This is a genomic window from Pseudomonas putida, assembly GCF_001941965.1.
Classification (GTDB): domain Bacteria; phylum Pseudomonadota; class Gammaproteobacteria; order Pseudomonadales; family Pseudomonadaceae; genus Aquipseudomonas; species Aquipseudomonas putida_L.
In genome coordinates this window covers 1-115,343 of sequence record NZ_MKZO01000015.1, presented here as the reverse complement: position 1 = coordinate 115,343, position 115,343 = coordinate 1, and the positions used below count along the sequence as shown (strand labels likewise).

The 115,343-nt window shown below is 63.1% G+C and carries 97 protein-coding genes, 1 tRNA gene and 1 pseudogene (1 of these 99 running past the window's edge); 47 read left to right on the top strand and 52 right to left on the bottom strand.

Going from position 1 to position 115,343, the window contains the following annotated elements:
* The 3 genes from PSEMO_RS11015 to PSEMO_RS11005 all read right to left on the bottom strand — a co-directional run.
* Positions 1-232 carry the 5' portion of a hypothetical protein gene (locus PSEMO_RS11015; RefSeq protein ID WP_075803104.1) on the bottom strand. It extends 2 nt beyond the left edge of the window, so only the first 232 of its 234 coding nucleotides appear in the window; the start codon lies at positions 230-232; its stop codon straddles the left edge of the window (only 1 of its three bases is visible, at position 1).
* Positions 233-565, bottom strand: a complete 333-nt coding sequence (locus PSEMO_RS34250) for a DUF4055 domain-containing protein (RefSeq protein WP_075803103.1) — start codon at positions 563-565, stop codon at positions 233-235. It abuts the gene before it with no gap.
* Positions 566-670: 105 nt separating this feature from the next.
* Entirely contained in the window at positions 671-2,869 is a 2,199-nt protein-coding gene (locus PSEMO_RS11005) for a hypothetical protein (protein WP_075803102.1), read from the bottom strand.
* Positions 2,870-3,369: 500 nt separating this feature from the next.
* Between PSEMO_RS11005 and PSEMO_RS11000 the strand changes: the two genes are divergently transcribed.
* The 5 genes from PSEMO_RS11000 (at position 3,370) to PSEMO_RS10980 (ending at position 8,155) form a co-directional block, all read left to right on the top strand.
* Positions 3,370-4,644: a hypothetical protein gene (locus PSEMO_RS11000; protein WP_075803101.1), complete on the top strand. Its 1,275-nt coding sequence runs from the start codon at positions 3,370-3,372 to the stop codon at positions 4,642-4,644.
* Positions 4,645-4,710: 66 nt separating this feature from the next.
* Positions 4,711-5,436 (top strand): hypothetical protein, encoded by a 726-nt coding sequence (locus tag PSEMO_RS10995; RefSeq protein WP_075803100.1) that lies wholly within the window; start codon positions 4,711-4,713, stop codon positions 5,434-5,436.
* Between the two features lie 857 nt (positions 5,437-6,293).
* Positions 6,294-6,515, top strand: a complete 222-nt coding sequence (locus PSEMO_RS34245) for a helix-turn-helix domain-containing protein (RefSeq protein WP_075803099.1) — start codon at positions 6,294-6,296, stop codon at positions 6,513-6,515.
* A 68-nt stretch (positions 6,516-6,583) separates the two neighbouring features.
* Entirely contained in the window at positions 6,584-7,114 is a 531-nt protein-coding gene (abiEi, locus tag PSEMO_RS10985; protein ID WP_075803098.1) for a type IV toxin-antitoxin system AbiEi family antitoxin, read from the top strand.
* Positions 7,115-7,171: 57 nt separating this feature from the next.
* The gene (locus tag PSEMO_RS10980) at positions 7,172-8,155 is read left to right on the top strand and encodes a hypothetical protein (RefSeq protein ID WP_075803097.1); all 984 of its coding nucleotides are present in this window, start codon (positions 7,172-7,174) and stop codon (positions 8,153-8,155) included.
* Positions 8,156-8,846: 691 nt separating this feature from the next.
* On the opposite strand, the gene PSEMO_RS10970 is transcribed toward PSEMO_RS10980, so the two are convergent.
* Positions 8,847-9,938, bottom strand: a complete 1,092-nt coding sequence (locus tag PSEMO_RS10970; RefSeq protein ID WP_075803095.1) for a tyrosine-type recombinase/integrase — start codon at positions 9,936-9,938, stop codon at positions 8,847-8,849.
* Between the two features lie 142 nt (positions 9,939-10,080).
* On the opposite strand from PSEMO_RS10970, the gene dusA reads away from it, so the two are divergent.
* From dusA to PSEMO_RS10955, 3 genes are all read left to right on the top strand, one after another.
* Positions 10,081-11,061, top strand: a complete 981-nt coding sequence (gene dusA, locus PSEMO_RS10965) for a tRNA dihydrouridine(20/20a) synthase DusA (RefSeq protein WP_075803094.1) — start codon at positions 10,081-10,083, stop codon at positions 11,059-11,061.
* 118 nt (positions 11,062-11,179) lie between these two features.
* Positions 11,180-12,106: a transaldolase gene (gene tal, locus PSEMO_RS10960; protein ID WP_075803093.1), complete on the top strand. Its 927-nt coding sequence runs from the start codon at positions 11,180-11,182 to the stop codon at positions 12,104-12,106.
* Between the two features lie 84 nt (positions 12,107-12,190).
* Entirely contained in the window at positions 12,191-14,086 is a 1,896-nt protein-coding gene (locus PSEMO_RS10955; RefSeq protein WP_075803092.1) for an alkaline phosphatase D family protein, read from the top strand.
* Between the two features lie 102 nt (positions 14,087-14,188).
* Here PSEMO_RS10955 and rssC read toward each other — a convergent pair whose 3' ends face one another.
* The 3 genes from rssC to PSEMO_RS10940 form a co-directional block, all read right to left on the bottom strand.
* Positions 14,189-14,671, bottom strand: a complete 483-nt coding sequence (gene rssC, locus PSEMO_RS10950) for an anti-sigma factor antagonist RssC (RefSeq protein ID WP_075803091.1) — start codon at positions 14,669-14,671, stop codon at positions 14,189-14,191.
* Entirely contained in the window at positions 14,668-15,852 is a 1,185-nt protein-coding gene (gene rssB / locus PSEMO_RS10945) for a two-component system response regulator RssB (protein ID WP_075803090.1), read from the bottom strand. The genes rssC and rssB overlap by 4 nt, the downstream gene beginning before the upstream one ends.
* Positions 15,853-16,320: 468 nt before the next feature.
* Complete coding sequence (locus tag PSEMO_RS10940) at positions 16,321-17,025, bottom strand: MlaA family lipoprotein (RefSeq protein WP_075803089.1); 705 nt, start codon at positions 17,023-17,025, stop codon at positions 16,321-16,323.
* A gap of 173 nt (positions 17,026-17,198) precedes the next feature.
* Here PSEMO_RS10940 and PSEMO_RS10935 point away from each other — a divergent pair, with 173 nt between their 5' ends.
* Together PSEMO_RS10935 and PSEMO_RS10930 are read left to right on the top strand one after the other, a co-directional pair.
* Positions 17,199-17,783, top strand: a complete 585-nt coding sequence (locus PSEMO_RS10935) for a phosphonoacetaldehyde phosphonohydrolase-related protein (RefSeq protein ID WP_075803088.1) — start codon at positions 17,199-17,201, stop codon at positions 17,781-17,783.
* Positions 17,784-17,893: 110 nt separating this feature from the next.
* Positions 17,894-18,157, top strand: a complete 264-nt coding sequence (locus PSEMO_RS10930) for a DUF4404 family protein (protein ID WP_075803087.1) — start codon at positions 17,894-17,896, stop codon at positions 18,155-18,157.
* Positions 18,158-18,300: 143 nt separating this feature from the next.
* On the opposite strand, the gene queF is transcribed toward PSEMO_RS10930, so the two are convergent.
* Together queF and PSEMO_RS10920 are read right to left on the bottom strand one after the other, a co-directional pair.
* Positions 18,301-19,131, bottom strand: a complete 831-nt coding sequence (gene queF, locus PSEMO_RS10925) for an NADPH-dependent 7-cyano-7-deazaguanine reductase QueF (protein ID WP_075803086.1) — start codon at positions 19,129-19,131, stop codon at positions 18,301-18,303.
* A gap of 57 nt (positions 19,132-19,188) precedes the next feature.
* The gene (locus PSEMO_RS10920) at positions 19,189-19,674 is read right to left on the bottom strand and encodes a cupredoxin domain-containing protein (RefSeq protein WP_075803085.1); all 486 of its coding nucleotides are present in this window, start codon (positions 19,672-19,674) and stop codon (positions 19,189-19,191) included.
* 149 nt (positions 19,675-19,823) lie between these two features.
* On the opposite strand from PSEMO_RS10920, the gene PSEMO_RS10915 reads away from it, so the two are divergent.
* Both PSEMO_RS10915 and PSEMO_RS10910 read left to right on the top strand, forming a co-directional pair.
* Positions 19,824-20,504: a heavy metal response regulator transcription factor gene (locus PSEMO_RS10915; RefSeq protein ID WP_075803084.1), complete on the top strand. Its 681-nt coding sequence runs from the start codon at positions 19,824-19,826 to the stop codon at positions 20,502-20,504.
* Positions 20,501-21,844: a heavy metal sensor histidine kinase gene (locus tag PSEMO_RS10910; RefSeq protein ID WP_075803111.1), complete on the top strand. Its 1,344-nt coding sequence runs from the start codon at positions 20,501-20,503 to the stop codon at positions 21,842-21,844. The genes PSEMO_RS10915 and PSEMO_RS10910 overlap by 4 nt, the downstream gene beginning before the upstream one ends.
* Positions 21,845-21,850: 6 nt before the next feature.
* Here the strand turns inward: PSEMO_RS10910 and PSEMO_RS10905 are convergent, their stop codons facing one another.
* The 3 genes from PSEMO_RS10905 to PSEMO_RS10895 form a co-directional block, all read right to left on the bottom strand.
* The gene (locus PSEMO_RS10905; RefSeq protein ID WP_075803083.1) at positions 21,851-23,095 is read right to left on the bottom strand and encodes a lipoprotein-releasing ABC transporter permease subunit; all 1,245 of its coding nucleotides are present in this window, start codon (positions 23,093-23,095) and stop codon (positions 21,851-21,853) included.
* Positions 23,096-23,175: 80 nt separating this feature from the next.
* Positions 23,176-23,859 carry a lipoprotein-releasing ABC transporter ATP-binding protein LolD gene (gene lolD, locus PSEMO_RS10900; protein ID WP_178391988.1) on the bottom strand — a complete coding sequence of 228 codons (684 nt, stop codon included), beginning with the start codon at positions 23,857-23,859 and terminating at the stop codon, positions 23,176-23,178.
* Between the two features lie 7 nt (positions 23,860-23,866).
* Entirely contained in the window at positions 23,867-25,117 is a 1,251-nt protein-coding gene (locus PSEMO_RS10895; protein WP_075803081.1) for a lipoprotein-releasing ABC transporter permease subunit, read from the bottom strand.
* A gap of 94 nt (positions 25,118-25,211) precedes the next feature.
* Here PSEMO_RS10895 and PSEMO_RS10890 point away from each other — a divergent pair, with 94 nt between their 5' ends.
* On the top strand, positions 25,212-25,799 hold the full coding sequence (locus tag PSEMO_RS10890; protein WP_075803080.1) for a PilZ domain-containing protein: 588 nt from the start codon (positions 25,212-25,214) through the stop codon (positions 25,797-25,799).
* Positions 25,800-25,836: 37 nt separating this feature from the next.
* Positions 25,837-26,559: a glycerophosphodiester phosphodiesterase gene (locus tag PSEMO_RS10885; protein WP_075803079.1), complete on the top strand. Its 723-nt coding sequence runs from the start codon at positions 25,837-25,839 to the stop codon at positions 26,557-26,559.
* 42 nt (positions 26,560-26,601) lie between these two features.
* On the opposite strand, the gene sthA is transcribed toward PSEMO_RS10885, so the two are convergent.
* The 3 genes from sthA to PSEMO_RS10870 all read right to left on the bottom strand — a co-directional run bounded on the left by sthA (position 26,602) and on the right by PSEMO_RS10870 (position 30,836).
* Positions 26,602-27,996 (bottom strand): Si-specific NAD(P)(+) transhydrogenase, encoded by a 1,395-nt coding sequence (gene sthA, locus PSEMO_RS10880; protein ID WP_075803078.1) that lies wholly within the window; start codon positions 27,994-27,996, stop codon positions 26,602-26,604.
* A 170-nt stretch (positions 27,997-28,166) separates the two neighbouring features.
* Entirely contained in the window at positions 28,167-29,189 is a 1,023-nt protein-coding gene (locus PSEMO_RS10875; RefSeq protein ID WP_075803077.1) for an FAD:protein FMN transferase, read from the bottom strand.
* Between the two features lie 183 nt (positions 29,190-29,372).
* Positions 29,373-30,836 (bottom strand): glyceraldehyde-3-phosphate dehydrogenase, encoded by a 1,464-nt coding sequence (locus PSEMO_RS10870; protein WP_075803076.1) that lies wholly within the window; start codon positions 30,834-30,836, stop codon positions 29,373-29,375.
* Between the two features lie 169 nt (positions 30,837-31,005).
* Between PSEMO_RS10870 and mfd the strand changes: the two genes are divergently transcribed.
* Genes mfd through PSEMO_RS10855 form a run of 3 tightly spaced genes read left to right on the top strand, consistent with a single transcriptional unit; the run spans position 31,006 to position 38,335 of the window.
* Positions 31,006-34,455: a transcription-repair coupling factor gene (gene mfd, locus PSEMO_RS10865; RefSeq protein ID WP_075803075.1), complete on the top strand. Its 3,450-nt coding sequence runs from the start codon at positions 31,006-31,008 to the stop codon at positions 34,453-34,455.
* Positions 34,456-34,465: 10 nt separating this feature from the next.
* On the top strand, positions 34,466-35,038 hold the full coding sequence (locus PSEMO_RS10860) for a CsiV family protein (RefSeq protein ID WP_075803074.1): 573 nt from the start codon (positions 34,466-34,468) through the stop codon (positions 35,036-35,038).
* 3 nt (positions 35,039-35,041) lie between these two features.
* Positions 35,042-38,335: a DEAD/DEAH box helicase gene (locus PSEMO_RS10855; protein WP_075803073.1), complete on the top strand. Its 3,294-nt coding sequence runs from the start codon at positions 35,042-35,044 to the stop codon at positions 38,333-38,335.
* Between the two features lie 105 nt (positions 38,336-38,440).
* On the opposite strand, the gene nagZ is transcribed toward PSEMO_RS10855, so the two are convergent.
* The 3 genes from nagZ to PSEMO_RS10840 are packed head-to-tail and all read right to left on the bottom strand — an operon-like array spanning position 38,441 to position 40,747.
* Complete coding sequence (nagZ, locus tag PSEMO_RS10850) at positions 38,441-39,439, bottom strand: beta-N-acetylhexosaminidase (protein ID WP_178391989.1); 999 nt, start codon at positions 39,437-39,439, stop codon at positions 38,441-38,443.
* Between the two features lie 25 nt (positions 39,440-39,464).
* Positions 39,465-39,989, bottom strand: coding sequence for a L,D-transpeptidase (locus PSEMO_RS10845; protein ID WP_075803071.1), 525 nt, complete (start codon positions 39,987-39,989; stop codon positions 39,465-39,467).
* Positions 39,990-40,033: 44 nt separating this feature from the next.
* Positions 40,034-40,747, bottom strand: a complete 714-nt coding sequence (locus PSEMO_RS10840) for a TetR/AcrR family transcriptional regulator (protein WP_075803070.1) — start codon at positions 40,745-40,747, stop codon at positions 40,034-40,036.
* A gap of 217 nt (positions 40,748-40,964) precedes the next feature.
* On the opposite strand from PSEMO_RS10840, the gene lexA reads away from it, so the two are divergent.
* Both lexA and sulA read left to right on the top strand, forming a co-directional pair.
* Positions 40,965-41,579 (top strand): transcriptional repressor LexA, encoded by a 615-nt coding sequence (gene lexA, locus PSEMO_RS10835; protein WP_075803069.1) that lies wholly within the window; start codon positions 40,965-40,967, stop codon positions 41,577-41,579.
* A gap of 12 nt (positions 41,580-41,591) precedes the next feature.
* Positions 41,592-42,065 carry an SOS-induced cell division inhibitor SulA gene (gene sulA / locus PSEMO_RS10830; RefSeq protein WP_075803068.1) on the top strand — a complete coding sequence of 158 codons (474 nt, stop codon included), beginning with the start codon at positions 41,592-41,594 and terminating at the stop codon, positions 42,063-42,065.
* A 67-nt stretch (positions 42,066-42,132) separates the two neighbouring features.
* Here sulA and PSEMO_RS10825 read toward each other — a convergent pair whose 3' ends face one another.
* The 7 genes from PSEMO_RS10825 to PSEMO_RS10795 form a co-directional block, all read right to left on the bottom strand.
* A complete protein-coding gene (locus tag PSEMO_RS10825) occupies positions 42,133-42,369 on the bottom strand; it encodes a hypothetical protein (RefSeq protein ID WP_009404620.1) in 237 nt (78 codons plus the stop codon).
* A 51-nt stretch (positions 42,370-42,420) separates the two neighbouring features.
* Positions 42,421-42,942 (bottom strand): DUF6586 family protein, encoded by a 522-nt coding sequence (locus PSEMO_RS10820; protein ID WP_075803067.1) that lies wholly within the window; start codon positions 42,940-42,942, stop codon positions 42,421-42,423.
* Between the two features lie 258 nt (positions 42,943-43,200).
* The gene (gene topA, locus PSEMO_RS10815) at positions 43,201-45,810 is read right to left on the bottom strand and encodes a type I DNA topoisomerase (protein WP_075803066.1); all 2,610 of its coding nucleotides are present in this window, start codon (positions 45,808-45,810) and stop codon (positions 43,201-43,203) included.
* Positions 45,811-45,910: 100 nt separating this feature from the next.
* Complete coding sequence (locus tag PSEMO_RS10810; protein ID WP_009404614.1) at positions 45,911-46,162, bottom strand: DUF1653 domain-containing protein; 252 nt, start codon at positions 46,160-46,162, stop codon at positions 45,911-45,913.
* A 77-nt stretch (positions 46,163-46,239) separates the two neighbouring features.
* Entirely contained in the window at positions 46,240-47,415 is a 1,176-nt protein-coding gene (gene fadA, locus PSEMO_RS10805; protein WP_075803065.1) for an acetyl-CoA C-acyltransferase FadA, read from the bottom strand.
* A 31-nt stretch (positions 47,416-47,446) separates the two neighbouring features.
* Complete coding sequence (gene fadB, locus PSEMO_RS10800; protein WP_075803064.1) at positions 47,447-49,594, bottom strand: fatty acid oxidation complex subunit alpha FadB; 2,148 nt, start codon at positions 49,592-49,594, stop codon at positions 47,447-47,449.
* A 490-nt stretch (positions 49,595-50,084) separates the two neighbouring features.
* Positions 50,085-50,522: a hypothetical protein gene (locus tag PSEMO_RS10795; RefSeq protein ID WP_075803063.1), complete on the bottom strand. Its 438-nt coding sequence runs from the start codon at positions 50,520-50,522 to the stop codon at positions 50,085-50,087.
* A gap of 109 nt (positions 50,523-50,631) precedes the next feature.
* On the opposite strand from PSEMO_RS10795, the gene PSEMO_RS10790 reads away from it, so the two are divergent.
* Positions 50,632-51,075 carry a universal stress protein gene (locus PSEMO_RS10790; protein ID WP_075803062.1) on the top strand — a complete coding sequence of 148 codons (444 nt, stop codon included), beginning with the start codon at positions 50,632-50,634 and terminating at the stop codon, positions 51,073-51,075.
* Between the two features lie 36 nt (positions 51,076-51,111).
* Here PSEMO_RS10790 and PSEMO_RS10785 read toward each other — a convergent pair whose 3' ends face one another.
* The gene (locus PSEMO_RS10785; RefSeq protein ID WP_075803061.1) at positions 51,112-53,034 is read right to left on the bottom strand and encodes an ATP-binding cassette domain-containing protein; all 1,923 of its coding nucleotides are present in this window, start codon (positions 53,032-53,034) and stop codon (positions 51,112-51,114) included.
* A gap of 173 nt (positions 53,035-53,207) precedes the next feature.
* Here PSEMO_RS10785 and PSEMO_RS10780 point away from each other — a divergent pair, with 173 nt between their 5' ends.
* Positions 53,208-55,133, top strand: a complete 1,926-nt coding sequence (locus PSEMO_RS10780) for a transglycosylase SLT domain-containing protein (RefSeq protein ID WP_075803060.1) — start codon at positions 53,208-53,210, stop codon at positions 55,131-55,133.
* 110 nt (positions 55,134-55,243) lie between these two features.
* Here the strand turns inward: PSEMO_RS10780 and PSEMO_RS10775 are convergent, their stop codons facing one another.
* Together PSEMO_RS10775 and PSEMO_RS10770 are read right to left on the bottom strand one after the other, a co-directional pair.
* Positions 55,244-56,047, bottom strand: coding sequence for an MOSC domain-containing protein (locus tag PSEMO_RS10775; RefSeq protein ID WP_075803059.1), 804 nt, complete (start codon positions 56,045-56,047; stop codon positions 55,244-55,246).
* 47 nt (positions 56,048-56,094) lie between these two features.
* Positions 56,095-57,030 (bottom strand): chemotaxis protein CheV, encoded by a 936-nt coding sequence (locus PSEMO_RS10770; protein WP_075803058.1) that lies wholly within the window; start codon positions 57,028-57,030, stop codon positions 56,095-56,097.
* Between the two features lie 367 nt (positions 57,031-57,397).
* On the opposite strand from PSEMO_RS10770, the gene PSEMO_RS10765 reads away from it, so the two are divergent.
* The 3 genes from PSEMO_RS10765 (at position 57,398) to PSEMO_RS10755 (ending at position 59,865) form a co-directional block, all read left to right on the top strand.
* Positions 57,398-57,814, top strand: coding sequence for a hypothetical protein (locus PSEMO_RS10765; RefSeq protein WP_075803057.1), 417 nt, complete (start codon positions 57,398-57,400; stop codon positions 57,812-57,814).
* 510 nt (positions 57,815-58,324) lie between these two features.
* Positions 58,325-59,215, top strand: a complete 891-nt coding sequence (locus PSEMO_RS10760) for a sensor histidine kinase (protein WP_075803056.1) — start codon at positions 58,325-58,327, stop codon at positions 59,213-59,215.
* The gene (locus tag PSEMO_RS10755; RefSeq protein ID WP_075803055.1) at positions 59,212-59,865 is read left to right on the top strand and encodes a response regulator; all 654 of its coding nucleotides are present in this window, start codon (positions 59,212-59,214) and stop codon (positions 59,863-59,865) included. The genes PSEMO_RS10760 and PSEMO_RS10755 overlap by 4 nt, the downstream gene beginning before the upstream one ends.
* Here PSEMO_RS10755 and yegS read toward each other — a convergent pair.
* Positions 59,849-60,748: a lipid kinase YegS gene (yegS, locus tag PSEMO_RS10750; protein WP_075803054.1), complete on the bottom strand. Its 900-nt coding sequence runs from the start codon at positions 60,746-60,748 to the stop codon at positions 59,849-59,851. The genes PSEMO_RS10755 and yegS overlap by 17 nt on opposite strands.
* 192 nt (positions 60,749-60,940) lie before the next feature.
* Here yegS and PSEMO_RS10745 point away from each other — a divergent pair, with 192 nt between their 5' ends.
* On the top strand, positions 60,941-62,176 hold the full coding sequence (locus tag PSEMO_RS10745; protein WP_075803053.1) for a glycosyltransferase family 4 protein: 1,236 nt from the start codon (positions 60,941-60,943) through the stop codon (positions 62,174-62,176).
* A 93-nt stretch (positions 62,177-62,269) separates the two neighbouring features.
* Here the strand turns inward: PSEMO_RS10745 and PSEMO_RS10740 are convergent, their stop codons facing one another.
* Complete coding sequence (locus PSEMO_RS10740) at positions 62,270-63,487, bottom strand: molybdopterin molybdotransferase MoeA (protein ID WP_075803052.1); 1,218 nt, start codon at positions 63,485-63,487, stop codon at positions 62,270-62,272.
* Positions 63,480-64,019, bottom strand: coding sequence for a molybdenum cofactor biosynthesis protein B (gene moaB, locus PSEMO_RS10735; RefSeq protein ID WP_075803051.1), 540 nt, complete (start codon positions 64,017-64,019; stop codon positions 63,480-63,482). Before moaB ends, PSEMO_RS10740 begins: the two co-directional genes overlap by 8 nt.
* Before the next feature lie 193 nt (positions 64,020-64,212).
* On the opposite strand from moaB, the gene PSEMO_RS10730 reads away from it, so the two are divergent.
* Both PSEMO_RS10730 and PSEMO_RS10725 read left to right on the top strand, forming a co-directional pair.
* Positions 64,213-64,434 carry a YgdI/YgdR family lipoprotein gene (locus PSEMO_RS10730; protein WP_075803050.1) on the top strand — a complete coding sequence of 74 codons (222 nt, stop codon included), beginning with the start codon at positions 64,213-64,215 and terminating at the stop codon, positions 64,432-64,434.
* A 79-nt stretch (positions 64,435-64,513) separates the two neighbouring features.
* Positions 64,514-64,590, top strand: a tRNA-Pro gene (locus PSEMO_RS10725).
* Positions 64,591-64,756: 166 nt separating this feature from the next.
* Here PSEMO_RS10725 and PSEMO_RS10720 read toward each other — a convergent pair.
* The 4 genes and pseudogenes from PSEMO_RS10720 to PSEMO_RS10710 all read right to left on the bottom strand — a co-directional run bounded on the left by PSEMO_RS10720 (position 64,757) and on the right by PSEMO_RS10710 (position 70,306).
* Positions 64,757-66,343, bottom strand: a complete 1,587-nt coding sequence (locus PSEMO_RS10720) for a malate:quinone oxidoreductase (protein WP_075803049.1) — start codon at positions 66,341-66,343, stop codon at positions 64,757-64,759.
* A gap of 344 nt (positions 66,344-66,687) precedes the next feature.
* Entirely contained in the window at positions 66,688-67,392 is a 705-nt protein-coding gene (locus PSEMO_RS34240) for a methyl-accepting chemotaxis protein (RefSeq protein ID WP_372239113.1), read from the bottom strand.
* A gap of 222 nt (positions 67,393-67,614) precedes the next feature.
* Positions 67,615-67,731 (bottom strand): annotated as a pseudogene (locus PSEMO_RS34235) (hypothetical protein); the annotation flags it as partial.
* An 811-nt stretch (positions 67,732-68,542) separates the two neighbouring features.
* A complete protein-coding gene (locus tag PSEMO_RS10710; RefSeq protein WP_075803047.1) occupies positions 68,543-70,306 on the bottom strand; it encodes an ABC transporter transmembrane domain-containing protein in 1,764 nt (587 codons plus the stop codon).
* 191 nt (positions 70,307-70,497) lie between these two features.
* Between PSEMO_RS10710 and PSEMO_RS33450 the strand changes: the two genes are divergently transcribed.
* Positions 70,498-70,668 carry a PA1571 family protein gene (locus tag PSEMO_RS33450; protein WP_178391987.1) on the top strand — a complete coding sequence of 57 codons (171 nt, stop codon included), beginning with the start codon at positions 70,498-70,500 and terminating at the stop codon, positions 70,666-70,668.
* A 181-nt stretch (positions 70,669-70,849) separates the two neighbouring features.
* Here PSEMO_RS33450 and pdxB read toward each other — a convergent pair whose 3' ends face one another.
* On the bottom strand, positions 70,850-71,989 hold the full coding sequence (gene pdxB / locus PSEMO_RS10705; RefSeq protein WP_075803046.1) for a 4-phosphoerythronate dehydrogenase PdxB: 1,140 nt from the start codon (positions 71,987-71,989) through the stop codon (positions 70,850-70,852).
* A gap of 228 nt (positions 71,990-72,217) precedes the next feature.
* Here pdxB and PSEMO_RS10700 point away from each other — a divergent pair, with 228 nt between their 5' ends.
* On the top strand, positions 72,218-73,585 hold the full coding sequence (locus PSEMO_RS10700) for an MATE family efflux transporter (RefSeq protein WP_075803045.1): 1,368 nt from the start codon (positions 72,218-72,220) through the stop codon (positions 73,583-73,585).
* Here the strand turns inward: PSEMO_RS10700 and PSEMO_RS34230 are convergent.
* The 3 genes from PSEMO_RS34230 to rlmM all read right to left on the bottom strand — a co-directional run bounded on the left by PSEMO_RS34230 (position 73,572) and on the right by rlmM (position 77,169).
* Positions 73,572-74,714, bottom strand: a complete 1,143-nt coding sequence (locus PSEMO_RS34230; RefSeq protein ID WP_372239112.1) for a methyl-accepting chemotaxis protein — start codon at positions 74,712-74,714, stop codon at positions 73,572-73,574. The two genes, PSEMO_RS10700 and PSEMO_RS34230, sit on opposite strands and share 14 nt — an antisense overlap.
* Positions 74,715-75,843: 1,129 nt before the next feature.
* A complete protein-coding gene (gene tusA / locus PSEMO_RS10690; RefSeq protein WP_009404574.1) occupies positions 75,844-76,086 on the bottom strand; it encodes a sulfurtransferase TusA in 243 nt (80 codons plus the stop codon).
* An 18-nt stretch (positions 76,087-76,104) separates the two neighbouring features.
* The gene (gene rlmM, locus PSEMO_RS10685) at positions 76,105-77,169 is read right to left on the bottom strand and encodes a 23S rRNA (cytidine(2498)-2'-O)-methyltransferase RlmM (protein WP_075803043.1); all 1,065 of its coding nucleotides are present in this window, start codon (positions 77,167-77,169) and stop codon (positions 76,105-76,107) included.
* A 226-nt stretch (positions 77,170-77,395) separates the two neighbouring features.
* Here rlmM and acnA point away from each other — a divergent pair, with 226 nt between their 5' ends.
* The 3 genes from acnA to PSEMO_RS10670 all read left to right on the top strand — a co-directional run bounded on the left by acnA (position 77,396) and on the right by PSEMO_RS10670 (position 82,748).
* Positions 77,396-80,083, top strand: coding sequence for an aconitate hydratase AcnA (gene acnA / locus PSEMO_RS10680; RefSeq protein ID WP_075803042.1), 2,688 nt, complete (start codon positions 77,396-77,398; stop codon positions 80,081-80,083).
* 146 nt (positions 80,084-80,229) lie between these two features.
* Positions 80,230-80,991, top strand: a complete 762-nt coding sequence (locus PSEMO_RS10675; RefSeq protein ID WP_075803041.1) for a CPBP family intramembrane glutamic endopeptidase — start codon at positions 80,230-80,232, stop codon at positions 80,989-80,991.
* A 191-nt stretch (positions 80,992-81,182) separates the two neighbouring features.
* On the top strand, positions 81,183-82,748 hold the full coding sequence (locus PSEMO_RS10670) for a methyl-accepting chemotaxis protein (protein WP_075803040.1): 1,566 nt from the start codon (positions 81,183-81,185) through the stop codon (positions 82,746-82,748).
* A 160-nt stretch (positions 82,749-82,908) separates the two neighbouring features.
* Here the strand turns inward: PSEMO_RS10670 and PSEMO_RS10665 are convergent, their stop codons facing one another.
* The 4 genes from PSEMO_RS10665 to PSEMO_RS10650 form a co-directional block, all read right to left on the bottom strand.
* Positions 82,909-83,793 carry a pseudouridine synthase gene (locus PSEMO_RS10665; protein WP_075803039.1) on the bottom strand — a complete coding sequence of 295 codons (885 nt, stop codon included), beginning with the start codon at positions 83,791-83,793 and terminating at the stop codon, positions 82,909-82,911.
* Between the two features lie 50 nt (positions 83,794-83,843).
* Positions 83,844-84,152 carry a transcriptional regulator gene (locus PSEMO_RS10660; RefSeq protein ID WP_075803038.1) on the bottom strand — a complete coding sequence of 103 codons (309 nt, stop codon included), beginning with the start codon at positions 84,150-84,152 and terminating at the stop codon, positions 83,844-83,846.
* Positions 84,153-84,245: 93 nt separating this feature from the next.
* Entirely contained in the window at positions 84,246-84,677 is a 432-nt protein-coding gene (locus tag PSEMO_RS10655; RefSeq protein ID WP_075803037.1) for a D-Ala-D-Ala carboxypeptidase family metallohydrolase, read from the bottom strand.
* 121 nt (positions 84,678-84,798) lie between these two features.
* Positions 84,799-85,035: a glutaredoxin family protein gene (locus PSEMO_RS10650; protein ID WP_075803036.1), complete on the bottom strand. Its 237-nt coding sequence runs from the start codon at positions 85,033-85,035 to the stop codon at positions 84,799-84,801.
* A gap of 169 nt (positions 85,036-85,204) precedes the next feature.
* Here PSEMO_RS10650 and PSEMO_RS10645 point away from each other — a divergent pair, with 169 nt between their 5' ends.
* Complete coding sequence (locus tag PSEMO_RS10645) at positions 85,205-87,163, top strand: monovalent cation:proton antiporter family protein (protein ID WP_075803035.1); 1,959 nt, start codon at positions 85,205-85,207, stop codon at positions 87,161-87,163.
* 122 nt (positions 87,164-87,285) lie between these two features.
* Here PSEMO_RS10645 and PSEMO_RS10640 read toward each other — a convergent pair whose 3' ends face one another.
* On the bottom strand, positions 87,286-88,494 hold the full coding sequence (locus tag PSEMO_RS10640; protein ID WP_075803034.1) for an ammonium transporter: 1,209 nt from the start codon (positions 88,492-88,494) through the stop codon (positions 87,286-87,288).
* A gap of 310 nt (positions 88,495-88,804) precedes the next feature.
* Between PSEMO_RS10640 and PSEMO_RS10635 the strand changes: the two genes are divergently transcribed.
* The 7 genes from PSEMO_RS10635 to PSEMO_RS10605 all read left to right on the top strand — a co-directional run bounded on the left by PSEMO_RS10635 (position 88,805) and on the right by PSEMO_RS10605 (position 97,069).
* Positions 88,805-89,119, top strand: coding sequence for a DUF883 family protein (locus PSEMO_RS10635; protein WP_075803033.1), 315 nt, complete (start codon positions 88,805-88,807; stop codon positions 89,117-89,119).
* 10 nt (positions 89,120-89,129) lie between these two features.
* A complete protein-coding gene (locus tag PSEMO_RS10630; protein WP_075803032.1) occupies positions 89,130-89,498 on the top strand; it encodes a phage holin family protein in 369 nt (122 codons plus the stop codon).
* Positions 89,495-89,839 (top strand): hypothetical protein, encoded by a 345-nt coding sequence (locus PSEMO_RS10625; RefSeq protein ID WP_075803031.1) that lies wholly within the window; start codon positions 89,495-89,497, stop codon positions 89,837-89,839. Before PSEMO_RS10630 ends, PSEMO_RS10625 begins: the two co-directional genes overlap by 4 nt.
* Positions 89,840-89,918: 79 nt before the next feature.
* The gene (locus tag PSEMO_RS10620; protein WP_075803030.1) at positions 89,919-91,082 is read left to right on the top strand and encodes an EAL domain-containing protein; all 1,164 of its coding nucleotides are present in this window, start codon (positions 89,919-89,921) and stop codon (positions 91,080-91,082) included.
* A 78-nt stretch (positions 91,083-91,160) separates the two neighbouring features.
* Positions 91,161-92,492, top strand: a complete 1,332-nt coding sequence (locus tag PSEMO_RS10615) for a deoxyguanosinetriphosphate triphosphohydrolase (RefSeq protein ID WP_075803029.1) — start codon at positions 91,161-91,163, stop codon at positions 92,490-92,492.
* A gap of 312 nt (positions 92,493-92,804) precedes the next feature.
* Positions 92,805-93,431 carry a response regulator transcription factor gene (locus tag PSEMO_RS10610; RefSeq protein ID WP_075803028.1) on the top strand — a complete coding sequence of 209 codons (627 nt, stop codon included), beginning with the start codon at positions 92,805-92,807 and terminating at the stop codon, positions 93,429-93,431.
* The gene (locus PSEMO_RS10605; protein WP_075803027.1) at positions 93,428-97,069 is read left to right on the top strand and encodes a transporter substrate-binding domain-containing protein; all 3,642 of its coding nucleotides are present in this window, start codon (positions 93,428-93,430) and stop codon (positions 97,067-97,069) included. Before PSEMO_RS10610 ends, PSEMO_RS10605 begins: the two co-directional genes overlap by 4 nt.
* A gap of 40 nt (positions 97,070-97,109) precedes the next feature.
* Here the strand turns inward: PSEMO_RS10605 and PSEMO_RS10600 are convergent, their stop codons facing one another.
* The gene (locus PSEMO_RS10600) at positions 97,110-97,451 is read right to left on the bottom strand and encodes a YggL family protein (protein WP_075803026.1); all 342 of its coding nucleotides are present in this window, start codon (positions 97,449-97,451) and stop codon (positions 97,110-97,112) included.
* A 216-nt stretch (positions 97,452-97,667) separates the two neighbouring features.
* Between PSEMO_RS10600 and dacB the strand changes: the two genes are divergently transcribed.
* The gene (dacB, locus tag PSEMO_RS10595; protein WP_075803025.1) at positions 97,668-99,122 is read left to right on the top strand and encodes a D-alanyl-D-alanine carboxypeptidase/D-alanyl-D-alanine endopeptidase; all 1,455 of its coding nucleotides are present in this window, start codon (positions 97,668-97,670) and stop codon (positions 99,120-99,122) included.
* Between the two features lie 317 nt (positions 99,123-99,439).
* Here dacB and PSEMO_RS10590 read toward each other — a convergent pair whose 3' ends face one another.
* Positions 99,440-101,818, bottom strand: coding sequence for a sensor domain-containing diguanylate cyclase (locus PSEMO_RS10590; protein ID WP_075803024.1), 2,379 nt, complete (start codon positions 101,816-101,818; stop codon positions 99,440-99,442).
* 99 nt (positions 101,819-101,917) lie between these two features.
* The gene (gene rlmKL / locus PSEMO_RS10585; protein ID WP_075803023.1) at positions 101,918-104,110 is read right to left on the bottom strand and encodes a bifunctional 23S rRNA (guanine(2069)-N(7))-methyltransferase RlmK/23S rRNA (guanine(2445)-N(2))-methyltransferase RlmL; all 2,193 of its coding nucleotides are present in this window, start codon (positions 104,108-104,110) and stop codon (positions 101,918-101,920) included.
* 530 nt (positions 104,111-104,640) lie between these two features.
* On the opposite strand from rlmKL, the gene rmf reads away from it, so the two are divergent.
* The gene (gene rmf, locus PSEMO_RS10580) at positions 104,641-104,856 is read left to right on the top strand and encodes a ribosome modulation factor (RefSeq protein WP_009404525.1); all 216 of its coding nucleotides are present in this window, start codon (positions 104,641-104,643) and stop codon (positions 104,854-104,856) included.
* 101 nt (positions 104,857-104,957) lie between these two features.
* Here rmf and PSEMO_RS10575 read toward each other — a convergent pair whose 3' ends face one another.
* Positions 104,958-105,983: a quinone-dependent dihydroorotate dehydrogenase gene (locus PSEMO_RS10575; RefSeq protein WP_075803022.1), complete on the bottom strand. Its 1,026-nt coding sequence runs from the start codon at positions 105,981-105,983 to the stop codon at positions 104,958-104,960.
* A gap of 158 nt (positions 105,984-106,141) precedes the next feature.
* Here PSEMO_RS10575 and PSEMO_RS10570 point away from each other — a divergent pair, with 158 nt between their 5' ends.
* The 5 genes from PSEMO_RS10570 (at position 106,142) to cobA (ending at position 111,941) form a co-directional block, all read left to right on the top strand.
* Positions 106,142-107,332 carry a CmpA/NrtA family ABC transporter substrate-binding protein gene (locus PSEMO_RS10570; RefSeq protein ID WP_075803021.1) on the top strand — a complete coding sequence of 397 codons (1,191 nt, stop codon included), beginning with the start codon at positions 106,142-106,144 and terminating at the stop codon, positions 107,330-107,332.
* Positions 107,333-107,346: 14 nt separating this feature from the next.
* Positions 107,347-107,922 carry an ANTAR domain-containing response regulator gene (locus PSEMO_RS10565; RefSeq protein WP_075803020.1) on the top strand — a complete coding sequence of 192 codons (576 nt, stop codon included), beginning with the start codon at positions 107,347-107,349 and terminating at the stop codon, positions 107,920-107,922.
* Positions 107,923-108,255: 333 nt separating this feature from the next.
* On the top strand, positions 108,256-109,467 hold the full coding sequence (locus tag PSEMO_RS10560; RefSeq protein WP_075803019.1) for a nitrate/nitrite transporter: 1,212 nt from the start codon (positions 108,256-108,258) through the stop codon (positions 109,465-109,467).
* Between the two features lie 9 nt (positions 109,468-109,476).
* On the top strand, positions 109,477-111,147 hold the full coding sequence (locus PSEMO_RS10555; RefSeq protein ID WP_075803018.1) for a bifunctional protein-serine/threonine kinase/phosphatase: 1,671 nt from the start codon (positions 109,477-109,479) through the stop codon (positions 111,145-111,147).
* A 29-nt stretch (positions 111,148-111,176) separates the two neighbouring features.
* On the top strand, positions 111,177-111,941 hold the full coding sequence (gene cobA, locus PSEMO_RS10550; RefSeq protein ID WP_075803017.1) for a uroporphyrinogen-III C-methyltransferase: 765 nt from the start codon (positions 111,177-111,179) through the stop codon (positions 111,939-111,941).
* Between the two features lie 115 nt (positions 111,942-112,056).
* On the opposite strand, the gene PSEMO_RS10545 is transcribed toward cobA, so the two are convergent.
* From PSEMO_RS10545 to PSEMO_RS10530, 4 genes are all read right to left on the bottom strand, one after another.
* A complete protein-coding gene (locus PSEMO_RS10545) occupies positions 112,057-113,094 on the bottom strand; it encodes an OmpA family protein (RefSeq protein WP_075803016.1) in 1,038 nt (345 codons plus the stop codon).
* A 111-nt stretch (positions 113,095-113,205) separates the two neighbouring features.
* Entirely contained in the window at positions 113,206-113,772 is a 567-nt protein-coding gene (sigX, locus tag PSEMO_RS10540; protein ID WP_042124229.1) for an RNA polymerase sigma factor SigX, read from the bottom strand.
* A 113-nt stretch (positions 113,773-113,885) separates the two neighbouring features.
* Positions 113,886-114,710, bottom strand: a complete 825-nt coding sequence (locus PSEMO_RS10535) for a mechanosensitive ion channel family protein (protein WP_075803015.1) — start codon at positions 114,708-114,710, stop codon at positions 113,886-113,888.
* Between the two features lie 2 nt (positions 114,711-114,712).
* On the bottom strand, positions 114,713-114,958 hold the full coding sequence (locus tag PSEMO_RS10530) for a CrfX protein (protein ID WP_075803014.1): 246 nt from the start codon (positions 114,956-114,958) through the stop codon (positions 114,713-114,715).
* Between the last annotated feature and the right edge of the window lie 385 nt (positions 114,959-115,343).

The following is a 115,343-nucleotide window of genomic DNA, read 5'->3' as shown; positions in this document are numbered from 1 at the left end:
AAGCGGCGACGTACTCAGTGGCCAGCCGATCCGCGTTGTCTTCCTGATTGAAGTCATTCCGCAGCGTACCCCGGCGTTTCAGTTCTGCGAGGTATCCGAACTGCGACAGGCCACCATTCGCACGTGCAGTAGCCAGTGCCTGGAGCTCTTCGGTAGACGCATTGATGCCGTATTCAGTGTTGATGCCGCACGCGAACTGGGCATTCGACACACGCGAGAACCTGGCCAACATCTAAAAAACCTTCGCGATAGCCGATACCGTAGCGGTGGCCATCCTCGCAATCTGATTGTTGTTTCCAGCGTTGCGGGCCCTGCCGGTGGCTGTCTCAACGACTACGGTGTTCTGCAGCATCTCGATACCGTAACTGGCCATGATGCCCTCTAGATCCTGCAAGCTCTGACACCCCGCGTTGATCGCATTCCCGCTATGTTCAACGAAATTCAGGTCGATGCCGGCATTGGCAACGATCGCACTGTCTACGCCAATTTTGATTTCAACGCCTTCCCCTCCCCCCGACGCAAACAGAATCGGGACACGGGCAGGCGCTAGGCCAGGGCATCCCAACTGTGGTCATCAGCACCCTTGGCCACGCTGTGGGGCTCATCTTCATCGCGGTACAGGTCAGGGATCGTGCGGGTGAGAAATTGCATCCTGAGAAGACATAAACCCTTAAAGCCCTGTGTACTCTTTCATCTGCTCAAGCGACTTAGGATCGATGATGTAGTAATACCCTGACTCACCTCCATCTTTCCGCTTTGTTTTCAAACCATGAGCCTTGAGGATGGCAGTGATCGCGCCTTGCTTACTGCGATCTGAGATGAACTTCGATTGCTTGGGCATCTCGAATCCAGCCAAGAGCACTTCAGCACGACGTTTGTTGAGATCGTCATAAGCCTTAACGGAGTCAACAGACGTCCATGATTTTGTTTCAGTCATGCCCTTGAATACACGCACTAGGACGCGATGCAGGTTCGACGTAGGGGGCTTGTATAGATCCTCGAATTTGCGGAGCTTCCCTTTGCCTTCACCCTCTTTCCAAAATTCAGCGTCAGCGAAGGACAGGTCGGTTTTCCGCAAGTGCAGTTCGGCCTCGGCTCTTATCGCGCTGAAGTACTCATTGTGGCTGGATGCGCCGTCCCTGACCAAGGCTTCGGCAGCTTTGATGTTAGTCATTGGAATCGCTTCCAGGACTGCCTTTGCGATGTCGATTTTCAGGGCGCGACGGGCTTTGCTGTGCTCTTTGAGACCTTCCTTCGCTTGATCATCATTATCGATCTGCTTCGAGACGCTGAAGCCTTGGCGGCGCAGTTCAATGGCAAGGGTGAGCTGGATGTTGTCCTTCAGCCACGCTGCTGACCTCCTGTGCTGATGACGCAGCTCTTCGAAAGCAGTTTTAGGCCCATTATCGAACTCGACTTGGACAAGCTCCGATGTACGGTTCTGTGGGTTTCTGACACCCACCACAAAGGCCTTGGCCAGACGATCACGGCGGAGCATTTGGATCGCGCCCTTTGGACTAATCGAGCCTTCGAATAGGCCGAAATGGCGAGTGAAGTGGCCTGATGTGATACTGATCGCGGACTTCATTGCCGGCGAGTAAATTAGGACGTCGTAGGCATTGGTGTTGGGCTTTTTCATGAACGCTTGCTGGTCAGCGTAACCGCCAGTTGTCGATGTGATCAGCATGACTTGGCGGCCAGCGCGTTCGAGTTCCAGGGCCATGGCGGTGGCATCGCGCTTGTTGTCACAGCAGATCAATGTGTTCTCGACCAGAGCACTATCTACGGCCTGCTTGCGCACCTGGTTGATTGAGCTGATTTCGACTTCGATGTCGCTGTGAGCTGCATCTGCCTTGAAAACGACGACAGGCCCTTTGCCATTACTGATTAAGTCGAAGCAGGACTTGTTGATATCTGCGTCTGCGAACACGACGTTCTCTGCATTTTTCACTACTGCCTGGAGCGTGGCCCAGACTTGATCACGGTCGCGGACAGTGCCACCCATTACGTGCTCGATAACTTGACTGGCTTCGTCGATCACCACTAAGTCTGCCTTGGCGATGAAATCAGCAAATTTGCGGGCGATGAGGGAGTTCACGACGACTTTCAGGCCGAATGCATCATTCATCTGCCCAGGTTCCACATCTTGGTAGTCGATAAGGCCAGGTACATCAAAAGCTTTGATGATCGAACGCAAAGGAGAGATAAACAGGACGCGCTTGCCCTGAGCCAGGAACTCTTCAATGTGATGCCTGAGAACAATAGAAGTTTTGCCAAAGCCAGTGTGGCATTGCAGCAGAGCTCGGCGAGGTACGCGGAAAATTGTATCTCTGATGTCTTCGGCGCTGAGCGTTCTGTACGTTAGCAGATGCTCAAAAGAGCCAACGTTCTGATCAAATCTCGCTGTATTGATTTTGACAGACGACTCCAACAGATCGCGTCTTTGCATTTCTGTGAGCAAATCATCGGTATCGAAAGAGTCGAGCGCTTCATCAAAGTCCATTCCAGCAATAACTTCTGTCCCCAAGACCTCTGTGGAGAAGTTAATCTTGGCTTCGATATCGCCTGGCCCGCTCATAACGAGTCGAACTAGAGATGACTTGTCGATGTCGTATACATTGTCAGCAATTACCATCTGCTTTTCAGAGTCGTACAGGCCAGACGCTGTGCTCATCGCAGCTTTAACGGCCTTCAGGAAATCTGGCTGAACATTGATGTATCTCTTAGCTCTCGGGTATTCGGACTTGAAGTAATGAGCCGTTTTCAGGCAGTCAATGGCAGGCACAGACCTGAAGCCATCAATCATCTCTGAATGCCCAATGAGGTACTTGTTTGATTGGACGCCGAGGATGATCGATTCGTACGACATGATTATCTTCTCTTTTGCATTGTGTGCTAGCTGCACATTTATAGTGTTACCCATGAGCAAAGCCCTGCGCAACACGTTTATGGGTTGGCACCTGGACATATTGAGGTATGAAAGTAACGCTCGGTTGATCGAGGGGTATGCAGGTAACGCTCGGTTGATTTCGCTTGTGCTGAAATGCAGTTCGAGAGTGAAGCGTAACGCAGCGTTGTGATTTCAGTTTTTCTTAACCAGAAGACTTGACCTGCCTCCTGGCTCAGGTTTGTATACCTCGTCACCAACCATCTGCACCCTCAACCCCTCTGTTCCTTTTATAAAGAGAAACGAGGGGTTGCCGGTGAGAGTGAGCCGGCTTTGCTTGGTTAAGGAAAACGGAGGTAGATTTCCTTTTGTATACCTCGACTTCCAAAATCGCCAAGGGAAATGGGTGTTGCGTGGCCTTTTGCTTATCGCCAACACTATAAACGTGCAAGAGAGCACGACAACAAGAAGAGAGGTCAACAATGAGATTCGGCATTCAATATTCAGCAGCCACGCGACAAGTGAAGAACTGCCATGCAGCGAGTTTTAAGGAATTCTACGAAAACGTACTGCAAGCAGAGAGCGTTGTCGAAGAGAAAAGCGGTCGCACTTTTACCCCCTCTATCTTCAGACACCCTGAACGATTGATTGAACACGCCATGGAGCTATCGATGATCGTGCTGGACGTCGACCAAAAGCCAGGCGACGAAATTATCACTCTAGAAGAGATGGAAGATGCTTTGCTAGATATGAATTTTGAGCACTGCATATATACATCTCACAGCAACACTGCCGAGTGCCCGCGCTTCCGTGTCGTAATGCCTTTAGACATCCCAATTCAACCAGAGGCATTGCCGGCAGTAGCAGCTGCGGTGATCGAATGCCTTGACGGTTTTTTTGACGGACGTTTGATTAAAGTCTTGGATCGGTGCTGGCAAGAAGTATCCCGCTGCTACTTCACCTTCATGTCACACCCTGATCGCAGAAACGCGGCCATGAGCTTGTATAACCCTGGCAGACCCCTGTGCGCCCTGGATCTCAAGCTCACTCAGAGCAGCTATGGTCTGGACATCGAATCATCCACGCCCGGCAAACCTCGCCCCCCTGGCACAGCAGTCGGCGCAGCTGGCCGAAGCTTCGAGCTCAACCGACGTCTCGGTGGCATGTTCCGATCGTTCAACGAAGATCAAATCGTTCAGAAAATCTTCGCAGCAGACAGCGAAATGAACCCTGGCAGCGAATACTTCCGCGACCCGCAGTACGCTCGCCACAAACCGCGCCCAGGCGAAACCAAAGACGCTGCAGCCCTCCGCGCATGCCGCTCTTGGGTCAGGTCTCATCTAAACTGGCTGCGCCGCAAGACCAAAGTAATCGGCACCACGATCGTGAACCGCAAGGCCCAAAGCAAAGAGCCAATGCCGACTCACGAAGCCATGATCCGCTTGAAAGACTTTAAGCCCGGCAAAACCAAGGCAGGCGGCGAAACAGCCCTTGCCGAATTTGAAATTGTGAGCGGAGAGCACGCCGGCAGGTACGTCTGGCACCGCTTCTACAGCGAGGGCAACCACCCCACGGCAATCAAAATCTCGAATGAGATGCTCGAAAAACTCAAGACCGCTGCCAAGCTCCCAAGCATTAGCTTTGCCGACGCTTTGAAAGCAAAAGGCGTGATCGTCCACGCCCGTATCAAGCTCAAGGCAGGGACTGGAGGCTTCCCTGATCAAAACGAGATTGGGACGTTCTTTACCCAGCCGTGAGTCGTGATATGGTCAGCCAGCCTGAAGTGCCATCATGTGCTGGCCCCATCTCACGAGACCTTGGAAATGGATATTCGCTTCTTCTTCGAACAACGCCTGGCCTTTATTAAGCAGCTGTACCTCAATGGATCTGCGCCCTTCGATGAGCGCAAGCGGAAGATCGAGAACGAAGAAGACCCATTCATTCCTCCGTACAGCGAAGACGGAGAGCCACCCTTCATCAGTGAGTGGTTGGAGGCTGATGCCTCAATTCAAGTCCTCGGGAGCTCATGCTTATCCATGCTCTCTGCAGCACTGCACCTGTACCTGACTGAGTGGCACAGACTCTTAGGGACACCGCCTGGGCCATCACTGAAATCAACCTTCAAAAACAAGGGCTGGCCCAACGGATACCGCGCCTTTTACGAAGCTCATGGCTCTTATAGCTTCAGCACAGGGCCATTCAATTTCGATCTCATCGTTGAGCTGGTACTCGCGAGGAATAGCATTCAACACCCTGACTCCCTGATATTCGATACCTACCGGTACACCGATGAAGATCTAGCAAAGATGCCAAGCCCATTCTTTATTAGCGATCGTGAAAAGGAGTTATCAGAGGAACTGGGCGAGCAAGGTCGTAACTGGCTAATGAGGCCTCACATCCACATTGACACTGAAAAATTCCTACATGCCCTGGCTCAGCTTTCTGCCTTTGTTGAATGGCTTGAAAACCAAGGAGAGACCATAATGCATAAGCGTTATCTTGCAAGGAAACAACAGCACGAGACAGAACACGGCGCCGACGAAATTTGAAACCAGCCCCTACCCAGGGGCTTTTTTACGCCCTCCCGATTTGGAACCCAACTACTTTCAGCTATACAGCAGATCACTCTATTGCTTTCAAAAATAAGCCCCGAGACAATACTCATATAACAAAAACAACCAAGCAGAATATTTCGACACCTAATGAACTACTGATGCACCGAGCACATGAATTCCCGATTAACTATGATCTCAAAGTCTTTGAACCAGCCCTGTTCAATTTTGAGAGTCAAATCACTCGTTACGGCGACCCACTATTCCAAGAGAGATTTGCTAGCATCATGGGATGCATTGACAGAGCTCAATGACGATATGAACAACGGTCTCTATCCCGCCGATTTGACAGAGAAAAACATAGTTACCCAGGAGCAATTGAAGGCCATGACTACAGAATACACAGAAAGTGGTTGCCATGGTTTTAATGCTGGTTAGCTTGCGCGCAAGACCACCAAACTTTTCACTCAAAAAACCCAACAGATTTTGATTTGCCCCCACATACAGCATTGCGGCAGTGGTAATATAAAGATGTAGGTAGTTCCTCTCTCTTTCTGTCTACGCCTCTATTGTTGCGTGCTGCACCAGCCCTAGCCGGGCCTCTCTCTCCTGGCTGGGGATTTTTTATGTTGCCAATTTGTCAATTTCGTTACCATTCGTCAGAGAATTTAATGAGAGAAAGTTGGGGCAGTGTCAGACAACACCCGGAATTACTGGGGTTGCAGGGGGGTGGTTGTCTGACACTGGGTATTAGTACACTTAGTTGATTATTCCCCCGACGGTTTACAGGGATATTGTTTGCTCTTAGCCTTGTGCGGGTCGGTTGACGACACAACAGAAAAGAGAGCGAAAAGATGGGCATGTACGAGCGAATTCCGAATGACTTGATCACCGCCAGCGAAGCTGCAGAGGTCTTGGGTGTGAGCCTGAACACGCTTAAGACCTGGCGCACCAGGAATCCGAATTTGGGCTACTTCCGGGGACACAATCGCGACATTCGGTACTCGTTGAAGGAATGCCAGCAGTACTACCGCCGTTCGTTTCAAAGAGTGGTGCCTGGGTCTGGCTCCCAATGATCCGCCCTGAGCTCGACAATTTATTATCAAAAATGATAGTTTTTTGTCGAGTAAAATGAGGGTATGTGATGAATCGAAAGCTGCTGATGGAGTCGTGCAAAACCCTGGCCGCAGCTGGCGTCTGGTGTGTGCCTGAATCCACCTTGGTCGGGTTTGCGGGGTATCCGGACAAGGCCTACTTTCGCGTTGCGATGACCAGACATGTTCGGGCCGGGCTGATTGAGCGCCTCGCCCCCAAGCTATATGCCAATCCCTTCCTACGACCGCCTGCAGCCGGGCTGTTTCGCTTAACCAATTTTCTACGTCCAACCGACCTCTGCTACCTGAGCTGCGAGTCAGTGCTCAGTGAGCATGGATGGATCAGCCAGTTGCCTTTCTGCTTAACCTTCGTCACGACAGGCAGAAGTTATCGCTACAGCACGCTACTGGGTGATATCGACTTTGTGCACACTGAGGAAGACCCCGATTCCTGGCATGGCCACATCACCAGGAATGAAGACCGTCAGGTGTGGGAAGCGTCCCCCGAAAAGGCCCTCGCTGACCTGCAGCGCTACAAGCGCAATCTCGACCTTGTTGTGCCCGAGTCCGAGCGTCCCTGATAGTCATCAGCGTCCGCATGCAATATTATCCCCGATATTTGCATCCAGGGTTTGAACATGCCAAAGCCATCCGACATAGAACTCAGAAGAAACCAGTTAGCCAGGCTCAAGGCTAATTTGGATGAGTGCGGTTATCGTCTGGCCGAGCCCCTAGCGGTAGAAGACCCGCACACACAGATTTTGCGCGCAAACGCGCTGTCCCAGCGCCTCAGCCTGGGGATGCTCATCTCAAAGGGTGGCGAGACAAAAGCCTCTCTCTCTAAGCAGCTTGCGCAGCTTCCCGCAGTGCATGACGTGTTCGCGTTTCAGAAAGCCCCGGAAGTCCATCTGCGCGTTGGAAAGATTGCAAAGTCGGATGAACAAGCCTACGTCGAAATGGTTGCTGAATTCACTCGCGAGCTTGAGGAGCTGAATGCCCTTGAGGTCGAGCAGGGAGAGGAGATATCAACACCTGAGTCGATATCCCAGAGGATCGAGTCAGCGCCAAAAATTGGCAGGCCATCAAAGACCCCTCTCGAAAATCTAGATCGGGGCTTGGCAGAAAACTACGGCATAGCCCGCCTAGCTTTAGCGAAAGCCATTATTAACGAAGAGAACCCGAGATCGATGGGCCGCCCTGCACGGACGGTGGCTCAGGTTGAAGCGGACTACGCCAAGCGCAAACAAGATTTGGACAGCTCGATCACAGATCTGGAATCCAAGCTCAAGGGCGTGGAAATCCATGATCGGGCAAGCAAGATATACCGAGACGTTTTGGCTCACTTCAAACGGCTGGTGAAGGAGCTGGGAGGCGTAGACCAGATCGAAGCCAGGTCAGAAGTCACGCGTTTAGAAGGTCATCTGAAATTCCTCAAGAGCGATCGGAAACGCTACATTGAGCTCGGCGAGCCCGATCTGCCGTTAGAGCATCACAACTCCCCCCGGTACCATCTGCTGTCGGCGAAAGCAGAGCTGGCAGCCGTCCGCGAAATCTACGACCAGCTCACACTCCCGCGAGAGATAAAGCGGCTGAAAGACATCGAAGCCAAGAAAGCCAAGTAGCCCCACCAGCTCCAGCCCCAAACAGCTTTGTTCCCAAACACCCGCTGGGCGGCTCAAGCCGGGGCTCAGCGTTGGTCGCGGCTAGAGCCAAATCGACAGGATGTACAGGACGATCAGCAGATTGAATGCGTTGCGACACAGATTTTTAAACGTACTCATCTCTCGCCCCTGCCGACATATTATGTCAATTATTAACGCACAGGCTCAGATCTAAATCAAGGCCGATGCCCCGGTTTTGCTGGGGATTTCACGTTTTTCAGGCGCGCGGGGCTGCATTAGTACACCGAGTGTACTTTCAGAAAATTGCCAATTTGTCAACGAGCTGCTCAAATATTTCCGACGAGCGGTATTGCCAGGAATTCGATTTGCCAACATATTGATTGCCAGAGACGCGGGCAGCGCGGTGTCGCCCGAAAAACCTAGGCAAAGAGAGATGAATGCGTGCGTGAAGGTCGAAGAGTTTGAGCTAGCTATCGATGATGCTGCTGCAGAGCGGGAGCGTGCGAGGCTTGCTGAGTCCCTTGGTTATCTGACAGAAACTCAGGTTGCGATGCTCGCTGGCGTTAAAAAGTCGACGCTGGAATCGTGGAGGAAACGAGCGAAAGGGCCCGACTCTATCCTCTTTGGAAACGAGCCCCTTTACTCGAAAGCAGACGTTAAAGGCTATTTCGACAGTCTCGCGCAAGCCAAATCAGACCGAACTCACATCCGAGCCGCTTTGTGAACGATCCTCGCTTGCGCGGCGAAGAGCTTTCCTCCGCTCCTGGAGGTGGACTGACTCGGGATTGATGTGCGTATACCGACGCAAGGTCTTCCAATCCTTATGGCCTGTGAAAAGCGCTACAGATTCGATATCAAGCTCGCGGGCAAACAGATCTGTCGTCGCTGTATGCCTGAGGTCATGAAAACGCAAATCCTCAATGCCAAGGGCCTGGCAAGCCCTGGTAAACGAAGCACTCACTGAGCGATGGTTGTAAGGGAAGAGCTTGCCTCGCTTTCTTCCACCTGCGGCCTTGAGAATGGGCTCGACAAAGTCGTCAAGGATCGGAACTACGCTGTGATTGCCCTTCTTGTCGGTGGGGTGCTTTCTGTCTCTCACTAACATCGTGCGACGATCTAGATCGATATCGTCAATCTCAAGCTCACAAATTTCCTCTTGCCTCAGCGACGTAAGGGCTGCGAATTCCATCACGGCAATCATGTTGATCTCAGCGCGCTGCATTTTTCTATAGTGCTCAGCCAGCCTCTCGATCTCTCCAGGTGAAGCGACTCTCGTACGCTCTGCTGATCGAACCTTCAACCCCCTCTGCTTCAATGATCTTTTAACATCAACAGTGATATCCGGGTTAACGTTCAGCTTGCGCACATAGCGAGCCCAACTCAAGACAGTCCTGAGGTAGGCCAGGTCGATGCTGATTGTCACTCCGCCAGCACCATCCTTTACGCGTCTGTCGACGAAATCACGGACGATGGCCTCTGACAGAGATCTCAGCTTCACATGACCGATCTTGCGTTTGAACGACTTCAGCACAGCGGCCTTGTTTTTGCCGAACGGCTTTACCCCTCCAACATCTTCTTCGTACCGGACAATCAAGTCCTCTAGATTGGCGTCTTTTGGCGGATCGATGTACTCACCAGTTCCAGAGAGCTTGAGCTGCTGCTCGATTTCCTTCGCCCACTTCTTAGCGGTTTTTTCGAGATCAAAGGTCTGCGCCCTGTAGAATCCCCCGATCCTGACCTGAGCGCGGGTCTTGCCCGAGGGAAGTCGTGTAAATGTCGCCATGTCCGTGTGCACCCCGTGTGCAAATTCTTGCCGACATATTATGGACGATACTTATACCGTTCAAGCCCCTCGTGTGCACCCCGTGTGCACCGGTTGCACAAATCACGGTAAAATCACCTAATTTGAATTGCAAAATACCCTTATGAATCAACAAGTTATGTCGCGCAAATTTTCCGTTGCGCCGATGATGGACTGGACCGATCGCCGCTGCAGGTTCTTCCTGCGCCTGCTCTCCCGCCATGCCCTGCTCTACACCGAGATGGTCACCACCGGCGCCCTGCTCCACGGCGATGCCGCGCGCTTCCTCGGGCATGACGCCGCCGAATACCCGCTGGCCCTGCAACTGGGTGGCAGCGTACCGGCGGACCTGGCGGCCTGCGCCAGGCTGGCCGAGGTGGCCGGCTACAACGAGGTGAACCTGAACGTCGGCTGCCCCAGCGACCGGGTGCAGAACAATATGATCGGCGCCTGCCTGATGGGCCATCCGGCGCTGGTGGCCGATTGCGTGAAGGCGATGATCGACGCCGTGGAGATTCCGGTGACGGTCAAGCACCGCATCGGCATCAACGGCCGCGACAGCTACGCCGAGCTATGCGATTTCGTCGGCCAGGTGCGCGATGCCGGCTGCCGCAGCTTCACCGTACATGCGCGGATCGCCATTCTCGAAGGCCTGTCGCCCAAGGAAAACCGCGAGATTCCGCCGCTGCGCTATGACATCGCCGCCCAGTTGAAGCAGGATTTCCCGGATCTGGAGATCATCCTCAACGGCGGCATCAAGACCCTCGACGAGTGCCACGAGCACCTGAAGACCTTTGACGGCGTGATGCTCGGTCGCGAGGCGTATCACAATCCCTACCTGCTGGCCGAAGTCGACCAGCAGCTGTTCGGCAGCACGGCCCCGGTGATCACCCGCGCCGAAGCGCTGGAGCAACTCAAGCCTTACATCGCCGCGCACCTGGCCGCCGGCGGGGCGATGCACCATGTGACCCGTCATGTCCTCGGCCTGGCCCAGGGTTTCAAGGGCGCCCGGCGCTTCCGCCAGCTGCTTTCGGTGGATGTACACAAGACCAACGATCCACTTGGATTGCTCGACCAGGCCGCCGAGTTGCTAAAAGGCCACTAGGAACCCACGGGCGCGTCCGCACTCGAAGACTTACCTCCCGAAACCCCGCCGGCCCGGCCCTTGAGCCGCTGGCGGCGCTCGGGTAATGTCGTCGCACCGCACAGGACAGAGCACGCTCATGACTTCCAAGCTGGAACAACTCAAGCAGTTCACCACGGTCGTTGCCGATACCGGCGATATCGACGCGATCAGCCGCCTCAAGCCGGTCGATGCCACCACCAACCCTTCCCTGCTGCTCAAGGCCGCCGCCATGCCCGGCTACGCCGATCTGCTGGATCAGGCGATCCGTGGCAGCAAGGGCGATGTCGACCTGGCCTGCGATGCCTTCGCCGTGTCCGTGGGCAGCGGGATCCTGAAAGTCATTCCGGGACGTATCTCCACCGAGGTCGACGCCCGCCTATCCTTTGACCAGCCGGCCCTGCTGGCCAAGGCGCGCAAGCTGATCGAGCTGTACGACCAGGCCGGCGTCGGCCGTGACCGCGTGCTGATCAAGCTGGCTTCGACCTGGGAAGGCATCCGCGCCGCCGAGGTGCTGGAGAAGGAAGGCATCCAGACCAACCTGACCCTGCTTTTCTCCTTCGCCCAGGCCGCCGCCTGCGCCGATGCCGGGGTGTTCCTGATCTCGCCGTTCGTAGGCCGGATCTACGACTGGTACAAGAAGACCACCGGCAAGGAATACGTCGGTGCAGAGGATCCGGGCGTGCAGTCGGTGACCCGCATCTACAACTACTACAAGGCCAATGGCTACGACACCGTGGTCATGGGCGCCAGCTTCCGCAATATCGGGCAGATCGAGCAACTGGCCGGCTGCGACCGCCTGACCATCAGCCCCGAGCTGCTGCAACAGCTGAGCGACGACCAGGGCAGCCTGGAACGCAAGCTGAAGCCGGGCGCCACCGGTGAGCCGCGCCTGAGCCTGAACGAGAGCCAGTTCCGCTGGGCATCCAACGAAGATGCCATGGCCACCGAGAAGCTGGCCGAGGGCATTCGCCAGTTCGCCCGTGACCAGGAAAAGCTCGAAGCCCTGCTCTCCGCAAAAGCTTGATACAAATATCGGTTTGCCAGTAGTCGCGACAGCGCGGAAAGTCCCGCCTCTTCCGCAACTACTGGCAGACGATTTCCCGTCCTGATGTCCGATTCCCCTTCCTTGCCGCTGGTACTCGCCGGGCCGCTGCTGCGCCGCCTGGAAGACCGTCGCGTGGTGCTCTGGCTGGTCGCTTCGCGGCCGCTGAGCGCCGAACTGCACCTCGATACGCCCGAGCCGCTGAGGCTGGCGCTGGACGATACGCGTTGCCAGGTCCTGCCGGTGGGCCGCGAGGCGTTTATCCATCTGATCGATGTGTCGCTGGATACGCCGCTGCCGTGCGATACGCGGATCAGCTATGACCTGCTGCTGGACGGCCAGGGCATCGCCGAATGGGCGCCGCATCTGCTGTATGCCGGTGCAACGCGCCCGGACTTCGTCGTGCGTTCGCGCCTGGACCAGTTGCTCCACGGCTCCTGCCGCAAGCCCCATCACCCTGCCGCCGACGGCCTGCTCTGCGCCGACCGTCTGCTGGCCGAGCCCCACGAGGCTATCGAGCGCCCGGCCCTGCTGATGATGAGCGGCGACCAGATCTACGCCGACGATGTCGCCGGGCCGATGCTGCGCGCCATCCACGCCCTGATCCAGCGCCTCGGGCTGTTCGAGGAATGCCTGGACGGCGCGGTGATCCGCGACAGTGTCGAGCTGTACGACCATCCCGCCAGCTACTACCAGCGTGGCGACCTGCTGCCGGCACTGAAAAGCAACGAAACCCTGCGCGAACGCTTCTTCGGCGGCGTGCGCAAGCCGATCTTCACCAGCAGCAACGCGGACAACCACCTGGTGACCTTCGCCGAAACCCTGGCGATGTACCTGCTGGTCTGGTCGCCGCTGCCGTGGACGCTGATCGCGCCGCGGATGCCGGCCCTCAGTGCCGAGCACCAGGCGCGCTACCGGACCGAGGAAGCGTGCCTGCAAGGTTTCGTCGAGGGCTTGGGCGATGTCGCCCGGGTCCTGGCGCACCTGCCGAGCCTGATGATCTTCGACGACCACGATGTCACCGACGACTGGAACCTCTCGGCGCAATGGGAGGAAACCGCCTACGGTCATCCCTTCTCGCGGCGGATCATCGGCAATGCCCTGCTCGCCTACCTGCTGTGCCAGGGCTGGGGCAACAACCCGGAGGTGTTTGCCGATCTGCTGCACAAGTGCCAGGGACTGTTCGCCAGTGCCGGGGGCGACGGCCATCTGGACAGCCCGGTGCAGGATGAGTTGATCAACGACCTGTTGCGTTTCCAGCAATGGCATTTCGTCCTGCCCACCCGCCCCGCCTTGCTGGTGCTGGACACCCGCACCCGGCGCTGGCGCAGCGAAAGCAACCTGGCCAGGCCCTCGGGGCTGCTCGACTGGGAAGCCTTGAGCGAGTTGCAACAGGCCTTGCTCGACCATCCCTCGGCGATCATCGTCTCGCCCGCGCCGATCTTCGGCGTGAAGCTGATCGAGACGGTGCAGAAGATCTTCAGCTGGTGCGGCTATCCGCTGCTGGTGGACGCGGAAAACTGGATGGCCCATCGCGGGGCGGCGCAGGTAATCCTGAATATCTTCCGCCACTCGCGTACCCCGGGGCACTACGTGATCCTTTCGGGCGATGTGCACTATTCGTTCGTCTACGAGGTGCTGATTCGCCATCGCCAGAGCAGCCCGCATCTGTGGCAGATCACCAGCAGCGGGATCAAGAACCGCTTTCCGGCGCGCTTGCTGGAGGTGTTCGACCGGTTGAACCGCTGGCTGTATTCACCGCGCTCGCCGCTGAACTGGTTTACCCGGCGACGCTCGATGGAGGTGGTGCCGCGGGTGCCCAGTCATAGCGAGGCCGGGGAGCGGCTGTGGAACAGCGCGGGGCTGGGGCGGGTGTTTTTCAATGAGGCAGGGCAGCCGGAGAGGATTTATCAGCTGAATGCGGAGGGGGCGGAGGCTACCGAGTTTTTGAAGAGAGACTGAGGGCCTCATCGCTGGCAAGCCAGCTCCCACAGTGACCGCGTGCACCGCTGGACCTGTGGGAGCTGGCTTGCCAGCGATGAGGCACTAAAAAGCAATGGAGATCTAGCTGCGCTCCAGCGCATTCACCAGGTCATGGAAGGCTTCCCGGTTGGAGTCGTTCAACCCCATCAGGATCTTGTGCGCCTCCAGCACCTTGGAGCGCACCACTTCTTCGTCCTGGTCCTGGGACGGCAGGTCGGTCAGGCACTCGGGACACGGGATCGGCCGGTCGACGATGTTGAACACCTGGTCGAAGCCCATCGATTGCAGCAGGCGGGTGATGTCGGCGTGGGTGGTGACCACGGTCGGCAGCAGGCCAACCTTCTGCCGCGACAGGATCGACAGCTTGGCCAGCAGGCCGAGGGTGGTGCTGTCGATGCTCTGGGTTTCCGTCAGATCGATGACGATCGCCGAGAAATTCAGCGCGGTGAAGATCTTTTCAATAGTTGCATCCAGCGCCGAACACAGGGTCAGGCGCACTTCACCGACAAATTTCAGAACAAAGGTGCCGCTCTGTTCGGCGAACTGGATTCTACCGGTACTCATTGAAGGTTCCTGCTCAACACCAATAGGGCGATATCATCCGGCATCTCCCCAAGCGTAGCCAATTCGAATCGTCGGCGCAGGCCATCCAGGCTGCCACCCGCGTCCCTGATGATCTCAGGCAGGGCCGCTTCTTTATCTTTGAGTGTCTCACCGGGCAAAAGGTCAAGAATGCCGTCGGAGAGCAGGGTCAGGCTGAAGGTTTCCGGCAACTCCAGAACGTGGTCCTGGTAGGTCGCCTCGTCGAACAGCCCGACCGGCAGGCCACGGCCTTCAAGGTAACGGCCCTGCCCCGGGGTGAACAGCACCGGCAACGGCAGGTGGCCGCCGATGGAGTAGGTCAGCAGGCCCGTGTCTTCGTCGATGACACCACCGACCATGGTCACGTGCTTGCCCAGCTTGCAGTTGATCAGTCCGCGGTTGATGTGGCCAAGCACTTCCGAAGGCTTGAAATCACGCAGCGAACCGGCGCGCTTGAATTCGAAGAGCAAGCGGGTGGTCATGAACTTCAGCAGCACCGTGACGAACGCCGACGACGCGCCATGGCCGGAAACGTCCGCCAGGTAGAACGCGATACGCCGATCGTCGACCCGGAAGTAGTCGGCAAAGTCACCGGACAGGTACAGCGATGGAATGATCTGGTGCTCGAAGGCGAACCCGCCACAGTGCCATGGGCTTTCCGGGAGCATGTTCATCTGCACCTGGCGGCCGGCGGTCTGGTCTTCCTGCAGCAGGTGCAGGCTGGCCTCGAGTTCGCGGTTGGCGGCTTCGAGCTTTTCCCGGTAGCGCTGGTTTTCCAGGATCAGGCGCGCACGGTCGAGGGCCCGATGAACCGAATGCTCGAGAACGGCGAGGTCTTCCAGGGGCTTGATCAGGTAATCGGCGGCACCAAGGCGCAGGGCTTCGACGGCATCGTTCATCACCCCGGCACCGGAGACCACGATCACCGGCAGGTCGGGCGCGCGCTCGGTGACCTGGCGAATCAGCTCCAGCCCGCCCATTTGCGGCATGCGCAAATCGCAGATCACAAGGTCGGGCCGATCCTGTTCGAACACTTCGAGACCCTGCTGGCCATTGCTTGCCTGCAGGACACTGAAACCGCTGTCTTCCAGATAGGCGGCGAGACTCTCGCGCACCACGTCGTCGTCATCGATTATCAGCAGCGTTGCACTGGTTTTCTGCATGTGGGCAAACGGCGCCAGAAATAGGTTGGCGTAGGTGGCTCGACAGGCTGGAGCTCACGTACTGGATTCTCTTCTAGCCACTCTGCTTTTCCGGGTTGCGGGTAGGAAAGAACCGACCGACAACAGACAGAGGTGCCCTGTAAGGCGCAGACGGTACTCCCATCCGTCAGGCGTTTCAAGCATGTGGCGACGCTCTCGCAGCGCTCTTCACAACGCAAATCACCGGGAGTTATAAAAACCCCATTTCTCGCAACTCAATGGAAGGTTCGAGGGAGATCCCGCTTCAAGCTCCAAGCTCCAAGCCATAAGAAAAAGCAGCCCGCACAGCCCTTAAGTACGCAGCAAAATCCGCAAATCCAAAAGAAAAAAGCCACAACCTGCAAAGCGAGTCAGTGGCAGCGCCGCGGACTCTCTTGCAGCTTGTGGCTTGGAGCTTGAAGCCTGGTTCAACGCATTTCGCAACAATAATCAGAAGTCGTCTTCGACCTGACCATCCTTGACCTTGAACTCGCGGTTCTGCAGGTAGGCGTTGCGGATGAACGTGTACTTGTCGCCACGGATCATCTTTTCCGCCTGCAGCAGGCTGGCACGCATGTCCACGATGTCGACCGCACGAATGGTGTTGCGGGTCGGCACGTGGTCGATGTACTGGTAGGGTTCGGTGTAGGTGTCCGGGTACTTGGCCACGGCATCGCGCACGGTGCTCGGGCCGAGCAGCGGCAGCATCACGTACGGACCGCTGCCCACGCCCCAGTAGCCGAGGGTCTGGCCGAAGTCTTCGTCGTTGCGTTGCAGGCCCATCCTGGTACCCACGTCGAAGAAGCCGCCGATACCGAAGGTGGTGTTGACGATCAGCCGCGCCGTGTCCACGCCCGCCGCGTAGGGCTTGAGCTGGAGGATGTTGTTGGCGAGGTTGGTCACGTCACCCAGGTTCTGGAAGATGTTGTGCACGCCGTCCTGGAGGAACTGCGGCGTCACGTACTGGTAGCCCTGGGCGATGGGTTTCAGCGCGTAGGTGTCGACCGTGTCGTTGAAGCGGAAGATAGGCCGGTTGATGCTTTCCCAAGGATCCTCCTCGGTGGCCGCCTGGGCCGCAAGCGGCGCCAGCAGCGCGGTGGCGCAGACACTGGCCCGGAACAAACGATCGAGCACTCCCGTACCGATCCCACGCATAGCAATTCTCCTGGATGAACACTGAACGGAGCGGTGAAGCTCCTCGCCAAAGTGAGCAAGTATAAAGCCTGGCGAAGCCCGCGTCGCAAATAGTTGACGCGCCCGCCTTCACCCGTTCGTCACAAAACCGTCACTCGTACCGGGTAACGTCCCGCTATTTCAGGGATGTTGCCATGCCTCACGCCCCCGCCTTCACTGCGCTGTTGTTCGGACTCCGTGGCTGCCTGGTCGATTTCGGCGGGAGCAGCCAGGAGGCGGCCCGGGATGTTCAGCCCACCCCCGGCGCTCTCGATGTGCTTGCCTGGCTGCGTCGGCATGAGGTGCCCTGCGCCTGGCTCGACGATGTCGCGCCGGATCATGGCAAGCGCCTCAGCCATGCCCTGCCCGCCTGGCTGCAGGCGATCCATCACGGCGACGCCAAGCCGTGGCCCGCCCCCGATTCCTGCTGGAAGGCGCTGATGCAGATCGAAGCCGGCCAGCTCGATGGCTGCGTGCTGATCAGCGGCGAGCCGCGCCTGCTCCAGGCCGGCCTCAACGCCGGGCTGTGGACCATTGGCCTGGCGGCCTGCGGACCGTTGTGCGGGTTGCCGGAAGACGAGTGGCAGGCACTGGACGACAAGCAGCGCGAACACAAGCGTGGCAAGGCCACCTTGCAGTTGTTCGGGCTGGGGGTGCATTCGGTGATCGACCACCTCCAGGAACTGGAGGACTGCCTGGCGGATATCAGCCAGCGCCGGCTCAAGGGCGAGAAGCCCTGATCGGGATCATGCAATTCGCGGCGCCGTGGATTAATCTGTCAAACGTCGCATGGACCTTTCGTCAGCGCTGAAGGTCCATGGCTGTGCCTATTGATAGAAGGGAAATCGCCATGTCCAACAGCGATCTGCAACACCAGCTCGACACCCTGCGCCAGCAACTGGAGCAGGACCCGCCGCTCTCTGAAGAAGAGCGCATCCACCTGCATGAACTGATGCAGCAGATCGACGCCCAGATCAAGCTCGAGGCCGCGACCCAGGACAACAACCTGGTGGACGGGGTGAACCTGGCGGTGGAACGCTTCGAGGTTGACCATCCGGGGCTTACGGCGACGCTGCGCAATATCGTGCAGAGCCTGCAGAGCATGGGAATCTAATCCAAAAGAGCCCCGCGGACCCTGAGCCTCAAGCCTCAAGCTGCAAGAAAAAGCAGGCCGTGTGATGACTGCTTTTTCTTGCAGCTTGAAGCTTGAGGCTTGAGGCTTGAGGCTCAGCGTCCCCGGGGCTCTTAAGATAATTGTTACTGCCGCACCAACCGCCGGTTATCCACCTCGACCGCACCCAGGCTCCGGTACGGATTGATATCCAGCCCACCCCGCCGCACATAGCGCGCATACACCGTCAGGTGCTCCGGATCGAGCAAGCGCTTGAGGTCCAGCCAGATTCGCTCCACACACTGCTCATGGAAGTCCGCATGCTGGCGGAAGCTGATCAGGTAGGTCAGCAGGCTCGCCGCATCCAGTTCCGGCCCGCGATACTCCACCACCACGCTGCCCCAGTCCGGCTGGCCGGTGACCGGGCAGTTGGATTTCAGCAGATGGCTGTGCAGCACCTGGTCGACCACCTTGTCCTTGTTGCAACGCAGCAGTTCCGGCTGCGGCTGCTCGTAGTTGCTGATACTGACGTCGAGCTCGTCGATGCACTGCCCCGGCAGGCTCACCACCCCCTCCGCCGACACCTCACCGAGGCTGCGAATACGCACGCCCACCGGCTTGCCGGCAGCGGCACTGAGGTCTTTGACCAGGCAGGCCTGAAGCTCCGAAACCGAGCCGAACGGCGTCTGGTTCAGCGAGTTGAGATAAAGCTTGAACGACTTGGATTCGATGATGTTCGGCGAGTCGGCGGGAATGGCGAACTCGCCGATGGCCACCACCGGCTTGCCCGACGGCAACAACCACGACAGCTCGAAGCAGTTCCAGAAATCGACGCCCTGCCACGGCAGGCTGTCGCCGCTGACGCCCAGCTCCGCCCATTTCGCCAGGCGCGGGATGGGGAACAGCAGGGACGGGGTGTAGGTGGAGACGTATTCGCTGGATTTACCCAGCGGGGAGTGTTCTGCAGCGGGGTGCATGGCTCAAACCTGAAGGACGAAATTGCCCTAGTTTATCGGGTTTGAGCCATGGATGGCTCACTGGGCGATATTCAGCTTGCCGACCATGCCCGCCTGGTAGTGCCCGGGCACGTTGCAGGCGAACTCGATGGGCGCGGACTGGCTGAAGGTCCAGGTCAGCTCGCCACGCTGGCCGGGCTGGACCATGACCATGTTCGGGTCGTTGTGCTGCATGCCATGCTCCATGCCGCCATGGCCCATCTTCGAATGGTCCATCTGCGCCATTTCCAGCATCTCTTTCTGATGCGCCGCATGCATCGCGGCATCGCCGAGATTGAACTCGTGGGCCACCTGGCCCTTGTTGATCACCACGAAACGCACGGTTTCACCGGCCTTGACGTCAAGGCTGCGCGGTTCGAAATACATGTCGCCCAGGGTCACTTCGACCGTGCGCGTAGCCTTGGCCGCCGCTGCCGGCTGGCCGAAGGCGAAACCGTGGTCTGGCGCAGCCATCACCGGCAGGCTGAACAAGGCAAGAACAGCAGCTGTGAGTGCAAGTTTCATCGGGGTACCTCGTAGCGATCGATTCATGCCGCCAGTGTGCGAGGATCGCGCTGGCGCGGACCTGACAAACAGATTACAACTTTGTCAGCTTCGCCCTGCCCTCGCACCGGACAGGTATAACGTTAGCGTCACCCCAAGCCGAGAAACCCATGAAACTGCTGATAGTCGAAGACCAGGCCAAGACCGGCCAGTACCTGCGCCAGGGCCTCAGCGAAGCCGGGTTCAGTACCGAACTGGCCAGCGACGGCGAGACCGGCCAGTTCATGGCACTGACCGGCGACCACGACCTGCTGATCCTCGATGTGATGCTGCCCGGCCGCGACGGCTGGCAGATCCTCCAGGCAGTGCGCGAGTCCGGCAACGGCGTGCCGGTGCTTTTCCTCACTGCCCGCGATGCCGTCGAGGACCGGGTCCACGGCCTGGAACTGGGCGCCGACGATTACCTGGTCAAGCCCTTCGCCTTCTCCGAACTGCTGGCCCGGGTCCGTACCCTGCTGCGTCGCGGCAGCAATCCGGCGCAGGACACCACCCTGGGTCTGGCCGACCTGCGCCTCGACCTGATCCGCCGCCGGGTCGAACGCGCCGGGCAGCGCCTGGACCTGACCGCCAAGGAGTTCGCCCTGCTCGAACTGCTGCTGCGCCGCCAGGGCGAGGTGCTGCCCAAGTCGCTGATCGCCTCGCAGGTCTGGGACATGAATTTCGACAGCGACACCAATGTCATCGAAGTGGCAATCCGCCGCCTGCGCCTGAAGATCGACGATGCCCACGACAACAAGCTGATCCATACCGTGCGCGGCATGGGCTACGTCCTCGAAGAGCGCCAGGCCTGATGCCGCGCCTGTCCCTCGGCGTTCGCCTCGCCCTGCTCTTCGCCGCCTGCACTGCCGTAGTCTCGCTGATCGCCGGGATTCTCTTCAGCCGCGCCAGCGAGGCGCATTTCGTCGAGCTGGACCAGCAACTGCTGAGCAGCCGCCTGCCGGTGCTGCAACGCCTCCTCGACGGTGTCGACAGCCCGGCGAGCCTCGAACCCCGCCTTGCCGAGCTGAAGGACGAACTGGCCCACCAGACCGACCTTGCCCTGCGCCTGCGCGGCCCCGATGGCAGCCTCTGGTTCGCCAGCCGCAACAACCTGCCGGACAGCAGCGCCCAACCGGGCCTGAGCACCCTGCACGCCGAACATGCCGACTATCGCGCTCTTGGAGTGCCGCTGCCGGGCGTACAACTGACCCTGTTCCTCGATATCACCCACCACCAGCATTTCCTCCAGCGTATGCAGCACCTGATCTGGCTGACCGTCAGCCTCAGCGCCCTGGCTACCGCGCTGCTCGGTGCCTGGGCCGCGCGCAGTGGCTTGCGTCCGCTGCGGCGCATGGGCGAAGTGGCCGCCGGCGTGTCCGCACGCTCCCTGACCACGCGCCTGCCCGTCGAACAGATGCCCGTGGAACTGGCGGAACTGGCCGCCAGCATGAACGCCATGCTGGAACGCCTGGACGACGCCTTCCAACGGCTTTCGGCGTTCTCGGCGGATATCGCCCATGAACTGCGCACACCACTGTCCAACCTGCTGACCCACACCCAGGTCACCCTGACCCGCCCGCGCAGTCTCGACGAGTACCGCGAGGCGCTGCACGGCAACCTGGAAGAGCTGCAATGGATGGCGCAGATGGTCAACGACATGCTTTACCTGGCCAAGGCCGACCACGGCCTGCTGATGCCCAATCGCGAGCCGCTGGCGCTGCACGGGGAAGTGGATGCCTTGCTGGAGTACTACGGCGCGCTGGCCGAGGAGACGGGCGTCGGCTTGAGCCGCAGCGGCATAGCGACCCTTGCCGGTGACCGCCATATGCTGCGGCGGGCACTGTCCAACCTGCTGGACAACGCCCTGCGCTTCACCCCGGCGAACGGGGAGATCAGGGTGGGTATCGAGGAAAGCGGCGGGGAAATCCGCCTGGAAGTGGCCAATCGCGGCGAGCCGATCGATGCGGCGCAGTTGCCGCGCCTGTTCGACCGCTTCTACCGTGCCGACCCGGCGCGCCGGGCCGGAAGCAGCGAGCATGCCGGCCTGGGCCTGGCGATCACCCGCTCCATCGTCCACGCCCATGGCGGCAGCATCCGTGCGGAATCGGCGGCGGGCTGGACCCGATTCATCATCGAACTGCCCACCGCCTGATCGGGCTTACTCGTAACGCAGGGCCATCGCCGGCTCGACCTGCGAGGCACGCCAGGCCGGGTAGATGGTAGCCAGGAAGCTCATCACCAGGCCTGCGGTACAGATCAGCGCCACATCGCCCCATTGCAGTTCCGACGGCAGCGAGCTGATGAAGTACACGTCGGAGGTGAAGATATGCTGGCCGCTGACCCGCTCGATCCAGCCCACCACATCACTGACATTGAGCGCCAGCAGCACGCCCAGCACGCCGCCGATCAAGGTGCCGACCACACCGATCAGCGAGCCCTGGACCATGAAGGTGCCCATGATCTGCCCCGGCGTGGCGCCGATGGTGCGCAGGATGGCGATATCCGCGCCCTTGTCGTTCACCACCATGATCAGGGTGGCGATGATATTGAACGCCGCCACCGCGATGATCATCAGCAGCAACAGGCCGATCATGGTCTTTTCCATCTTCATCGCGCTGAACAGGCTGCCCTGGGTGTGGGTCCAGTCATCGGCGCGGTAGCCGTCGCCGAGGCTGCCGGCGATGGCGCCGGAGACCGTCGGCGCGGCGTACAGGTCCTTGATCTTCAGGCGCACGCTCTGCACCTGGTTTGGCTCCCAGCGCTGCATCTGCGCGGCATCGGCCACATGGATCATGGCCATGGAGCCGTCCAGCTCGGCGCCGACCTTGAAGATCCCGATCACGTTCAGGCGCTGCATGCGCGGGGTGATGCCGCCCGGCTCGTTGCTCACCTCCGGGACGATCAGGGTCAGCTTGTCACCGACATTCAGGCGGAAGCGCCGCGCGGTGATCTCGCCGATGACCACGCCAAACTCGCCGGGCTTCAGGTCTTCCAGGCTGCCCTGGACGATATGCTGGGTGACGATCGAGACCTTGCCTTCCTGGGCCGGGTCGATGCCGCTGATCTGGATCGGCTGCATCGACCCCTTGTAGGAGAGCATGCCCTCCATTTCGGTGAAGGGCACCGCAGCCAGCACCTCGGGGTTCTTCAGGGCGGCGGCGGCCACCGGCTGCCAGTCGTCCAGGGGCTTGACCCCGACGATCATGGCGTGGGGCACCATGCCGAGGATGCGCGAGCTCATTTCGCGCTGGAAGCCGTTCATCACCGAGAGCACGGTGATCATCGCCAACACGCCCAGGGACAGGCCGATCATCGAGGTCATGGAGATGAACGAGATGAAGTGGTTGCGGCGCTTGGCGCGGGTGTAGCGGGCGCCGATGAAAATGGACAAGGGTCTGAACATGAAGTGATGCACCCAGGCAAGGAAAACGACCAGGGCGCCCGGCTATGGCACGGGCGCCCGCCACGAGTCAGATCGACGCTTCAGATTGAAACCAGGCGCCCCTCTTCCAGGCGCAGCACACGGTCCATCTGGCGGGCCAGGTTGAGGTCATGGGTCACCACCAGGAAGGCGGTCTGCGACGAGGTGCTCAGCTCGCGCATCAGGTCCTGGATGCCCTGGGCGGTGTGCTGGTCGAGGTTGCCGGTGGGCTCGTCGAGCATCACCAGGCCGGGACGGTTGACCAGCGCCCGGGCGATCGCCACGCGCTGGCGCTCGCCACCGGACAGCTCGGCCGGCTTGTGACTCAGGCGGTGGCCGAGGCCGACGCGCTTGAGCAGGGCCTCGGCACGCTCGCGGGCTTCCGGGATCGCGGTGCGGCCGATCAGCAGCGGCATGCACACGTTCTCCAGGGCAGTAAACTCCGGCAGCAGGTGGTGGAACTGGTAGACGAAGCCCAGCGCGCGGTTGCGCAGCAGGCCGCGGGCACGCTCGCCGAGGGCCGACAGCTCCTCGCCGGCCAGCCACACGCTGCCCTGGCTCGGGGTGTCCAGGCCGCCCAGCAGGTTGAGCAAGGTACTCTTGCCCGAACCCGAGCTGCCGACGATGGCCACGCGCTCGCCGGGGAACAGTTCCAGTTGCAGGTTCGACAGCACCTGCACCGACTCCGGGCCTTCCTCATAGGATTTGCCCAGGTTGCGGCAACTCAGTACGGCTTTATCACTCATGCCCAACTCACTCATAACGAAGCGCCTCCGCAGGCTGGGTGCGTGCCGCACGCCAGGCCGGATACAGGGTGGCGAGGAAACTCAGGACCAGCGCCGCGCCGCAGACCATCCACACGTCCTCGGCCATGATCCGGGACGGCAGGTAGTCGATGAAGTAGACGTCGGCGTTGAGGAATTTGTGGCCGATCAGGGTTTCCAGACCGGCGATGGCGGCGCTGACGTTCAGGGCCGCGAGGATGCCGACCACGGCGCCGACGGCGGTGCCGAGCACACCGATGATGGTGCCCTGGACCATGAAGATCGCCATGATCTGCCGTGGCGTGGAACCCAGGGTGCGCAGGATGGCGATATCGCCGCGCTTGTCGTTCACCACCATGACCAGGGTGGAAATGATGTTGAACGCCGCGACCGCGACGATCAGCAGCAGAAGCAGGCCGATCATCGCCTTTTCCATGCGGATCGCCTGGTACAGGTTGCCGTAGCTGCGGGTCCAGTCGCGGGCGTAGAACTCCTGGTCGCCCAGCTGGCGAGCGATGTTGTAGGCATTGCGCGGGGCCTGGAACAGGTCGTCGAACTTCAGGCGCAGGCCCTGGACCTGGTCCGGCTTCCAGCGGTGCAGGCGCGACAGGTCGGCGATATTGGTCAGGCCCAGGTAGCCGTCGATTTCCCCGGCGCCGACATGGAAAGTGCCGACCACGGTGAAGCGCTTCATGCGCGGGAACATGCCGGCCGGGGTCACGGTGACCTCGGGGGCGACGAAGGTCAGCTTGTCGCCGATGCCGACGCCGAGTTTGGTCGCCGCCTTGTCGCCGATCATGATGCCGAAATCGCCCGGCGCCAGGTCCTCGAGGCGACCCTGCTGGATGAAGTCGCCGATAATCGAAACCTTGCGCTCCTGCGCCGGGTCAATACCGTTGAGCAGGACCTTCTGTACCTTGCCGTCGTGGGTCAGCAGGCCCTGCATCTGGGTAAAGGGCGCGACATCGAGCACCGAGGGATTCTGCTTTACTTTGTCGGCAAGGGCCGGCCAGTCGCCCAGCGGCTGCCCGGTCTCGAGGGTGGCGTGAGGGACCATGCCGAGGACGCGGGTACGCATCTCGTGGTCGAAGCCGTTCATGACCGAGAGCACCACGATCATCACCACCACGCCAAGGGCGAGGCCGATCATCGAGGTCAGGGAAATGAACGAGACGAAGTGGTTGCGACGCTTAGCACGGGTGTAGCGCGTGCCGATGTAGACGAAAAGAGGTCTGAACATGTCGGGGCTTGTTCGGATGAAAGAGGAACGTCCTTGTGGCGGGGTCAGGACAGCGGATTTACACTCAGACCACCGCCGTAACCATGGGTTCGCCATGTCGACATTAGATGAAGAAGATCGCCGCGAATACTACCGTATCGAGGATAGGATCGCACTGGAAATTAGCCCGCTGAGCGCGGCGGACGCCCTTGGCACAGACTTGTTGCAGGATGATTCACCGCTCTTCAATCTGCTCAGTGAACTGCACCTCAGCGAGTTCGAATCCCAGCACCTGCTGCGCCAGCTGAGCGAGAAGGACCGTACCCTCGCCGCCTTCCTCAAGGCCCAGAACAAACGCATCGACCTGCTCAGCGCGGTGCTCGCGCAAACCCTGATCGGCGAGGTCGGCGCGCCGCAGCCGGTGAAGCTGTCCGAGGGCGGCGTCGAGTTCAACAGTGCCGCGGCCTTCGACCCCGGCAGCCGCGTCGCCCTGAAGATGGTGCTGATGCCGCGCGCCTCCGGCCTGCTCCTGCGCGGCAAGGTCACCCATTGCGATAAACAGGCCGACGGCAGCTACGAGATCGGCACCGAATTCACCGACATGAGCGATGCCCAGCGCCAGTTGCTGGCCCGCTACATCCTGCAACGGCAGCAACAGCAACGCCGCCAGGCCCTGGAACAGACTGACCCGCCGGCCTCCTGAATCCCGGTTCTCCGTTTTTATCATTGAAGGAACAAACGTGACGCAGATCTACGGCCATCGCGGCGCCAAGGGCGAAGCCCCGGAAAACACCCTGACCAGCTTCCAGCAGTGCCTGCAGCACGGCGTGCGACGCTGCGAACTCGACCTGCACCTGTCGGCCGACAACGAGCTGATGGTGATCCATGACCCGACCCTGAAACGCACCACCGGCCGCCGTGGCAAGGTGGTGGAGCATCCGGCCGCCGACCTGGTGACCTACGACGCGCGCAAGGGTGGCCCGGGCTGGGTGCAGCCCTGCCCTATCCCGCGGCTTGAAGAGCTGTTCGAGAAATGCCCGTTCGAGCACTGGCAACTGGAGGTCAAGAGCGCCTCGCGGACCCGTGCGGCGACCACCGTGCTGGCGATTCGCGAAATGGCCCAGCGTTTCGGCCTGCTGGACAAGATCACCATCACCTCGAGTTCCCGCGAAGTGCTGGGCGCCGCCCAGGAACTGGTACCGGACATTTCCCGCGGCCTGGTGGCGGAATATGCCTGGCTCGACCCGCTGAAGGTCGCGCAGAACTATGGCTGTGAATTGCTTGCGCTGAACTGGACGCACTGCAGCCCCGAGCGCCTGATGAAAGCTCAGCGCCAGGGGCTGCATGTGTCGGTGTGGACGGTCAACGAACCGGCGCTGATGCGCCGGCTCGCCGACTTCGGCGTAGACAGCCTGATTACAGACTTTCCCGGTTTGGCCACTGCCACCCTCGGGAATCGCTGAAATCGATCTCCCCGGCCGGCTCAGGCCACCGGCCGGAGCCGCTCAAAAAAGCCGGTTCAGGCCGTCATAGGCCGCTACCCGATAGGCTTCGGCCATGGTCGGGTAGTTGAAGGTGGTGTTGACGAAATACTTGAGGGTATTGCGCTCACCCGGCTGGTCCATGATCGCCTGGCCGATATGCACGATCTCCGAAGCCTGGTAGCCGAAGCAGTGCACGCCGAGGATCTCCAGGGTTTCGCGGTGGAACAGGATCTTCAGCATGCCTTGCGGCTCGCCGGCGATCTGCGCCCGGGCCATGCTCTTGAAGAAGGCCTTGCCCACTTCATACGGCACCTTGGCCTGGGTCAGTTCCTGCTCGTTCTTGCCGATCGAGCTGATCTCCGGAATGGTGTAGATCCCGGTCGGCACGTCGTTGACGAAGCGCCAGCTGCCGTTGTCGACGATGCTGCCGGCGGCGGAGCGACCCTGGTCGTGGGCGGCACTGGCCAGGCTCGGCCAGCCGATCACGTCACCGGCACCGTAGATGTTCGGCACCTGGGTGCGGTAGGCCTCGTCGACCTCGATCTGGCCACGGCTGTTGACCTTGATGCCGATGTTCTCCAGGCCCAGCTTGTCGGTGTTGCCGGTGCGGCCGTTGCACCACAGCAAGGCGTCGGCCTTGATCTTCTTGCCCGACTTCAGGTGCAGGATCACACCGTTGTCCACACCCTCGACGCGCTCGTACTCTTCGTTGTGGCGCACGGTGATGTTGTTGTTGCTGAAGTGGTAGCTCAGGGCCTGGGAGATTTCCGAGTCGAGGAAGCTCAGCAGCTGGCCGCGGTTGTCCACCAGTTCCACCAGCACACCCAGGCCGCTGAAGATCGACGCGTATTCGCAACCGATCACCCCGGCGCCGTAGATGATCAGCTTGCGCGGGGTGTGGCCGAGGCTGAGGATGGTGTCGCTATCGTAGATACGCGGGTGGTGGAAATCGATATCGGCCGGGCGATACGGACGCGAACCGGTGGCGATGATGATGTGCTTGGCCACCAGCTTCTCGACCACGCCGTTGGCGCAGACCACTTCCACGGTCTGCTCGTCGGCGAAGCTGCCGGTGCCGACGAACACGTCGACGCGGTTACGGGCGTAGTAGCCGGTGCGCGAAGCGACCTGCTTGGAGATGACCTTCTCGGCGCTTTTCAGCACGTCGGGGAAGGAGAACCAGCGCGGCTCACCAATGGCCCGGAACATCGGGTTGGTGTTGAACTGCATGATCTGGCGCACCGAGTGACGCAGGGCCTTGGACGGGATGGTGCCCAGATGGGTGCAGTTGCCGCCGACCTGGCGACGGCTATCGACCATCGCGACCTTGCGTCCTGCTTTGGCAGCATTCATTGCCGCCCCTTCTCCTGCCGGGCCGGAACCCAGCACCACTACGTCGTAGTTGTAGACAGCCATGCGTACTCCTTCAGAACAGGCCCGGGCGCCACATCGGCGACCGGGGCATCATGGCGCACGGTTGGACGCCATGAAAAAATTCGGGTGCAGTCTAATCAAGCTTGAACGGCGCGCACATTAACCCTTGGTCGCGTCGTAGGCTATTTTTCTCTGCACTACATGCAAGACATTCATTCTTCGTTTTTACCTGCGCCCTTACCGACGATCCGCTCGAAGGCCGGGGTCACACGGGCGACAAAACCACTATCGGCACGGATCACGAAAACCGCAGGCAGATTCTGCGTCACGGCGAATTCCCAGCCCTGCTCCGGCCCGAGGATCAGCAACAGGGTGGAGTAACCATCGGCCACCAGTGCCGAGGCATCGAATACCGTCACCGCCGCCAGGGCATGAGCGATTGGCCGGCCGAGACGAGCATCGAAGGTATGGGAAAAGCGCTGGCCATTTTCCTCGAAATAGTTGCGGTAGTCACCCGACGTCGAGATGCCCAGCCCGTCGATACTGAGGATCTGCTCGGCGATCTGGCGGTCTTCCCGCGGCCATTCCAGGGCTACGCGCCAGGCGCTGCCATCGGGTTTGCGGCCGAGCGCCTTGAGTTCGCCGGTGACTTCCACCAGCAGGCTGTCGATACCCAGGCCGCGCAGGCGCTCGACGATGCGGTCGACGCTGTAGCCGGCGGCGATGCTGTCGAAGTCCAGCTCCAGGGCGATGTCCTTGCACAGTTGCTCGCCTTCGATGCGCAGGTGGCCCTGGCCGACGCGCTGGCGGACTTCGGCCAGGCGCTCGGCACTGGGGACTTTTTCTTCACGGGACTGCGGGCCGAAGCCCCAGAGGTCCATCAGCGGTTCGACGCTGAGGTCGTAGGCGCCACCGCTTTCGCGCCAGAGGGTTTCGCCCAGGCGCACCAGCTTGAGCACGTCGGCGGGCATGGGCTGGCAGCTGTTGGCGGGCAGGCGGTTGAAACGGGCGACCTCGGAGTCGTTGCGGTAGGTGGAGAAGTGCTGGTCGATCCCGGCGAGGATGCTTTCGATCTCTTGCTTGACCTGGCTGGCGTCCGGGCCCGAGGCGGGCGGAAGGTATTGCACTGTCCAGGTGCTGCCCATGGTGGGGCCGGTGAGGCGCTCGACCGGGTCGGGCTTGCTGCAGCCGGTCAGGATGAACAGGGCACAGAGGGTGCTCAGGATTGGTTTCAAACTGCTCCTCCTGTAGCGGTCTTCAGGGCCCTATCGCTGGCAAGCCAGCTCCCACAGGTCCAGCGGTGCACACGATACCTGTGGGAGCTGGCTTGCCAGCGATGAGGCCCGAAAGAACAAAACAAAACTCCAAAAAAAACGGGAACCCTGAGGCTCCCGTTCTTTTTCAACGCACCCGCAAGCTTAGCGCGGGAACGCAGGCGGGTTCACACCAGCCATGTCTTCCATCACGCGCACTACCTGGCAGCTGTAACCGAATTCGTTGTCGTACCAGACGTACAGGACAACACGGTTTTCGTTGCAGATGGTGGCTTCGGCGTCAACCACACCGGCGTGGCGCGAACCGACGAAGTCGGTCGATACCACTTCCTGGCTGCTCACGTAGTCGATCTGCTTGTGCAGGTCCGAATGCATGGCGGTCTGGCGCAGGTACTCGTTCAGCTCTTCGCGAGTAGTGGCCTTTTCCAGGTTCAGGTTGAGGATCGCCATGGAGACGTTCGGCGTCGGAACGCGGATGGCGTTGCCGGTCAGCTTGCCCTTCAGCACTGGCAGTGCCTTGGCGGCTGCGGTGGCGGCGCCGGTCTCGGTGATGACCATGTTCAGCGGCGCGGCACGGCCGCGACGGCTGCCCTTGTGGAAGTTGTCGATCAGGTTCTGGTCGTTGGTGAACGAGTGAACGGTTTCGACGTGGCCGTTGACGATGCCGTACTGGTCATTCAGCGCCTTCAGCACCGGCACGATGGCGTTGGTGGTGCAGGAAGCGGCGGAGATGATCTTGTCGTCAGCGGTGATTTCACCGTGGTTGATGCCGTGCACGATGTTCTTCAGCGCGCCCTTGCCAGGTGCGGTGAGGATCACGCGGGCAGCGCCCGGGCAGGCCAGGTGCTGGCCCAGGCCCTCGGCGTCACGCCATACGCCGGTGTTGTCGACGATCAGGGCGTTGTCGATGCCGTACTGGGTGTAGTCGACTTCGCTCGGCGCCTTGGCGTAGATCACCTGGATCAGGTTGCCGTTGGCGGTGATGGTGTTGTTCTCTTCATCGACGGTGATGGTGCCGTCGAACGGGCCGTGAACCGAGTCACGACGCAGCAGGCTGGCACGCTTGATCAGGTCGTTGGTCGCGCCCTTGCGCACGACGATGGCGCGCAGGCGCAGGCCGTCGCCACCACCGGTCTTCTCGATCAGGATGCGCGCCAGCAGGCGGCCGATGCGGCCGAAACCGTACAGGACGACATCGGTGCCCTTGCGTGCGGAAGCGTTCTGCTGACCGACCACTTCGGCCAGCTCTTCACGCACGAACTGCTCGGCGCTGCGGCCGTTGCCTTCGAGCTTGAACTTGTTGGCCAGCTTGCCCAGGTCGACCGAAGCGGCGCCCAGTTTCAGCTCGCTCATGGCCTTGAGCAGGGGGAATGTCTCGTGGACGGACAGTTCGGTTTCGTCGCTCTGGCGATGACGGGCAAAGCGGTGCGCTTTGAGGATCGAGATCACCGAACGGTTGATCAGGCTGCGGCCATAGATCGAGCTCACCACGTTGTTATTGCGGTAGAGCTGACCGATAAGCGGGATCATCGCTTCTGCAAGCGCTTCACGATCGATCCACTCACCAAGACACTGGTCGGGCTTCTGAGTCACGGGAACCTTCCACATGTAGGGACAGAAAAAAGGGGCTACATTATGCCGCCGTGCCGCGCTTGGAGCAATGAGCGCCTGTCGCCCCTGCCCCAACGTGCCAATTTGCGCGCCACAAGCCTTACCCCACGGGCGTCGGACCGGTACAATCGGTCTCTTTGTCGCAACGCTTGGAGCTCGACCTCCCGTGCCAGTTCTGCGTCTACCGCACCTTCCGGCCACCGCCGGCAAACAAACCTGGGGCAACCTGCCCGGCGCCGCCCTGAGCCTGGCCATCGCCGAGGCTGCCAGCGCCGCCAAACGCTTCACCCTGCTGCTCACCGCCGACAGCCAGAGCGCCGACCGGCTGGAGCAGGAGCTGCGCTTCTTCGCGCCGGAGCTGGCGGTGTTGCCCTTCCCCGACTGGGAAACCCTGCCCTACGACCTGTTCTCGCCGCACCAGGACATCATCTCGCAGCGGATCGCCAGCCTGTATCGCCTGCCGGAGCTGAACCACGGCATCCTCGTGGTGCCGATCACCACGGCCCTGCACCGCCTGGCGCCGACCAGTTTCCTGCTGGGCAGCAGCCTGGTCCTGGATATCGGCCAGAAGCTCGACGTCGAGCAGATGCGCACGCGCCTGGAAGCCAGCGGCTACCGCTGCGTCGACACCGTCTACGAGCATGGCGAGTTCGCCGTGCGCGGCGCCCTGATCGACCTGTTCCCCATGGGCAGCAAGCTGCCCTACCGCATCGATCTGTTCGACGACGAGATCGAGACCCTGCGCACCTTCGACCCGGAAACCCAGCGCTCCATCGACAAGGTCGAATCGGTGCGCCTGCTGCCGGCGCGGGAATTCCCCTTGCAGAAGGAGGCCGTGACCCGCTTCAAGGCACGCTTCCGCGAACGCTTCGACGTCGACTTCCGCCGCAGCCCGATCTTCCAGGACCTCACCAGCGGCATCATCCCCGCCGGCATCGAGTACTACCTGCCGCTGTTCTTCGAAGATACCTCGACCCTGTTCGACTACCTGCCTCAGGACACCCAGGTGTTTTCCCTGCCGGGCGTGGAGCAGGCCGCCGAGCACTTCTGGAACGACGTGCGCGGGCGCTACGACGAGCGCCGCATCGACCCGAACCGGCCGCTGCTGCCGCCGGCCGAGCTGTTCCTGCCGGTGGAGGACTGCTTCGCCAGGCTCAAGGGCTGGCCGCGTATCGTGGTCAGCGCCGATGACGTGGAAGCCGGCGCCGGCCGCGAGCGCTTCGCCGCGCAGAAACTGCCGAACCTGGCCATCGAGGCCAAGGCCAGCCAGCCGCTGGCCGCGCTCTCGGCGTTCCTCGACCAGTTCCCCGGCCGCGTGCTGTTCACCGCCGAATCGGCGGGGCGCCGCGAAGTCCTGCTGGAGCTGCTGGAACGCCTGAAACTGCGCCCGCAGACCGTGGAAAGCTGGCTCGACTTCGTCACCGGCAAGGACCGCCTGGCGATCACCATCGCCCCACTGGACGACGGCCTGGTCCTGGAAGACCCGGCCCTGGCCCTGGTCGCCGAAAGCCCGCTGTTCGGCCAGCGCGTGATGCAGCGCCGGCGCCGCGAGAAGCGCAGCGATGCCAGCAACGACGCGGTGATCAAGAACCTCACCGAGCTGCGCGAAGGCGCCCCGGTGGTGCATATCGACCACGGTGTCGGCCGTTACCTGGGCCTGGCGACCCTGGAGATCGACAACCAGGCCGCCGAATTCCTCACCCTGGAATACGCCGAGGGCGCCAAGCTCTACGTGCCGGTGGCCAACCTGCACCTGATCGCCCGCTACACCGGCAGCGACGATGCCCTCGCCCCGCTGCACCGCCTCGGCTCCGAGACCTGGCAGAAGGCCAAGCGCAAGGCCGCCGAGCAGGTTCGCGACGTGGCCGCCGAACTCCTCGACATCTACGCCCGCCGCGCCGCGCGCAAGGGCTACGCCTTTGCCGACCCGAGCGCCGACTACGCCGCCTTCAGCGCCGGCTTCCCCTTCGAGGAAACCCCGGACCAGCAGAACGCCATCGAAGCCGTGCGCGAAGACATGCTCGCGGCCAAGCCGATGGACCGCCTGGTCTGCGGCGACGTCGGCTTCGGCAAGACCGAAGTGGCCATGCGCGCCGCCTTTATAGCCGTGCACAGCGGGCGCCAGGTGGCCATCCTGGTGCCCACCACCCTGCTCGCCCAGCAGCACTACAACAGCTTCCGCGACCGCTTCGCCGACTGGCCGGTGAGCGTCGAAGTGATGAGCCGCTTCAAGTCGGCCAAGGAAGTCAGCAGCGCCATGGTCGAGCTGGCCGAGGGCAAGATCGATATCGTCATCGGCACCCACAAACTGCTGCAGGACGACGTCAAGTTCAAGGACCTGGGCCTGGTCATCATCGACGAGGAACACCGTTTCGGCGTGCGCCAGAAGGAGCAGCTCAAGGCCCTGCGCAGCGAAGTCGACATCCTCACCCTGACCGCCACACCGATCCCGCGCACCCTGAACATGGCGGTGTCGGGCATGCGCGACCTGTCGATCATCGCCACCCCGCCGGCGCGCCGGCTGTCGGTGCGCACCTTCGTCATGGAGCAGAACAAGAGCACCATCAAGGAGGCGCTGCTGCGCGAGCTGTTGCGCGGCGGCCAGGTCTACTACCTGCACAACGATGTGAAGAGCATCGAGAAATGCGCCGCCGACCTCGCCGAACTGGTGCCCGAGGCGCGCATCGGCATCGGCCACGGGCAGATGCGCGAGCGTGAACTCGAGCAGGTGATGAGCGATTTCTACCACAAGCGCTTCAACGTGCTGATCGCCTCGACCATCATCGAGACCGGCATCGATGTGCCGAGCGCCAACACCATCATCATCGAGCGCGCCGACAAGTTCGGCCTGGCCCAGTTGCACCAGTTGCGCGGCCGGGTCGGACGCAGCCACCACCAGGCCTACGCCTACCTGCTGACGCCGCCGCGCCAGCAGATCAGTGCCGATGCGGAGAAGCGCCTGGAAGCCATCGCCAACACCCAGGACCTCGGCGCCGGCTTTGTCCTCGCCACCAACGACCTGGAAATCCGCGGCGCCGGCGAGCTGCTCGGCGAAGGCCAGAGCGGGCAGATCCAGGCCGTCGGCTTCACCCTCTACATGGAAATGCTCGAACGGGCGGTCAAGGCGATTCGCAAGGGCACCCAGCCGAACCTCGACCAGCCGCTGGGCGGTGGTCCGGAGATCAACCTGCGCCTGCCGGCACTGATTCCCGAAGACTACCTGCCCGACGTGCATGCGCGCCTGATCCTCTACAAGCGCATCGCCTCGGCGGTGGACGAAGACGGCCTCAACGACCTGCAAGTGGAAATGATCGACCGTTTCGGCCTGCTCCCCGAGCCGACCAAGAACCTGATCCGCCTGACCCTGCTCAAGCTGCAGGCGGAAAAGCTCGGGATCAAGAAGGTCGATGCCGGCCCGCAAGGCGGCAAGATCGAATTCGAAAGCGAGACCCCGGTCGATCCGCTGGTGCTGATCAAGCTGATCCAGGGCCAGCCCAAGCGCTACAAGTTCGAAGGCGCCACGCAATTCAGGTTCATGGTGCCCATGGAGCGCGCCGATGAACGATTCTCGACACTGGAAGCGCTGTTCGAGCGCCTGACACCGCAAACCGCGTAAAGGAAGATCCATGCGTGCCATTCGCAACCTCACCCTGCTGCTGGCGCTGGTCGCGCCGGCGGCCTTCGCCGACAGCCAGTACCTGGTGGAAATGATCCTGGTACGGCAGAACGCCGTGCCGGCCATCACCAGCCAGTTCGCTCCGGAAGACTGGCGCAACGGCGCTGCGCCGATTGCGCAATACGATGTGCGCCAGCCGATCCTCGACAAGGAAGTGGCCGCCCTGTCCGCCGACAGCCAGTACACCGTGCTCGCGCACAAAGCCTGGCAGCAGAGCGTTGGCAGCGGCGAATCGAAGGTCGCCATCAGTGACGGCCAGGAGCAGTTCGGGCATTTCCCCATCGAGGGCAACCTGAGCCTGAGCGAAGCGCGCTTCATCAATGTCGAGGCGAATTTCTGGATCAACCAGTTCGACGCCAACGGCGGCGTGCTTCAGAGCGAAGCCTTCCGCCAGGTCAACAGGAACGTGAAGAGCGCGGAGCTGACCTTCCTCGATGGCGGGCACCTGGCGCTGCTGGTGAAGATCCGCAAGGTGGGCGCGCCGGCCAGCCCTGCGCCTGATCCTGAAATGATGGAGCAGTAAGGCATGGCCCATCTGCTCGACCGGCTGCTCGGAAGCAGGACGTGGGAGAACGAATTCAGCCCCAGGGTGCTGCAGCGCGGGCTCGACTACGCCAGGCAACAACGCGTACGCATCGTCAAGGTCGAGGACGGCACGATCCACGCGACCTGCGAGGGCTCGGGCGACAACCGCTACCGGCAGACGATCGCTATCAAACCGATGGGCGCCGACGGATACAGGCTGGATAGCGAGTGCACCTGCCCGGTGGGCTACGACTGCAAGCATTGCGCGGCGGTGATCTTCTGGGCCCAGGATCACCTCGAACCCTCGGGCGAGAGGCTGACCGCAGACCTCGAATCCTGGCTGGGCAAGCTGGAAAAGCCCGCGCCGGGCAGCACCGATCAGCAGCGGCCAGACAGCCAGGGCCGCGGGCTTTACTACTTCATCCACTTCGATGAAGAGATCTTCTGCCTGAAGATCCGCAAAGGTACGCGCCAGCCCAATGGGCACCTGCAGTTCGCCAACCTGCGCTCGATCCCCGAACTGCTGTTCCAGCCGCCCAAATACGTCACCCCCGAAGACCGGCAGATTCTCCTGCACCTCAACCGCAAGCAGCGATTCTGGGGCATGACCTTCCCCCTCGACGAGAAGCACGACAGCGAGGTGTTCCAGCAAGCGCTGGACACCGGGCGCCTGATGTTCGACGAAGGCATGCGCCCGGTGACCCAAGGCCCGATCCTCGACGCCGAGTTCCGCTGGGTACGCCAGAAGAACGGCCACTACTGGGGCGTCTGGCATCACGGCGATGAACCCGTCCGCAGGGTCCTGCCACTGCAACCGCTGTACTGGTTCGATATCACCATCATGCAGGCCGGCCTGCTGCGGCACAACCTGGACCCCTACGTTGCTCAGCAACTGACCGAGGCCCCGGACGTACCGGAACCCCTGGTAGCCCAGCTTAGCCATCGCCTCGCCGCCCTTAACAAGGCGCTGCCGACACCCGCCAAGCTGCGCGAGGAAACCCTGGACGACATCCCGCCCGTCGCCCACCTGATCCTCGGCAGCCACGAATTCAGTGCGTATGCGCCGAAGAGCGGGCGCATGCAGCGCCAACTGCAACACCGCGCCGCACTGTCGTTCAATTACGACGGCCTGCGCACCAGCAGCAACAAGCCGCTGAGCCGTTTCATCGACGGCGTCACCCAGCATATCCAGCGCGACCCGCAGGCCGAGCAAGCGTTGCGCAAGGTCTTGAAGGACTGGGGCTTCAAGGTCGCCACCCGGCAAAGCAAGGCCCTCCCGGAAAGCGCCGGCGAGCTCCTGCTGCTCGACACCGACCAGCAATGGCTGGACTTCTCCCGCGAGGGCCTGCCGGCCCTGCGCAAGGCCGGCTGGGAGCTGGAGATCCACGCCGACTTCGCCTTCAACCTGCAGGAAGTGGACGACTGGTACGCCGATATCGAGGAAAACGCCGGGCACCAGTGGTTCGACCTGGAGCTGGGCATCGTGGTCAACGGCGAGCGCCACAGCCTGTTGCCGATCCTCCTGCACCTGCTGCGCAGCAATCCGGAACTGCTGCGCGCCAGCGAGCTGGCCAAGCGCGGCGACCACGAATTCCTGCTGATCGACCTCAACCGCCATCGCCTGGGCGCCACCGCCGCCCGGGTCGCCCTGCCCTATGGGCGGATCAAGACGCTGATGGCGACCCTCGGCGAGCTCTACCTCACGGAACACGACGGCCCCAGCCTGCGCCTGGCCGCCCCGGACGCAGCGCGCCTGAGCAACCTTTCCGATATTTCCCTGAGCTGGCAGGGCGGCGAGCGCTTGCGTGACTTCGCCTCGCGCCTGAAAAGCGCGCCCTATACCGAAGTCCAGGCGCCGGACGGCCTGAACGCAACGCTGCGGCCTTACCAACTGGAAGGCCTGAGCTGGTTGCAGACCCTGCGCGACCTGGAAGTCGGCGGCCTGCTCGGCGACGACATGGGCCTGGGCAAGACCCTGCAGACCCTCAGCCATGTGCTGGCGGAAAAGAACGCCGGCCGCCTGAAAAGCCCGGCGCTGGCAGTGATGCCCACCAGCCTGATCCCCAACTGGCAGGACGAAGCCGCGCGCTTCACTCCGCAGCTCAAGGTCATCGCCCTGCACGGCGCCGGGCGCAACCGGTATTTTTCCGACCTGCGCGACTACGACCTGGTCCTCACCACCTACGCCCTGCTGCCCCGTGACCTTGAGCATTTCACCCCGATCGACTGGCATCTGCTGATCCTCGACGAAGCGCAGAACATCAAGAACGCCAGCAGCAAGGCCGCCCAGGCGGCGCGCGAACTGAAGGCCAACCAGCGGCTGTGCCTGACCGGCACGCCGATGGAAAACAACCTCGGCGAGCTGTGGTCGATCTTCCACTTCCTCCTGCCCGGCTGGCTGGGCGACAGCAAGACCTTCGCCCGCGACTACCGCACGCCCATCGAGAAGCATGGCGATGGCGAGCGCATGAGCCACCTGGCGGCGCGGATCCGCCCGTTTCTCCTGCGCCGGACCAAGGAACAGGTCGCCACCGAACTGCCGGCCAAGAGCGAGATCACCCACTGGGTCGATCTCAGCGACGCCCAGCGCGACACCTACGAAACCGTGCGGGTGGCGATGGACAGCAAGGTCCGCGCCGAGATCACCCGCAACGGCGCGGCGCGCAGCCAGATCGTCATCCTCGAAGCGCTGCTCAAGCTGCGCCAGGTCTGCTGCGACCTGCGCCTGGTGGCCAATGCCGTGGTCAAGGGCCCGCAGTCGGACAAAGGCAAGCTCGGCAGCCTGATGGACATGCTCGACGACCTGCTCAAGGAAGGCCGCAAGATCCTCCTGTTCTCCCAGTTCACCTCGATGCTCGCGCTGATCGAGGAAGAGCTGGCGAAACGCAAGATCCGTTACAGCCTGCTGACCGGCGACACCAAGGACCGGCGCACACCGGTGCAACAGTTCCAGAACGGCGATACCCCGCTGTTCCTGATCAGCCTCAAGGCCGGCGGCACCGGGCTCAACCTGACCGCCGCCGATACCGTGATCCACTACGACCCCTGGTGGAACCCGGCCACGGAAAACCAGGCCACCGACCGTGCGTATCGCATCGGCCAGGACAAGCCGGTATTCGTCTACAAGCTGATCACCCGGGGCACGGTGGAAGAAAAGATCCAGCAGTTGCAGAAGGACAAGGCCGCGCTGGCGGCGGGGCTGCTGGAGGGCAACGAGGCGGGCCAGTGGAAGCTGGCGGCGGATGATATCGAGGCGTTGTTCTCGCCGTTGCCGGAGCAGCAGAAAACCCGTTGATTTCGAAGGCCTCATCGCTGGCAAGCCAGCTCCCACAAGGTTCGGCGGCGCCGCGGACACTGTGGGAGCTGGCTTGCCAGCGATGAGGCCCTGGAATTCGCTACATCAATCGACCAATTGCGCCTGCTTCAAAGCCCCCAGCGCCTCCAGCCAGCGCGGTTGCTCACGATAATCGGTGCGGGCGAAGCCCTGCCCGCGCATCCGCGCAATCCGCGGCGACGGCCTGACGTTCATCCGCTGCGCGGCACTCAACGCCAGCTCGGCCGCGGCGCGATCGTTGCACACCAGCCCCATATCGCAACCGGCACTCAGCGCCGCCTCGATCCGGCTAGCCGCATCACCCACCACATGGGCCCCGGCCATGGACAGGTCATCACTGAAGATCACCCCGTCGAAGCCCAGTTCACCGCGCAGGATTTCCTGCAACCAACGGCGGGAGAAGCCGGCGGGTTGATTGTCGATCTGTGGATAAATGACGTGGGCAGGCATGACCGCCGCGAGCTGCCCACTGAGGCGGGTGAACGGCACCAGGTCGGCAGCACGGATCTGCTCCAGGCTGCGCTCGTCGGTGGGAATGGCGACATGGGAGTCGGCCTCGGCCCAGCCGTGACCGGGGAAGTGCTTGCCGCACGCCGCCATGCCGGCGGCGTTCATGCCGCGAATAAAGGCACCCGCCAGCGCCGTGGCGCGCTGCGGATCGCCCTCGAAGGCGCGGCTGCCGACCACGGCGCTGCGCTGGTGATCCAGGTCCAGCACCGGGGCGAAACTGAGGTCCAGGCCCACGGCCAGCACTTCGGTCGCCATCAGCCAGCCGCACTGTTCGGCCAGATACTCGGCGTTGTCATTGTCGGCAATGGCGCGCATCGCCGGCAGGCGCACGAAGCCCTGGCGCAGGCGCTGGACGCGGCCGCCTTCCTGGTCGACGGCGAGAATCAGGTCCGGGCGGATGGCGCGGATGGACGCGCTCAGCTCGCGCACCTGGCGCGGGCTGTCGATGTTGCGAGCGAAGATGATCAGGCCGGCCACTTCGGGCTGGCGCAGGAGATGGCGGTCTTCGGCGGTCAGCCGGGTACCGGCGATATCCACCATCAGGGAGCCTTGCAGGCGACAGGCAGTCATAAACGATCCTTCAAGTCAGGGGCGCGCCTGCCCACTGCGGGCAGGCGGCTTCTTCGATACGAACCGGGCAATGCGCCGGGACCCGGTCGAACAGGTCCATCAGGTCGGCATTGCGCAGGCGAATGCAGCCATGGGACAACGGCACGCCCATGGGTTCCGTGTCCGGCGTGCCGTGCAGATAGATGTAGCGGCGGAAGGTATCGACCGGCCCCAGGCGATTGTGGCCGGGCTCGCAACCGCTGAGCCAGAGTATGCGCGTCAGGATCCAGTCACGACCGGGAAATTGTGCGTGGAGTTCGGTGGTCCAGGTCTCGCCGGTCCAGCGCCGCCCGCGCAGCACCGCACCTTGCGGCAGGCCCGCACCGATCTTCGCGCGGACCTGGTGCAGGCCACGCGGCGTGCAGCCGGAACCGTTGCGTTCACCCGGACCATTGAGCGCCGTTGACACCGGCAGACGCACGACCAGACGCCCTTGGGCGAACCCGTAAAGGCATTGATCGGCAAGGGAAATATGCAGCAGATCGAGAGTAGACATGGGGCGCTAGCTTAGCCGAAGCCAGGCGTCGCGCCCAGTCGCGATCAGGCCTTGGCAGGCGCCGGCGCGCTGCCCGACTTGCTGCGCGGACGCAGTTGCGCGGCCGCCATGGCCTCGTCGGTGACCCCGCTGTCGGCACGCATGCCGGCGGCGAGGAACGGCACCATCAGGCGCATGACCTGTTCGATGGAGGTGTTGATGCCGAAATCGGTCTCGGCGATCGCCCGCAACGCCTTGATCCCGGACATGCTGAACGCCGCGGCACCGAGCATGAAGTGCACGCGCCAGAACAGTTCGATCGGGGGAATACGCGGGGCCGCTTCGTTGACCAACAGCATGTAGCGGCGGAATACCTTGCCGTACATGTCTTCCAGATAGCGCCGCAGGTGGCCCTGGCTCTCGCTGAAGGCCAGGCCCAGCAGGCGCATGAAGATGGACAGGTCGTTGCCGCTGCGCGGCTGCACCACCAGGGCTTGCTCCACCAGCATCTCGAGGAGTTCCTCGAGGCTCGGCTTCTGCTCGGGCCGCGCCTGGCGCCGGTCCAGCTCACGCTCGAGGCTCTGGCAGAACGGCCCGAGGAAACGCGAGAAGACCGCCTGGATCAGCGCCTTCTTCGAACCGAAGTGATAGTTGACCGCCGCCAGGTTGACCCCGGCCTTGCTGGTGATCAGGCGCAGCGAGGTTTCGGCAAAGCCTTTTTCCGCGAACAGCTGCTCGGCAGCATCGAGGATGCGTTCGACGGTTTCCGATTGGGCCATGAAAATGATCTACCTGACAAACAGTTGTTTGAAACATACGTTTCATCGGCGTGACTGTCAAGTCAGGGGCGTTATTAGATCACAGCTTCAAGCCGCAAGCTGCAAGCTGCAAGACGTGCGCGGCGTGCTTTTTCTTGCTGCTTGAAGCTTGAAGCTTGCAGCTGCCAACCTACTGTATATAATCCCAGTCACTGTATAAAAAGACAGAGCCATCGACATGCTAAAACTGACGCCCCGCCAAGCTGAGATTCTGGCTTTTATCAAGCGCTGCCTCGAAGCCAACGGCTTCCCGCCAACCCGCGCGGAGATCGCCCAGGAACTGGGCTTCAAGTCCCCCAACGCCGCCGAGGAGCACCTCAAGGCCCTGGCCCGCAAGGGCGCCATCGAGATGACTCCGGGTGCCTCCCGCGGCATCCGCATTCCCGGCTTCGAAGCCCGACCACAGCAGGATGAAAGCACCCTGCCGATCATCGGTCGCGTCGCCGCCGGTGCACCGATCCTCGCCGAGCAGCACATCGAGGAATCCTGCGCCATCAACCCGTCCTTCTTCCATCCCCGCGCCGACTACCTGTTGCGCGTGCACGGCATGAGCATGAAGGACGTCGGCATCTACGACGGCGACCTGCTCGCCGTACACACCGCCCGCGAAGCACGCAATGGGCAGATCGTCGTAGCCCGCCTGGGTGACGAGGTCACGGTCAAGCGCTTCAAACGTGAAGGCAGCAAGGTTTGGCTGATCGCGGAAAATCCCGAATTCGCCCCCATCGAGGTCAACCTGAAGGAACAGGACCTGGTGATCGAGGGGTTGAGCGTCGGCGTCATTCGCCGGTAACCAGGAGGCGTCATGCAGTTTACCCACACACCACAGCAAGCACAGTTACCCCTGTTCGAGGCATTCCTGGCCCAGCCAGCCCTGCCCGGACTGAAAGCGGAAAAACCCGCGCGCGCCAGTAATGAGCCGCAGGTCTTCAGCGAGTTGTCTTTCCGTGGTGCGCTGGAGCACTGCCAGAACCTGCTGGCGCCGGTCCTGCGCGAACTGAGCGAAGAAGACGATAACCGCTGGCTGACCCTGATCGCCCCGCCGGCCAGCCTGACCCAGGCCTGGCTGCGGGACGCGGGACTGAACCGCGAGCGCATCCTGATCCTGCAGCCGCGGGGCAACCAGAGCGCCTTGCAACTGGCCTGCGACGCCCTGCGCCTGGGCCGCAGCCACACCGTGGTGAGCTGGCTGACTCCGCTGGGCAGCGCAGCACGGCAACAACTGACCCGTGCTGGCAACGCCGGCAGCGCGCAGAGCCTCAATATCCGTTTGGGTTGATACTCGATTTAACCGCAAGCACCCGCCGAACATCCGGCTTCCTCATTGCGAGGAAGCCCGGCCAGTCTCAGTGAAGGACGCGTGGTCCTTCGTCTTCCCGCTCGATCTCACCTTCCACCAGACGCCCCGCCATCTGCACACCAACGCTGAGCATGGCCTTGGCCACCTCGACATGCTGGCCCTGCAGGAACGCCTTGGCGTCTTCGGAAAAACTCAAGGTGACCAGGGAACCCTCGTCCTCGGCACGGCGCAGTTCGATGCGGCCGTCTGGCAATTCGACAATTTCTAGAAAGGACGTGGGCATATCAGAACAGGTCTCCAGGAAAGGGCGATATTGTAACAGTGCCGGTCACAATCAGCACTCACTGAGGCCCTCGCGGAAACGCACGGTCAGTTTCTTCAGATTCTGCCGCCATTCTTCCAGTTCTTCCCGGGACAGCGGGGCTACAGCGGGTTCGTCGAGGCTCACAGCCTGAATCAGCGGCTGGGTGACATCGCCCTTGGGCGCCTTGTGGGCGACCGGCGGTTTGAACAAATCGGAATAAGCTCTCAACAAACGCGCCAGCCAGGTCTCCGGTTGCTGGGCCAGCTCGACCAGTTCGGCCATTTCCGGGATGGCGATGCTTTCCAGCACCTCAGGGGTCAGCAATTGCTCGGCGCGGGAAGCATTGGCCTGCGGCAGGCGGTAGAAACCGGCGATCTCATGGCACAGCCCCAGCAGCGCACCGTACAGATGGAACAGCGCCGACTCCCGCTCGGCCTGGACCAGCGCCTGGGCATTCATCGCCCGGCTTTCCTGCGCCTTGCCAAGACCTTCAAGGGCCAGGCCGGCGAAGAAAATTTTCTGATTGGTGCGGGTGTAGAGTTCCTGGGCCATTGAGGCGCTCTCCGATAGGGCTGCGGGGCGGGGTCTGTCAGTTTCGGGGAAGCTTCTGCCCTGTGCAAGGATCTGTAAGCTTTTTCGTACTTGAGGGCCTCATCGCCGGCAAGCCAGCTCCCACAGGTACCGCGCCGCTCTTGAGAGCACTGGAGAACCTGTGGGAGCTGGCTTGCCAGCGATAGGGCCCGAGAGAACAAACAAAAAGGCCGCGCCTGACATCGTCAGCCGCGGCCTTTCAACTACCCGCCGAAGCGCTTAACGCTTGTCTTCGACCTTCCACGCCTTGCCGTCGTAGAACGCACGCCAGCCTGTCGGCTTGCCGTCCACTTCGGTCTGCACATACTGCTCCTTGGTCTTGCGGCTGTAGCGAATCACTGCCGGACGACCTTCAGGATCCTTCTGCGGCGCATCACAGAGGAAGTGGTACTTCGGATCGATCTCATGCTTGTGCGGGATGATTTCCAGCACCAGCGGCGCACGGGTCTCGCGGTTTTTCGGGAACTGGCTGGCGGCCAGGAACAGACCCGAAGCACCATCACGCAGTACGTAGGTGTCGTTGACCTTCTCGCACTTGAGCTCCGGCATGTCCACCTTGTCCATCTTTGGTGGCGCCGCCTCGCCGCTCTTGAGCAGCTTGCGGGTGTTCTTGCACTCGGGGTTGGTGCAGCCGAAGAACTTGCCGAAGCGGCCGGTCTTGAGCTGCATCTCGCTGCCGCACTTGTCGCACTCCAGGCTCGGCCCTTCGTAGCCCTTGATCCGGTAGTTGCCTTCCTCGATCTCGTAGCCGACGCAATCCGGGTTGTTGCCGCAGATATGCAGCTTGTGCTTCTCGTCCAGCAGGTAGGCATCCATCGCCGTCGCGCAGATCGGGCAGCGATGCTTGCCCAGCAGCACGCGGGATTCGGACTCGCCCTCGTCGTCCGCGGCGATCTCATCGCCCGGCACCAGGTTGACCGTGGCCTTGCAACGCTCCTTCGGCGGCAGGCTGTAGCCCGAGCAGCCGAGGAACACGCCGGTGGAGGCGGTACGGATCATCATGTGCCGGCCACATTCCTTGCACGGAATGTCGGTCGGGGTCGGCTGGTTGGCACGCATGCCGTCTTCGCTGGACTCGGCGGCCTGCAGCTTCTTGCTGAAGTCGCCATAGAACTCGTCCAGTACATTCTTCCAGTCACGCTCGCCCTGGGCGACGTCGTCGAGGTTCTCTTCCATGCCGGCGGTGAAGCCATAGTCCATCAGGTTGGAGAAGCTCTCGGAGAGGCGCTCGGTGACGATGTCGCCCATCTTCTCGGAGTAGAAGCGGCGGTTGTGCAACGTCACATAGCCGCGGTCCTGGATGGTGGAAATGATCGCGGCGTAGGTCGACGGACGGCCGATACCGCGCTTTTCCATTTCCTTGACCAGGCTGGCTTCGGAGTAACGCGCCGGCGGCTTGGTGAAGTGCTGGCTCGGATCCAGCTGGACCAGCTTGAGCACTTCGCCCTGGGTCATTTCCGGCAGGACATCGTCCTCGCCCGGCTTGCTCTGCTGCGGCAGCACGCGGGTGTAACCGTCGAACTTGAGGATGCGGCCCTTGGCACGCAGCTCGAAGTCGCCAGCGTTGACGCTGACGGTGGTCGACAGGTATTGCGCGGCCGGCATCTGGCAGGCCAGGAACTGGCGCCAGATCAGCTCGTACAGCCGCTCGGCATCACGCTCCATGCCGCTGAGCTTGCTCGGGTGGGTGTTGACGTCGGAAGGACGGATCGCTTCGTGCGCTTCCTGGGCGCCTTCCTTGCTGCCGTAGACGATCGGCGCTTCCGGCAGGTACTTCTTGCCGAACTCGCTCTCGATGTAGCTGCGCGCCATTTCCACGGCGTCGGTCGAAAGGTTGGTCGAGTCGGTACGCATGTAGGTGATGTAGCCGGCCTCGTAGAGACGCTGGGCCATCATCATGGTCTTCTTCACGCCGAAGCCGAGACGGTTGCTCGCCGCCTGCTGCAGGGTCGAAGTGATGAACGGCGCCGACGGCTTGGAGCTGGTCGGGCGGTCTTCGCGCTTGGCCACGGTGTAGCTGGACGCCTTGAGCTTCTCCAGCGCGGCCATGGCCTGGGCTTCGTTCAGCGGCTTGAAGGCTTCGCCCTTCTCCCGGGCCACGTCGAAGCGCACCTTGGCGTTCTTCGCGGTCCCGAGGTCAGCGTGGATCTCCCAGTATTCCTCGGGGATGAAGGCACGGATCTCGCGCTCGCGCTCGACCACCAGCTTCACTGCCACCGATTGCACCCGGCCAGCGGACAGGCCGCGGGCGATCTTCGACCAGAGCAGCGGCGAGACCATGTAGCCCACCACGCGGTCGAGGAAGCGCCGCGCCTGCTGGGCGTTGACCCGGTCGATATCGAGATCGCCCGGCTGCGAGAAGGCCTCCTGGATGGCCTTCTTGGTGATTTCGTTGAACACCACGCGCTTGTAGCGGCTGTCGTCACCACCGATGGCTTCCCGCAGGTGCCAGGCAATGGCTTCCCCTTCGCGGTCCAAGTCGGTTGCGAGATAGATGGTGTCGGCATCCTTGGCCAGTCGACGCAATTCGTCGATGACCTTCTCCTTGCCCGGGAGGATTTCGTACTTGGCTTTCCAGCCGTGATCCGGGTCCACGCCCATGCGCGCTACCAGCTGCTTGCGCGCCTTTTCCTTGGGCGACAGCGCCGGCGCTTCACCGGCGGTCTTGCCGCGCTTGGCGGCAGGTTCCTTGGTGGCACTGGCCGAACCACTGGTGGGCAGGTCGCGGATATGGCCGATACTCGACTTCACCACGTACTGGTTGCCCAGGTACTTGTTGATGGTCTTGGCCTTGGCCGGGGATTCCACAATGACCAGCGATTTGCCCATGGATCGGAAAATTCCTGAATATCGAAATAAAAAACACGTCAGGCACCTGACGCGGCACCGCTATATATAGTGGCTATAGAATGAGGTCAAGCGCGGGAGTTCAGCCGCCTGCGCCATCCGGTCGCGAAAACAGCGTCGCTTCGGCCTCGACCAAAGCAAAGCGTGGGACTTGCTCGCCGTCAACTTCCACCGACTCCAGGAACATCGACAACGGCCGCACCCACAGGCCGAATTCGCCGTACAGGGCCTGGTAGAAGACCACCCATTCCTCGCTCTCGGAATGCCGCGCAGTGCCGAAGACACGGTACTCAGGCCCTTTGTAATGCCGGTAGACGCCTGGTTGTATCTGCATGCTGCGGATCCTCTTGAAAAAAATTTTCGGAAAAACAAAAACCGGGGCACCAGGCCCCGGTTTGGTCAACCACGCGATCAGACGCGTTCGAAGACCGTGGTGATACCCTGGCCGAGGCCGACGCACATGGTCGACACGCCGAAAGTACCGCCGTTCTGCTTCATGACGTTGAGCAGGGTACCCGAGATACGCGCCCCCGAGCAGCCGAACGGGTGACCCAGGGCGATCGCGCCGCCGTGCAGGTTAACCTTCTCGTCCATCTTGTCGAGCACTTTCAGATCCTTCAGCACCGGCAGGGCCTGTGCGGCGAAGGCTTCGTTGAGCTCGAAGAAGTCGATGTCGGCAATGCTCAGACCTGCGCGCTTGAGCGCTTTCTGGGTCGCCGGGACCGGGCCGTAGCCCATGATCGCCGGGTCCACGCCGGCCACCGCCATGGAGCGGATCACGGCCAGCGGCTGGATGCCCAGGTCCTGGGCGCGCTGGGCCGACATGACGATCATGCACGAGGCGCCGTCGGTGATCTGCGAGGAAGTACCGGCAGTCACGGTGCCGCCTTTCGGGTTGAAGGCAGGCTTCAGCGCCGCGAGGCTTTCCAGGGTGGTGTCCGGGCGAATGGTTTCGTCGTAGTCGAAGACCTTGAGGAAGCCGTTCTCGTCGTAGCCCTGCATCGGGATGATCTCGTCCTTGAACTTGCCTTCCACGGTCGCCTTGTGGGCGAGCTGGTGCGAGCGCAGGCCGAACAGGTCCTGTTGTTCACGGCTGATGCCGTGCATCTTGCCGAGCATCTCGGCGGTCAGGCCCATCATGCCCGACGCCTTGGCGGCGTACAGGGACATATGCGGGTTCGGGTCGACGCCGTGCATCATGCTGACGTGGCCCATGTGCTCGACGCCACCGACGACGAACACATCACCGTTGCCGGTCATGATCGCCTGGGCGGCGGTGTGCAGCGCGCTCATCGACGAGCCGCACAGGCGGCTGACGGTCTGGCCGGCGGCGGTGTGCGGGATCTGGGTCATCAGCGACGCCATGCGCGCGATGTTCCAGCCCTGCTCCAGGGTCTGGTTGACGCAGCCCCAGATCACGTCCTCGACTTCGGCCGGGTCGATCTTGGCGTTGCGTTCCAGCACTTTGCTGATCAGGTGCGCGGACATGTCTTCGGCGCGGGTATTGCGGTGCATGCCACCCTTGGAGCGGCCCATGGGCGTGCGACCGAAGTCGACAATCACCACGTCTCTTGGATTCAGGCTCATAAATTCACTCTCGCTCTATACCGTTGGGCGCTTAACCGAAGAAACGCTGGCCGTTCTTGGCCATTTCACGCAGCTTCGCGGTGGGGTGGTACAGCGGACCCAGATCGGCGTACTTGTCTGCCAGGGCTACGAACTGGGCCACACCGATGGAGTCGATGTAGCGCAGCGCGCCGCCGCGGAAGGGAGGGAAACCGATGCCGTAGACCAGGCCCATGTCGGCCTCGGCTGCGGTCTCGACGATGCCGTCTTCGAGGCAGCGCACGGTTTCCAGGCACAGCGGGACCATCATCCAGTTGATGATGTCTTCGTCGCTGACTTCACGTTGTTCGAAGACGATCGGCTTGAGCACTTCCAGCACCGAGGCGTCGGCGACTTTCTTCGGCTTGCCGCGCTTGTCGGTTTCGTAGGCATAGAAGCCCTTGCCGTTCTTCTGGCCCAGGCGGTTGGCTTCATACAGGGCGTCGACGGCGGAGCGGCGATCATCCTTCATGCGATCCGGGAAGCCTTCGGCCATCACGTCGCGGCCATGGTGGCCGGTGTCGATGCCGACCACGTCCATCAGGTAGGCCGGACCCATCGGCCAGCCGAACTTCTCCATGACCTTGTCGATGCGCACGAAGTCGACGCCAGCACTGACCAGCTTGGCGAAGCCGCCGAAGTACGGGAACAGCACACGGTTGACCAGGAAGCCCGGGCAGTCGTTGACCACGATCGGGTTCTTGCCCATTTTCTTGGCGTAGGCAACGGTGGTGGCGACGGCCACTTCGCTGGACTTCTCGCCACGGATCACTTCCACCAGCGGCATCATGTGCACCGGGTTGAAGAAGTGCATGCCGACGAAGTTTTCCGGACGTTTGAGGGCCTTGGCCAGCAGGTTGATGGAGATGGTCGAGGTGTTCGACGCGAGGATCGCATCTTCCTTGACCTGGCCTTCGACTTCAGCCAGCACCGCTTGCTTGACCTTCGGATTCTCGACCACGGCTTCGACGACGATGTCGACGTTGGCGAAGTCGCCGTAGGACAGGGTCGGACGGATCGCGTTGAGGGCTTCAGCCATCTTCGCCGGGGTCAGGCGACCTTTCTCGACGCGGTTGCCGAGCAGCTTGGAGGCTTCGTTCAGGCCGAGCTGGATGGCGTCCTCGCGGATGTCCTTCATCAGGATCGGCGTGCCCTTGACCGCGGACTGGTAGGCGATGCCGCCACCCATGATGCCGGCGCCGAGTACGGCGGCCTGCTTCACGTCGCGGGCGATTTCGTCATGGGCCTTGGCCTTGCGCTTGAGCTCCTGGTCATTCAGGAACAGGCCGATCAGGCTTTCGGCGACCGAGGTCTTGGCCAGCTTGGCGAAGCCTGCGGCTTCCACTTCGATGGCCTTGTCGCGGCCGAAGTTGGCGGCCTTCTGGATGGTCTTGATCGCTTCGACCGGGGCCGGGTAGTTCGGGCCGGCCTGGCCAGCGACGAAGCCCTTGGCGGTTTCGAAGGCCATCATCTGCTCGATGGCGTTGAGCTTGAGCTTTTCCAGCTTCGGCTGGCGCTTGGCCTTGTGATCGAACTCGCCGCTGATGGCGCGCTTGATCAGGTCCAGGGCCGCTTCGCCGAGTTTTTCAGGCGCGACCACGGCATCGACCGCGCCCACTTTCAGGGCGTCTTCGGCGCGGTTTTCCTTGCCGGAGGCGATCCACTCGACCGCATTGTCGGCACCGATCAGGCGCGGCAGGCGCACGGTACCGCCGAAGCCCGGGTAGATCCCCAGCTTGACTTCAGGCAGGCCGATCTTGGCGCTGGTGGACATCACGCGGAAGTCGGCCGCCAGGCACATCTCCAGGCCGCCACCGAGGGCGATGCCGTTGATGGCGACGACGGTCGGCACGTCGAGGTCTTCGAAGTCGCTGAAAATGCGGTTGGCTTCCAGGTTGCCGGCAATCAGCTCGGCCTCGGGCAGCTTGAAGTTGTCGACGAATTCGGTGATGTCCGCGCCGACGATGAACACGTCCTTGCCACTGCTGACAATCACGCCCTTGATCGAAGCGTCGGCCTTGATGGTATCCACCGCCTGACGCAGTTCGTTCAGGGTAAGACGGTTGAATTTGTTGACGGACTCACCCTTGAGGTCGAACTTCAGTTCGACGATGCCGCTTTCAAGAGCCTTAACCGTGATGGCTTTACCTTCGTAAATCATCAACTGATCTCCACGATATGGAAGCTGGGACACGCTGACCGCTGTTGTCGTTGTTGTTTCAGACCAGACCGTCAGCATGATAGTCGGGATTCTGTACGAGCTTTCTGACAATACAAACGCTCAATTCATACGCCCGTTTGATTGGGGTGTGCACACATTCAACCAAAAGATGACCTTTGTCAAACCCCCAGAAGCACAGGAAAAAAGCGACTTTGCAGTCAGTTCTGTACGGCTTTTGAGCAACAGGGCATGACGGTGATCGACGATCATTCACGTAAGCGATAGACGCCACGGCCGGGAAATCGATCCGGCCGGGTAAACATCGTGAAGGAGAAAAAAGAAGGGGATTTGACGCGCGCAGAAATGATTTGCCCACTACACTGCGGGCTACTGAAACACTTTCCCGGCCTGCCTGGCCTTTTTTTCCAGTGTCTACAGTGCATTGCAGCCCGCCCGGGTCACCGGGCGGGCTTTTTTCATGCCAGGTTTTTCAGGCCAGGGTCTTGAGGAACTGGGCAACATCCTGCAATACAGCGGCATCCTCACGCTCACCCCAGCACAGGGCGATCATCTGCGTGCCCGCCTCGGCTTTATAGACACTCGGCGGCAGGCGCTTGAGTTGCTCCAGCACCCGCGCGTCCTCGCACGGCTCGCGCCATTGGTTGAGCCAGACGCCCGGCTCGGTCTGCCAATAACTCCAGGTATCCGTACAGCCCTTGCGCCGCGCCTGGTGGTACTGCGCACAGGTCGCCGGAGGCTCGTGCAGCAGCCAGTGCGGCCAGGTCTGCGGCGCCAGTTGCATGTGCAAACCCATGCGCCGCGCCTCCAGGCGCAGGGCCATGCGCCCGCTCATGCGCCGCGACGGCAACAGCCACGCCAGGGGGCTGAGAATCAGCGCGAGGATTGACACAACTACCCAGACCGTCATATCTGTTATTCCTATCAAGACTTTACCGATGAGCGGATCAGCCGCAACTGGATGCGATCAGCCCGAAACGGACCATACTTTCTTTATTACGATTGTCAGGAGAACCCTCATGCCCTACGAACACATTCTGGTTGCCGTCGACCTGACCGAAGAATGCGATCCGGTGATCAAGCGCGCCCGCGAGCTGGCGGGCCCGAGCAATGCCAAGGTGTCGCTGGTGCATATCGTCGAACCGATGGCCATGGCCTTTGGCGGCGACGTGCCGATGGACCTGTCGCAACTGCAACAGCAGCAGTTCGACCAGGCCAAGGAGCGCATGGATCGTCTGTTCAACAAATATCCGGAGATCAACCGCGGCGATTCGCACCTGACCTACGGGCAGCCTCGCCAGGAAATCCACCAGTTGGCCAAGGACCAGCATTGCGACCTGATCGTGGTGGGCAGCCATGGCCGTCATGGCCTGGCGCTGCTGCTGGGTTCGACTGCCAACGATGTGCTGCATGGTGCGCCGTGCGATGTATTGGCGGTTCGCCTGCAGAAGAAAGCTGACTGATCGAACAAAGGGGCCCGCAACGGGCCCCTTCCTTTATCAGCTGTCCAGCTCGGCCCAACGCTCCACCAGCACATCCAGCTCCGCCTGCATGGTCTCCAGGCTGGCCAGCACCTTGGCGGTGTGGTCGATCGGCTTCTGGTAGAAGGCCGGATCGGAGATTTCCTGCTGCACCGCAGCGATCTTCTCTTCCATTTCCTCGATCTGGCCCGGCAGGGCTTCCAGTTCGCGCTGCAGCTTGTAGCTGAGCTTCTTCTTCGCTTCCGGGGCCGCGGCAGCCACCGGCGCAGCCTCGGCCACCGGCGCCGCAACCACGGCACTGTTCAGCTCGGACTTGCCCGACTTGCTCTCGCTGACGCCCAGCAGGCGCGGCGAACCGCCCTGGCGGATCCAGTCCTGATAGCCACCAACGTACTCACGCACGCGCCCTTCGCCTTCGAAGACCAGGGTGCTGGTCACCACGTTGTCCAGGAAGGCCCGGTCGTGGCTGACCATCAGCACGGTGCCCTTGTAGCCGGCCAGGACTTCTTCCAGCAATTCCAGGGTTTCCACGTCGAGGTCGTTGGTCGGTTCGTCGAGGACCAGCAGGTTGGCCGGCTTGCTGAACAGCTTGGCCAGCAGCAGCCGCGCACGCTCGCCACCGGACAGCGCCTTGACCGGCGTGCGCGCACGCTGCGGGCTGAACAGGAAGTCGCCAAGGTAGCTGAGCACATGGCGGCTCTGGCCATCGATCTCGATGAAGTCCCGGCCTTCGGCCAGGTTGTCGATCACGGTCTTTTCCAGTTCCAGCTGGTTGCGCAGCTGGTCGAAGTACGCCACTTCGATACGGGTGCCCGCCTCGACCTTGCCGCCGGTCGGCTGCAGGTCGCCAAGCATCAGCTTGAGCAGGGTGGTCTTGCCGGTACCGTTGGCGCCGAGCAGGCCGATGCGATCCTCGCGCTGCAGGACCATGGAGAAGTCCTTGACCAGGGTCGGGCCGCCCGGGTGGGCGAAGCTGACGTTCTCAAGGACCATCACCTGCTTGCCGGATTTCTCCGCGGATTCGATCTGGATGTTCGCCTTGCCCTGGCGCTCGCGACGCTCGCTGCGCTCGACGCGCAGGGCCTTCAGTGCGCGCACGCGGCCTTCGTTACGGGTACGCCGGGCCTTGATGCCCTGGCGGATCCACACTTCTTCCTGGGCCAGGCGCTTGTCGAACAGCGCGTTGGCGGTTTCCTCGGCGGCCAGCGCGGCCTCCTTGTGCACCAGGAAGCTGGCGTAGTCGCCATTCCAGTCGATCAGGCCGCCGCGGTCCAGTTCAAGGATGCGCGTGGCCAGGTTCTGCAGGAAGGAACGGTCGTGGGTGATGAACAGCACGGCGCCGGGGAAGCTGCTCAGGGCATCTTCCAGCCAGGCGATGGCGCCGATATCCAGGTGGTTGGTCGGCTCGTCGAGCAGCAGCAGGTCCGGCTCGGACACCAGCGCCTGGGCCAGCAACACACGACGACGCCAGCCACCGGACAGTTCGGCGAGGGTCTTGTCGGCCGGCAGTTGCAGGCGGCTCAGGGTGCTGTCCACCAGCTGTTGCAGGCGCCAGCCGTCACGGGCCTCGAGGTCCTGCTGGACGTGCATGAGCTTTTCCAGATCGGCATCGCTGTGGATGTTCTGGCTCAGGTGGTGATACTCGGCAAGCAGCGCACCGACGCCCTGCAGGCCCTCGGCAACCACGTCGAACACGGTACGGCCGTCGGCCACCGGCAGTTCCTGGGGCAACTCGCCGATCTTCAGGCCGGGGGCACGCCAGATTTCACCGTCGTCGGGCTTTTGCTCGTCCTTGACCAGGCGCAGCATGCTCGACTTGCCGGTGCCGTTGCGGCCGATGATGCAGACCCGCTCACCACGGGCGATCTGCCAGGACACCTTGTCCAGCAAGGGCATGGTGCCAAACGCGAGGGACACATCGCTGAATTTGAGCAGGGTCATGTTGTTCTCCAGAAAGCGGGCGCGCATTCTACCCGACTTGACCGCCCGGCACAGCCTGCCCCGATACAAGCACAATGCTTTCATCGACTGCGGGCAAACGGCTAAGCTAAGGCGTGTGAACCCACAGTGCTGGCGACGCCGTCACTCGTTTTGGTCAACTGTCTGGAAGTCTCATGCGCCGCCTGCTCAACCTCGTTTCCTGCCTGCTTCTCTCCGCCTCGGTGGCCGGTATCGCGCAAGCCGCCGATCTCGCCCAGCAACGCCAGATGTACGACGAAGCCAAGCGTGCGCTGGCCAAGGGCGACAGCGGTCCGTACCAGCGTTATGCCGCTGCCTTGCACGACTACCCGCTGGAACCCTACCTGGCCTACGACGAGCTGACCGCGCGTCTGAAAAGCGCGAGCAATGCGGAGATCGAAGGCTTTCTCGCCAAGAACGGCGACCTGCCCCAGGCCAACTGGATGAAACTGCGCTGGTTGCGCTGGCTGGCCGAGCGCGGCGACTGGCAGCCCTTCGTCAAGTACTACGACCCGAAGCTGAATTTCACCGAACTGGACTGCCTCAACGGCCAGTACCAGTTGGGCCACGGCTTGCGCGCCGAGGGCTATGCCACGGCCGAGAAACTCTGGTCGGTAGGCAAATCGCAACCTGCCGCCTGCGATGCGCTGTTCGAACGCTGGGCCGCAGAAGGCCAACTGACCGAACAGAAACGCTGGTTGCGCACCAAGCTGGCGGCCCAGGCGCGCAACTACGCCCTGGCCAACAGCCTGGTGAAGACCTTGCCGACCCTCGGCAACGAAGGCCGGCTGCTGGTGGATGTGGCACAGAAGCCGGAGCTGCTCAACCAGCCTTCGCGCTTCACCCCGGCCAACGAAGCCATGTCCGACGTGGTCAGCCTCGGCCTGCGCCGCCTGGCCCGCCAGGACCCGGAGCGGGCCATGGCCCTGCTCGATGACTACGCCAACCGCATGCACTTCTCGGTCGAGGAAAAAGTCGCCATCGCCCGCGAGATCGGCCTGACCCTGGCCCGCCGCTACGACCCGCGGGCCCTGGACCTGATGACCCGCTACGACCCGCAACTGCGCGACAACACCGTCAGCGAATGGCGCATGCGCCTGCTCCTGCGCCTCGGGCGCTGGGAAGACGCCTACGACCTGAGCAAGCGCCTGCCCCAGGACCTCGCCACCACCAACCGCTGGCGCTACTGGCAGGCCCGCAGCCTGGAGCTGGCACAGCCGCAGAACCCGCAGATCCCGCTGCTGTACAAGACCGTGGCCCGTGAACGTGATTTCTATGGCTTCCTCGCCGCCGACCGTACGCAGACGCCTTACCAGTTGAACAACAAGCCGCTGGTGATCAGCCAGCAACTGATGAACAAGGTGCGCAACACCCCGGGTATCCGCCGCGCCCTGGAATTCCATGCCCGCGGGCAGATCGTCGATGGCCGTCGCGAGTGGTACCACGTCAGCCGTCACTTCAACCGCGACGAAATGGTCGCCCAGGCGCGCATCGCCTATGACCTGCGCTGGTACTTCCCGGCGATCCGCACCATCAGCCAGGCGCAGTACTGGGACGACCTGGATATCCGTTTCCCGATGGCCCACCGCGACACGCTGGTGCGCGAGGCCAAGGTACGCGGCCTGCATTCGAGCTGGGTATTCGCCATTACCCGCCAGGAAAGCGCCTTCATGGACGACGCCCGTTCCAGCGTCGGCGCCAGCGGCCTGATGCAACTCATGCCGGCGACGGCCAAGGAGACTGCACGCAAGTTCAGCATTCCGCTGGCGTCGCAGAGCCAGGTGCTGGATCCGGACAAGAACATCCAGCTGGGCGCGGCGTACCTGAGCCAGGTGCACGGGCAGTTCAATGGCAACCGGGTGCTGGCTTCGGCGGCGTACAACGCAGGGCCTGGCCGGGTGAGGCAGTGGCTGCGTGGTGCCGATCATCTGAGTTTCGATGTGTGGGTCGAATCGATTCCGTTCGATGAAACCCGGCAGTATGTGCAGAACGTGCTGTCTTATGCGGTGATCTACGGGCAGAAACTCAATTCACCACAGCCGTTGGTGGATTGGCATGAGCGGTATTTCGATGATCAGTGATGTGTAGTCTTTGAGGGCCCTATCGCTGGCAAGCCAGCTCCCACAGGTGCATACACCGGACCTGTGGGAGCTGGCTTGCCAGCGATAGGGCCCTCAAGAACACAGAAAGCCTACTCCAGAATCTCCACTTCCATCCCCACCTCCAGCACACTCTCCCCATCGGCCACCAGGTTCTGCCCGAACATGGCCTCCCCTTCCTTCTGCCGATAATTCATCAGGGTCGCGAACGGCTCGCGGTCCGCACTGCGCTCGCCCGTGGCCGGGTCGATGGTGGTCAGGATGCAACGCCCGCAAGGCTTGACCACCCGGAACGTCTGCTGGCCAATCCGGATGCGCTTCCAGCCGTCCTCGGCAAACGGCTCGGCCCCCTCGATCACAAGGTTCGGCCGGAACCGCAGCATCTCCATCTCCCGCCCGACCTTCCGGCTCAGGTCATCGAGCGACGCCTGCCCGATCAGCAACAGCGGAAACCCATCGGCGAACGCCACCCGGTCACTGTTCTCACCATAACCGGAAGGCAGGTAGCGGGTGCGCTGCTCGGGCACATGCACCAGGCGCACGGGACGGCCCATGAAGCTGCTCAACCACTCGGCAGCCTGATCGCCGGCGTCCGGCACGCGCAGGGTGTCGCGCCAGATGGTCACGCCGCGCAGCTCGTCATCCGGCGCCGGCACGGCGACATGCAAGGTGGAGAAACCGGGAGCATCGAGCAACAGCCCGCCATCGGCGGCATACAGCGCCGACAGCTGGCTCATCTGTGGAAAGGCGCGCTGGGTCAGGAAGCGGTTGTTGCCGGCGTCCACCAGCATCCAGCGACGATCACCGGCCAGGCCGAGCAGGCCCGAGGGCGACCGTTGCAAGGCCTCGGGCCGCCCCGACTTGAGCGGATAACGATAAAGCGCACTCAGCTGCATGGACAGGCTCCCCTGGGAAAAGAGAGCAGCTTACACCCGACGCGGGATCAGGCGGTGGCTTCGTCCATCTGCAGGCGCTGGCGCACCACTTCCACCAGGCGATCCGGCTGGAACTTGGAGAGGAAGTTGTCGCAGCCGACCTTCTTCACCATGGATTCGTTGAAACTGCCGGACAGCGAGGTATGCAGCACCACGTACAGACCACGCAGGCGGGCATCGCTGCGGATCTCGGTGGTCAGGCGATAGCCGTCCATTTCCGGCATTTCCGCATCGGTGAAGACCATCAGCAGTTTCTCGCAGACATCCACACCGCTGTCCGCCCAGCCCTTGAGCATCTTCAGAGCCTTAAGGCCATCACTGGCCACATGCAGTTTCACCCCTAGTTGCGACAGGGTTTCCCGCAGTTGCGCCAGGGCCACGGTGGAGTCGTCCACCAGGAGGATTTCGCGGCCATAGGCACGCTGCAGCACCGGATCCTCCAGCTTGTCCCGGGACACCTTGGCGTTGTACGGAACGATTTCCGCCAGGACCTTCTCGACATCGATGATCTCGACCAGTTGCTCGTCGACCTTGCTGATGGCCGTGAGGTAGTGCTGGCGACCGGCGCTGGTCGGCGGAGGCATGATGGCTTCCCAGTTCATGTTGACGATGCGGTCCACGCCGCCCACCAGGAAGGCCTGCACCGAGCGGTTGTACTCGGTGACGATGATGGTACTGTTCGGCCCCGGCTCCAGCGGACGCATGCCGATCGCCTGGGACAGGTCGATCACCGGCAGGGTCTGGCCGCGCAGGTTGACCACGCCGCACACGTAGCTATGGCGCTGCGGCATCAGGGTCAGCTTGGGCAGTTGCAGGACCTCCTGCACCTTGAAGACGTTGATCGCGAACAACTGCCGGCCCGCGAGGCGGAACATGAGGATTTCCAGGCGGTTCTCGCCTACCAGCTGTGTCCTTTGGTCTACCGTGTCGAGAATGCCAGCCATTGAATCCCCCAAGCTTGTTGCAAAAAGTAAAAAGCATTGGCCCTATATCGGCCGCGTGCGAGCCATCTTGACCCCTTGAAGAAAAAGCGCGCGGGGCATTGATGTCACTTTAGCATCATGCTTTACTTTGCTCACGGCCTTTCCTGCCCTGCCCCGCAACGGGGTGACACCCGAAAAACCTCATCAGGGAAACCCTTATCAACAATCGGGCTGGACCTGATATTCGTGATATCCGTTAGCCATTAATGTGACGCCATTCTCAATGCATGAATGGAGTCAGGCCTGTGTTCGCGATCAAACTGCTGTGGCCAGCCTCCCTTCCTGAGCCTTCGTCCGTCTGCCCCGGCGCTTTGGCGGGAGCGGACTGATGCGCAACGACACACCGGACCTGAGCGCCCTGCAGGATTTCCTGGGTGACGCTCATCTGCTGCTCAGCCGTGGGCAGGAATGCCTGCAACATTTTCGCCTGATCGGCGAGGATGCCGATGCCAGCCATTGCCTGATCCATACCCTCGCTTCCCTTAGGGATAAGGCGCAGTCCGTGGAACAGTTGCAGATCGCCGATTTCTGCGCAGCGCTGTGCGCGGCGCTCGCCCCGGTCGAGCACCGCAACCGGTTACATGGAGCGGCCCTGGGCATCCTCGAAGCCTGCCTGTGCCTGCTGGCCTGGCAGGTGGAGTTGATCGACCCCCACAGCGGCGCGCTGAACCTGGACGCCGAAGAGCAGCAGGAATTGCTCGATAGCCTGGAAACCACGCTGCGGGCCACGGCGCAAACGGCCTGAGCGAAGCGCCAGGCCCTCTGGCACGGCCATCCTGGCAGACGATCGTATACAACCAAAGTCCAACTAAGCGGCTCCGGAAAACATATCTGGCATACATATCGCACTGTTTTGCCCGCACACTAAACGTCAACTAAGCCGCCTCTTTCCATACAACTCCACCAATACGGAAACAGCACATGCCCGCTTTCACGCAAAGTTCGAATTCGCCAACGGTAGTGGCAAAGTGCTAGAATCGGCATTCGATGGAACGACCGTACCAGCCCGTAAAACCTGACTCATCGGCCAATCACAGACCCGACGACCAATTGGGTGCGAAGTGATAACATGCGCCACCCGAGCCGTTAGCCTACTGTTGGCCATGCTGGAACATGGCGCTTTCAGCGCACTGAAAAAGTGCCTGGCCGCCCTGTTGCAACATGATGATGAAAGTTGTTGAAGGCCTTCCCCAAAAGCCTTTCAATCAACCCCGGACTGGCTTTGAAAAGTGATCTTTCAGTGGCTTCATTTCCCGTGTATTCAAGCCTCAAGACCTTGACCTGCTGCCCGCGTGGCGCGGCCCTGCTGCATCGGGCCGTCGCACTGTCGTGCCTGGCATCGCTGCTGGCCGGGCTGCTCTGCTACCTGAACGCTACGCCAGTACCGCTGTTCCTGGTGCTGCTGCAGATCGTCAGCCTGCTGGGCGTGCTGTGGACAGGCCAGCAGCGCAAGAACACCTTGCTGATGTCGCCGCAGGAGCTGGCCGACCGCCTGCTCAAGGTCCAGGAAGGCGAGCGTCAGCGCCTCAGCCGCGAACTGCACGACGACATCGGCCAGTTGCTGACCGCCGCCAAGCTCCAGGCCGACTGGCTGCACCGGCGCATCCCGGAAACCCTGCAGGAACACTGCAGCACGCTGCGCAGCACCCTCGACGACACCCTGTCCAACGTGCGCAACCTCGCCACCAGTCTCGCCCCGCGCCAGCTCAACAGCCTCGGCCTGGAGGCCAGCCTGCGTGCGCACCTGCTGCGCACTCTGGAAAACACCGAGCTGCGCTGGAGCCTGGAATGCAAGAGTCGCCTGGAGGGCATCCCGGAAGACATGGCCATGGCCGCGTTCCGCATCACCCAGGAAGCGGTGACCAACGTGTTGCGCCATGCCCGTGCGCACAACCTGATCGTCAGCTTCCAGCGCCAGCCCGAGGGCCTGGCGCTGTCGATCAGCGACGATGGCCAGGGTTTCCTGCCCTCTTCCGATCCTGGCGGGGAAGGCCAGTGCGGCATGGCCGGCATGGCCGAACGCGCACACCTGCTCAACGGCAGCCTCACGGTGCACAGCGACCCAGGCAAGGGCACGCGGATCGATGCGCCCTTCCCCTGGCCTCCCCGCACGCGCGAGCGCGCCCACTCAAGTAAGACTTCATGACCTGTAAATTGCTGCTGGTGGACGACCACTCCCTGATCCGCGCCGGCGTACGCGCCCTGGTTTCCGACATCCCCGGCTATACCGTGGTGGGCGAAGCCTGCGACGGCAGCCAACTAGTGGACCTGGTGCGCCAGCTCGATCCGGATATCGTCCTCCTCGACCTGTCGATGCGCGCCATGGGCGGGCTGGATGCCCTCAGCCAGTTGCAGGCCGAAGGTACGCGCTGCAAGGTGCTGATCCTGTCCATGCACACCGACCCGCACCTGATCATGCAGGCCCTGGAAAGCGGTGCCCACGGCTATCTGCTCAAGGACACCACGGCCACCGAGCTGGAGCAGGCCCTGGCCGCCCTGAGCAACGACGAGCGCTACCTGAGCCCGGCCATCGCCCACACGGTGATCAACCAGGCGCTGCTGCGCGGGCAGAAGCCCGAGCCGGTGGAAAACCACAACCTCACTGCGCGCCAGCTGGAAATCCTGCGCCTGATCGTGCGCGGCAAATCCACCCGGGAAATTGCCAACGGCCTCGGCCTAAGCGTGAAGACCGTGGAAACCCACCGCTCGCAGATCATGAAACGCCTGCAGATCTACGACGTGGCGGGCCTGGTGCTGTTTGCCGTGCGCGAGCAGATCATCAGCCTCGACGACTGAGCAGCGGCGACTGTGCCGGCAGATGCAGGCGCAGCGCCCCGGGCAACACGCGGAAACGCAGGTTGTCGCCCTGCAGGGGTTCGCCGTCGAGGTTGATGTCCAGCCCCTGCGAGCACTTCACGTCCACCCACGGCAAGCGCGCACGGACGAACATGCTGTCCAGCCCCAGGCCGCCCGCCAGCAGATCACGCAGGGTACCGACCACTTCCTGTGGCGCCGGCAGGATGCTGATATCCAGCAAGCCGTCGTCCACCACCGCCTCTGGGCATAGCACATGCCCGCCACCGGCCTGGCGCCCGTTGCCGATGCCCAGCGCCAACAGCTCGCCCTCCCAGTGGAAATCCGGACCCTCCAGGCTCACCGAGGCCGCGCCTAGCTCGGTGAAGCGGGTCAGGCCGGTAAACAGATAGGCCGCAGCGCCGAGCACCTTCTTCAGGTCTTCAGAGGTCTGCGCGGTCACCTGGCTGCCAAAGCCGCCAGTGCCCATATTGAGAAACACCTCGCCATCCACTTCGCCCAGGTCGACAGGTCGCGCTGCGCTTTCCAGCAGTTCCAGCGCAGCGGCCGGTTCCAGCGGGATACCTGCGGCGCGGGCGAAGTCATTGGCCGTGCCCAGGGGCAGCAGGACCAGGCTGGCCTTGCTCTCGGCCTTGACCATGGCGTGCGTGACATCCCGCAGGGTGCCATCGCCACCGCCGGCAATCAGCTGTGGATAACCGGCGTCCAGGGCTTCCTTGACCAGGCGCTGGGCATCACCGCCCTCCCAGGTCAGGCGCACATCCAGTTGCCAGCCGCGCTCGCGCATGGCCTGTACCGCCGCGCGCACCTCCTCGTTCAGTGCCTGCTTGCCATGCAGGATCAGCAGTGCCTTGCGTTCGCTCATTGGATCGCCCTCCCCGGCGGATTATCGATTGCCTATCTCGACCATCGGCGACAGGGAAAAGTTGTGCCGTCTTACGAACGGCGTGGAAAAATCCTGCAGGCACGACCATGCTTCGACAAATAATTGGCCAATAGTGACACCTAAATCAAAAAAGCCATTTAATTGACGACAACCCTGTAGCGAGGACGTGTCATGCGCGTACTCTGGACCTTGCCCTACCTGCCCTGGCCCCTCACCAGCGGCAGCAAATCCCGTCAGTTCCACCTGTTGCGCGGCATGGCAGAGCGAGGTCATCGCATCACCCTGCTGAGCCAATCCAAGGTCCCCCTCGGCGACGCCGCGCGAGAAGCCCTGGCACCGCTGCTGGAGCGCTTGATCGTGCTGCCGCGACGCGCCCTGCACAGCCCGCTGAACCTGCTGGCGGCGATCTCCGCCGGCTATCCGATGCGCGCCTGCATCAACGGCCTGGCGCCCCACTTGCGCCATGAGTTCGAAAAGCTCCTGCAAGAACACTGGGACGTGATCCAGATCGAGCACAGCTACGGCTTCCAGCCTTTCGAACGCGCCCTGCAGGCCAGCGGCCTGCCCTTCATCGTCAGCGAGCACCAGGTGGAATGGTGCAAGGGCGCCGCCTGCCAGGACCGACTGCCGCTGTGGCTGCGGCCGTTCAACAGCTTCGATGGCTGGCGCTACCGGCGCTGGGAAACCCGGGTCTTGAAACAGGCCAGCGAAGTGGTGGCGGTCAGCCCCTGGGATGCCGAGCAGATCAGCCGGATGACCGGGAAACTGACCGAAGTGGTGGTCAATGGCGTCGATTGCGCGCATTACCAGCACATCGATTTCGCGCCCCACAGCCAGCGCCTGCTGTTCGTCGGCAATTTCGAGCACTGCGCCAATCGCCAGCCCATCGAATGGGCGCTGGAAGAGATCATGCCGCAGGTCTGGCAAAGCAATCCGGCGGTCCGCCTGGCCATTGTCGGGCACGCACTGCCGGCGCAATGGCGTTTGCACTGGAATGATCCGCGGGTCGAATGGATCGGGTACCTGCCGGACCTGCGCGAACTGCAACGCTTGTCGGCGGTGTTCTTCGCACCGTTGCGCCAGGGAGGCGGGTGCAAGGTCAAGCTGCTGGAGGCGATGGCGGCGGGGTTGCCGGTGGTGACGACGAGGGAGGGGGTGTCGGGGTTGCAGGTGAAGCGCGGGGAGCATTATCTGGATGGGGATGATGCGGGGGATCTGGCGTTGACCTTGACCCGGTTGTTGAATCAGCCGCACAGGATGCGCCAGCTGTCCGAGGCCGGGCGGGCGTTTGTGCGGGAACGGCATGACTGGAGTGTGGCGGCGATGCAGTTGGAGGGGGTGCATCAGCGGTTGATGAGCAGGCCGGTTGGGGTGGGGGATATTCCTGGTGCTTTGGGTTGTTCTTGAGGGCCCCATCGCTGGCAAGCCAGCTCCCACAGGCACCGCGTAACCTGTGGGCTGGCTTGCCAGCGATGAGGCCCTCAGAAGCCCTGAAGATCCTCAGCCGAGCAATTCACTCAGAGGAATGAACTGAACCATATCCCCCTGCATCGGCGTACTGCCTTCCAACACTTCCACCAACCCCTCGGCCCAGGCCGCGCTACGCAGCACGCCGGAACTCTGGTTGCGATAGATCAGCGCCCTGCCCTGCTCGATCCGCGCCCGCAGGTACTCGCGGCGATTGCCCGCCTTCGGCCAGTCGAACCCGGCCGGCACGGCGAACTGCAGGGGCTTCACCTCCTGCACACCCTGGCGGCGCAGCAGATAGGGCCGCGTCAGCAAACCAAAGGTCACCAGCGTCGACGCCGGGTTCCCCGGCAGCCCGATCACCGGCACGTCGTTGTATGCGCCAACCGTCAGCGGCTTGCCCGGCTTGATCGCCAGCTTCCACAAGTCCAGCTCACCGGCTTCGCGCAAGGCGATACCGAGATAGTCCGCCTCGCCCACCGATACTCCGCCGGTCGAGAGGATCAAATCCACCGCACCCAGCTCGCCCAGACGCTTCCGGGTCAGTTCCAGGTTGTCCGGCAGGATGCCGGCATCCACGACCTCGCAACCCAGGCGCAGCAGCCAACTGCACAGCAGGCGTCGGTTGCTGTTGTAGATCTGCCCCGGCCCCAGCGGCAGGCCCGGCTCGACCAGCTCATCGCCTGTGGACAACACCGCCACCTTTACCCGGCGCACCACGCTGACCTGTGCATAACCCAGGGTCGCCGCCAGGCCCAGCTCGATCGGACCCAGCCGGGTACCGGCCGCCAGGACCAACTCGCCGGCGCGGGTTTCCTGGCCTTGCGGACGAATGTTCTGGCCCGCGCGCAGCGCCTCGGTAAAGCGCACGCGCTGGTCCGAGAGGACTTCGGCGTTTTCCTGCATCTCGACGCAATCAGCACCTGCCGGTACCGGCGCGCCGGTAAAGATCCGCGCACAGGTCCCGGGTTGCAGCGGCTCCGGCGCCTGCCCGGCGAAGATGCGCTGGCTGACCGGCAGCGGCTCGCCCGTCCAGTCGGCAACGCGCAGGGCGTAACCATCCATGGCGCTGTTCGGCCAGGGCGGCAGGTCAAGCGTGGCATGCAGATCCGCCGCCAGCACACGGCCCTCGGCTGCGGCCAGGGTTACCTCTTCCACGTCCCTGATCGGCGCCGCCTCGGCCAGCGCCAGCAGACGCTCCAGAGCCGCCTCGACCGGGATCAGCGGCTTGGCCGCCGGCGCCTCAGCCACGGCTTTCGCAGGGCGCGGCCTGCTTCAGGTGCGGGACGAAGTTGCAGGGGCGGTGACGGTTGTCCAGTTGCTCGGCGAGGATGCCGTCCCAACCGGTGCGCACGGCATTGGTCGAGCCCGGCAGGCAGCAGACCAGGGTGCCGTTGGCCAGCCCGGCCAGGGCACGGGACTGCACGGTGGAGGTGCCGATATCGGCCAGGGAAATCTGCCGGAACAGCTCGCCGAAACCGTCCACTTGCTTGTCCAGCAGGCAGGCCACGGCTTCCGGCGTACTGTCGCGCCCCGTGAAGCCGGTACCGCCGGTGATCAGCACCACCTGCACGGTGTCCTCGGCGATCCAGGTCGCGACCTGGGCGCGGATCTTGTACAGGTCGTCCTTGAGCAGCACGCGCTCGGCGAGGTTGTGCCCGGCCTCGGTGAGGCGGTCGACGAAGACCTGGCCGGAGGTGTCGGTTTCGAAAGTGCGGGTGTCGCTGACGGTCAGCACGGCGATATTGAGCGGCACGAAGGGCGCGTCTGCCTTGGCTTTCATGGCATGGGGTCCGTAGAACGAAGGGAATGACCGGAGTTATATCACAGGGCAACGCTGCCCCGCGCGAGCAACCGGGCATGGCATTGCTGCCGGTCAATAAGCCGATTCCGCACTAGGCTCAACTTCGCACTGAACTTGCTGTAACTGTTTGCGTCTTAACGAACGATACGGCCTCATTTATTGGAGATTGACCATGATTCAACGGACCCTTCCCGCATTCCTGCTCGCCCTTGGCCTTGGCGCACTGGCCGGTTGCTCCACGCCAACCGTGATCACCCTCAACGATGGCCGTGAAATCCAGGCCGTCGATACGCCGAAATTCGATGATGACTCCGGTTTCTACGAAATCGAGCAACTCGACGGCAAGCGCACCCGGGTCAACAAGGACCAGATCCGCACCGTGAAAGAACTGTAGGACCCACGAAGAAAAGCCCCCGAATCCATACGAATTGGGGGCTTGTCGAAGCGAAATTTCTGAGTAGAATTTTCGTCATCGGAGTGTAGCGCAGCCAGGTAGCGCGTCTCGTTCGGGACGAGAAGGCCGCAGGTTCGAATCCTGTCTCTCCGACCAGATCGCTCTCCGCCAAAGCCCGCCTCACGCGGGCTTTGTCGTGCTTGCCCCCTTTATTTCCCACAGGGTCAGCACAAATCTCAAGACCTGCGCGATCCCTGTGGGAGCTGGCTTGCCAGCGATGAGGCCAGTAAGGGCAAAGGAGATCCCTGCCCCTTGAACAGCCTTACTGAACAGCCACCGGCTGCTCTTCCGGCAACACCGGAACGAACAACAGGCCCAGGCGCGAGCTGGTCCACTCACGGGTCTTGTTGGTCAGCTCGAGGTTGTTGTTCAGCTTCTGGCCGTAGGTCGGCACGATTTCCTTCAGCTTGGCCTGCCACTCTGGGCTCTGGATACGGTCCTTGAAGGTCTTCTCCAGCACGCTCAGCATGATCGGCGCAGCGGTCGATGCACCTGGCGAAGCGCCCAGCAACGCGGCGATAGTGCCGTCCTGCGAAGCCACGACTTCGGTACCGAACTGCAGGATGCCGCCATGTACAGCATCTTTCTTGATGATCTGTACGCGCTGGCCAGCCTGCAGCAGTTTCCAGTCTTCGTTCTTCGCGTTCGGGAAGTACTCGCGCAGCGCGGCCATGCGGTCGTCGAAGCTCAACATCAGCTGGCCCATCAGGTAGGTGCTGAGGTCGATGTTGTCGATGCCGGCGTGGGTCATCGGCATGATGTTGTGGGTGTTCAGCGCAGCGAACATGTCCAGCAGCGAACCGTTTTTCAGGAACTTGGTGGAGAAGGTCGCGAACGGACCGAACAGCAGCACTTCCTTGCCGTCGATGATGCGGGTGTCGAGGTGCGGAACCGACATCGGTGGCGCACCAACCGAGGCCTTGCCATACAGCTTGGCCTTGTGGCGGGAGACGATGTCCTGGTTGTCGGTCATCAGGAACTGGCCGCCCACCGGGAAGCCGGCATAGCCTTCGGCTTCCGGAATGCCGGACTTCTGCAGCAGTTTCAGGGCGCCACCACCGGCACCGATGAACACGAACCTGGCCTTGACGCTGGTTTCCACACCGTTGTTGCCGAGGTCGGCGACCACGACGGTCCAGGTGTTGTCGGCGTTGCGCTTGATGTCACGCACTTCGTGGCGCAGGTTCAGGCTGACCTTGTCGCTCTTGGTCAGCGAGCCCACCAGCTGACGGGTGATTTCGCCGAAGTTGACGTCGGTGCCGATGTTCATGCGGGTGGCGGCGATCTTCTGGTCGGCGGCGCGGCCTTCCATGACGATCGGTACCCACTGGGCGATCTGCGCGTGGTCTTCGGAGTATTCCATGCCACGGAACAGCGAGCTGTGCTGCAGGGCGGCGTGGCGCTTGCGCAGGAACTCGACGTTCTTGTCGCCCCAGACGAAGCTCATGTGCGGCACGTTGTTGATGAACGAGCTCGGGTTGTTCAGGACTTTCTGCTCGACCTGGTAGGACCAGAACTGCTTGGAAATCTCGAACTGCTCGTTGATGCCCACGGCCTTGCTGATATCCATGCTGCCGTCGGCGGCTTCGCTGGTGTAGTTCAGCTCGCAGAAGGCGGAATGGCCGGTACCGGCGTTGTTCCAGGCGTTGGAGCTTTCAACGGCGACCTGGTCCATGCGCTCGTAGATATTGATCGACCAGTCAGGTTGCAGCTCGTGCAGGTAGGTGCCAAGGCTGGCACTCATGATGCCCCCGCCAATCAGCAGTACGTCGACGGTCTTTTCCGGTTCACTGGGCTTGGAGCAACCAATGACGCTCAGGCACAGGAGCGCCAAAAGGACTTTTTTCATAATTCATCCAATTGAAGTGAAGGTATTGGCTGGACCGCCGCGCCCGGGTGCACGCCCTCGTTTTATCGTTCTGCTCACCTGGCTGGTGGCTGGGGTATCGGAGAAGCGGGGTGCGGTCTGATGCCGTGGCTGCCGTGGCAGCCCATGGTCTTGTAAAGCGGGGACTCAGCCCGCGCTGGCGCCTCATAAAGCACGAAGCGGGCCAACTTTTTCGCGACCAACGGCTAATAGGCGAGACGCATGGTCGCACCCCATATTCGCGGGTTTTTCTGGCGGGATTCCGCCACTCGCAACGACCGTTTGGCCGCAAGGTGGCGGATTTCCCCCGGCTTTTGGCGGAAGAATCAGGCGCTCAGGCGCGCCGTCACCTCGCCCAACTGGCCCGACAGTTCGTGCAAGCGATGCCCGGCACGCTCGGTGCGCTGCACCGCGTCCTGGTTGTCGGTGGCGATGCGGGTGATCTCCACCAGGTTGCGCGAGATGTCCTCGGCGACGCTGGTCTGCTCCTCGGCCGCCGTGGCGATCTGGCGGTTCATGTCGCGGATCGCTTCCACCGCCAGGGTGATGCGCTGCAGCATCTCGCCGGCACGCTGGACCTGCTCGGCGCCCTCTTCACTGCGTGCCTGGCCGGTTTCGATGGCCTTCACCGCTTCCACCGCACCGGACTGCACGGCGCTGATGATCTGGTTGATCTCGGCAATGGACGAAGCGGTGCGCTGGGCCAGGTTGCGCACCTCGTCGGCGACCACAGCGAAGCCACGTCCCGCCTCCCCTGCCCGCGCGGCCTCGATGGCGGCGTTGAGGGCCAGCAGGTTGGTCTGCTCGGCGATCCCGCGGATCACTTCCAGGACCTTGCCGATACGCCCGCTGTCCTGCTCAAGGTGGCGGATCACCTCGGCGGTGCCGGTGATTTCCTGGTTGACCCGGGCGATGGTGTCGATGGTCGCCTGCATCACCTGCTCGCCGGCCTGGGCGCTATGGTCGGCGTCGTCTGCGGCCTTGGCCGCCTCGGCGGCATGCCGGGCGACCTCCTGGGCGGTAGCGGACATTTCGTGCATCGCCGTGGCCACCTGGTCGGTGCGCTGGAACTGATCGTCGGTACCGCGGGCCATGCCGCCGGCCAGCTTGCGCAGGTCGCCGCTGGCGTTTTCCAGCTCACCGGCGTTGTCCTGCAGGCGGCCGACGGTCTCGGAGAGGAAATCGCGCAGGGTGTTGGCAGCAACGGCGAGGCGACCCAGTTCGTCCTGGCGATCACTGGCGACGCGAGCGTCGAAGCGCCCCTGGCTGAGATGGGCAACGTATTCGATCAGGCGACGGATCGGCTCGATCAGACCGCGATCCACTCGCCACAGGCTGAACACGCCGATGGCCAGGGCCGAACCGAGCATGATCAGCAGGCCGAGCCAGACGGTCCGCTGTGCTTCAGCGCTGATCGCCTTGGCCTGGTCCGCCGAGGCGCCGCGCAGTTGGGTGACCAGCGCGCTCATCTGCTCGCTGGCGGCACGGTCCACGCCCTTGACCGCCAGATCCCCGGCCGCCGGGTCGGCGCCAGCGGCAAGGAAGGCTTCACGCCCACGGCCATAGGCTTCACCCAATTGGCGATGGCTGTCTTTGAGTTCGACAAGGCGCGCATGCAGCGCCGCATCCCCGGCGTTTTCCTGGACCAGACGCCCGAGGATGTCTTGGACCATGCGTTCCTGGGCCTGGAACTGCTGCCAGTACTTGCTCAGGTCATCGGGTTTCTTGCCACGCAGGAGCACGTTCTTCCACTCCTGGACCTGGATCTTGAATTGCAGGTTGGCTTCATCGATCTGCTGCGACGCCCGCAGCGGGCCATCGACCAGTTGGCTGTAGCCATCGACGCTGGCCGACAGCAGGCGGAAACAGACCAGGGCAATCAGCAGCATCGCCAGCAGGCTGCCGGCGAGCAGGGCGAGGATTTGCAGTCGCAGGGAAGTACGCAAGGGCATCGGCAGGATCTCGGAACAAGGGATAAGAAACGGCGGCTTAAAAAGGAGCCAACCAAAGACATCCATGTCGTCGATTCGCAGGCAAAAAAAAGCTGCCATCAAGCGAAGGCAGCCAACTGCATCGAGCATTTACGCAACAGCTGAGGTGGATACTCTCAGGGCTTTGCTACAGAAATGTGACAATTCCGCCCTTGCCTGTCACATAACTGTAAAAAAGCCGCCTGCCGCTCTACTCCGGGCCGAACTGCAGCGCGGCCAGCCGGGCGTAGAGCGGGTTTTCAGCGATCAGTTGCCGATGATTGCCAATTGCTACCATTCGTCCGGCATCGATTACGGCGATGCGGTCGGCGTGCTGGACGGTGGCCAGGCGGTGGGCGATGACCAGGGTGGTGCGGCCCGCCATCAAGGTCGGCAGTGCCTGCTGGATCAGGTGCTCGCTCTGTGCGTCGAGGGCGCTGGTGGCTTCGTCCAGCAGCAGGATCGGTGCATCCACCAGCAGGGCCCGGGCGATTGCCAGGCGCTGGCGCTGGCCGCCGGACAGGCCGAGGCCGGCATCACCCAGATGGGTCTGGTAACCCTCGGGCAGTTGCAGGATGAACTCATGGGCGTGGGCGCTGCGGGCGGCCGCCTCGACCTCGGCGAAGCTGGCATCGGCGCGGCCGTAGCGGATGTTGTCCTCGACCGTGCCGAAGAACAGCGCCGGGTTCTGCGCCACCAGGGCGAAATGGCGGCGCAGGTCCTGGGGATCGAGATCGGTCAGCGGCTGGCCATCGAGGAGAATCCGGCCCTCCTGCGGGTCATAGAACCGCAGGAGCAGGTCGAACAGGGTCGACTTGCCCGCTCCCGACGGCCCGACCAGGGCCAGGGTCTGCCCCGGTTCCACCTGCAGGTCCAGGCCATCGATGGCCGGGCGGTTGGGTCGCGAGGGATAGGCGAAGCGCACGCCCTGCAGTTGTAGCTCGCCGCGGACCCGCTCGGGCAACTGCACCCCTCCTCCGGCCGGTGCCACGATCTCGCTGCGCGCCGCGAGCAATTCGGCAATCCGCTCGGCCGCCCCGGCCGCGCGCTGCAACTCGCCGATCACCTCGCTGACGGTGCCAAAGGCGCTGCCGACGATCAGGCTGTAGAACACGAAGGCCGCCAGGTCACCGCCGGAGATGCGCCCGGCAATCACGTCCATGCCACCGACCCAGAGCATCACCCCTACCGCGCCCAGCACCAGGACGATCACCAGGGTGATCAGCCAGGCGCGCTGGACGATGCGCTTGCGCGCCGTGGCAAAAGCCGCCTCGACCGTCTCGCCGAAGCGCTGGCGGTCGCGGGGCTGGTGGTTGTAGGCCTGCACCGTCTTGATCTGGCCGAGGGTCTCGGCGACATAGCTGCCGACATCGGCAATGCGGTCCTGGCTCTGCCGCGACAGGCTGCGCACGCGCCGACCGAAGATCAGGATCGGCGCCAGCACCAGCGGCAGGGCCAGGACCACGATGCTGGTCAGCTTGGGGTTGGTGACGAACAGCAGGATGATCCCGCCCAGCACCATCAGCACATTGCGCAGGAACAGCGACAGCGACGAGCCGATCACAGATTGCAGCAGCGTGGTATCGGCAGTCAGCCGCGACTGGATCTCGGAACTGCGATTGTTCTCGAAAAAGCCCGGATGCAGGCTGATCAGGTGGTCGAACACCTGCTGGCGGATATCGGCCACCACCCGTTCGCCGATCCACGAGACCAGGTAGAAGCGGCTGAAGGTACCGACCGCCAGGGCCAGCACCAGGGCCATGAACAGCGCGATGGACTGGCCGAGCAGGTCAGGTGAACGGGTGACGAAGCCCTGGTCCACCAGCAGGCGGATGCCTTGCCCCATGGACAGGGTGATGCCGGCGGTGACTACCAGGGCCAGCAAGGCCAGCAGGGATTGCTTGCGATAGGGGCGCACGAAACGCCAGGCCAGGCGCAGGGCCTGGCGTTGCCGGGAGGAAAGCGGATTGAACATGGACGGCTGCCGTGGCTGATTTCAACGAGTCGATAAGGACGTTAGACCGTATCGGTCTAAACTCCCTCTGGTTCTTGAGTGAACTTTCTGTTGGACTGGTAGTTCGCATGATGAGACAGCGTAGGGAGTTGTCACAGCCTGGTCATCACGCGCGATTAATCTAGGCTAGCCACCTGAAGAGGAGACAGGAAATGAGCTTGCAGCATAGCAGCACCCCGCAACAGCGCCCGGCCCAACCTGTGCCGGCGTGCGGCTCGATCATCGACGCGCAAGGGCGCGAGATCCCGATCACCGAGCACATGATCCAGCAGGCGTGCCGCGAGCTGGAAAACAGCCGGGCCAACCCGGCGAAGAAGGGCTGAGACCCTGACCTATTCAAGACCCGGCCCTGGTGCCGGGTTTTTTATTTGTGTTGTTCCTGAGGGCCTCATCGCTGGCAAGCCAGCTCCCACAGGGTTTTGTGTTGACCACAGATTTGTGATCACCGCGGACACTGTGGGAGCTGGCTTGCCAGCGATGAGGCCCTGAAAGCCAATAGAACTATCAGCCCTCGATCACACAGCCCAGCGCCGCCGCAATCCGCCTTACCTCTTCACCCTCAGCCTTGACCTTCAACCCCTCGATCTCCCGCCTTACCGGATACCCCTTGCGCAACAGATCGAACGCCACCTTCTGCGCCGCCGGGTCATCCCCCAGGCTGCGGCGCAAATCCGCATCATCGCGGCGCGGGTCATACACCGCACGGCACAGGGTCGCCAGGGCCCAGGCCGGATCAGTCTCGGCCTGCAGTTCGACCCGCGCCAGCCAGGGCTTGGGCAGCAGATCAGCAAGCTGCACCTGCTCCGCTTCCCCGCGCCAGACACAGTACGCCTGGTAGATCTGCGCCGTACCGCGCTGCTTGCCGTCGAGGCTGTAGCCGGCGATATGCGGGGTGGCAATCACGCACAGGTCGGCCAGCTCCACATCCACCAGCGGCTCCTCTTCCCACACGTCCAGCACCGCCAGCACATCCTCGCGCGCCAGCAGCAGTTCGCGCAGGGCGGGGTTGTCGATCACCGGGCCGCGAGCCGCATTGATCAGCCAGGCGCCGGGGCGCAGGCGGGCCAGGCGCTCGCCGTCGAGCAGGTGCCAGGTCGGTTGCTCACCCGTGCGGGTCAGCGGGGTATGCAGGCTGATCACATCGCACTCGGCGAGGATCTGCTCCAGCCCGACATAATCGCCGCCCTCCGCCGCCTGCCGGGGCGGATCGCAGACCAGCACCTTCCAGCCCAGCCCGCGCAGCACCTGGACCAGGCGGCCACCGACCTGGCCGGCGCCGACCACGCCATAGGTGCGCTGCGAGAGATCAGCGCCATCCAGTTCGGCCAGGGTCAGCAGGCTGCCCAGCACATAATCGACAACACCGCGGGCATTGCAGCCAGGGGCGCTGGACCAGTGGATGCCGGCTTCGGCGAAGTAGCCCAGGTCGAGGTGATCGGTGCCAATGGTGCAGGTGCCGACGAAGCGCACCTGGCTGCCTTCGAGCAGGGCGCGATCGACCTTGGTCACCGACCGCACCAGCAGCACATCGGCGTCGCGCACGCAGTCCGCATCGATGGCCCGGCCCGGATAGCGGCGAATCTCGCCGAAGCCGGCAAAGAAGGCATCGAGCAGGGGGATGTTTTCGTCGGCAACGATCAGCATGGGCGGGACTCCTGTGAGGGGTTGGCAGTGTAGGGGGTGGATGGGGCAATAACAAAGTGGTGTCTGCACCGGCCTCATCGCTGGCAAGCCAGCTCCCACAGGGACTGCATGCACCGGACCTGTGGGAGCTGGCTTGCCAGCGATGAGGCCCGTCCAGACACCAACATTTCCTGACCAACCGATCAAGGCGTAGACTACGCCGCTTTCCCTGCCAGCCCCACGACCACCATGCCCGCCATCCGCACCGAAGTCCGCAGCCTGCTGCGCCTTGCCACCCCGATCATCGTCGCCCAGCTGGCGACCACCGCCATGGGCTTCGTCGATGCCGTCATGGCCGGCCGGGTCAGCCCTGAGGACCTGGCCGCCGTGGCCCTGGGCAACTCGATCTGGATCCCGGTGTACCTGCTGATGACCGGTATCCTTCTCGCCACCACGCCCAAGGTGGCGCAGCGCTTCGGCGCCAACCAGCACGGCGAGATCGCCCCGCTGGTGCGCCAGGCCCTGTGGCTCGCGCTGGTGGTGGGCCTGCTGTCGAGCGCCCTGCTCCTCGGCGCCGAACCCATCCTGTACCTGATGAAGGTCGACCCACAGTTGATCGGCCCGAGCATGGGCTACCTGCACGGTATCGCCTTCGGATTCCCCGGCATTGCCCTGTACTACGTGCTGCGCTGCTACAGCGACGGCCTCGGGCGCACCCGGCCAAGCATGGTCATCGGCCTGTGCGGCCTGCTGCTGAACATCCCGCTGAACTGGGTGCTGATCTACGGCCATTTCGGCCTGCCGGCGCTCGGCGGCGTCGGTTGTGGCTGGGCCACCGGCATCGTCGGCTGGTTCATGGCCCTGAGCATGGCCGCCTGGAGCCGCTGGGCCCCGGCCTACGCCAGCAGCCGGGTGCTGGTGCGCCTCGACAAGCCCCAGTGGCCGACCATCAAGCGCCTGCTCGGCATCGGCCTGCCGATCGGCATCGCCGTGTTCGCCGAATCGAGCATCTTCGCGGTGATCGCTCTGCTGATCGGCAGCCTGGGCCCGACCGTGGTCGCCGGGCACCAGATCGCCCTGAACATCAGCTCGCTGCTGTTCATGATTCCGTATTCGCTGGGGATGGCGGTGACCGTGCGCGTAGGCCAGGCGGTGGGTGCCGGCGATCCGCACCAGGCGCGTTTCGCCGCCCAGGTCGGGCTCGGCACGGCGCTGGTATTCGCGGCGTTCTCGGCGTCGCTGATCCTGCTGCTGCGCGAGCAGATCGCCGCGATCTACACGCCGGACACCGCGGTGATCCAGATCGCCGCGATGCTTATCGTGTTCGCTGCGCTGTACCAGTTCTCCGACGCCATCCAGGTGATCTGCGCCGGTGCCCTGCGGGGTTACCAGGACACCCGGGTGACCATGATCCTGACCCTGTTCGCCTACTGGGGCATCGGTTTGCCGGTGGGCTACCTGCTCGGCCTGACCGACTACCTCAGCCCCGCCAGCGGCCCGAGCGGCCTGTGGCAAGGCCTGATCGCCGGCCTGACCTGCGCAGCGATCATGCTCTCGATCCGCCTGCTGCGCTGCACCCGCCGGCATATCCGCAAGGCGCAGCTCAGCCCAGGTTGAAGCGCGCGGTATTGTCGTTGAGCGCGCGGCTGCCCTGGCTCAGGGTGTCCGCCGCCTGGTTCACTGCCCGGGCACCGTCCAGCAAACGCCCGGCAGCCTGGTCCACCTGCTGGATATTGCCGCTGACCTCATCGGCGGTGCCGGTCTGCTCCTCCACTGCGGTAAGGATCTGCGCCAGGGTGTCAGTCACGCCCTGCACCGCCCCGGCGATCTCGCCCAAGCGCTGGCCCAGCCCGGTCACCGACTGGGCATCCTGGACCGCCTGACCACAGGCGGCTTCCATCAAGCTGACCGCCTGGGTCACGGTGGTGCGCAGGCTGTCCACCGTCCCGGCAATCTGCGCCGTGGACGCCTGGGTACGCTGGGACAGGCTGCGTACCTCGTCCGCCACCACGGCAAAGCCGCGGCCCTGCTCCCCGGCCCGCGCTGCCTCGATGGCGGCGTTGAGCGCCAGCAGGTTGGTCTGCTCGGCAATACCGCGAATCGCGTCCACCACCGACTGGATCTGCTGGCCCTGCTCGCTGACCCGCTGCAGCGCCTCGGCGGTATCGGTCAGGCGGCGGTTGAGCTGCTGGATGCTGTCGGTGGTGCGCTGGCTGTCGCGGTTGCTGTCCTCGGCAATGCGCCGGGTCTGCCGGGCACTGTCGGAGGCGTGCTCGCAGCTTCGCGCCACTTCCTGCGACGTTGCCGCCAACTGGGTCGCCGCCGCAGCGATCTGGCTGATCTGCTGTTGCTGCCGTTCCACATCCTGCAGGGTGCCGTTGGCCTGGACATTCAGGGTCTGCACCGCCGAGCCCAGTTGCCGGGTCTCGTGATTGACCCCCAGCAGGCTGGCGCGCAACTGCACCACCGCGACGTTCAGCGCCTGGCTGATCACCGCCAGTTCATCGCGCCCCTGCACCGACACCTCGACGCACAGGTTGCCGTCACGCAGCGACTCGGCCAGGGTGGTGATGCCGCTGGCACTGCGGCGGATCGAGGCCTGCAGGCAGGCGAACAGGTACAGCGCCAGCAGCAGCAACAGGCCGATGGTCACCCCCACTGGGATGAATTCGCGGTTGGACTTGGCGTGGTAGTAGTCCAGGCGCTCGTTCAGCGACTGCAACGACGCGCCACGCAGGCCGAACATATCGTCCAGCAGGCGACCGATACTGGCCTCGAACTCGGCGGGCTTGAGCTTGATCGAGCCGCCGAACACGCCGTCGTCCAGCACCGCCAGCTCGCCATCGAGCCCCTTCATGCTCGCCCCGTAGCGCTTGCCCCAGCCTTGCAGCTCGGGCGGCAGGCGGGTTTGCAGGGAACCGGCGGTCTTGACCATCTGCTCCCGGGCGTCGCCGATACGGCTGCGCAGGTCGCGCATCTGCAGGCGGCTCTGCAGGCTGAACTGGCCGGAGACCACCGAGGTCTGGCCGATGCTGGCCATGCGTCCGATGCGCTCGATCAGGTCCGGGGTCTGCTGGGTCGAGAGCTGCATCAACAGGTAGGTTTCCAGCCAAGGATCGAGGATCAGGCCGGTGTCCATGGCGATCTGCTCGCGCAGCGCCTGCAGATTGCCGATGCCGGCGGTGAAGCGGTCATAACCGTCCGGCCACCAGCCGACGCCGCGCAGGGACTGGCTGTCGAGGCCGGCCACCGAACCTTGCAGGGCCTCAAAGCGGGCCAGGGTGTCGGCGCCGGCCTTTTCCTTGTCCAGGGTCGCCTTGAGGTTTTTCAGGGCCTGATCGATACGCGGCAGCGCAGCATCGATCTCGCTCATCAACTGACGGGCTTCGGCGGTGGGTTCACGGAGGATATCGATGGCTTTCCAGCGCGCCGCCCGATAACGCTGGGCCGACAGCTCGCGCTCCAGGTCATCCAGCACCAGCAACTGGCGGACCCCGGACTGCTCGCCGGCGATCACCGCCAGGCGGTCGCGGTAATCCATGCCGATCAGCCCGAGGCTGAACACCAGCGGCAGCATGAACAAGAGGAACAGCAACTGGAACTTGCGCGCAAAACCGAAACGCCCCAACAAACGCGCACCCGGTGACAACAGACGATTCATGACTCACTCCTGCGCATAGGGGGACCCTGGAGCGCAATCGTTTCTGCAGGCGCTCAGGGTGATAGCGTTTAGCTAGCAACGTATGTGCCGGATACAGGGAAGTCAGGAGGGAGGCAGTAAAGGAAAGGATGCAGCCAGAAGGCTGGCATCCATTCCATGCACAGTACCGGTGCAGGCGTCACCGGAGGAAACAGCGGAGTAACAGCCAGGGGTGTCAGTCGAGCTTCTTGCGAATCCAGTACAGGTAGGTGCCGCCCTCTTCTTCCTGCTGCACCAGCTCATGCCCGAGGAACACGCAGAACTTGGGGATATCGCGGCGGGTCGAGGGGTCGGTGGCGATCACCTTGAGCAAGCCACCGGCGCCCAGGTCGCGCACGTATTGATGCAGCATCATCACCGGCTCCGGGCAGTTCAGGCCAGTGGCGTCGAGCACGGCGTCAGGGGTGAAATCGGTCATCTCAATAAACTCCGTGATTCAGCGTGGCTTGATGTCGAGGCGGCGCAGGTGGCAGGTGACTTCCTCGCGGTCGTGATAGAGCTGCTTGCAGCCGATGGAGACCTTGACCTTGCGCGCCTTGAAGCCCTCTTCGATACGCTCCAGCAGGCGCCGCACCTCGGCATAGCGCTGCTTCATCGGCAGCTTGAGGTTGACCACCGCCTCGCGGCAGTGCCCGTCGCCCAGCCATTCCTCGATCATCGCGGCGGTACGCGCCGGCTTCTCGACGATATCGCAGACCATCCAGTCGACCATCTGCTTGGGCTTCCAGGTAAAGCCGTCGACCATCAGGTGCTGGATCAGCCCGGTGTCCATCAGGCTCTCGGCCATCGGCCCGTTGTCGATGGCGGTGACCAGCATGCCGCGCTTGACCAGCTGGTAGGTCCAGCCGCCCGGCGCAGCGCCGAGGTCAACGCCGGTCATGTCGTCGGACAGGCGCTGCTCCCACTGCTCGCGGGGGATGAAGTGGTGCCAGGCCTCTTCCAGCTTGAGGGTCGAGCGGCTCGGCGCCTCGCGGGGGAATTTCAGGCGCGGGATGCCCATGGGCCACATGGCCGAGTTGTCCGCCTCGGCCAGGCCGAGGAACACCCGGCGGCCACTGACGAAGGTCAGCAGCAGACGCGGGCCCGGGCCGTTCTCCACCAGGCGCCCGGCCTTGAGCAGGGCCTTGCGCAGCGGCACTTCGAACTTGCGGCAGAAGGTCGAGAGTTCCTTGCCGTCGTTGCTGTCCATGACTTCCAGCCACAGGCTGCCAGCCACTGGATAGCCGGCCAGATGCTCCAGCAGCACGCTGATGCGGTCGGTTTCCGGCAGCTCGACGAAGCTGCCCCGGGCCCACTGGCGGGGGAAGATCAACTGCTTGAAACGCAGCTCGTGCATGATCCGCGCGGCGCCTTCGGCGTCGTTGCAGATGAACTCGGCGCAGGCGGTCTGCGGCTTGGCCTTGGCATAGCCGGCAACGCCGAGCAACGCGGCGTGTTCGCTGATCTCGGAACAGACCTCGCTCTCGAAACCAGGTCGGCAATGCAGGAACAGGGTATTCATCACTCACTCCGGACGGGGACGCCATGCGCCCCGGTGGAAAATCGGCGAATGATAAAGGACTTTCGGAACTGGCGACACGCCCCGCCGGTCCAGTTAATGGTCGGTCAGGGCAAACGGAGCTAACCTGACCGTGCAGCCAGGTCCGTGCCGTGCGGACCGTGAAAGAGGCGGTGCAGCGGCCCCAGCAAGGAAGACAGCCGCGCACCGGCGCAGAAGGAGTTGGTCAATGTCCTCGCTCGACAGCCTGAAAACCCTCAAGACCCTGGCCGTAAGCGGCCGTGAATACCATTACTACAGCCTGCCCGACGCCGCGAAAGCCCTCGGCGACCTGGGCCGCCTGCCGATGTCGCTCAAGGTGCTGCTGGAGAACCTGCTGCGCTGGGAAGACGGCGAAACCGTCACCGGCGCCGATCTCCAGGCCCTGGCCGACTGGCTCAAGGAGCGCAGTTCCGACCGGGAGATCCAGTACCGCCCGGCGCGGGTACTGATGCAGGACTTCACCGGCGTACCGGCGGTGGTCGACCTGGCCGCCATGCGCGCCGCCATGGCCAAGGCCGGCGGCGACCCGCAGCGGATCAACCCGCTGTCGCCGGTGGACCTGGTAATCGACCACTCGGTGATGGTTGACCATTACGCCAGCCCCGCCGCCTTCGGCGAAAACGTCGATATCGAGATGCAGCGCAACGGCGAGCGCTATGCCTTCCTGCGCTGGGGCCAGAACGCCTTCGACAACTTCCGCGTGGTGCCACCGGGCACCGGGATCTGCCACCAGGTCAACCTGGAATACCTCGGGCGTACCGTCTGGACCCGTGAAGAAGACGGCCGCACCTATGCCTTCCCCGACACCCTGGTCGGCACCGATTCCCACACCACCATGATCAACGGCCTCGGCGTGCTCGGCTGGGGCGTCGGCGGTATCGAGGCGGAGGCGGCCATGCTCGGCCAGCCGGTGTCGATGCTGATTCCCGAGGTGATCGGCTTCAAGCTCACCGGCAAGCTGCGCGAAGGCATCACCGCCACCGACCTGGTGCTGACGGTGACGCAGATGCTGCGCAAGAAGGGCGTGGTGGGCAAATTCGTCGAATTCTACGGCGACGGCCTGGCCGACCTGCCCCTGGCCGACCGCGCCACCCTGGCCAACATGGCCCCGGAATATGGCGCCACCTGCGGCTTCTTCCCGGTGGATGCGGTGACCCTGGATTACCTGCGGCTTTCCGGGCGGCCGCCGGAAAGCGTCGAACTGGTCGAAGCCTATTGCAAGGCCCAGGGCCTGTGGCGCGAGCCGGGCCAGGAGCCGCTGTTCACGGACAGCCTGGCGCTGGACATGGGCGAGGTGCAGGCCAGCCTCGCCGGGCCGAAACGCCCGCAGGACCGGGTCGCGCTGCCCGGGGTGAGCCAGGCTTTCGATGACTTCCTCGGCCTCAACGTGCGCAAGGCCACTGCCGACGGGCATGGCGAGATCAGCTTCGGTTTCGAGGGCAAGGAACACACCCTGAAGGACGGCGCCGTGGTGATCGCCGCGATCACCTCCTGCACCAACACCTCCAACCCCAGCGTGATGATGGCCGCCGGGTTGCTGGCGAAAAAGGCCGTGGAGAAGGGCCTGCAACGCAAGCCCTGGGTGAAGAGCTCGCTGGCGCCGGGTTCCAAGGTGGTCACCGACTACTACAAGGCCGCCGGGCTGACGCCCTATCTGGATCAGTTGGGCTTCGACCTGGTGGGCTACGGCTGCACCACCTGCATCGGCAACTCCGGCCCGCTGGCCGACCCGATCGAGGCGGCGATCACCAAGGCCGACCTGGTGGTGGCCTCGGTGCTGTCCGGCAACCGCAACTTCGAAGGCCGTGTGCATCCGCTGGTCAAGACCAACTGGCTGGCCTCGCCGCCACTGGTGGTGGCCTATGCCCTGGCGGGCACGGTGCGCATCGACCTGAGCAACGACCCGCTGGGCCAGGGCGCCGACGGCAAGCCGGTGTACCTGCGGGATATCTGGCCGAGCCAGCAGGAAATCGCGTCAGCGGTGGCCCAGGTGGATACGCGGATGTTCCACAAGGAATATGCCGAGGTCTTTGCCGGGGATGAACAGTGGCAGGCCATTGAGGTGCCACAAGCGGCGACCTACGTGTGGCAGGACGATTCCACCTATATCCAGCACCCGCCGTTCTTCGACGGCATTTCCGGCCCACCGCCAAAAATCGCCGATGTGCACGGTGCGCGGATTCTTGCCCTGCTGGGTGATTCGGTGACCACCGACCATATCTCGCCAGCCGGCAATATCAAGGCCGACAGCCCGGCCGGGCGTTACCTGCGGGACAAGGGCGTGGAACCGAAGGACTTCAACTCCTACGGCTCGCGGCGCGGCAACCATGAAGTGATGATGCGCGGCACCTTCGCCAATATCCGCATCCGCAATGAAATGCTGGGCGGTGAGGAAGGCGGCAATACCCTGCATGTGCCGACCGGCGAGAAGCTGGCGATCTACGATGCGGCCATGCGTTATCGCGACGAAGGCACGCCGCTGGTAGTGATTGCCGGGCAGGAATACGGCACCGGCTCGAGCCGCGACTGGGCAGCCAAGGGCACCAACCTGCTGGGGGTCAAGGCGGTGCTGGCGGAGAGCTTCGAACGGATCCACCGCTCCAACCTGGTGGGCATGGGCGTGCTGCCGCTGCAGTTCAGTGCCGGGCAGGATCGCAAGCAACTGGGGCTGACCGGGCGGGAGAAGATCGACATCCTTGGGCTGGACGGGGTGAAGATCGAGCCGCATATGAGCCTGAAGTTGCGGATTACCCGGGAGGATGGCGGTGTCGAGGAGATCGCGGTGCTGTGCCGGATCGATACCCTGAATGAGGTGGAATACTTCAAGGCCGGGGGGATTCTGCATTATGTGTTGCGGCAGATGATTGGGCGGTGATCCCACTCTAGCAATCGCTGGCAAGCCAGCTCCCACAGGGACCGCGTGCACCGCTGGACCTGTGGGAGCTGGCTTGCCAGCGATGAGGCCATCAGCTACACCACAAAACCCGGTGTCCTGAACGCCATCACCGCAGTCGAAGCTGCATGCCCTCTCAAAAGCTCCTCCTCACCCTCCTGACCGCCGGCTACGCCCTGGCCCTCACCCACGGCAGCCTCGGCCTTGCCACCCTGCCGGCCTTCCTCCTGCTGCTGGCCAGCGGCTGGATGGCCCGACACCCACGCTGGAAGATCGCCGGCCATGCGCTCTTCATCCTGCTGGCCCTCAGCCTGGCCCTGCACTGGCTCCCCGGTTTCAACAACGCCCGGGTTTTCGACCACGTCCGCTTCACCCCGGACGCCGCGCCCTTCTCCATGAACCTGAACCTGGACAAGCCCCTGATCGGCTTCTGGCTACTGCTGGCCTGTCCATGGATCATCATGCCGCGCCGAACCCGGCCGGGATTGGCGCTACTGGCGGGCGCCATCACCCTTGCCGGATCCCTCGCCCTCGCCTGGCTTATCGACCTGGTGCATTGGTCCCCAAAATGGCCACCCGACGCCTGGCTCTGGGCCGCCAACAACCTGCTGCTGGTCAGCCTGGTGGAGGAAGCCCTGTTCCGCGGCTACCTTCAGGGCGGCCTGCAACGCCTTGTCGGCGCCAACCCCGCCCTCGTTCTGAGCGCCCTGCTCTTCGGCCTGGCCCACGTCGGTGGCGGCTGGCCCTGGGTCGCCCTGGCAACACTGGCCGGCGCCGGTTACGGGTTAGCCTGGCGCCACGGCGGACTGCCGGCGGCGCTGCTGGCCCATTTCGGGCTGAACCTCGCGCACTTCACCCTGTTCACCTATCCGCTGCTCGCGACAACATGAACCATCGGTCACTGCCTGACTTATGTTGCGAAAATGTGAAAGAATGCGCGCAAATTACACGAACGTGATGATTTCGCTTAGCTCAAGCGCTTCAAACGAATATTGAGCAAGATCAATAAAACCCAAATATTCATTCAATATTTTCGTGTATCTGCCGATACCTCACGAAAGCCTTGCGGATTGAACAGCTTATGCGCAACAACCAGCCGATTACCCAGAGAGAACGGACTTTCCCTGCCCAACAACGGTTGATTTCGACTACCGATGCCAAGGGTGTCATCACCTACTGCAACGACGCCTTCATCGAGATCAGCGGCTTCTCCCGCGACGAGCTGATGCGCGCACCGCACAATCTGGTGCGCCACCCGGACGTGCCGCCGGCCGTCTTTGCCCATATGTGGTCGACCCTCAAGCAGGGCCTGCCATGGATGGGCATCGTCAAGAACCGCTGCAAGTCCGGCGACCATTACTGGGTCAACGCCTACGTCACGCCGATCTTCGAGAACAACCAGGTGGTGGGCTACGAGTCGGTGCGGGTCAAGCCGACCGCCGAGCAGGTTCGCCGCGCCGAAGCCCTGTACAAGCGCATCAACGACGGCAAGTCGGCGATTCCGAAACGCGACAAGTGGCTGCCCGTGCTGCAGGACTGGCTGCCGTTCATCATGGTCAGCCAGATCGGCTTCCTGATCGGCATCTGGCTGGGTCATTCCTGGGGCTTCGCCCTCGCCGCCGCGCTCTCGGTGCCGCTGGGCCTGCTCGGCCTGAGCTGGCAGCAGCGCGGTCTCAAGCGCCTGCTGCGCCTGGCCGAACAGACCACCTCCGATCCGCTGATCGCCCAGATGTATACCGACAGCCGTGGCGTCCAGGCCCGCCTGGAAATGGCCATGCTCAGCCAGGACGCGCGCCTGAAGACCTGCCTGACCCGTCTGCAGGACACCGCCGAGCACCTCAACGAACAGGCCCGTCAGTCCGACGCCCTGGCCCACAACAGCTCGTCCGGGCTGGAGCGCCAGCGCGTGGAGACCGAGCAGGTCGCCGCTGCGGTCAACCAGATGGCTGCCACTACCCAGGAAGTGGCCAACCACGTGCAGCGCACCGCCGACGCCACCCAGGCAGCGAATCGCCTGACCGACCGTGGCCGCAGCATTGCCGGGGAAACCCGCGACGCCATCCAGCGCCTGTCCACTGCCGTCGGCGAGACCGGGCAGACCGTGACCCAGCTTGCCCGCGACAGTGACGAGATCGGAGGCGTGGTCGACGTGATCAAGGGCATCGCCGACCAGACCAACCTGCTGGCGCTCAACGCCGCCATCGAAGCGGCCCGGGCCGGCGAAATGGGCCGCGGCTTCGCCGTAGTGGCCGACGAGGTTCGCCAATTGGCGCAACGCACCAGCGAGTCCACCGGGCAGATCCACAGCCTGATCGCCAAGCTGCAGCAGACTGCCTCCAACGCCGTGCAGACCATGGAAGCCGGGCATCGCCAGGCCGAGGAAGGCGTGCAGCGGGTAATGGAAGCGGACCAGGCGCTGGTGGGTATCAGCGAGGCCGTGGCCAATATCACCGACATGGCGACCCAGATCGCGGCCGCTACCGAGCAACAGAGCTCGGTGGCCGAGGAGATCAGCCGCAATATCAGCACCATCGCCGCGCTGGCGGATGAAACCTCGGAGCAGGCGCAGCATTCGGCGTTGCTCAGTGAAGAGCTGACGCATACGGCGACGACGCAGTATTCGTTGGTGGAGCGATTCAACCGCTGATAGTCGGTTGAAATGCGAAAGGCCCGGAAGTGTTGAGCTTCCGGGCCTTTTTTGTTGGTCTTACGGGCCTCATCGCTGGCAAGCCAGCTCCCACAGGGTTCAGCGGCGCCGCGGACCCTGTGGGAGCTGGCTTGCCAGCGATGAGGCCCTGAAAGTCACCTCACCAATCAAGCCTCAAACGACTCTCGAAATACCGCTCCTCCCCCGTCAGCGGATCCTTGAACCTCAGGCTCCGCGCCAGCAGCTTCAACGGCTTGGAATAATCATCCTCGCCCTGCAGCACCTCGGGATAGAACGGGTCATTGCAGATCGGCGCCCCCAGCGCGGCCATATGCACGCGCAACTGATGGGTCTTGCCGGTCACCGGCGACAGCCCGTAGCGCCACAGCTTCCCGCGCGTCTCCAGCACCTCGGCATGGGTCTCGCTATTACTCACCCCCGGCACTTCCTGCATGCGGAAGAACGGCTCGCCATTGGCCATGCGGCTCTTGTGCACCAACGGAAACGCCACCGCCGGCAAGGCCGGAGCAATCGCCTGGTAGCGCTTGTCGATCTGCCGGGTCGGGAACAGTTGCTGGTACGCCGAACGGCTTTGCGGATTGGCCGAGAACAGCACCAGCCCGGCGGTGTGCCGGTCGATCCGGTGCAACGGCACCAGATGAGGGTTGTCGAGCCGACGGATCAGGCGGCGCAGCAAGGTCTGCTCGACATACTCGCCGGTCGGCGTGACCGGCAGGAAATGCGGCTTGTCGGCCACCACCAGATGCTCGTCCACATGCAGGATGTCTTCCAGCACCGGGATCGGCTTTTCATTGGGGACTTCGCGGAAATAGTGGATACGCAGCCCGACCCGGTAGGGATGGTCGAGCGCGATCGGCTGCCCCTGGGCATCCAGCACCCGCCCGCGGGCAAAGCGATCGAGCCAGGCTTCACGGCCGATCGCCTTGAAGTGCTCGCACAGGCAGTCCAGCACCGTGGACCAGTTGCCCGGCGGCAGGCAGACCGTACTGGCCTGCTGGCTGGCCGGATCGAAAACAGTGCTCATGAAAAGACTCGCAACCTGGGAGCCGCGCATTATCCGGCATGAGCGCCGTCTCAGCCAGCCTCGGTCGCGGCATCGCAGGCGGCCTTCAGCCAGCGCAACACATCCACCGCCTCCCAGCGGCTGGCGTCGTACAAGGCATAGGCCTGGCCTTCGTAGCCCACCACATCCAGCGGCCGGTGAAAGCCGGCACGCTGGAACAGGGCTTCGATCTCGGCGAAGCAGGTGTTGAAGTGGACCTTGCCGAACGGCGTGCGCTCGTCGGTGACCAGGCCGTCCAGGCGCAATTCCACCACGGCCTCGTGCACCTCGTCGACGGACATGCGATTGACGCTGGATTTCAGTTGTTCGACGTTGACCATCATGTTTCTCCGGGCATGAAGCTGCCCGCCCCGCATACTGTACTTATATACAGCATAGGAGGCAGGCGGGTTGAACGTCAATGACGTAACGATTCATTGCAGGCCCGGCAGATAACCGGTGCCCTTGCGGATGGTCAGCACCTGGCGGCGCTGGCGCTGGCCAGACAGGCCCAGATGGACCCAGCCGTCGAACTCGAGGATCAGCTGGTCGAAGTCCAGGTCGCTGTCGCGGATCCGTTGCGCCAGCTGCCGCGGCGTCAGGCTGACCGCCATGATGTCGGCGGCGAGCCCCTGGACATGGGCGCTGGAGGACGAACCGCCGACCCGGCGATTGAGCTCTTCGCAGCGATAGCCGCTGGTGATCAGGATCGGCTGGCCGACCAGGCTGCGCACCGACTCAAGGGTCTTGCACAGCTCCACCAGATTGGCGATGACCTGGCTGTCCGGGTTGTTGTCCAGCCCGGCGCGGTTGGCGATCTGCGAGGCGGTCATTTCGGCGAGGGTGAAATGGGGGGTGAGGAACATGCTTGCCACTCCTTTGGCTTGGGAAATCCGCAGCGACCATCAAGGCCGCTGCCAACGGATTCTCCAACCGCCGCGATGACGATTGCATGCGCACTTGTGCATCAAAATGTGAAGCAACGGCCTACCCGAGGAAAGCCACCACCTGGTCCGCGTCGAACGGCCAGTTCAGCTCGGCGCCGCTGTCGCAGCGGCGCAACACCGGGATTTGCAGGCCGTAGCGCTCGAACAGCGCCTGGTCGTCGGCGATATCGACCAACTCCACCAGCAGGCCATGCTCGACCAGCGGCATCAGCAACGCCTCGGCGACTTCGCACAGGTGGCAACCCAGGGTGCCGAACAATTGGCATTCAGGAAGCATTGAAAAATACCGATACAAAGTGAACGGGAGGTCCATTCTAGGATGGCGCTCCCGGTCCGTCGAGGCGCGCTCCGGCGCGACCAGACCTGTTGATCCTGATCAACGGAGCGGCACCCGGATCGCTGTACCCTAGACGTTTTTTTGCTGTTTTTTACAGGGAGTGTGTGGTGTGTTCGCAAACCTGCTGATCATCCTGGCGTCGTCGCTGGTTGTCATCGCGGTCTTCCGGCGTCTGCAATTGCCGCCGGTACTGGGCTACCTGTGCGTCGGACTGTTCGTCGGCCCGACGGCGCTGGACTGGGTCAACGAAAGCGAGGAACTGCCCGACCTGGCGGAAATGGGCGTGGTGTTCCTGCTGTTTTCCCTCGGCCTGGAGTTCTCCCTGTCGAAGATGCTCGCCCTGCGCAAGGTGGTCTTCGGCCTCGGCAGCCTGCAAGTAGTGTGCTGCGGCCTGGCCCTGGCCGGGGCCCTGTCGCTGCTGGGCATGCCGAGCACGGCGGCCTTGCTGCTGGGCGGTGGTCTGGCGCTTTCCTCCACCGCCATCGTCTCCAAGGAGCTGACCAGCCTCGGCGAAATCTTCAGCAGCCACGGGCAGAACGCCATTGGCGTGCTGCTGTTCCAGGACGTGGTCGCGGTCCTTTTGCTCACGCTGGTCCCGGTGTTCGCCGGGGAAACCAGCCAGGCCTGGTACTGGGCCCTGCCGCTGACCCTGGGCAAGACCGTGATCCTCTTCGTCGGCCTGCTCCTGGCCAGCCGCTGGCTGCTGCCGCGGCTGTTCCATGAGGTGGCCAGCTCCCACTCCGCCGAGCTGTTCGTGCTGCTGGCGCTAGTGATCGTCCTGCTCACCGCCTGGTTGACCCACCTGCTCGGCCTGTCGCCGGCCCTCGGCGCCTTCCTTGCCGGCATGCTGCTGGGCGAGAGCAACTACCGGCACCAGATCGAGGCGGATATCCGTCCGTTCCGCGACATCCTGCTGGGCCTGTTCTTCGTCAGTATCGGCATGCTGATCGACCTGCACCTGTTCGCCAGCAACGGCCTGGAAATTCTTGGCCTGACCCTTGGCCTGCTGCTGCTCAAAGGCCTGGTCGTCGCCGCCCTGGTGCGGGTGCGCGGCAGCGATGCGGAAACCGCCTGGCGCAGCGGCCTGGCCCTGGCCCAGGGCGGCGAGTTCTGCTTCGCCCTGATGGCGCAGATGCAGCAGAGCAACCTGCTCCCCGCCGAACTCGGCCAGTTGCTGCTGGCCGCGACCTTCTGCTCGATGCTGGTCACCCCGCTGCTGCTGCGTGCCGCCCCGGCCGTGGCCCTGCGCCTGCACCGCAAGCCCAACGAAGAGGTGCACCTGGAGGAAATCGAAGCGCAGAGCGCCGACATCAAAGGCCACGTGATCATCTGCGGTTATGGCCGGGTCGGTCAGTCCATCGGCCGCTTCCTGCGCCGCGAACAACTGCCCTTCATCGCCCTGGACGACGACCCGGTGCGGGTCCAGGAGGCGGCGGCCGGCGAAAACTGCGTGCACTACGGCGATTCGCGGCGCGGTGAATTGCTCGAAGCCATCGGCCTGGAGCGCTCGCGCCTGCTGGTGGTGGCGGTGGATAACACCGAAGTGGCGATGCACGTGCTCAAGGCCGCGCGCCAGCGCAATGCGCAGATCCCGATCCTGGTGCGCACCCGCGACGACAGCCTGCGCGACGAACTGCGCGCCGCCGGGGCCAGTGCGGTGGTGCCGGAGGTGCTGGAGTCCAGCGTGATGCTGGCCTCCCATGCCCTGGTGATGCTGGGCGTGCCGGAGGAGCGGGTGCGGCAGACGGTGGAAGAAGTGCGACAGAGTCGCTATCGCCTGTTGCAGGGCTTCTACCAGGGCGCGCAGACCGACCTGGTGGACAGCGAAGGCCAGCCCAAGGTGCTGATGCATGCGGTGCAGTTGCCGTCCAATGCCTATGCCTGCGGGCGGCGGCTGGATGAGCTGACCCTGGAGGAGTTGGGGGTGGAGTTGCAGGCGGTGCAGCGCAATGGCACCGAGCTGGCGCTGAATACTGGCACCTGTCTGCATGCCGGGGATTCGGTGCTGGTGTGCGGGCCGCTCAGTGCGATCAAGGCCAGCGAGGCGCGATTGTTAGCCGGCCGCTAATGGCGGGAGCACCACTACCCCTGTGGGAGCTGGCTTGCCAGCGATTGCTATGGTGATTTCACTACTGCAATCGCTGGCAAGCCAGCTCCCACAGGGGCCAGTGTTGCCCCTCAGAAAGCATTTCAGTCCTGGCTGGTAGCACCGATCTTGTGGATCGACAGGTCGGCGCCGTAGTACTCCTGCTCCTGACTCAGGCGCAGGCCATGCACGCGCTTGATCAGACCGTAGACGATGAAACCACCGGCAAGCGCCACCACCACCCCGGCCACAGTACCGATCAACTGGCTGACGAAACTCACCCCGCCCAGCCCGCCGAACAGCTGCTGGCCAAAGATCCCGCAGGCGATCCCGCCCCAGACCCCGCACAGGCCATGCAGCGGCCACACACCGAGCACATCGTCGATCTTCCAGCGGTTCTGGGTCGCGGTGAAGCACCAGACGAACAACGCCCCCGCCACTGCGCCAGTCACCAGCGCGCCCACCGGGTGCATCAGGTCGGAACCGGCGCAGATCGCCACCAGCCCGGCCAGCGGGCCGTTGTGCAGGAAGCCCGGGTCATTGCGCCCGACCAGCAGCGCCGCCACGGTGCCGCCGACCATGGCCATCAGCGAGTTGACCGCAACCAGGCCGCTGACCGCAGGCAGGGTCTGGGCGCTCATCACGTTGAAGCCGAACCAGCCAACGATCAGGATCCACGAGCCCAACGCCAGGAACGGAATATTCGACGGCGCAAAGGCGACCAGTCGCCCTTCACGATAACGACCATTGCGTGGGCCGAGCAGCAGCACCGCCGCCAGCGCCAGCCAGCCGCCCATGGCGTGCACCACCACGGAGCCGGCGAAGTCGTGGAATGGCGCGCCGAAGGTCGCTTCGAGCCAGGCCTGCACCCCGAAGTTGCCATTCCAGACCATGCCTTCGAAGAACGGGTAGACGAAGGCGACGATCAACGCCGTCGCGCACAGTTGCGGGGCGAAGCGTGCACGCTCGGCGATGCCACCGGAAATGATCGCCGGGATCGCCGCAGCGAAGGTCAGCAGGAAGAAGAACTTCACCAGGCCATAACCATGCTCGGCGCCGAGGGTCGCCGCCGGGTGCAGGAAATGCGTGCCATAGGACAGCCAGTAGCCGATGAAGAAGTAGGCCAGGGTCGACACGGCGAAGTCGCTGAGGATCTTCGACAGGGCGTTGACCTGGTTCTTGTGGCGCACGGTGCCGACTTCGAGGAAGGCAAAGCCCGCGTGCATGGCCAGTACCATGACCGCGCCGAGGAGGATGAACAGGGTGTTGGAGCCCTGGACCAGTGAGTCCACGGCGCTTTGCAAATTTTCCATGAAGTCGGCAGACCTGCAAAAAGGAAAAAGCACCAAAGCGGTTCGAAAGCCTTTCGTGACGCACCAGACTGGATCAGCCAGGCGTCCATCCTTGGAAGCAGAACACCGTACGAGGTGATTTTTCCGGGGTTGTCTTGAATTGGGTTATGGTTCCACCGCCGTTTAAGCGGGCCCGCGCCCGGAAACGGCGCAGGCGCCAAACCAGGCGCACCAGTGCGAAGCAATTGCTGTACCAGCAGCAAATATCACTGAACCTTCAGCGACGCCCTACACTCGAAATTCCAATTGCCCACCTTTCATGGAGAACCGCATGGCCAGCAAACAGGCACAAACCGCCCAGGAAATCCTCATGGCCGATTTCCAGACCCTGGTGCGCGACACCGAGAAACTCCTCGAACACACGGCCACCCTCGCCGGCGACCAGGCCGACGAACTGCGCGCGCAGATCCACGACAACCTGCTGCGCGCCCGGGAAACCCTGCAACAGACCAACAATGACCTGCGCGAACGTGGCCAGGCGGCGCTGACCAACACCGAAGAGTACGTGCAGACCAACCCCTGGCAATCCATCGGCATCGCTGCCGGCGTGGGCTTCCTGATCGGTCTGCTGGCCAGTCGGCGCTGAGGGCCGGGCCATGGAAAACCAATCCCCCGGCTCATCCTCGCGGCGCCTCGGCGCGGCCATCCTCGGCCTGCTGCACGGTCATGTGGAACTGTTCGGCATCGAATTGCAGGAGCAGAAGGCCCGCACCCTGAACCTGCTGCTGTTCGCCGGGCTGGCGCTGGTCTTCGCCCTGCTCCTGCTGACCGCATTGTCGGCACTGCTGCTGGTACTGCTCTGGGACACCTATCGTCTGGCCGGCATCATCGGCCTCTGCGTGTTCTACGGCGTCGCCGCGGTGTTCTGCGCAGTCCGCCTGAAAGCTGCGGTGCATGACGAACTGTCGCCGTTCAGCGGCACCCTCGAAGAACTTGCCAAGGACCGGGAGCGCCTGTTGCCATGAGCCTGCCTGAACTGCCCCAGACCACCGACCGCCGTGAATTGCGCAAGGCCATGGTGCGCCTGCGCATGGAAATGCACCGCCAGGAAATCCGCAACGAAGCCGGCAATGCCCTGCAACCCCTGACGCGCCTGCGCAGCATGGGTGACAGCCTGCACAGCGGGCTGCAAGGCGGCCTGGGGATCAAGCATGCGCCGCTGTGGGGCATCGGTGCCGTGGTCCTGCTGGGTTTCATCACCGGCAAGGGCGCGCGCAGCGGCAACCTGAGCCGGCTGACCAAGCTCACCAGTAGCCTTCTGCCATTGATTCGCCTGTTCATGCAGCAGCCGCCGAAACGCCCGTAAGCGAACTGGCGGCATTCTTGCAGAACGCTGACCGGGTGGTCCGCCACCCTTCTGCGTTCTAGAACAACAAGGAGTCGCCGTGTCCGACGAGCAACCGCTCGCCTGTTTCCAGCCGTTCATCGACACCGCCACTGGCCGTATCGCTGGCGTCGAAGCCCTGGGCCGCCTGCGCCGGGGCGATGGCCAACTGCGTTCGGTGGGGCCGCTGTTCAACGACCCGAACATCCCCTCCGCCGAGTTGCTGAAACTCGACCGGACCCTGCGGGAACAGGCTTTCAGACAATTCCACCAGGCTCCCGAAGACTGGTTCCTCAGCCTCAATATCTCGCCGCGCTGGGTCAGCGAAGTGCAACCCGGCGACCCCCTGCCAAGCCTGGTACAACTGCAGCAGCAAGGCGTCGATCCGCGGCGGGTGGTGTTCGAGATCACCGAGACCGGCGGCGATCGCGAGCGCCTGGCCATGGTGGTGCAGCGCTACCGCGAAGCCGGGGCACGAGTGGCCATCGACGACTTCGGCGCCGGCTACTCGCAACTGGACCGGGTACTGTCGCTGCAGCCGGACATCCTCAAGCTGGATATGCGCCTGTTCCAGGCAGCGGCCCGCGGCGGTCCCAGCAGCGAGGTGGTCAAGGCCCTGGCGCAGATGGCCGAGAAAACCGGCTGCGTGATCATCGCCGAGGGCGTCGAGACCGAGGCCGAGCTGAACTTCGCCCTGGAATGCGGTGCGCGCTACCTGCAAGGGTTTCTCTTCGCCGGTGCCGAGCCCGGGTTCTTCCCGGCGCAGACCTTCGCCGGGCGCTTCGCCCAACTGCGCGAGCAGTACGTACAGAGCAAGCTGGCCGAGCGCGCCAGGCTGATGCAGCGGCGCCAGCAACTGGTGGAGCTGATGCCGCAGTTGCAGCGCTGGGTCATGGCCAATGCCTCGCTGGAGGAACTGCCGGACCTCAAGGCCTATCCCTGGCTGCTGCGCTTCTTCCTCTGCGACCGCCACGGCACCCAACTGACACCGAACCTGGAATGGCGCCAGCAGGGCTGGCACGTAGACTCCAGCTACCTGGGGCACAACTGGTCGTGGCGCCCCTACTTCTACCACCTGCTGGCCGAGGGCTGGGACGAGCGGCGGCTGATCCTGTCCAACACCTACCGCGATGCGACGACCAACCAGTACTGCCTGACCGCAGGGCAGTTTTTCGACAGCGGACGCCGGTTGTTACTGATCGATGTCGACGCCGCCGGACTTTGAGCTTGCGGCGGGGGCCTGGAAAACGGGAAGCTAGGCCCTTGCCCTTTGTTATGGGCTCTTTATTTATGGAGGCTGGCCTTGGACTGGCACACCCTGCTTACCCGTGAACGCCTCGGCAAAACCCTGCACAGCTCCGAGGAACTGGGCCGCAGCCCGTTCCACAAGGACCATGACCGCATCATCTTCTCCGGCGCCTTCCGCCGCCTGGGGCGCAAGACCCAGGTGCATCCGGTCACCAGCAACGACCATATCCACACCCGCCTGACCCACTCCCTGGAAGTCAGCTGCGTCGGCCGCTCGCTGGGCATGCGCGTCGGCGAAACCCTGCGCGAGGCCCTGCCGGACTGGTGCGAGCCGAGTGACCTGGGCATGGTCGTGCAGTCCGCCTGCCTGGCCCATGACATCGGCAACCCGCCTTTTGGCCACTCCGGCGAAGACGCCATCCGCCACTGGTTCCAGCAGGCCGCCGGCCGTGGCTGGCTGGACGGCATGAGTGATGCCGAACGCGCCGACTTCCTCAACTTCGAAGGCAACGCCCAGGGTTTCCGCGTGCTGACCCAACTGGAATACCACCAGTTCGACGGCGGCACGCGGCTGACCTACGCCACCCTCGGCACCTACCTGAAATACCCCTGGACCGCGCGCCACGCCGATGCCCTCGGCTACAAGAAGCACAAGTTCGGCTGCTACCAGAGCGAGCTGCCGCTGCTCGAGCAGATCGCCCACAAGCTCGGCCTGCCGCTGCTGGACAACCAGCGCTGGGCCCGGCATCCGCTGGTGTACCTGATGGAGGCGGCGGATGACATCTGCTACGCCCTGATCGACCTGGAAGATGGCCTGGAGATGGACCTGCTGGACTATCCCGAGGTGGAAGCGCTGTTGCTCGGCCTGGTGGGCGACGACCTGCCGGAAACCTACCGCCAGCTCGGCCCGCAGGACTCGCGGCGGCGCAAGCTGGCGATCCTCCGTGGCAAGGCCATCGAGCACCTGACCAACGCCGCGGCGCGGGCCTTCGTCGAGCAGCAGGAGGCGCTGCTGGCCGGTACCCTGCAGGGCGACCTGGTGGAGCACATGGACGGCCCGGCCAAGCGCTGCGTGCTGCAGGCCAAGGACATTGCGCGCAAGAAGATCTTCCAGGACAAGCGCAAGACCCTGCACGAGATCGGTGCCTACACCACCCTGGAGATTCTCCTCAACTCCTTCTGTGGCGCTGCCCTGGAGCAGCATGGCGGACGTAGCCCGTCATTCAAGCACCGGCGCATCCTCGACCTGCTCGGCAACAACGCGCCGGATCCGAATGGCTCGCTGCATGCGGCGTTCCTGCGGATGATCGACTTCATCGCCGGAATGACCGACAGCTACGCCAGCGAGATGGCGCGGGAGATGACGGGGCGGTCGAGCCCGATCTGATATTCGAAAGGACTACTCGGACCCTGTGGGAGCTGGCTTGCCAGCGATTGCCATAGTGAATTCACCAAAGCTATCGCTGGCAAGCCAGCTCCCACAGGGTCCGTGTTGTTCCGTATAACGATATGGAGCATGGCTCTTTGCCTCCATCTTCCTGCACTAAAAATGGAAACTTCCCAAACAACTTTGTAGCCATTAAGAAAATACAAAGTAGGAAATTTCCTATATTAAAGCTGACCCCCACTCTATTTACGTGCAGGCTTCTTATCTGGGCTATGGTGCGGCCTCTACAAGCATTCCTTTGGAAGATTGAGCATGCACTCTGTATTTATTGTCGATGACCATCCTGTCATTCGCCTGGCCCTGCGAATGCTGCTGGAGAACGAAGGCTATCGGATCGCCGGGGAGTCCGATAACGGCGTCGACGCCATGCAGATGGTCCGCGAGAGCCCGCCGGACCTGGTCATCCTCGATATCGGCATCCCCCGCCTGGACGGCCTTGAGGTGCTGTCGCGCTTCAACACCATGTCATTGTCGCTGAAGATCCTGGTGCTCACCGCGCAATCGCCGGCGCTGTTCGCCATCCGCTGCATGCTCTCCGGTGCCTGCGGCTATGTCTGCAAGCAGGAAGACCTCAGTGAACTCTTGAGTGCCATTCGCGCGGTACTTTCCGGCTATAACTACTTCCCCAGCCAGACCATCATCCCGTTGCGCCAGCAGCTTGATATCCCCGAAGAAATAGAACGCTTCAAATTGGTGAACGACCGCGAGCTGATGGTCCTGCAACTGTTCGCCCAGGGCCGCAGCAACAAGGAAATCGCCGAGGGCATGTTCCTCAGCAACAAGACCGTCAGCACCTACAAGAAGCGCCTGATGCACAAACTCAGGGCGCGCTCGCTGGTGGAGCTGATCGAAATGGCCAAGCGCAACGAGCTGGTATGAAAGCCCTGTTGCTTGCCTTGCTGCTCGGCCTCGGCCCCGGGCAGGCGCTGGCGAACCCGCCGGCGCAAGACACCCTCAAGTTGTTCAGCCGCAGCGCCCAGGTGCCGCTGCGGATCGCCCTGACACCGGCACAGCAGGCCTGGCTGCACAACCATCGCGAGCTGGTCCTGGGCGTGTCGGCACCGGACTACCCGCCCTTCGACCTGACCGCCAGCGGTCGCGACTACGAAGGCGTCACCGCCGACTACGCCGGCCTGCTCGGCGCCACCCTCGGCCTGCCGGTGCGGATCCAGCGCTTCGCCAGCCGCGACCTGGCGCTGCAGGCCCTGGTCGCCGGGCGCATCGATCTGCTGGGCAGCGCCAACAGCTACGACCTTGCCGTCCCCGGCGTGGTCCTGTCGCAGCCCTACGCCGAGGACCAGCCGGTACTGGTGACCCGGGAAAACGAGACCCGGCCACTGGATACCGGGCTCAAGGACCTGCGCCTGAGCATGATCGAGCACTACCTGCCGCTGGCCGATGTGCGCGCTACCTATCCCTACGCCAGCATCCGCACCTACAGTTCCTACCACAACGCCCTCAATGCGGTGGCCTTCGACCAGGCCGACGTGTTCCTCGGCGACACCCTGTCGACCCACTACCTGCTCAACCAGAGCCACCTGCGCAATCTGAAGATGGCCAATTTCGCCAAGCACGAGGCCACCGGCTTCGGCTTCGCCGTGCAGCAGAACGAGCAGATCCTGCTGACCCTGGTCAACAAGACCCTCGAAGCGGTCACCAGTACCACCCGCGCCAGCATTTTCCAGCGCTGGAGCGCCGGCAGCAGCATGCTGTTCACCGACCGCAAGCTGCAACTGTCACCCAGCGAGGAGCAATGGCTGGAGAAGAATCCGGTGGTGCGGGTCACGGTGGACGAACACGCCGCACCGCTGACCTTCTTCGACCGCTCCGGCAACCTGCGGGGCATCGCCGCCGACCTGCTGGAACTGATCCGCCTGCGCACCGGCCTGCATTTCGAGATCAAGCGCAGCAACGGCATCAGCGACATGATCGACCAGGTCAAGCACGACCACGCCGAGCTGATCGCAGCCATTTCCAGCAGCCCGGAACGCGAAGCGGAACTGCATATCAGCCGTCCGTACCTGGAAAACTCCTACGTCCTGGTCACCCGCGACGGCAAGGACGCGCCCCAGTCCCTCGAACAACTGCAAGGCCGGCGCCTCGCCGTCAGTCGCGGCAACCTGCTCAACGAAGGCATCCGCCAGCGCTATCCGGATATCCAACTGGTCTCCACCGAGGACACCGCCGCCGCCGCCGGCATGTTGAGCAACCGCCAGGTGGACGGCATGGTCATGGCGCTGATCAACGCCAACTTCAACCTGACCACCCAGCGTCACCTGGTGATCCGTGCCACCGTCAGCGATATCCCGGCGACCTTCTCCCTGGCCACCTCACGCCATGATCCGGAACTGGCGTCGATCATCGACAAGGCCCTGACCAGCATCGTCCCCGAGGAAATGGGCATTATCAACAGCCGCTGGCGCAGCTACAGCGGCTCCTACTCCTACTGGCAGAGCCACCAGCAAAGCATCCTCAAGATCATCCTCGGCACCCTGGTCCTGTTGCTCCTGTCTTTGGCCTGGAATGCCTGGATGCGTCGCCAGATCAAGCAACGCGAGGCCGCCGAGCGGGCCCTGAGCGACCAGCTCGAATTCATGCGCGCGATGGTCAACGGCACTCCCCACCCCATCTATGTCCGCGATCGCGAGGGCCTGCTGCAGACCTGCAACGACAGCTACCTGCAGGCCATCGGCGTGAAGCTCGAGGCGGTCCTGGGCAAGTCGATCCACGAAGCGCCCCTGGGCGTCAGCGACGATGCGCGCAAGATCCAGGCCGATTACCTGCGGGTGATGAACGAGGGCCGGCCACTGATCGTCGACCGCCCGCTGATGCTCAAGGACACCGAGCAGACCATCTATCACTGGGTCCTGCCCTACCGCGACTCCCTCGGCGAGGTGAAGGGCATCATCGGTGGCTGGCTGGATATCAGCGAGCGCCGCCAACTGATCCATGACCTGCGCCTGGCCAAGGAGCAGGCCGATGCGGCCAACCGCGCGAAAAGCGTGTTCCTGGCGACCATGAGCCACGAAATCCGCACACCGATGAACGCCCTGATCGGCATGCTCGAACTGGCCCTCAAGCGCACCGGCGACCCCGAGCAGGAGCGCCCGGCCATCGAGGTTGCCTACCGCTCGGCCCGCGACCTTCTGGCGCTGATCGGCGATATCCTCGATATCGCCCGCATCGAGTCCGGGCACCTCAACCTCAGCCCCGAGCGGGCCAATCCGGCGCAGCTGGTGCAGGCGGTGGGCCAGGTCTTCGAGGGCCTGGCCCGGGACAAAGGCCTGGAACTCAACCTGATCATCTCCCGCAGCGCCAACCGCGACGTGCTGCTCGACCCGCTGCGGGTGCGGCAGATCCTCTCCAACCTGGTGAGCAACGCGATCAAGTTCACCACCTGGGGCCAGGTCAGGATCGACCTCGCCCTTTCCAGCCTGCCCGAAGGCGGCGAAAGTGCCCGGCATGACCTGCAACTGGAGCTGTCGGTGTGCGACACCGGCGTGGGCATCTCCGCCGACGACCAGCAACGCCTGTTCCAGCCCTTCGTCCAGGTCGAGCCGGACAGCGCCCAGGCGCGCAGCGGCACCGGCCTGGGCCTGGTGATCAGCCGCAGCCTGTGCGAAATGATGGGCGGCAAGCTGAGCCTGTTCAGCAAGCCCGGCGAAGGCACGGAAATCCGCATCATCCTGCCCCTGCGCAGCCTGCCGGAAAGCGCCGAGCCACAACCCTGCGAGACCGCACCACCGATGCCCAGTGCCGGCTTGCAGGTCCTGGTGGTGGACGACCATCCGGCCAACCTGCAACTGGTGGCGCAGCAACTGCAGTTCCTCGGCGTGCACTACCGTTGCGTCGACAACGGCGAGCAGGCCCTGGCGCTATGGCGCGAAGCACGTTTCGATGTACTGATCGTCGACTGCAACATGCCGGGCATGAACGGCTACCAGTTCACCCAGGCCGTGCGCGAGGCGGAGCGCCAGCAGCAACGCCCCCCCTGCACCATCCTCGGCTATACCGCCAACGCCCAGCCGGAGGTCCGCGAGCACTGCCTGCAGGCCGGCATGGACGACTGCCTGCTCAAGCCCATCGGCCTGCACACCCTTGGCCAGCGCCTGGCCGGCGTACCGCTGCAAAGCGCCCCCGCCCTGCTTGACCTCAGTGGCCTGCAGCCGATCATCGGCGATTGCCCGCAGGAACTGCGGCGCCTGCTGGAAACCCTGCTGCGCAGCAGCCCGGAAGACCAGCAACGGCTCAGCGCCATCGATACCCATGGCAACCCGCAACCGCTGAAAAATGTCGCCCACCAGATTCTTGGGGTGGCACGTATCGTCCAGGCCGAAGAGCTGATCCTGGCCTGCGAAAAACTCGAGGAAGTCTGTGCGCGCTACGCTCCGGAGCCCGTGCTCAGGCGGCGCAAGCGGCAAGTGCTGTATCAGATGAAGCGGGTCGACCAGACCCTGCGGCAAACCCTGGAGAGTCTGCCGGACGCGACGGACGTCGGCGAGGAAGGCAAAGGCTGAAAAGCAACGCGGCAGCCCTTGGGCTGCCGCGAAACGTCCATCAAGCCTGATTGATCGGCTTTTCCGGGTACCAGGCGTCGACCAGCGGGCTGAGCTCGATGTTGGTCAGCTCGCTGCGGCCTTTCAGCCAGGCTTCGACGGCGGCGCGCTGCTCTTCGTTGACCGAGCCACGCTTGGCCAGGCAGACCAGACCGAAGTCGTCGCCACCTACATAGTCCAGGCCGTTGGCATCCATGGCTTCAGCCAGGAATGCATCGAGGAAGGCGTCGATGGCTTCATCGCTCAGGTCTTCCTTGAAGCCCAGGTTCAGCTCGAAACCCAGTTCCTGGAATTCGTCTACACAGAGCTTTTTGCGCAGACGGCGGGAACGGTTGGTAGCCATGAAACAATCCTCTTGAGTAATAACGCCGCGCACTTTACCAGTTTCGCCACCCTTCTGCCCGGGAAAACCCGACAAAACCGCGACCATTGCGCGCAAACCCGACGCACGCCGGCACAGGCTTGGGGCATAATGCGCGCTATCATTTTTTCAACCGGGGCCATCATCCTGTACAGCCCCGTTTCATTTCATCCTTCTGCATGCAGGGTTCACGTGCTTATGACCCCATCCCTCCGCTCCTTGCTGTTCGCCGGCCTGCTCCTGCCCCTCGCCCTGCCGGCCCATGCCGCACCCGCCAATTCCAGCCTGCCGCCCAAGGTGCAACAGGCGCTCAAGGCCAACAAGCTCGACGACTCCGCCCTGTCCCTGGTGATGATCCCGCTCAACGGCCCGGGCACCCCGACCATTTTCAACGCCGATGTCTCGGTCAACCCGGCCTCGACCATGAAGCTGGTCACCACCTACGCCGCCCTGGAAATGCTCGGCCCGACCTACCAGTGGAAAACCGAGTTCTACGCCGACGGCCCGCTGAGCAACGGGGTGCTCAACGGCAACCTGTACCTGAAGGGTGGCGGCGATCCCAAGCTGAACATGGAAAAGCTCTGGTTGCTGATGCGCGACCTGCGCGCCAACGGCGTGCAGACCATCACCGGCGACCTGGTGCTCGACCGCAGTCACTTCATCCAGCCGCAACTGCCGCAGTTCAACGACGATGGCGGCGACGAGAACAAGCCGTTCCTGGTCAAGCCGGACTCGCTGCTGGTCAACCTCAAGGCCCTGCGCTTCGTCGCCCGCAACGATGGCGGCCGCGTGCTGGTCTCGGTGGAACCGCCGATCGCCAGCATCCGCATCGACAACCAGGTCAAGGCCGTGGCCAGCAAGCAATGCACGGGGGATGTGCGCTACAACCCGGTGGTCCAGGCCGATGGCGTCAGCGTCACGGTCACTGGCCAACTGGGTGATGGCTGCAACTCGCAGACCTACCTGTCGCTGCTCGACCACCCGACCTACGCCGCTGGCGCGGTGCGGGCGATCTGGAGCGAACTGGGCGGCACCATCCAGGGCCGCAGCCGGGTCGAGGACGTGCCGAAGAACGCCCGCCTGCTGGCCCGCGCCTTCTCGCCGGATCTGGTGGAGATCATCCGCGACATCAACAAATACAGTAACAACACCATGGCCCAGCAGCTGTTCCTCAGCCTGGGCCAGCGTTTCCGTACCGATGCCGACGGCGATGATGCCAAGGCGGCGCAGCGGGTGGTACGGCAGTGGATGGCCAAGAAAGGCATCATCGCCTCGCACCTAGTGATGGAGAACGGCTCCGGGCTGTCCCGTGCCGAGCGGGTCAGTGCGCGGGAGATGGCGACCATGCTGCAGTCGGCGTGGAAGAGTCCTTATGCTGCGGAGTTCATCAGCTCGCTGCCGCTGACGGGCATGGACGGCACCATGCGCAAGCGTCTGAAACGCACGGCGATGGCCGGCGAAGCGCATATCAAGACCGGGACCCTGAACACCGTGCGGGCGATTGCCGGGTTCAGCCGTGACAGTAACGGCACCACCTGGGCGGTGACGGCGATCCTCAACGACCCGCGGCCTTGGGGCGCTTCGGCGGTGCTGGACCAGGTGTTGCTGGATCTGTACAAGCAGCCTAAAGGCGCGGTGGCCAGTCAGCCCTGAGGTCTTGTGCTGTTGCTGATGGCCTCATCGCCGGCAACGCCGGCTCCCACAGGTTTGGCACTGCCCTCACGAGTGGTGCTGTGCCTGTAACCAGCCCTGAGGTTTGTGTTGCTGCTGATGGCCTCATCGCCGGCAACGCCGGCTCCCACAGGTTTGGCACTGCCCTCGCGAGTGGTGCTGTGCCTGTAACCAGCCCTGAGGTTTGTGTTGCTGCTGATGGCCTCATCGCTGGCAAGCCAGCTCCCACAGTGTCCGCGTCGCTGCCGAACCTGTGGGAACTGGCTTGCCAGCGATGAGGCCCGCATGAGCGACAAAGATCAGAGCTGCTCGGCCTCGACCCGGTCGCGCCCGCCCTGCTTGGCGGCATAGACACCCGAGTCCGCCCTTAACAACAAGGCATCCGCCCCTTCCCCCGGCCGCCACCCGGCCACACCAAAGCTCGCCGTCACCCGCCCCACGCCATCCACCGGCACGCTGCGCACGCCCTGCCACAACTCCAGCGCCAGCGAGTGCGCCTGGCTGGCGGTGCTTCCCGGGCAGAGCACCATGAACTCCTCCCCGCCCAACCGACAGAACACATCGGTACGCCGCAGCCGATGGCTGATACGCTGACACAAGCTCTGCAACACCAGGTCGCCCACCGCATGCCCGAAACGGTCGTTGATCTGCTTGAAGTGGTCGATATCGAGCATGATCACCGCCAGATCCTGCCCGCCACGCTGGGCCCGCTCCAGCTCGGCCTTGAGTCGCTCCTGGAAGTAACGACGGTTATGGATACCGGTCAGCGAGTCGGTCACCGACAGCGCCCGCAGTTCTTCCTCGACCCGCTTGAGGTCGGAAATGTCCGTCAGATAGCCATGCCACAAGGTGCCGCCATCCGGCAGCGGCTCGGGCGTCGCCTCACCGCGCACCCAGCGCAAGCCGGCCTTGGGCAGGTTGACCCGGTATTCCTCACGCCACGGCGTCAACTGGTCGGCAGACTCGCGGATCGAGAACCGCACCCGCGCCAGGTCATCCGGGTGGATGCGCTCGAACACCGTAGTCGCATCCTGGCGCAGCAACGCCGGCTCCACTTCATAGATATCCCGCAACCCTTCGCTGGAATAGCTGAAACAGGACGTACCATCGGGGTTGAGGCGGAACTGGTAGATACCGCCCGGTACCTGGGCGGTGAGCTTTTCCAGCAGGCGGTCACGGGCCTCCAGCGCTTCGTGCACACGCTTGCGCTCGGTGATATCGATACAGATCGCCAGATGCCCGACCCACAGCCCGTACTCATCGAGCACCGCGGTCACCAGCATGTTCGCCGGCAGCAAGCTGCCGTCCTTACGGCGCAGGGTCCACTCGCCGGGCTCTTCGTCGGCGGTGGGCACGCTGTCCACCAGCAGCGCCTGGTTGGCACTGATCTCGCGACCGAAGCGCAGGCTCATGGAACGCGCGCGCTCACGGACTTCTTCTGGCAGCAGCAGGTGCTCCAGGGTCAGCTTGCCCAGCGCTTCTTCGCTGCTGTAGCCAAGCATGCGCTCGGCGCCGGCATTGAAGGTGCTGATCACTCCGTGCAGATCGGTGGCGATGATCGCCACCTCGGTTGCCGCATTCAGCACGCTGCGCAGCTGGTTATGGGTATCACGCAGGCTTTGCTCGCTGACCCGCAGCTCGGCGGTGCGCTGTTCGACCAGGGTCAGGGCGCGCTGGCGCTGACTGAACAGACTGAACAGCAAGGCACTGAGCAGCAGGCTCAACAGGCCGCCGACAAAACCGACGGCCATGGCCGGGGAACGGTTGTCGTGGAGAAACTCCTGGCTGGGAGACATATCCAGTTGATAGCTGCGATCCGCCAGGTGCAGGACCTTGCGCACCCGCAGCGGCGAATCGGCGGCCTCGTTGCCCGACTCGAACAGCGACTCCGGCCCCGCCAGGGACGACAGGTCGACGATGCGCACCACCAGGTTGTCCTCGGCCGCACTGGGCAGGCCGTCGGCCATCAGTTGGCGCATGCTCAGCACCGCCATTACATAGCCCTTGGGCTCACCGCCGGTGGCATCGGCCGCGAATACCGGCGCTACCATCAGCATGCCGCGGCTGTAGGCCGGCGCCACGCCGATCAGGTCGAGAGGCGCCGAGACCGCCATCGAACCCGGTGTCGTGGCCCGCTGCACGGTATCGCGGCGCAGCGGCTGGGACAGCAGGTCGAAACCCAGCGGCGGCGGCAACTGGCTGAGGGTCTGGCTGAACAGCACCGGGTAGTACAGGGGCCGCTGCGGTGACGGCTGCAGGGCACCGCCATCACCCACCTCGCGAATGCCGAAGGTGGGCCCAAACAGCTTGCGGCCCTGGCGTTCAAAGTCCGCCCGCTCCCCTGCGCTGACACGTGGCGACCAGGAATAGGCCTGGGAACGGTGCAGCAAAGGCCGGACATAACCGTCGAATTCGTCGCGAGTGATTTCCTGGGCGAAGACGAAGAAACGCCGCAGGCCGTCCAGGCGTTGCACCTGGTCCTGCAGGCGTTCCTCGATGCGGCTATAGCGCTCGTTGGCCAGCAGCTCGAAGCGCTGCGCCAGTTGCTGTTGATACAGCTTGTGGGCGGCGAGCGCCAGCAAGGCGGTCAGCAGGCCGCCGACCACCAGGGCGACGAAGGCCACCAGCCAGGCGGACACTTCTTCGCTGATAAAACCGAGCATCTTCGGCTTCGACATGGGCAAGCACTCAGGACGCCAGCCGGTAACGGCTCTCAGGGCTCTCTTCAATAATAGCAAGTCGCCACATCTTCGAGAGCCCCGGAGTCGTCATTCAGATCACCGGGCCTGGATGCGCCAGGCGCGGTGGATCTTGCTGTTGCGGGCGAAGTCCGGGTCCAGCGTAGTGGCGCTGATTTCTTCCACCGCGTAGCGCTCCTGCAGGTTCTCGTCGAGCTGGAACTTGCGGAAGTTGTTGGAGAAGTACAGCACGCCGCCCGGCGCCAGACGGGCCAGGGCCAGGTCGAGCAGTTGCACGTGGTCGCGCTGCACGTCGAACACCCCCTCCATGCGCTTGGAGTTGGAGAAGGTCGGCGGGTCGATGAAGATCAGATCGTACTGCTCGCGGTTGCTCTCCAGCCAGGCCATCACATCACCCTGCTCCAGGCGGTTCTTGTCCGAGTAGCCATTGAGCGACAGGTTGCGCCGCGCCCAGTCCAGGTAGGTCTTCGACAGGTCGACGCTGGTAGTGCTGCGCGCACCGCCCTTGGCCGCGTGCACGCTGGCCGTGGCGGTGTAGCAGAACAGGTTGAGGAAGCGCTTGCCGGCGGCCTCGCGCTGGATGCGCATGCGCATCGGGCGGTGATCGAGGAACAGACCGGTGTCGAGGTAGTCGGTCAGGTTGACCAGCAACTTGACCCCGCCTTCGCTGACTTCGAGGAACTGCCCCTGGGCGCCCTGGCGCTCGTACTGGCGAGTGCCGCTCTGGCGCTCGCGACGCTTGACCACCACCTTGCTCTGGTCGACGCCCAGGGCCTGGGGAATGGCGGCGAGGGCGTCGAACAGGCGGGCCTGGGCCTTCTCCGGATCGACCGAACGTGGCGCGGCGTATTCCTGCACATGCACCCAGCACTGGTACAGGTCGATGGCCAGGGCGTATTCCGGCATATCGGCGTCATACAGGCGGTAGCAGGTGACGTGCTCGCGCTTGGCCCACTTGCCCAGTTGCTTGAGGTTCTTCTGCAGGCGGTTGGCGAACATCTGCCCGCCTTCGCTCAGGCGTGCCGGCTCGGCGGCCACGGCCTGGAGCGGACGCTCGTCGTCCTGGTTGCGCTCGGCGGAGCGACGCTCGCCGGTGACGAACTGGTCCGGTTGCACCTTGATCAGCAGCAGCTTGCACGGCAGCGCACCGTTCCAGAAGGCATATTGCTTGTGGCTACGGATACCCATGCGCTTGCCCAGGTCCGGGGCGCCGGTGAACACCGCCGCTTCCCAGCCGAGGCAGGCCTGGCGCAGGCGCTCGCCGAGGTTCTGGTAGAGATAGAGCAGGCTGGCTTCGTCGCCAAGACGCTCGCCATAGGGCGGGTTGCTGATCACCAGGCCTTTCTGGTTCTGGTCCGGGCGCGGCTCGAAGGTGCCGACTTCGCCCTGGTAGATCTTCACCCACTCGCTCAGGCCGGCGCGCTCGACGTTGTTGCGGCCCGGCTGGATCAGCCGCGGGTCGGCTTCATAACCGCGGATCCACAGCGGCGGACGAGCCAGGCCGGCTTCGGCGCGGGCACGGGCTTCGTCGTGGACCTTGCGCCACAGCGCCGGCACGTGACCCAGCCAGGCGGTGAAGCCCCAGCGCTCGCGCTTGAGGTTCGGCGCGATATCGGCGGCGATCATCGCCGCCTCGACGAGGAAGGTACCGACGCCGCACATCGGGTCGGCCAGGGCCCCGCCTTCGGCGGCGATACGCGGCCAGCCGGCGCGGATCAGCACCGCGGCGGCGAGGTTTTCCTTGAGCGGCGCGGCGCCCTGCTGCAGGCGGTAGCCGCGCTGGTGCAGGCTGTGGCCGGACAGGTCGAGGGAAAGGATGGCTTCACCGCGCTCCAGGCGCAGGTGCACGCGCAGGTCGGGGTTGAGCTTGTCGATCGACGGGCGCTCGCCCTGGGCGTTGCGCAGCTTGTCGACGATGGCGTCCTTGACCTTCAAGGCGCCGAAGTGGGTGTTGTCGATGCCCGAGCCATGGCCGCTGAACTCCACGGCCAGGGTGCCGGCGGCGTCCAGGTGTTCCTGCCAGTCGACGTCGTGGACGCCGTCGTACAGGTCGTCGGCGTTCTTCATGTTGAAGCGCTTGAGCACCAGCAGCACGCGGTTGGCCAGGCGCGACCAGAGGCACAGGCGGTAGGCGGTTTCCATATCGGCCGAGCCGCGCAGGGCCGAGGTGTGCTCGCGCACATCTTCCAGGCCGAGGCTGCGCGCCTCATCGGCGAGCAGGCCTTCCAGGCCTTTGGGACAGGTGAGGTAGAGTTCGAAACGGTCCGACATGGGTCACATCCAGCCTTGTAGTGAAGGAACGAACGCATCGCCCTTCGAAGTTTGATCGAGTGCCTTCGGCAAGCACTCGAGTGGCACCTTGAGGTGCCGGGCCACCCGCGATGCCTTTTCGCGGAAAGCAAAAAGGCTTTGATCGTCGGGCAGAACGAAAAATTCTGTTGCTGAAGGATGCGAATGCGACCCTTCGTCGTTTTATCGGCCAGCGCCGGAAAATCTTCTCCGCGATGGCGTTTTGCTGCAAAGGCCGGGTAACTCCTGATGATAGTTGGCTTTACCCGTGATCTCCTCGTGAAGCAATTTTTTACTTATCCCCTCACCCACGGAAAAGTTACGTGCTTATGACAATTCGTTCGTTCACACGCCCCGCCCCATTGGTTAGAACTCAACTCAGGTCGTGACCGCAACGGTACGACACTTCTGCTCGCCACGCCGGCAGCGAGCGCAAAACCGGCAGAAAGAATCTGCCCGACCTCAGACGAGGTCGACGGGACATTACAGTCAACAAATGAGGGCAGTACCCTATGAGAAGACTTAAGCGTGATCCGTTGGAAAGAGCATTTTCACGTGGCTATCAATACGGAGTTACCGGCAAATCCCGCGAGCTTTGCCCCTTCACCCTGCCGTCCGTACGCCAGGCATGGATCAATGGCTGGCGTGAAGGACGAGGCGACAACTGGGATGGTATGACCGGCACCGCAGGTATCCACCGACTCAACGAAGTTCACGCCGTTGGCTGATCGAGGAGCGTAACCGTTTAACCGATTCACATGCGCGCCCTATCCGGGCGGCGGGCTGCGGCCCAGGGGCCCCTTTCGGGGCCCTTTTTAATGGCCGCGATTCAGCGGCCGGGCATCGCAGCGATAGCGTCCACCGACTCACGGATCAACGCCGGGCCCTTGTAGATGAAGCCCGAGTAGATCTGCACCAGGCTCGCACCGGCAGCGATCTTCTCGGCCGCATGACGGCCTTCGGTGATGCCACCCGCAGCGATGATCGGCATACGACCCGCCATCTCACCCGCCAGCACCTTCACGGTGTTGGTGCTCTTCTCGCGCACCGGCGCACCGGACAGGCCACCCGCTTCGTCAGCATGCGCCAGGCCTTCGACACCTTCGCGGCTCAGGGTGGTGTTGGTGGCGATCACCGCGTCCATTCCCGATTCCAGCAGGGCCGCCGCGACCAGCGCGGTCTCCTCGTCGGTCATGTCCGGGGCGATCTTGATCGCCAGCGGTACGCGCTTGTTGTGGGCCAGGGCCAGTTCTTCACGGCGCACGGCCAGGGCGTCGAGCAGTTGCTTCAGCGAGTCGCCGAACTGCAGGCTGCGCAGGCCCGGGGTGTTGGGCGAGCTGACGTTGACGGTGATGTAGCTGGCGTGGGTGTAGACCTTGTCCAGGCAGATCAGGTAATCGTCGACGGCGCGCTCGACAGGGGTGTCGAAATTCTTGCCGATATTGATGCCGAGCACGCCCTTGTAGCTGGAGGCGCGCACGCGGTTGATCAGGTTGTCGACGCCGAGGTTGTTGAAGCCCATGCGGTTGATGATCGCCTCGGCTTCCGGCAGGCGGAAGATCCGCGGCTTCGGGTTGCCTGGCTGCGGACGCGGGGTCACGGTGCCGATCTCGACGAAGCCGAAGCCCAGCTGGGCGAAGCCGTCGATGGCCGCGCCGTTCTTGTCCAGGCCGGCGGCGAGGCCCACCGGGTTGGGGAACTGCAGGCCCATGACGGTCACCGGCGAACGCGCCGGGGCCTTGGTCAACAGCCCATTGAGGCCCAGGCGGCCGCCGGCACCGATCAGGTCGAGCGACAGGTCGTGGGACGTTTCCGGGGACAGTTTGAACAACAGCTGGCGGGCCAGGTTATACATGGGCGGGCTTGGCTCAGGATTTGGAGAGGTGGCGATTATAGCCACGCCGGGGTTTGCAGGACAGGCCCTTGGCATATGGGTTGCTTTAAGCCTTGCATGGGGCCGGCGCTCGCTTGTGCGTCGGCCGAGCGCTTTACCTGCCAGGCGATTGCATTGCGATGACCACGATTTCTCCCTCTCCCCTGGCCTGGCTGCATGGCAGCGACGCCCCGGAAAAGACCAGCTTGAACATCGGCTTCATGGCCCTGAGCGACTGCGCGCCCCTGGTCGTCGCCGCCACCCAGGGCTTTGCCCAGCCCCACGGCCTGACCCTCAACCTCAAGCGCCAGACCTCCTGGGCCGGGCTGCGCGATGGTTTGCTCAGCGGCGAACTGGATGCCGCCCACAGCCTGTACGGCCTGACCTACGCCGTGCACCTGGGCATCGGCGGCGTGGCGGCGACGCCCATGGCGGTGCTGATGGGGCTGAACCACAACGGCCAGAGCATCAACCTGTCGCCGGATCTGCAGGTCATTGGCGTGACCAGTCCTGAAGCACTGGAACGTCACGTGCACCAAAGTCGGACAAAACTCACCTTCGCCCAGACTTTTCCCACAGGCACCCACGCCATGTGGCTGTATTACTGGCTCGCCAGCCAAGGCATCCATCCCCTTGAGGACGTCAACAGCGTGGTGGTACCGCCGTCGCAGATGCTCGCCCACCTGCGTGCCGGGCGGATCGATGGCTTCTGTGTGGGCGAACCCTGGTCGGCCAATGCGGTGAACCAGCACATGGGCTTTACCCTGGCCACCAGCCAGTCGATCTGGCCGGGTCACCCGGAAAAGGTCCTGACCACCACTGCGAGCTTTGCGCAGCAGCATCCGAACAGCGCCCGGGCCCTGGTGGCGTCGGTGCTGGCGGCCAGCCGCTTTATCGAGGAAAGCCCGGAAAACCGCAGCGCCACCGCGCGCCTGCTGAGTGCCGAGAACTACCTCGACGCACCGCTGGCGGATATCGAGCCGCGCATGCTCGGTGATTACAGCGACGGCCTCGGCAACCACTGGCACGACGCCCATGGCCTGAGCCTGTTCAACCATGGCCGGGCCAATGTGCCGTACCTGTCGGATGGCATGTGGTTCATGACCCAGTTCCGCCGCTGGGGGCTGCTGCGGGAAGACCCGGATTACCTGGCCGTGGCCCGTGAGGTCCAGCAACTCAGCCTGTATCGCGATGCGGCGACCAGCCTGGGTATCGACTGCCCGGTTGCCTCGATGCGCAGCAGCCAGTTGATCGACGGCAGCATCTGGGACGGCAGCGATCCTCGCGGCTATGCCCATGGCTTCCGCCTCCACGCCCTGTCCGACCTTTAACGGGAGTTGCCCTGATGTTGCGAATCCTGTTGATCGACGACACCGAGAAGAAAGTCGGTCGCCTGCGTGCGGCGCTGGTGGAGGCTGGTTTCGAGGTGATCGAGGAGTCTGGCCTGACCATCGACTTGCCGGCGCGCGTCGAAACGGTGCGCCCGGATGTGGTGTTGATCGATACCGAGTCACCCGGCCGTGATGTGATGGACCAGGTGGTACTGGTCAGCCGCGACCTGCCGCGGCCGATCGTGATGTTTACCGATGAGCATGACCCGGGGGTGATGCGCCAGGCGATCCAGGCCGGGGTCAGTGCCTATATCGTCGAGGGGATTCATGCGCGGCGCTTGCAGCCGATCCTGGATGTGGCCATGGCCCGCTTCGAGAGTGACCAGGCGCTCAAGGCCCAGTTGCAGGCGCGGGACCAGCAGTTGGCGGAGCGCAAGCGGATCGAGTTGGCTAAAGGCCTGTTGATGAAGATGAAGGACTGCGATGAGGAACAGGCCTACACCCTGATGCGCCGGCAGGCCATGAGCAAGCAGCAGAAGCTGGTGCAGGTGGCGGAGCAGATCATTGCCATGCATGACTTGTTGGGATGAGGTGCTCTCTCGGGCCTCATCGCTGGCAAGCCAGCTCCCACAGGGATCGCGGCGCCTGAAGCGACTGAGGTAGCCAGCAGATTCACCACTGGCAGGCACCACACAATACTCAAAACCAGTGCGGACCCTGTGGGAGCTGGCTTGCCAGCGATGAGGCCGGTTCAGGCAATACACAGGGAACTGGCCCACCTCTTGCTAAGAATTACAACGAAAGCCCGGTAGCCAACGGCGGCTGCCCAAAAACCAAATACCGACAAAGACGTCGCTCTCCCCCTCGCCCCCATGCGAGCCGGGAAGCGGCGTTTTTTTGTTTCAGCCCCGTGAGGTGTCCCCATGAATACGAGCTTCTGGAAATCCGGGCATGTCCCGACCCTGTTTGCCGCTTTCCTGTATTTCGACCTGAGCTTCATGGTCTGGTACCTGCTCGGCCCGCTGGCGGTGCAGATTGCCACCGACCTGCAACTCACCCCGCAACAACGCGGCCTGATGGTCGCAACGCCAATCCTCGCCGGGGCCATCCTGCGCTTCGTCATGGGCATTTTGGTCGACCGCCTCTCGCCCAAGACCGCCGGCCTGATCGGCCAGGTGATCGTCATCGTCGCGCTGTTCAGCGCCTGGAAGCTGGGGGTCAACAGCTACGAGCAGGCCCTGCTGCTCGGCGTGTTCCTCGGGGTAGCCGGCGCGTCCTTCGCCGTGTCCCTGCCGCTGGCCTCGCAGTGGTACCCACCACAACACCAGGGCAAGGCCATGGGCATCGCTGGTGCCGGCAACTCCGGTACGGTGTTCGCTGCCCTGCTGGCGCCGATCCTGGCCGCGGCCTACGGCTGGAACAACGTGTTCGGCTTCGCCGTGCTGCCGCTGGCGCTGACCCTCGTGCTGTTCGCCCTGCTCGCCCGCAACGCACCACAACGCCCGAAACCCAAGGCCGTGGCCGATTACCTCAAGGCCCTGGGCGACCGTGACAGCTGGTGGTTCATGTTCTTCTACAGCGTCACCTTCGGCGGCTTTATCGGCCTGGCCAGCGCCCTGCCCGGCTACTTCAACGACCAGTACGGCCTCGACCCGGTCAAGGCCGGCTACTACACCGCCGCCTGCGTCTTCGCCGGCAGCCTGATGCGCCCGCTGGGCGGCGCCCTGGCCGACCGTTTCGGCGGTATCCGCACCCTGCTGGGCATGTACAGCGTGGCGGCGATCTGCATTGCCGCGGTGGGCTTCAACCTGCCGAGCTCGGTGGCAGCATTGGGCCTGTTCGTGGCCGCCATGCTCGGTCTCGGTGCAGGCAATGGCGCGGTGTTCCAACTGGTGCCGCAGCGCTTCCGCCAGGAAATCGGAGTGATGACCGGGCTGATCGGCATGGCCGGCGGTATCGGTGGTTTCCTGCTGGCGGCTGGCCTCGGGGCGATCAAGCAGCACAGCGGTGATTACCAGCTGGGCCTGTGGCTGTTCGCCAGCCTCGGCGTGCTGGCCTGGTTCGGCCTCCATGGCGTCAAGCGCCGCTGGCGCACCACCTGGGGCTCCGCTGCCGTGACTGCGGCGCGGGTCTAAGGGTTTTTCATGAGTCTGCGACTGAGCACCGCCCAGGCCAGCGCCAGCGGTCCACGGGAAGAAAACCAGGACGCCACGCGCCTGGTTACCCCCGCACCGGAACTGGCGGCGAGCAAAGGCTATCTGTTCGCCCTCGCCGACGGCGTCAGCCAGTGCGCCGATGGCGGACTGGCCGCGCGGGCCAGCCTGCAGGCGCTGGCGATGGACTACTACGCCACGCCGCCGACCTGGGGCGTGGCCCAGGCCCTGGATCGGCTGCTGTCGGCGCAGAACCGCTGGCTTCGCGCCAATGGTGGCGGGCAGCCACTGCTGACCACCCTGAGTGCCCTGGTCCTGCGTGGCCAGCGCTTTACCCTGGCCCATGTCGGCGATTGCCGGGTCTATCGCTGGCACACCGGGCAGTTGCGCCGCATCAGCCAGGACCATGTCTGGGACCAGCCCGGCATGCAGCACGTGCTCAAGCGCGCCCTCGGCCTGGATGAACATCTGCTGGTGGACTATCTGGAGGGCGAGTTGCAGCAGGGCGAACACTTCGTCCTGCTCAGCGATGGCGTCTGGTGCGTGCTCAACGAACATCAGATCGCCGGGGTGCTGCGTGATACTCCGGACCTGCAGGAAGCCGCCGACACCCTGGTGCGCATGGCTCACCTCGCCGGCAGCCAGGACAACGCCAGTGCCGTGCTGGTCCGGGTCGACGAGCCCGGCGCCGCCAGCCTCGGCGATACCCTGGCGCAGCTGCAGCAATGGCCATTACCGCCACACCTGCGCCCGGGCCAGGCCTTCGAGGGCTGGACCGTCGATGCGGTGGTGAGCAAGAGCCGGCAATCCCTGCTCTACCGCGTACTCGATCGCCAGCAACAACCCTGGCTGCTGAAAACCCTGCCCGCCAGCCGCGAGCAGGACAGCGGCGCCCAGCAAAGCCTGCTGATGGAGGAATGGTTCCTGCGTCGGGTCGCCGGGCGCTGCTTCCCCGAGGTGCATCCGGGCAATCAGCGCCAGCACCTGTATTACCTGATGCGCGAATACCCGGGCGTGACCCTGGCCCAGCACTTCCAGCAGCACGGCCCGCTGCCCCTGCCACAGTGGCTGGATATCGCCCGCCAGTCCTTGCGTGCGGTGGGCATGCTGCACCGGCGCAATATCCTCCACCGCGATATCAAGCCGGAAAACCTGCACCTGGATGACGACGGTCAGGTTCGCCTGCTGGACTTCGGTCTAGCCTTCTGTCCCGGCCTTTCCGAGGACATTGCCCACGAACTGCCCGGCACGCCGTCGTTCATCGCACCGGAAGCCTTCGACGGGCAAGCTCCGGCCTTGCAGCAGGATCTGTACGCCCTGGGCGTCAGCCTGTTCTGGTTGCTGACCGGGCATTACCCCTACGGCGAGATCGAGGCGTTCCAGCATCCACGTTTTGGTACACCGACCAGCGCCGCGCGCCTGCGCCCGGATGTCCCGGAATGGCTGGAGCGCAATCTGGCCCAGGCCATCGCCAGCGACCCGCGCCAGCGCTTCGAAACCGCCGAGCAATGGCTGCTGCTGCTCGACCAGGGCGAACACCAGCCCCTGGCCCTGCGCCCGAAACCCTTGCTGGAACGCGAGCCGCTGAAGGTCTGGCGCGGCCTGGCGCTGTTCTCCCTGCTGCTCAACCTGATTCTGCTGATCTGCCTGCTAAAAGGCTGACGGCGCCCAAACCTGATGAGGATGACACCATGAATGCAAAAGTCTGGCTGGTCGGCGCTGGCCCTGGCGATCCGGAGCTGCTGACCTTGAAGGCAGTACGCGCCCTGAGGGAAGCCGAAGTGGTGATGATGGACGATCTGGTCAACCCGGCAGTCCTCGAACACTGCCCGCAGGCGCGGGTGATCCGGGTCGGCAAGCGCGGCGGCTGCCGTTCCACGCCCCAGGCGTTTATCCAGCGCCTGATGCTGCGCCATGCCCGGCAAGGGCGTTGCGTGGTGCGCCTGAAAGGTGGCGATCCGTGCATTTTCGGCCGGGGTGGCGAGGAAGCCGACTGGCTGGCAGAACGCGGCGTCGAGGTGGAACTGGTGAACGGGATCACTGCGGGTCTGGCGGGGGCCACACGCTGCGGCATTCCCCTGACCCTGCGCGGCGTGAGTCGTGGCGTGACCCTGGTCACCGCTCACACCCAGGACGACAGCGAGCTGAACTGGCAGGGCCTGGCGCAAAGCGGCATGACCCTGGTGGTGTACATGGGCGTGGCCCGTCTCAAGGCGATCCAACAAGGGCTGCTGGCGGGGGGAATGGATGTGGATATGCCGGTGGCAATGATCGAGAACGCGTCCCTGCCCGGGCAACGGGAGTGCCGCAGCCAGCTGGGGCGGATGGATGTGGATGCTGCGGGCTTCGAACTGAAAAGCCCGGCGATCCTGGTGATCGGCGAGGTGGCAGGTGTAGCGTCGAACGTTCTGGGGCTGAATGAGCAGGGGCTGCAAGCCATAAGCTGCAAGTCATAAGAAAAAGCAGCAAGCGCCGCGAATGCCTTTTCTTGCAGCTTGAGGCTTGCGGCTTGAAGCTCGGAAAAAGAAAAACCCGGCCGAGGCCGGGTTTTTCAGTAGTGCTTCAGACCAATTACTTGGCTTGAGCTTCTACTTGAGCTTCTACGCGACGGTTAACGGCGCGGCCAGCGTCAGTGGCGTTGTCGGCAACTGGGCGGGTTTCGCCGTAGCCAACGGACTGAACGCGGTTCGACTCAACACCGTACTGCTGGGTCAGAACCTGCTTGACGGCGTTTGCACGACGCTCGGACAGTTTCTGGTTGTAAGCGTCAGGACCGACGGAGTCAGTGTGACCTTCAACAGTGGTGGTGGTGGATGGGTACTGCTTCATGAAGTCAGCCAGGTTCTTGATGTCGCCGTAGCTGTTTGGCTTGACGACCGACTTGTCGAAGTCGAACTTGACGTCCAGCTCAACGCGAACGACTTCGGCAACAGCCGGGCAGCCATCAGCGTCAACGGTAACGTTGGCTGGGGTGTCTGGGCACTTGTCGACGTTGTCGCAGACGCCATCGTTGTCGCTGTCGGAGCAGACTTCAGCAACTGGAGCAGGAGCCGGAGCTGGAGCGGCTTTGGAGCCACCACCGAAGTTCAGGCCGACACCAACGCTTGGTGCCCACTCGGTGTCACCCTGGTCGATGTTGTACTGGGCTTCAACGCCGGCACGGGCGTAGAAGTTGTCGGTGAAGTACAGCTTGGCACCAGCGCCCAGGTTGGCGAAGGTGGAACCGTTACGACCACCGCGGCCGGTCTGGCCGATGCTCTGGTCGGAGAAACCAGCGGAAACGTACGGACGCAGCATGTCGCCTGGGTTGTTGAAGTGGTACAGAGCGTCCAGGGCGGTGTTCGAGCCCTTGATGTTCTTGCCATCTTCGCCACGAGCGTTGTGAACTTCGTCGTAGCCCAGACGCAGTTCGACGTCGTCGGTCAGGAAGTAACCGATCGAGCCACCGAACAGGTTGCCGTCGTTTTTGAAGTCGCGCTGGCTGTCGAAGTATTCTTTCTTGTAGAAGCCTTCAACTTCAACCGCGCCTTGGCCTTGAGCCAGTGCGCCGAAGGAGGTGGCGGCAACCAGAGAACCAATGGCCAAGCCCAAGGTGTTTTTCAATTTCATCCGTTAAATCCCCATTTGATGATTGTTAAGCAGTCCCCACCAATATCCGGGGGACAACTCGTCGGCAAGTTTAGCAGAACTCACCGAACCGTTAGAGAATTTTCCGACAGACTAAGTTTCAATCTGCCCTGAAAATTTCTCGCGCAGCTTGTCCAGTGCGCGCTTGTAGCGCATTTTCGTCGCGCTCAAGCCCATATGCATGATGTCGGCGATCTCCTGGAACTCCAGCTCTGCGACAAATCGCAGCACCAGGATTTCACGGTCGATGGGGTTCACATGAACCAGCCACCTGTCCAGTCCGCCCTTCTCTTCCGGCTTCGGCGACTTCTCTTCAGAGGCCTCCTCGACGGGGTCCAGGCTCAGGGCATCCATCAACCGGCGCTTGCGTCGCTCCTTGCGGTACTGGGTAATGCACTCGTTATAAGTGATGCTGTAGAGCCAGGTCTTGAACTTGGATTTACCCTCGAAGTTCTTCAGCCCATAGAGGACCTTCAGCATCACCTCCTGACAGACATCGTCGGCATCGCGATCGTTCCCAAGATAACGTGCACAAACGTTAAAAAGGGTTCGCTGATAGCGCCGCATGAGTTCCTCATAGGCGCGGGTGACATGAAAAAGCTCCTCATGCGAACGCGCCACCAACTCCTCATCGGTGAGTTCGCGGGGGTCGTAACGCATGGGCAGCGGGGAGGTTCTATTCAAAACAAATCAGGCCGACAGTCAGGTATTCGTCGCCGCCCGCCCGGAGGGGGCAGTTTTGCGGCGGCATACATTAGCAGAGATTTGCCCGGTTAGCGGCTACTGACCCGCTGCTCCAGCAGTGTCCGGTTGGACAGCGAGACCAGGTCGCCGTCGTCGGTCAGGACCACCGTCTTCACCGTGCCGATCTCTTCGATCATGCCTTCGACGTCGCCAATCCGCACTTCCTGCCCGACCTGGTAGAGCTCGCGCACATAAATGCCGGCGATGATCTGCCCGGCAATTTCCCGGCTGCCCAGGCCCATGGCCAGGGCCACGGCCAGACCAACGGTAATCAGGCCGATGACGATCACATGGTTGAGCAGGTCGGTCTTGACCTCGAGCTGGCTGATGGCCACCGAGATACTGATGATGATCACCAGGCCTTGGACGATGCGCCCGACGCCGGCGGCGTATTCCAGGCCGATGCCCTCGGCGGCGCCGCGGGTCAGGCCGTTGGCGACCTGGGCCAGCAGCACGCCGGCCAGCAGGACCAGTGCCGCGCCGAAGACTTTCGGCAGGTACAGGGCGAGCATGTCGAGGGTGGCCGAGACGCGTTCAAGGCCCAGGGACTGGGCGGCGGAGACCAGGAACACCAGCAGCACGAACCAATAGACGACCTTGCCGATCAGGGTCGAGATCGGCACCTGGATGCCGACGCGGCTGAGCATCTTGGTCAGGCCGGTGCCGCTCATCAGGCGGTCCAGGCCGAGTTTGGCCAGGAGTTTGGAGAGCAGGGTATCGAGCAGCTTGGCGACCACGAAGCCGAGCAGCACGACGACCAGGGCGCCAAACAGGTTGGGGATGAAGTTCGCGACTTTGGTCCACAACGCGGTCATTGCGGTGACCAGGCTCTGGGTCCAGAGATCAAGTTCCATATTCAATCGGCCTTATCAGCTTTTTTGGAAGCGGTGCGGCGAACCGGCGCCACGTGCGCCGAGCCATTATTGATGGCGATCATCAGTGCCTGGCCCCAGCGGCCAAGCAGGCTGAACATATCGCCGGCGCCGACCTGGCGGTTGGCGGTTTTCAGGACACGTCCGAGGCAGGCGTCATCATCGCGCTCCTGGCCGGAGGGCGACGCCTTGAGCATGTCTCGCAGGGATTGTTCAAACGGATCGTGCATGGGCACCTCGCGTGATGTCAGTCAAAGACGAGGTCGCCTTGATGTGGGTCACATGAACAATTCGGTCTGGAGCAGGTTTGGCGGTCACTGCGGCCCCTGTGGGAGCGGGTTCACCCGCGATTGCGGTGGTGAATTCACTACCGCTATCGCTGGCAAGCCAGCTCCCACAGGTTTCTCGGCCAGCCACAAGTTTTATGACCGACACGGTCACTGTGGGAGCTGGCTTGCCAGCGATTGCGGTGGCGTGGCCACTATCGCAATCGCGGGTGAACCCGCTCCCACAGGGTTCGCGGCCAGCCACAAGTTTTATGACCGACACGGTCACTGTGGGAGCTGGCTTGCCAGCGATTGCGGTGGCGCGGCCACTATCGCAATCGCGGGTGAA

Coding starts and splice junctions, on each gene's coding strand:
- PSEMO_RS11005 (WP_075803102.1), bottom strand. CDS start 2,869: ATGTCGTACGAATCGATCATCCTCGGCGTCCAATCAAACAAGTACCTC.
- PSEMO_RS11000 (WP_075803101.1), top strand. CDS start 3,370: ATGAGATTCGGCATTCAATATTCAGCAGCCACGCGACAAGTGAAGAAC.
- PSEMO_RS10995 (WP_075803100.1), top strand. CDS start 4,711: ATGGATATTCGCTTCTTCTTCGAACAACGCCTGGCCTTTATTAAGCAG.
- PSEMO_RS34245 (WP_075803099.1), top strand. CDS start 6,294: ATGGGCATGTACGAGCGAATTCCGAATGACTTGATCACCGCCAGCGAA.
- abiEi (WP_075803098.1), top strand. CDS start 6,584: ATGAATCGAAAGCTGCTGATGGAGTCGTGCAAAACCCTGGCCGCAGCT.
- PSEMO_RS10980 (WP_075803097.1), top strand. CDS start 7,172: ATGCCAAAGCCATCCGACATAGAACTCAGAAGAAACCAGTTAGCCAGG.
- PSEMO_RS10970 (WP_075803095.1), bottom strand. CDS start 9,938: ATGGCGACATTTACACGACTTCCCTCGGGCAAGACCCGCGCTCAGGTC.
- dusA (WP_075803094.1), top strand. CDS start 10,081: ATGAATCAACAAGTTATGTCGCGCAAATTTTCCGTTGCGCCGATGATG.
- tal (WP_075803093.1), top strand. CDS start 11,180: ATGACTTCCAAGCTGGAACAACTCAAGCAGTTCACCACGGTCGTTGCC.
- PSEMO_RS10955 (WP_075803092.1), top strand. CDS start 12,191: ATGTCCGATTCCCCTTCCTTGCCGCTGGTACTCGCCGGGCCGCTGCTG.
- rssC (WP_075803091.1), bottom strand. CDS start 14,671: ATGAGTACCGGTAGAATCCAGTTCGCCGAACAGAGCGGCACCTTTGTT.
- rssB (WP_075803090.1), bottom strand. CDS start 15,852: ATGCAGAAAACCAGTGCAACGCTGCTGATAATCGATGACGACGACGTG.
- PSEMO_RS10940 (WP_075803089.1), bottom strand. CDS start 17,025: ATGCGTGGGATCGGTACGGGAGTGCTCGATCGTTTGTTCCGGGCCAGT.
- PSEMO_RS10935 (WP_075803088.1), top strand. CDS start 17,199: ATGCCTCACGCCCCCGCCTTCACTGCGCTGTTGTTCGGACTCCGTGGC.
- PSEMO_RS10930 (WP_075803087.1), top strand. CDS start 17,894: ATGTCCAACAGCGATCTGCAACACCAGCTCGACACCCTGCGCCAGCAA.
- queF (WP_075803086.1), bottom strand. CDS start 19,131: ATGCACCCCGCTGCAGAACACTCCCCGCTGGGTAAATCCAGCGAATAC.
- PSEMO_RS10920 (WP_075803085.1), bottom strand. CDS start 19,674: ATGAAACTTGCACTCACAGCTGCTGTTCTTGCCTTGTTCAGCCTGCCG.
- PSEMO_RS10915 (WP_075803084.1), top strand. CDS start 19,824: ATGAAACTGCTGATAGTCGAAGACCAGGCCAAGACCGGCCAGTACCTG.
- PSEMO_RS10905 (WP_075803083.1), bottom strand. CDS start 23,095: ATGTTCAGACCCTTGTCCATTTTCATCGGCGCCCGCTACACCCGCGCC.
- lolD (WP_178391988.1), bottom strand. CDS start 23,859: ATGAGTGATAAAGCCGTACTGAGTTGCCGCAACCTGGGCAAATCCTAT.
- PSEMO_RS10895 (WP_075803081.1), bottom strand. CDS start 25,117: ATGTTCAGACCTCTTTTCGTCTACATCGGCACGCGCTACACCCGTGCT.
- PSEMO_RS10890 (WP_075803080.1), top strand. CDS start 25,212: ATGTCGACATTAGATGAAGAAGATCGCCGCGAATACTACCGTATCGAG.
- sthA (WP_075803078.1), bottom strand. CDS start 27,996: ATGGCTGTCTACAACTACGACGTAGTGGTGCTGGGTTCCGGCCCGGCA.
- PSEMO_RS10870 (WP_075803076.1), bottom strand. CDS start 30,836: ATGTGGAAGGTTCCCGTGACTCAGAAGCCCGACCAGTGTCTTGGTGAG.
- PSEMO_RS10860 (WP_075803074.1), top strand. CDS start 34,466: ATGCGTGCCATTCGCAACCTCACCCTGCTGCTGGCGCTGGTCGCGCCG.
- PSEMO_RS10855 (WP_075803073.1), top strand. CDS start 35,042: ATGGCCCATCTGCTCGACCGGCTGCTCGGAAGCAGGACGTGGGAGAAC.
- PSEMO_RS10845 (WP_075803071.1), bottom strand. CDS start 39,989: ATGTCTACTCTCGATCTGCTGCATATTTCCCTTGCCGATCAATGCCTT.
- PSEMO_RS10840 (WP_075803070.1), bottom strand. CDS start 40,747: ATGGCCCAATCGGAAACCGTCGAACGCATCCTCGATGCTGCCGAGCAG.
- lexA (WP_075803069.1), top strand. CDS start 40,965: ATGCTAAAACTGACGCCCCGCCAAGCTGAGATTCTGGCTTTTATCAAG.
- sulA (WP_075803068.1), top strand. CDS start 41,592: ATGCAGTTTACCCACACACCACAGCAAGCACAGTTACCCCTGTTCGAG.
- PSEMO_RS10825 (WP_009404620.1), bottom strand. CDS start 42,369: ATGCCCACGTCCTTTCTAGAAATTGTCGAATTGCCAGACGGCCGCATC.
- PSEMO_RS10820 (WP_075803067.1), bottom strand. CDS start 42,942: ATGGCCCAGGAACTCTACACCCGCACCAATCAGAAAATTTTCTTCGCC.
- topA (WP_075803066.1), bottom strand. CDS start 45,810: ATGGGCAAATCGCTGGTCATTGTGGAATCCCCGGCCAAGGCCAAGACC.
- PSEMO_RS10810 (WP_009404614.1), bottom strand. CDS start 46,162: ATGCAGATACAACCAGGCGTCTACCGGCATTACAAAGGGCCTGAGTAC.
- fadA (WP_075803065.1), bottom strand. CDS start 47,415: ATGAGCCTGAATCCAAGAGACGTGGTGATTGTCGACTTCGGTCGCACG.
- fadB (WP_075803064.1), bottom strand. CDS start 49,594: ATGATTTACGAAGGTAAAGCCATCACGGTTAAGGCTCTTGAAAGCGGC.
- PSEMO_RS10795 (WP_075803063.1), bottom strand. CDS start 50,522: ATGACGGTCTGGGTAGTTGTGTCAATCCTCGCGCTGATTCTCAGCCCC.
- PSEMO_RS10790 (WP_075803062.1), top strand. CDS start 50,632: ATGCCCTACGAACACATTCTGGTTGCCGTCGACCTGACCGAAGAATGC.
- PSEMO_RS10785 (WP_075803061.1), bottom strand. CDS start 53,034: ATGACCCTGCTCAAATTCAGCGATGTGTCCCTCGCGTTTGGCACCATG.
- PSEMO_RS10780 (WP_075803060.1), top strand. CDS start 53,208: ATGCGCCGCCTGCTCAACCTCGTTTCCTGCCTGCTTCTCTCCGCCTCG.
- PSEMO_RS10775 (WP_075803059.1), bottom strand. CDS start 56,047: ATGCAGCTGAGTGCGCTTTATCGTTATCCGCTCAAGTCGGGGCGGCCC.
- PSEMO_RS10770 (WP_075803058.1), bottom strand. CDS start 57,030: ATGGCTGGCATTCTCGACACGGTAGACCAAAGGACACAGCTGGTAGGC.
- PSEMO_RS10765 (WP_075803057.1), top strand. CDS start 57,398: ATGCGCAACGACACACCGGACCTGAGCGCCCTGCAGGATTTCCTGGGT.
- PSEMO_RS10755 (WP_075803055.1), top strand. CDS start 59,212: ATGACCTGTAAATTGCTGCTGGTGGACGACCACTCCCTGATCCGCGCC.
- yegS (WP_075803054.1), bottom strand. CDS start 60,748: ATGAGCGAACGCAAGGCACTGCTGATCCTGCATGGCAAGCAGGCACTG.
- PSEMO_RS10745 (WP_075803053.1), top strand. CDS start 60,941: ATGCGCGTACTCTGGACCTTGCCCTACCTGCCCTGGCCCCTCACCAGC.
- moaB (WP_075803051.1), bottom strand. CDS start 64,019: ATGAAAGCCAAGGCAGACGCGCCCTTCGTGCCGCTCAATATCGCCGTG.
- PSEMO_RS10730 (WP_075803050.1), top strand. CDS start 64,213: ATGATTCAACGGACCCTTCCCGCATTCCTGCTCGCCCTTGGCCTTGGC.
- PSEMO_RS10720 (WP_075803049.1), bottom strand. CDS start 66,343: ATGAAAAAAGTCCTTTTGGCGCTCCTGTGCCTGAGCGTCATTGGTTGC.
- PSEMO_RS34240 (WP_372239113.1), bottom strand. CDS start 67,392: ATGTCCGCTACCGCCCAGGAGGTCGCCCGGCATGCCGCCGAGGCGGCC.
- PSEMO_RS10710 (WP_075803047.1), bottom strand. CDS start 70,306: ATGTTCAATCCGCTTTCCTCCCGGCAACGCCAGGCCCTGCGCCTGGCC.
- PSEMO_RS33450 (WP_178391987.1), top strand. CDS start 70,498: ATGAGCTTGCAGCATAGCAGCACCCCGCAACAGCGCCCGGCCCAACCT.
- pdxB (WP_075803046.1), bottom strand. CDS start 71,989: ATGCTGATCGTTGCCGACGAAAACATCCCCCTGCTCGATGCCTTCTTT.
- PSEMO_RS10700 (WP_075803045.1), top strand. CDS start 72,218: ATGCCCGCCATCCGCACCGAAGTCCGCAGCCTGCTGCGCCTTGCCACC.
- PSEMO_RS34230 (WP_372239112.1), bottom strand. CDS start 74,714: ATGTTCGGCCTGCGTGGCGCGTCGTTGCAGTCGCTGAACGAGCGCCTG.
- tusA (WP_009404574.1), bottom strand. CDS start 76,086: ATGACCGATTTCACCCCTGACGCCGTGCTCGACGCCACTGGCCTGAAC.
- rlmM (WP_075803043.1), bottom strand. CDS start 77,169: ATGAATACCCTGTTCCTGCATTGCCGACCTGGTTTCGAGAGCGAGGTC.
- acnA (WP_075803042.1), top strand. CDS start 77,396: ATGTCCTCGCTCGACAGCCTGAAAACCCTCAAGACCCTGGCCGTAAGC.
- PSEMO_RS10675 (WP_075803041.1), top strand. CDS start 80,230: ATGCCCTCTCAAAAGCTCCTCCTCACCCTCCTGACCGCCGGCTACGCC.
- PSEMO_RS10670 (WP_075803040.1), top strand. CDS start 81,183: ATGCGCAACAACCAGCCGATTACCCAGAGAGAACGGACTTTCCCTGCC.
- PSEMO_RS10665 (WP_075803039.1), bottom strand. CDS start 83,793: ATGAGCACTGTTTTCGATCCGGCCAGCCAGCAGGCCAGTACGGTCTGC.
- PSEMO_RS10660 (WP_075803038.1), bottom strand. CDS start 84,152: ATGGTCAACGTCGAACAACTGAAATCCAGCGTCAATCGCATGTCCGTC.
- PSEMO_RS10655 (WP_075803037.1), bottom strand. CDS start 84,677: ATGTTCCTCACCCCCCATTTCACCCTCGCCGAAATGACCGCCTCGCAG.
- PSEMO_RS10650 (WP_075803036.1), bottom strand. CDS start 85,035: ATGCTTCCTGAATGCCAATTGTTCGGCACCCTGGGTTGCCACCTGTGC.
- PSEMO_RS10640 (WP_075803034.1), bottom strand. CDS start 88,494: ATGGAAAATTTGCAAAGCGCCGTGGACTCACTGGTCCAGGGCTCCAAC.
- PSEMO_RS10635 (WP_075803033.1), top strand. CDS start 88,805: ATGGCCAGCAAACAGGCACAAACCGCCCAGGAAATCCTCATGGCCGAT.
- PSEMO_RS10630 (WP_075803032.1), top strand. CDS start 89,130: ATGGAAAACCAATCCCCCGGCTCATCCTCGCGGCGCCTCGGCGCGGCC.
- PSEMO_RS10625 (WP_075803031.1), top strand. CDS start 89,495: ATGAGCCTGCCTGAACTGCCCCAGACCACCGACCGCCGTGAATTGCGC.
- PSEMO_RS10610 (WP_075803028.1), top strand. CDS start 92,805: ATGCACTCTGTATTTATTGTCGATGACCATCCTGTCATTCGCCTGGCC.
- PSEMO_RS10605 (WP_075803027.1), top strand. CDS start 93,428: ATGAAAGCCCTGTTGCTTGCCTTGCTGCTCGGCCTCGGCCCCGGGCAG.
- PSEMO_RS10600 (WP_075803026.1), bottom strand. CDS start 97,451: ATGGCTACCAACCGTTCCCGCCGTCTGCGCAAAAAGCTCTGTGTAGAC.
- dacB (WP_075803025.1), top strand. CDS start 97,668: ATGACCCCATCCCTCCGCTCCTTGCTGTTCGCCGGCCTGCTCCTGCCC.
- PSEMO_RS10590 (WP_075803024.1), bottom strand. CDS start 101,818: ATGTCGAAGCCGAAGATGCTCGGTTTTATCAGCGAAGAAGTGTCCGCC.
- rlmKL (WP_075803023.1), bottom strand. CDS start 104,110: ATGTCGGACCGTTTCGAACTCTACCTCACCTGTCCCAAAGGCCTGGAA.
- rmf (WP_009404525.1), top strand. CDS start 104,641: ATGAGAAGACTTAAGCGTGATCCGTTGGAAAGAGCATTTTCACGTGGC.
- PSEMO_RS10575 (WP_075803022.1), bottom strand. CDS start 105,983: ATGTATAACCTGGCCCGCCAGCTGTTGTTCAAACTGTCCCCGGAAACG.
- PSEMO_RS10570 (WP_075803021.1), top strand. CDS start 106,142: ATGACCACGATTTCTCCCTCTCCCCTGGCCTGGCTGCATGGCAGCGAC.
- PSEMO_RS10565 (WP_075803020.1), top strand. CDS start 107,347: ATGTTGCGAATCCTGTTGATCGACGACACCGAGAAGAAAGTCGGTCGC.
- PSEMO_RS10560 (WP_075803019.1), top strand. CDS start 108,256: ATGAATACGAGCTTCTGGAAATCCGGGCATGTCCCGACCCTGTTTGCC.
- PSEMO_RS10555 (WP_075803018.1), top strand. CDS start 109,477: ATGAGTCTGCGACTGAGCACCGCCCAGGCCAGCGCCAGCGGTCCACGG.
- cobA (WP_075803017.1), top strand. CDS start 111,177: ATGAATGCAAAAGTCTGGCTGGTCGGCGCTGGCCCTGGCGATCCGGAG.
- PSEMO_RS10545 (WP_075803016.1), bottom strand. CDS start 113,094: ATGAAATTGAAAAACACCTTGGGCTTGGCCATTGGTTCTCTGGTTGCC.
- sigX (WP_042124229.1), bottom strand. CDS start 113,772: ATGCGTTACGACCCCCGCGAACTCACCGATGAGGAGTTGGTGGCGCGT.
- PSEMO_RS10535 (WP_075803015.1), bottom strand. CDS start 114,710: ATGGAACTTGATCTCTGGACCCAGAGCCTGGTCACCGCAATGACCGCG.
- PSEMO_RS10530 (WP_075803014.1), bottom strand. CDS start 114,958: ATGCACGATCCGTTTGAACAATCCCTGCGAGACATGCTCAAGGCGTCG.